Below are 115343 nucleotides of genomic sequence, written 5' to 3' on the forward strand. Positions count from 1 at the left end.
ACAGGAAAGCGGTGCAGGAACACTCCCACGCCGCTTTACCGCATCCGATTGGCACTGGCCAACCTCTTCGACGAACTTAGCTATTACTCTAGGTTAAAAAGTTCGGGATGATTCATGTTTTATTTTGGACATGTTTGGACAATTAATTTCGTAGGGACAGGTCGCAACCCAATGCCGTCAATTTGAGGATTTTGTAAAGCTGATTCGGACATCCTTGTCCGGATCTTTTTCTGCTGCGGACTTCTTAGTCCGCACATTACAGTAATATGGGGATTAGGAAATCCCCGGCAGAAAAAGATCCGGACTAAGAAGTCCGAAAGAGCTTTCCACTTAAATTGACGGCATTGGTTCGAGACCTGTCCGTGTTTCGGGTAAGAGCGGCCTCAGCTACAATACACTTCTCCCCTATTGCTCTTCGGGATTTGTAATCCCGAAGTACATACTATCAGGATTTGCAATCCGCTTTTATACTTTTGAAATAGCTTGCTGCTCTGCTAAAGGCAATGTTGAAGTCGGATTACAAATCCTCTCAGTAGGTGCTTTCGGATTGCAAATCCGAAAGAGCGGAGTAATTGTTCTAAATTAAGTCGTCTTCCAACCACTCCTAATTGCAATTCCGAAAGAGGTTTTGCGTATGAGCTCCGTTGCTAGGCAATCGTTCGGACAAGTCACGACTTGTCCCTACAAAAGGCCTCACATAAAGGAACTATAAACTGGATATTTGGAAAACATTACATTGGAAATAAGGGGATGACAGACTATAAAAGCAACACCCTACCCGTACTTAGAGTAAACCAAAAGATCACTTTGCAATAATGACACATTGCTACGGATACCAAATTTATTTATCAGACAAAAACCGAAAGCGCAAAGCAGTGTTGTGACAGAATGACATAAAAAATGGCGCATTTTCCCCTTGGCACACGGGTTGATATAAAAGAGGCAACACTAAAATTGAATTGAGGAACTATATAATAAAACTATAGAATGGGAAAAATAATAGGTATTGACTTAGGTACAACCAACTCTTGCGTTGCCGTAATGGAAGGTAACGAGCCAGTGGTTATACCAAACAGCGAAGGCCGCAGAACTACTCCGTCTATCGTTGCTTTCCTGGATAACGGAAACGGCGAGCGTAAAGTAGGTGACCCGGCTAAACGTCAGGCGATCACAAACCCGCACAACACAATTGCTTCTATCAAGCGCTTTATGGGCCACAGCTACGATGAAGTTAGCGAAGAGGCAAAGCAGGTTTCTTACGAAGTAGTAAAAGGCAGCAATAACACCGTGCGTGTTAAGATCGGCGACAGAGAGTATACGCCACAGGAGATCTCAGCAATGGTGCTTCAGAAGATGAAGGCTACAGCAGAAGACTACCTGGGCACAACTGTAACTGAGGCGGTTATTACCGTACCGGCATACTTCAACGATGCGCAGCGTCAGGCTACTAAAGAGGCTGGCCAGATCGCGGGCCTTGAGGTGAAGCGTATCATTAACGAGCCTACAGCAGCAGCGCTTGCTTATGGCCTGGATAAAAAGCACAAAGATCAGAAAATTGCGGTATTCGACCTTGGCGGTGGTACGTTCGATATTTCTATACTTGAGCTTGGCGACGGTGTATTTGAGGTACTTTCTACAAACGGTGACACGCACCTTGGTGGCGACGACTTTGACCAGAAGATCATTAACTGGCTGGCAGAGGAGTTTAAGAACGACGAAGGTGTAGACCTGCGTAAAGACCCAATGGCGCTGCAGCGTTTGAAAGAAGCTGCTGAGAAAGCGAAGATCGAGCTTTCTTCTTCTAACGAAACAGAGATCAACCTGCCATACATTATGCCTGTTGACGGTGTTCCAAAGCACCTTGTTCGTAAACTGACGCGTGCCAAGTTCGAGCAGCTGACTGACGACCTGATCCGTCGTTCTATGGAGCCTTGCAAGAAAGCGCTTCAGGATGCAGGACTTTCTACTTCAGACATCGATGAGGTGATCCTGGTAGGTGGTTCTACACGTATTCCTAAGGTACAGGAAGAAGTTGAGAAGTTCTTCGGCAAGAAGCCTTCTAAGGGTGTTAACCCGGATGAGGTGGTTGCGGTAGGTGCTGCTATCCAGGGTGGTGTATTAACAGGTGAAGTAAAAGACGTACTTCTGCTGGACGTAACGCCGCTTTCACTGGGTATCGAGACAATGGGTGGTGTGTTTACCAAACTGATCGAGGCTAACACAACAATCCCAACCAAAAAATCAGAGACATTCTCTACTGCTTCGGATAACCAGCCTTCTGTGGAGATCCATGTGTTGCAGGGTGAGCGTCCAATGGCGAAGGACAACCGCACTATTGGCCGCTTCCACTTATCAGATATTCCGCCAGCGCCACGCGGTGTTCCTCAGATCGAGGTAACATTCGACATCGACGCAAACGGTATCCTGCATGTAACGGCACGTGATAAGGCTACAGGCAAAGAGCAGAAGATCCGTATCGAGGCTTCTTCTGGCTTGAGCGAGCAGGAAATCGAGAAGATGCGCCAGGAAGCAGAGGCTAACGCTGAGGCTGACAAGAAGGCAAAGGAAGAGATCGAGAAGCTGAACGCAGCCGACTCTATGATCTTCCAGACTGAGAAGCAGCTGAAAGAGTATGGCGACAAATTGTCTGCTGGCAACAAGTCTAACATCGAGAACGCGCTTGCAGAGCTTAAAACTGCACACGGTTCTAAAGACATCGCCGGCATCGACAAAGCTATCGAGAACCTGAACAATGCATGGAGTGCAGCCTCTCAGGAGATGTACAATGCTACGCAGGGTGCTCCGGGAGCTGAAGGTGCTGCAGGTGGTGCAGGCAATGGCCAGCAAGGCGGCGCAGGCGCTACCGAAGACGGCGGTGTAACAGACGTAGATTACGAAGAAGTAGACGGCAACAAGTAAGCCTTAACTTGAAGTATAACTTAAAACTCCCCTGTCGAGATTTCGGCAGGGGAGTTTTTTGTTTATTGAATAGGCAAAATATTGCCTATTATATACAAAATCCCCAGAAATAAAGTATATCTTTACCAAAATAGGCAATATATTACCTGTATTATGAATTTAAATGAGCTTGCTGTTACCCTTAAACACCGGCGAAACATTCTTCAACTTCGCCAAGAGGATGTTGCCGATATAGCAGGCATATCTTTAAGAACGCTTCGGGCTATTGAAAACGGAACAGCAAACCCCTCTATTGAGACATTGCAAAGATTACTGGAGGTATTGGGATTAAAGTTGAAAATAGAACCTAAATAATGGATAGAAAGTGCTTTGTGTATAATAATAGTATTCTGGCAGGCATCTTGGTAGAAACGCCTCAGGGCTATTCCTTTTATTATGATGAAAAGTATTTTCAGGATGTTGAGCAGCCTGCTATAAGCTTGTCCTTACCAAAGACAACAGCAGTACACCACTCACCGGTTCTGTTTCCTTTTTTTTATGGGCTACTTTCTGAAGGTGTTAATAAGCAGACACAATGCCGGCTGTTGCAAATAGATGAGAATGATGCCTTTGGATTGTTACTTAAAACCGCACATTCTGAAACCATCGGAGCAATTACTGTTAAAGAAATAAGAGAATGAGGTGCCTTGGATGTTTAAAGGAGTTGTTGCAGGAAGCATACTGCAAAAAATGCCAAAGGGAGCTCTTTGGTAGCGCTAAGGTGCAACCGAATTTGCTATTTCCATCACCACATACAGCAGACCCAAGCCACTACCTGCAGCAAACCACACGCATATCCATTTCAGGTGTTCAGGTAAAGTATAGCTTAAAACTAGAAGCTGACAAGCTTATACTTACTGACTCAAAGGGGCAGTTTATTTTAAAACCAATACCCTTCGGACTATTCCATAACCTTTCTGAAGCCCCTCCCAATGAACATTTAACAATGCAGCTTGCTCGCCAGGTTTATAAATTGCCAATACCGCCCAATGCCCTTGTGCGCTTCTCAGACGGCACTTTAGGGTATATCGTCAGGCGTTTTGATGTACTGGAGAATGGCACTAAATCATTACAGGAGGATTTTGCCCAGATTGCACAACGTTCAGAACAACTACACGGTAAAAATTACAAGTATGATTTTTCTTATGAAGAAATCGGAGAACTTATAAAACAGACAATACCTACTTACCAGGTTGAGCTGGAAAAGTATTTTAAGCTGATCCTGTTTAACTACCTGTTCTCAAATGGTGATGCTCATATTAAGAATTTCTCTGTAATGCATAAAGCTGAAATAGGATACGTGCTTACACCATTTTATGACTTGTTATGTACAAGGATTCACTCCCCACATGAAAGCGATATGGCCCTGATGCTATTTAAAGATAACAGGTTTAGCAGCGCGTATGAGAACTACGGTTTTTATACTTACAGCGATTTTGAGGAGTTTGCAGAAATTTTGGGCATCAGGCCAAAACGTTTTCAAAACATAGTTGAAAACATGCTAAGCAACGAAAAAGCAGTGACCGCCTTGGTAAATGCGTCCTTCCTAACCCAGGATATTAAAGAGCTATACATACAATCGTACTTTGATAAGAAAAAGCGGATGATCATGTACTAAAAAAGCCGCTGCTTTTGAGGGCAGCGGCTGTGTGTCAACTTAAATCTAATCCAGATCCCTATCTCCTCGCTTCAACTCCTCCACGGAGCGCATCACTTTGTCCTTCAATCCGGTTTTATACTTCTCCAGTTTGTCTGCCACAGCGGCATTTGATGTACCGATGATCTGGGCAGCAAGTATACCTGCGTTAAGCGCACCATCCAAGGCAACAGTAGCCACAGGCACGCCACCCGGCATCTGAAGTATAGACAACACCGAATCCCAGCCATCAATAGAGTTACTCGATTTTACAGGCACCCCGATCACAGGTAAGGTTGTGATGGAGGCCACCATACCCGGCAAGTGCGCTGCGCCGCCAGCACCAGCAATAATCACTTTAAGTCCACGCTTTTTTGCGTTCTCGGCATACTCGAACATGCGGTGCGGAGTGCGGTGCGCCGACACGATGGTAAGCTCGTAAGGCACGCCAAGGGTTTCTAATATTTCGGCGGCAGCGTCCATTACTCTAAGGTCGGACTGGCTGCCCATGATGATGCCAACTAAGGGTTGTGGTGAATGTTGATCGGCCATGGTTTATGCTATTACTTTGATTACGTTTCTGATTTGCTCGGCACGCTGTCGTGCTTCCTCCACATCCTTTCCAAGTACTGTGATGTGTCCCATTTTGCGGGCAGGGCGTGTATACTTTTTACCGTATAGATGGATGTAAACACCCGGAACGGCCAAGGCATCCTGCAAGCCTTCATACTTTGCTTCACCTTCGTAGCCAGGTTCACCCAACAGGTTCAGCATAACGGCAGCGCTTTGGATTTCGGTAGAACCCAGTGGCAGGTTAAGTATGGCGCGCAGGTGCTGCTCGTATTGCGAAGTATAATTTGCCTTGATGGTATGATGCCCGGAGTTGTGTGGGCGTGGGGCTACCTCGTTTACCAGTATCTGCCCGTCTTTTGTCAGGAACATTTCTACAGCAAGTATACCTACCATACCAAAGCTTTCGATAACGCGGGTAGCAATCTCGATGGCGTGGCGCTGCAGTTTATAAGGCACATTGGCAGGTGCGAAAAGCGAGTCTACCAGGTTGTGCTCCGCATGGAAGCTAAGTTCCACCACCGGAAAAGCTGTTACCTCACCGCTTTCGTTACGGGCCACGATCACGGATATCTCTTTTTCAAAATTCACCAGTTTCTCCAGCACCGACGGTTCCTCAAAGGCGTCCAGTGTGTCGGCAACGCCTCCCAGCCTTTTAACACCACGGCCATCGTAACCTTCGCGGCGCAGCTTCTGGAATGCCGGTAAAAAATGTAGGTTATCCTCCAGTTCTGCTTTGTCTTTCAATATCAAAAAGTCAGAGGTAGGGATGTTGTGCTTTTTGTAAAACTCTTTCTGGAGGCCTTTATCCTGAATGGTGCGCACTGTCAGGGCATCCGGGTATACTTTCACACCCTCCTGCTCCAGTTTTGCAAGGGCATCGGCATTAACGTGCTCAATCTCTATGGTAACGATGTCGCAGTTCTTGCCAAACTCATAAACAGTATCGAAGTCGCGGAAGCTACCCACATAAAATTCGTTGCAGATATCTTTGCACGGAGCGTTCTCATCGGGGTCCAGAACCAGTGTGTAGAGGTTAAAGTCTAGTCCGGCCTGCATCAGCATACGTCCCAGCTGTCCGCCGCCAAGTATGCCCAGCCTTACTTCTCCTTTCATAGATGTGTTAGGTTTAAGGTGATGGTTTACCAAAAATACGGATTATGAGTGGAGACGAAAGACAAAAGGCAAAAGATATGAGATTTTTTATCAGTTAATTTTAGCTATCAGGCATTTATACAAACTATTCCTTTAGCCACACAATCATGCGAGTTTACAAATTACCAATAATGCTTGCTTATACTTTGTACTTATATTTAATTAAAACTATATTGTAAGCTATACTTTTCAGTACTATTTCACCATTTATGGAAATCATACTTGCCACCTTTTCTGCGCTGTTCTCCGTTGTGAACCCTTTCGGGGCCATGCCTGTGTTCTTGACCCTTACCCAGGACGACACGCCGGCCAGCCGCAACCAACAGGCGTTAAAGGCATGCTTATACATGGTGGGCATTCTGGCAGTATTTTTCCTGGCGGGGCAGTATGTGCTTAACTTCTTCGGCATCCGTATCCACGACCTGCGCATTGCCGGCGGCCTGATGATCATGCGTGCCGGTTTCGAGTTGCTAACTCCGGGTGCCAGTAAAAAGAAGATCTCACCGGATGTGGTGGAAGAAGGACAGTTAAAAGAAGACATCTCGTTTACACCACTGGCCATGCCCATGCTTTCCGGCCCCGGTGCTATTGCGATAAGTATAGGCTTGTTTACCACTTCGCTGTCTTACTTGGATATGTTTTTTATACTTATCGGGATCATACTGCTGGCAATTGTAAGCTATATCATACTTCGTTTCTCGCACCAGCTAACGCGTTACATGGGTAAGTCTGGTTTGGCAGCCCTGTCCCGCATCATGGGCTTTATCGTACTCTCTATCGGGGTTAACTTCATCGTTTCGGCCCTTTTTGCGCTGTTCTTTACAGAAAAATAGTAAAAGTATAATCCCTTCGTAGGGACAGGTCGCGACCCAATGCCGTCAACTTAAGGGAAACGCTCTTTCGGACTTCTCAGTCCGGAAGCTTTCTGCCGGGGATTTCCTAATCCCCATTTTACTGTAATGTGCGGACTAGGAAGTCCGCAGCAGAAAAAGATCCGGACAAGGATGTCCGAATCAGCTTTACAAAATCATTAAATTGACGGCATTGGGTCGCGACCTGTCTGCTCAATATACTCACCTATGAAACTACAAGCATAAATACAGACAGGCTCTAAACATCAAACATCCTGTCCATCCTTCTTTGAAATCCTGGAAATCCTGATTCAGATAATTTTGCCGGTGCACGATTCGGACAGGTCGCGACCTGTCCCTACGATTCTTTTATACTTTCTCTACCCGACTGATAACTTTCATTCTGCTGCCAGCGTTCAGGCAAACGGTTGATGATAAGAATCACTTTCTGACAATCACCAATTTTACCTTATCTTTGCACCATGCAATTAAAAAATGATCTTCTTATCAGAGCTGCCAAAGGTGAAGTAGTAGAACGCACCCCGGTTTGGCTCATGCGCCAGGCAGGGCGTATTTTACCTGAATACAGAGCAGTACGCAATAGTTTAAGCGGATTTAAGGAACTGGTAGAGACCCCTGATCTTGCAGCTGAGGTTACCATCCAGCCCGTAGACATCCTGGATGTGGATGCTGCCATCATTTTCTCCGACATCCTGGTGGTGCCTGAGGCAATGGGCTGCACCTACGAAATGATTGAAAAGCGTGGCCCGCTGTTCCCGAAAACTGTTCGCACGGAAGAAGATCTGAAGCAACTGCGCGTGGCAGACCCGCATGAGCACCTGCACTATGTTTTGGACGCCATCAAGGTAACAAAGAAAGCGCTGAACGGACGTGTGCCGCTTATCGGTTTTGCCGGTGCCCCCTGGACTATACTTGCCTACATGGTAGAAGGCAGCGGATCTAAAACGTTTTCGCAGGCACGTGGCATGCTGTACAGAAATCCGCACCTGGCGCACCAGTTGCTGCGCATGATCACCGATACAACCATTGCTTACTTAAAGGCACAGGTAGAGGCAGGCGCCAACCTGATCCAGATATTCGACTCGTGGGCAGGCATACTTTCGCCGGCACATTACCGTGAGTTTGCTTTGCCGTACATCTCTGAGATCTGTGACGCTATAAATGAGGTACCAGTAACTGTATTCGCCAAAGGCGCATTCTTTGCCCTTGAAGATTTCAGCAAACTGAACTGCGAAACCATCGGCCTTGACTGGAACATGGAGATCGCTAAGTCGCGCAAAGAGGTTGGACCAAACAAAACCCTGCAGGGCAACATGGATCCATGCCTGCTTTACAGCTCGTTCGATACCATTGAGCGTGAGACAAAAAATATGCTGAAGGAGTTTGGCCCGCACCGCCACATTGCCAACTTAGGCCACGGCGTTTACCCGGATACTGACCCTGAGAAAGTAAAATGCTTCGTGCAAACGGTAAAGGAATATAGCACAAAATAGCAGTCAAACCCTTTATTTCAGTTTGTAGTAGAAGTATAAAACTGAAATAACGAGAAACTGCTTGAGAGCATTTATTTGTAAAGCCGGTTTATACTTGTTCCTGATTATCTTATCAGGTTATCCGGCTTTCTCTCAGCCAGACAGCACCCAAATATCCACAGGCCCCGAAGTTACTTTTTCTGGGTTTGTGGATATTTTTTATGCTTATGATTTTAACAAACCCGAAAACAGCATCCGCCAGCCGTTCCTTTTCAACCACAACAGGCACAACGAGTTCAACCTGAATCTGGCGCTGGTTAAGGCATCTGTTACGCATAGAAAATACCGGGGCAACATTGCGTTACAGGCCGGAACTTACGCAGCAGACAATTATGCCGCAGAAGAAGTGATGCTACGGCATGTATTTGAAGCAAACGCTGGAGTTGCCTTAAACTCAAGTAGCAATCTTTGGTTTGATGCCGGTATATTTCCTTCGCACCTGGGTTTTGAGAGCGCCATCTCCACAGAGAATCCTACCCTTACCCGCTCATTGGTTGCCGAAAACTCTCCATACTTTCTGGCCGGTGCCAAGCTAAGTCACATGCCCACATCCAACTGGACACTGGCAGCTATTATCACGAACGGTTGGCAAAGAATAAGACGCGTACCGGGCAATTCGCTACCCTCTTTCGGAACACAGGTAAACTACTCACAGGAGAATTATACTTTGAACTGGAGCACTTTTATAGGTACCGATGACCCGGATGTAACCCGCCGCATGCGCTACTTCAACAACTTCTATGCAGTGATAAGTATAAGCGAGGCCCTGGATCTTACCGCTGGCTTTGACATTGGGGTGCAGCAAAAGACTAAAGGCAGCAGTTCATTTGATGCGTGGTACGGCCCGACGGCCATTGCACGCTATACCTTTAACCCGGAGTGGGCAGTGGCTGCCAGAGTAGAATACTATGCCGATGAACATGGCGTGATCATACCTGTGCCCTCCCCGGAAGGGTTCAAGACCACAGGCACATCCCTTAATATTGATTATACTCCTTTTAGAAATATTGCTTGCAGGTTGGAGGGCAGGTGGTTCAGGGCCAGCGATCAGATATTCGAAAAAACCGGCGGCCTTACCCGAAACAACGTTTTCCTGGTAGCTTCCTTAGCGATAAGTATAAACAGGTAGTATAGACGTAGTTAAAGTATAAAGTAAGCGGTCCACCCCCAAACTCTCTAACTCCTTAACTCTCTAACTCCTTAACTCTCTAACACCTTAACTCTCTAACTCCCTTTATCCAACCGCCAGGTGTGTGTCCGGGTATCTGTGGTTGGTGGATGGGGCTTTTGTGCTTAGCGCCAGTGCCAATGTAAGCGTACCCACCCTACCTATGTACATCGACAGGATAATGACCGTCTTGCCATAGTCAGATAAGCCGGCTGTTATACCAGTGCTCAATCCTACTGTGGCAAACGCAGACACCTGCTCAAATGCAAGCCGCATGATATCGAACTGCGCATCCGTAATAGACAGGACGAAGATGAAGAATATGTTTAGAACAGCGGCAAACGTAAAGATGGAGAAAGCCTTATAGGACACATAGTGCGGTATGGTGCGGTGCCCGATCTCCATGTTGCGTTTGTTCTGGATAGTTGCCAGTACAGAGATAAGTATAACCGTAAAGGTAGTGGTCTTGATACCGCCACCCGTAGAGCCCGGCGATGCCCCGATGAACATCAGGAAGATAAACATCAGAAGCGTGGGCACATTCAGGGCGGAAATATCTACAGAATTAAAGCCTGCAGTACGCGTGGTAACCGACTGAAAGAAAGAAGTTACCAAGGCCTCCGCAAAGTTAAGTTCAGAGAGCGTGTTGTAATACTCCAGTAAAAAGAAACCCACCGTACCCACAAAAATCAGGGCTGCCGAAGTATAAATTGTCACACGGGAAAGCATTTTCCAGTTCTTCCAGGGTGCGTTCAGGCGCGCGCGCATGGACTTCGGCGACAGCACATCAAGTATAGTTGGGAAACCGATACCGCCGAAGATGATGAGCATGGCCACCACCAGGTGCAGTACATAAGCAAACCTTACCGGCTGGGTATAGAGACCTTCGGGATACAGCGAGAAACCGGCATTACAGAAGGCCGACACCGAATGGAAAACAGAGTAAAACAGCTTCGTACCCAGGTTTTGAAACTCAGCTGCTGGTCCCCAGGAGGCAAAGATTACCGCGGCCCCAATAGCCTCGATAGTAAAAGTCAGGAAGATCAGCTTTTGTAATAACCCTTTGGTAGAGTATAAAGACTCGCTTTCAAGCAATTCGTGCATGGCAACGTGTTGCCTAACCCCTACCCCCTGCCTCATAAGCGAGGCGAAGAATGTGGCAAAGGTAAGTATACCCAAACCACCCATCTGTATCAGCATCAGCAGCACCACCTGCCCTGCAAAGGTGAAGTAAGTGCCAGGGTCTACCACGGCAAGGCCTGTTACGCAGGAGGCGCTTGTCGCCATAAAAAGGGCATCCACAAATCGCATCCCTTCCGGTGCATTGGTCATTTTAGGCAGCATGAACAGGCCGGTGCCTAACAACACCAGAAACACAAAGCTTAGCAGGAACGTGATGGATGGTTTTACTTGTACCGCCTTCAGGTGCACCTTGGTTTCGAGCAGTTCGATAACCAGCAGCACCAGCATGTACATGGAAACCATAACCCTGTATAGTTCCACAGAAAGCGGTATGCCTATTCCTTCAAATACATTGTAGACAACAGGAAAGTCCAGCACATAGGTACCGATCTGGTTTATGAATACAATGGCCATCAGAATGCCCTCAAACCAGGTTCGTTTTATGAACTTGACCCGCTCAAAGGCATAAAGTATGCGCAGCACATAAATGATAACGAAAATAGCCAGTATAGCATCGATGGCATAAAAAAGCATGTGCAGCTTTACCGGACTTTCTACTACGCCATGCGCATAAATAAGTAAACCCACAGCCAGCACCGACAGCACATAGGTGGTGCGGCGCATCAGGGCGTAGGCTCTTAGCTTACTGCCGTATAGTATGCGGTTAAGCGTTTCGGTATTCATGCTTATCGAAAAGCTGGAACTGTTTTGCCTCTTCGAAAAGGCGCTTTTTATCTACTGGTACTACACCCACCTGTTCGCACACAAGTCCGCCTCCCAGGTTGCTCAGGCCAGCCAAAAATTGTGGCGAGGTACCCAGTGCCATACAAAGCGCAGCTATACTTATCACGGTATCACCTGCACCCGACACATCCGAGATAGACCTGCGGTGCGCCTCGATATACGTCTTCTCAGTGCCATTGGCTATAAACACGCCTCTTTCCGAAAGCGTTACCAGCACCTGCTCCGTTTGCAGGGCCTTCTGTAAACTGGCAACAGCATCTTCAAAAGCGTGCAGGTTCTCGTCTGCAAAATCTACCTTCAGGCCCTCGCGCAGCTCTTTCAGGTTTGGCTTGAACAGTGTGCAGCCCACATAGCTCAGGAAGTTCTTCTTCTTAGGGTCTACCACGCTTGGTACACCCGACTCATTGGCCAGTTCTATAAAACGCTTGATATTAGCCTCAGAAAAAACGCCTTTATCATAGTCCTCAAAGATCACCACATCGGCTTTCTTCAGTAATTGCACAAAACGCTCCTCCAGGTGCCGCTCTTCATGTTCCACCAGGTTATGCTCTATCTCGGAGTCAACGCGCAGCAATTGCTGTGCGCCGGCAATAATGCGGTGCTTGATGGTGGTTACACGCTCAGGGCTCTGCACGATGCCTTCCGTAGAAAGGCCTTTCTCTTCCATCAGGCGTATGTAGTCTGCCCCATCCTGATCGTCGCCGATAACAGAGCAAAGCAGCGGCGTTGCGCCCAGTGCCTGCACGTTCAGGGCCACGTTGGCGGCACCACCCAGGCGTTTCTCACGCTTTACCACATTCACGATCGGAACCGGTGCCTCCGGTGAAATGCGCGTAGACTTACCCCACAGGTAAGAATCTATCATCACATCGCCAACAATCAAAACCGTCAGCTTGTCGAAGGCAGCGAACAGCTCTTCTATACTATTGATCTGATCCATTACTGTAGCTTAGCCAGACTGTTTTTAATGCGTCGAAGTGCCTCTGTCAGTTTTTCGTCGGATGTGGCGTAAGAGAAGCGGATACACTGCGGGGCACCAAAGGCCTCGCCGCTTACTACTGCCACGTGTGCATCCATTAGTATAAACATGCTCAGATCCAGTGCCGAGTTGATCACCTTGCCCTCATAGCTCTTGCCAAAATATGCACTCACTTCCGGGAAAATATAGAATGCACCGGAAGGCACATAGGTCTTGAATCCCGGAATTCCCTGCATCAGGTCCAGCACAAGGCTACGGCGACGGCGGTAAGCCTCTACCATTTCCAGCGATGATGCATTACCACCTTTAAGTGCGCCAGCAGCGGCTTTCTGGGCGATGGAGCAGGTACCGGAGGTAACCTGGCTCTGCATTTTATCACAGGCAGCGGCAATCTCTCTGCTGGCTGCAAGATAACCAACACGCCATCCGGTCATGGCATATCCTTTCGAGAAGCCATTTACGGTAATCACACGGTCACGCACCGATTCGATATTGGCCATGCTGGCATGCTTGCCTTCGTAATTGATGTATTCGTAGATCTCGTCAGCTATCACATGCACATTCGGGTATTTTTCCAGTACCTCAGCAATCTCCTGCAATTCCTCCTGGCTGTAAACGGCACCGGTAGGGTTGCAAGGCGATGAATACATGATCAGCTTGGTATTGGAAGTGATTGCTTTCTCCAGCTGCTCAGCGGTTACTTTGTAGTCGTTCTTTAAACGTCCCATTAAAGGCACCGGCGTACCTTCCGCCAACTTCACGATCTCTTCATAAGACACCCAGTATGGCGAGAAAATGATCACCTCATCTCCGGGGTTAACCAGGCATAGCACCGCATTGGCTATACTTTGCTTTGCACCCGTAGACACCACAATATTCTCAGGGGCAAAATCCAGGTTATTGTCACGCTTAAACTTTTTGGCGATCTCCTGGCGTAGCTCCGGGTAGCCTGCTACAGGAGTATAAAAGGTAAAACCCTCGTCAATGGCCTGCTTTGCGGCATCTTTTATATATTGCGGCGTCTGAAAGTCAGGTTCACCGAAGCTTAAATTGATCACATCGAAGCCCTGAGCAGCAAGTTCGCGGGCTTTTTTTGCCATGGCAATCGTCTGAGACTCAGACAAAGCAGAGATTCTATCTGAAAGTATGGTTTTCACCTCTTCAAGTTCGTGCATAAGTAATTGTATTAAGCCGGCAAGTTACTCATAAAGCCACAGACTTTCCAGAAAAACAGTTGAAGGTTTTACCCCACCCCTGCCCTCCCCTAAAAGCAAGGGAGGGAGTTCTGTTAATAAGCTCGCTCAGGCATAAACTCTGTGGTTTCTGCTTAACCTCGCTTCCCACAAGATCCTTTCAGGATGACAATGTGTAATAGCTTTAACTAATATAATAGCAGGAGAATGAGTAAGTAAAATTCCCCGCCTTAGACTCTAAAGGGGGCCCCTTCACCCCCAGGAGGGGTTAGGGGTGGTTGGACCCGGCAGTACTGATAAGAGAGTCAGGAGATACGCACACACTATGCGGCACCAGCTGGGTGACGCATAGTCAAAAAAATACCCCCTCCTGTTTTTAGGAGGGGGCTAGGGGGAGGTAAATACTTTATACTCTGCCGTACACCGTTCTCTCAACAATGCTGCGGCCAAGCGTGATCTCATCAGTGTATTCCAGTTCGCCGCCTACTGGCACGCCGCGCGCAATAGTAGTAATGCGCACATTATGGTCGCGGAGTTTGCGGGTAAGGTAAAACGCTGTAGTGTCGCCTTCCATGGTGGGGCTGATGGCCAGCAACAGTTCCTTTACCTCTGAATTTGGCAAACGCTCCAGCAGCGAATCGATGTGCAGGTCCGACGGGCCGATGCCTTCGATCGGGGAGATAACGCCACCCAGCACATGGTACAAGCCTTTGTACTGCGAGGTATTCTCAATGGCGATCACATCCCGGATATCACTTACCACACACAGCATACTTTTATCGCGCAACGGATTGGAGCAGATGCTACATACTTCAGTATCAGAAATATTATGGCAGGTCTTGCAGTGCTTTACTTCTGTGCGCATCTTCACGATGGCCTCTGCCAGCGAAAAGCTTTCCTCCGACTCTTCTTTGAGCAGATGCAGGGCCAGACGGAGCGCAGTTTTTCTTCCAATGCCGGGTAGCTTTGCCAGCTCCTCTACGGCATTCTCTATTAACTTAGACGGAAATTCCATTCAACCTCCTACTCTATTCAATGTCAGCAGAAAGGTCTTTCTGGTGCAAGTTGGTGCACATGCCTTTCAGTTCATCAAACGTGCCAACCTTTACCGTACACTTGCCTTTATAATGGATAAGCCAGGTACACTGCTCTGCCTGCTCCACAGTATGGCCGCATACTTTGATCAGCGTTTCGATCACATGGTCAAATGTGTTCACGTCGTCGTTGTAAACAACAAGGTTGCGCAGGTCTGTTGTCTCCTCCAGCAGCGCAACGTCAAAATCTTCTTTATGTAAAATATCTGTTTCCCAATTCATAGTACAAAATTACGAAAAACCACCCACTTAACGAAGTATAATCCCAAGTATAAAACGCTTTTGCAGGCTTTGGTTACACGTGCAAAAGGTATAGTTTTTAACAATCCCGAACTGGCTATAATTCCTTATGAACGAAAGTTTCCGGTACAGCTTAAGCCCACCTTGCAGAGGCGCAGTTTTTGCTATATCAGCATAAACATGCTTTCTTGCATATTGATTTTATAACCACAACACCAAAAGCTACATGACAATATCTAACCAGTTAAAAGGGTTGGCCTTTGTGTTTGCGTTTGCCGCTGCCACCTTGCAGCTACAGGCCCAAGACAAAATGCTTACCATGGAAGATGCCATCATCAACCCGGCACTGCAGCCAGAGAACCTGCGCCAGCTAACCTGGATAGCCTGCACCAACGATTATACTTATGTAAAGCAAAACAACGGCGAGCAGGTGCTTATGCGTGGCAATGCAGCTGCAGGCAAAGAAGGCCAGCTGCTTTCGCTTAACACGCTCAGTACCGCTCTGGAGGCCGCCGGCGCTAAAAAGCTGACCAACTTTCCGGCAGTGCAGTGGGCCGATGCCAACACTATGGTGCTAAACACGCAAAACACGGTTTACCACTACAACCTGAAAACCGGCAAAGCCGAGGCCATTACAAAGTATAACCCTGAAGCTGCAAACACCGAACTGGATCCTACCCTGAAGCGCGTTGCCTACACCAAAGACTATAACCTGTACGTGTCTGCACCGGGTGCTGCGGATGTGGCGGTTTCTACGGATGGCACTGTGGCACTGGTGTACGGCGAGGCGGCGCACCGCTCCGAGTTTGGCATTACCAAAGGCACATTCTGGTCTGGTGATGGCAGCAAACTGGCCTTTTACCGCATGGACCAGGGCATGGTAACCGACTACCCACTGGTGGATGTGGCCCCGCTTCCAGCTAAGCAAAACGCCATTAAATACCCGATGGCCGGCGGCAAAAGCCACCATGTGACAGTGGGCGTGTACAACCTCGACACAAAAACCACTACATACCTGAAAACCGGCGAGCCAGCCGAACAGTACCTGACCAACATTACCTGGAGCCCAGATGGCAAGCACCTGTACATTGCCGTGCTTAACCGCGACCAGAACCACATGAAGCTGAACCAGTACGATGCCACCACCGGTAATTTTGTAAAAACACTGCTGGAGGAGAAGCATGAAAAGTATGTGGAGCCGCAGTATGGTTTATACTTTGTGCCTGGCAAACCTAACCAGTTCGTGAGGGTAAGTGAGCGCACGGGCTTCGACCATTTATACTTGTATGATACCAATGGTAAACAAATACGCCAGCTAACCGGCGGCGACTGGATGGTTACCGAAATACTGGGTTTCAATAGAAAAGGTGATGAGCTGTTTTATACTTCCACGGCTGAGAGCCCACTGGAACGCCACATTTACAGCGTTAACCTGAATAACGGCAAGAGCAAAAAACTGTCGCAGGGCAAAGGTACCCACACGCCAAAGCTTAGCCCATTCGGCAACTACCTGATTGACAGCTACACCAGCCGCGACGTACCCAGAGCCATCCGCATCATTACCAGCGATGGCAAGATCACGCAGACACTTTTAACCGCTAAAAACCCGCTTACAGCTTATAAACTGGGCGAGACAAGTATAGTCACCATTAAAGCTGAGGACGGCACAGAACTTTACGGCCGCTTGATTACGCCACCAAATATGGATAAGAGCAAGAAATACCCGGTGGTAGTGTATGTGTACGGTGGTCCGCATGTGCAGCTGGTAACCGATAGCTGGCTGGCAGGCGCTAACCTCTGGATGCATTTGATGGCGCAGAAAGGATATGTGGTGTTTACCCTGGATTCCCGTGGCTCCGGCAACAGAGGCTTAGCTTTTGAGCAGGCAACGTTCCGACAGCTGGGTACTCCGGAAATTGCCGACCAGTTAAAAGGCGTGGAGTACCTGAAATCGTTGCCTTACGTGGATGCAAACCGCATGGGTGTGCACGGCTGGAGCTACGGCGGCTTTATGACCACCTCTCTGATGACGCGCACTCCGGATGTGTTTAAAGTAGGCGTGGCCGGCGGCCCGGTTATCGACTGGAGGTACTACGAAGTGATGTACACTGAGCGCTACATGGACACGCCTGAGCAAAACCCGGAAGGTTACGAGAGCGCCAACCTGTTAAAGTACATTCCGAACCTGAAAGGCAAATTGTTGATGATACACGGCACTGTGGATGATGTAGTGGTTTGGCAACACAGCCTACAGTATCTTAAAACTGCCGTAGACAACGGAATACTGCTTGATTACTTCGTTTACCCGGGCCATCCGCACAATGTAAGAGGCAAAGACCGCGTGCATCTGATGCGGAAAGTGACACAATATCTTGACGAAAACCTCTAAAATTCATACTTTTGTAAGAAGCTGCTCCCAAACAGGGCAGCTTCTTACACTTTTAGCTGCTTTTGTCGTAGGCTTAGATGTTAAGTTTTTTTACGGATACTGATGAAGATAAAAGCAAGCTCCCCTCTGCCCCAACCGGCAAGCAGAGCGGTTAGCAAAAAAAAATTGTCGGACATTAATACTGATGTTACTTATTGGCTTTCTCAGCCTCCCAAGGCCCGTTTGGCGGCCCTGCAGGAACTGCGAAACCAGTACAGATTACTCGTAAAGATGGAGCTGACGAACATTTTTGAAGATTTTATTAAACGGCTGAATGCCGCACAGGCACAGTACATTATTGCGGGCGGGTTTGCCGTCGCCATTTATGGTTACCCACGCTATACCGGCGACATAGACATCTGGATCAACCCAAATCCGGAGAACGCCAAAAAAGTTCTGAGAGCGATTAAAGAGATCGGCTTTTCGGAGGATGATGTGAACATGGAAGACCTCACCACCCCCGACGTTCTTATACAGCTTGGGTATCCGCCAAACCGAATCGATATCTCCACCGGATTAGAAGGCGTACAATTTGCCGGGTGCTGGAGCCGAAAAGCCCTTATGCCTTTCGGGGATCAGATGGCAAATTTCATCAGCCTGGAAGACCTTAAGACAAATAAAAAGGCCACAGCCAGGCAACAGGACCTGCTGGATCTTCAAAATCTTTCCTAGAACGCCATGCCAGCAGTTTCCCCGGCCTTTCGCCAGGCAGTAAAAAAGCTCAGCGACAAAGAAAAAGAAGCGATCATACTTAAAGCTGCCCGCCGCGACGCTGAGCTGTACGACCTGTTGTCGTTTGAGCTGTTGGAGGAAGTTACGCTGGAGGAGGTGTATGAGCAAAGCGCCGACATGATACATGAGCTGCTGATGCATGCCACAGGCCGGAGCCTGCCAAAGGCCCTAACAAAAGCCCTCCGAAAAGCTCTGAAAGAAATTGCGCGCTTCAAGCGCGTCACCAAAGATGCTAAGGCCGAAATTGACCTGCACCTTTATACTTTGCGATTGATCTTTGGCAACTTCACGGGCCAGTTTGATAGCTACTACAAAGGCTTTTATACGGCCACAGCCAGACTGCTACTCCGCACCATGCAGCTTATCCGCAAAAACCTCCACGAAGATTATCACTTGGAGTATAAGTCTGAGCTGGACGATTTTCTGGAGCAGATACACAGCCGGAAAAAGCCGCTGTCTGTAACGTTGCCAAGGGAGTTCGAGACCGGTGATTAAGGGGATTTTAGTGATTTAAGGGATTATGTCTATATGAATAATAAACACGCCGATAAACCATCTCTAAAGCAAGCAGTGCTGTTTCATTCTGGAAAATGTAGCTCTAAAATTCCTATCAAAAAAAAACTCCCTCTCCTGTTGTTAGGAGAGGGTTGGGGTGAGGTGAATCAACAGGTATAGCCAGCGAAAACCTACAACCCTGCCACCTTTACATCTTCCAGGTTAATCTCTGACACCTTCTCTAATTTCCCTGCCTCAAAAGCCTTGTCGTAATTCTCCAGCGGGAATTTCTCCTTAGAAGTATAATTGATGTAATCCTGGAACAGCACTCCTCCTACTTCTCTTGGGTTTACTGCCTCCCGGAAGCGCGTGCCAATAGAGCCATCTTCTTCTTTGTAGCTATAGGCCAGGTAATCCATAGTATGCTTGCTCTGATGGAACCAGTACACATAGGTATCCTCATGGTCTTTGCCTCCCCCCTCTTGTGCAAAAGTAACTTTTACTTTGTGGTAGGGCTCTCCTTTGATGGTAGCCTCGCCCAGGTACTCTTTCTGCACAGCCGCATCGTTTAAAAAGTATGGCAGCAGCGCAAAGTATACCACACTATTTACTGACGAGGTAAAGGCATCTTTTCTTTCTTGCGGCAACTCCACCTCCACATCATCGGCAGTGCGTTTAAAACCGCTGTTGCTCATTACATCGTGTATGCGCTGACCCGTAGAGTCATCTGTAAAAGTGCGGCTGTACACGTAAGCGCCCTGGTCGCGGAGGGCACGGTAATGCCTGCCCCGGAAGTTGAACGTTACTATTGCCTGGTTCAGGTGCTCACCACCATGCACAGCAATGGCCTGATCCACGATCTGTTGCGCATCAGGGGTACTAGTTTGAGTGCAGGCACTGAGTAAAAGTATGGCAAGTATAAAACCTGTGCTTAGGATGGTCTGTATCTTTCTCATTTCAAGGTGCTTTATTAGGCCCAAAGTTAGGAAGCCTGCGCCAAGTATAAGCAAAAAGCCGCCCCGGAATTTTTCCGGAACGGCTTTTTATATTTTATATGCAAGTTATACCTGCTTAATTACTGCTTTGCCGTAACGTCAAGTGTCACTACAAAATCATCGTAAATGGCTTTGTCGCCCAGGTTATCGAAGAAGCTGTTAGAGCCATAACGCACGTCATACTTAGCACGGTTAATGGTAACATCACCCTTCGCAGAAGCAACTCCGTTTTTAACCGAAACTGTTGCCGGGAAGCTGATCTGGTTGGTAATGCCCTTAATGGTAAGGTCGCCGGTTACGGTGTAGTTTGGCTGGCCAGCCGCTGCTTTTGCTATTGGCTTTAAACCAGTTATCTTGAAAGTGGCTGTGTTGTGCTTCTCTACACTGAAGAAATCGTCAGACTTCAGGTGATCAATAAGTTTCTTGTTATAGCCGGCATCTTTAATGTCGGTGCAGGCAATCGAGTTCATGTCGATCACGAATGTACCACCGGTCACCTTATTGCCGTCAATCAGCATCTGGCCGCTTTTCAAGGCTACTGTACCCATGTGCTCGCCGGTTACTTTTTTAGCATGCCACTTCAGGTCGCTTTTAGCAACATCTACTTTATAAGTGCGCGCCTTGGCAATAGCCGCCGTTTCTGTTTTAGTGGTTGTGGTTGGAGTAGTGCCAGCCGTAGCCGTAAACATTACAGCCGATGCCAGCGATGCAAGAATTACTAACTTTTTCATTTTATTCTATACTTAATTTATGGTAACTATTTATAATTCATCGATTTGAGCCTAGCCCCTGATCTTATCCAGCAGATCGCTTAACTGCTGGGCTTCCACTTCTGTCAGATTTCGGATGCCCGTAGACTCACCGCCTTCTATACTGTCCATTTCCTTTAGCAGCGCAAGCCCTTTGTCAGTGATCAGCACATCCACTGTTCTGCGGTCGGCGGGGCACTGCTTGCGCGTAACCAAACCCTTCGCTTCCAGCTTGTCTACAATCCTGGATGCATTAGACGTTTTATCCAGCATGCGCTCTATCAGCAGACTGATGGTGGCAGGCTGTGGGTGCTGCCCACGCAAAATGCGAAGTATGTTATACTGTGGCAGCGTTATGCCAAACGGCTTAAAAAGCGTTGCCTGCTGCTGCTGCAACCAACCAGAAGTATAAACCACATTTATAAAAGCCTTCTGATACGGACTCTTAAAGGTCTTCTGCTTTATTTCGTCTTCAATCTTCATGTAACCAAAGTCTGTCATCATGCTGATGCAAATATATGTACATACATTTAATGTACAAACACATTAACACGATAAATGAAAAATAGTTTCAAATTTTAAATAATTACCAAGGCCTAAAGATAAGGATTAATTGATTTGAGGGTGAAAAAGAACAAATGCTATTTAAGGTATAAAACCCCGTTCTGCTCCCTTACAAGCTTAAACGGTTCCTCAGACAGCATCAAAAACCCATCCAAACTAGCAAAATCGAATCCGCTGCTAAGCTGCAGGGCACACCAGATGCCAAGAGAGGTTTCCACCATCGACCCGATCATGGCCATCAGGCCGTGCTTTCGGGCCTGGTGCAGCAACCGCACGGCATTCAGGTAGCCGCCGGCCTTCATCAGTTTTATATTCACCCCATGGAATTCCTCCCGCAGCAACTCAAAGTCAGCCTCATCGGTAACCGACTCATCGGCAACAAGCGGAATGGGAGTTTGGTTTTTGAGGTGGGCGTAGGCACAGCCCATAGATGCGGGCATAGGCTGCTCCATAAAAATAACGCGCTCACCGTCAAGCGATTTCAGGAATGCCAGCAGCGCGTCCGGGTCGGTCCAGCTTTCGCCGCCTTCCAACATCAGGGGTTTCTCGGTGGCGTGCAGCACCTGGTGCACCAGCTTTGTATCGGTTTCCTGGCTTACGCGCAGCTTTAAACAACAAAACCTGTCTATGCGTTGCTCCTGTATGTAATGCAGGGCAGTTTCAGGTTCCATAGCAGGAAGCGAGCAACAAGTAGGTTGGTGGTGTGGTGGCCGCTGGCGCAGCAACTGATTTACCGGAATGCTATGCAACTGGCAGAAATAATGCAGGTAGGCTGCCTCCACGGCAAAGCGCAGCGAGTTCACGGGCTGATGCTCCACTAATAGTTCCAGCAGGCTTTCCAAGTTTTTAACCTGTGCCAGGCCCGCCATCAGTAGCACCTGGTATTGTTGCAGCAACAGCTCAGGCGTTTCACCGAACCTAAGTTGCGGCGCTGCCTCTCCAAACCCATTCAGCGTACCATCCGACACCTGCACCAGGAAGTTTATTCTGTCCGGGCCAGCGTAGCCTGTTGCGTGCGTGTTAAACTTCAGGCTTAGGTGCAGCGCCTCTATCTGCCATGTAAGCATACGTTTAAAGTATCGGTAGTAAAGTACACATACATACGTGTTCAGGAGCTGAAAAATAACCAATGCGGCCATTTTTTAAGTGGTAGTTTATACTTACGCCACTCCGCCTTAAAATTTAGTTAGCCTACTGGCCCGCCAGTTGTTTGCTAGTGTACATTTTGCACCTATATTTGCTAAGTTATTAGAGGTGTGCCCATATAGCATTTGGCTTTGCCTGGTGCTGTTGCAGAAGTACCTCCCTGATAGCCTTTATCCGGCAGATGTAAAGCTACCTGCCCATACTTTTTATTTATGAAGAAATCTTTTCTACCACTGGCTACGCTGGTTTGCATTACGCTGGCTGCCATCCTTACTGTTTTGCAACAGTATAGTCTTATCGCTTTGTCGGCGGATGTGCTGACTGCTGTGCGCTGGGCCGGCATTGGCGTGTTGCTGATGTATGGCATACAGAAGCGTTCGCTTACCACCTGGATCCTGATAAGTATGGTGGTGGGTGCCGAGATCGGCTACGACTTCCCGAGCTTTGCCACCAACCTGAACGTGCTCAGCAAGGTCTTCCTCAAAATGATCAAGACCATCATCGCGCCGCTTATTTTTGCTACGCTGGTGGTAGGCATTGCCGGTCACTCCAACCTGAAACAGGTGGGCAGCATGGGCTGGAAGGCTATTGTATACTTCGAGATAGTAACCACGCTGGCCCTGTTTATTGGTCTGGCTGCCATTAACATAACCAAAGCCGGCGAGGGCATCAGCATGAACCTGGCCGAGGTAAACAATGAGATTGCCCCTGTAGCCAAGCAATCAGCCTCCGACATTATACTTCACGTTTTCCCGGAGAACATTGCGAAGTCTGTAGCAGAAGGCCAGGTGCTGCAGATTGTGGTATTCAGCGTGCTGTTTGCGATTGGCCTAGCCATGGTAACAGAGAAAAAACGCAAGCCAATGCTCGATTTCTGTGAAAGCCTTTCGGAAACCATGTTCAAGTTTACGAACGTGATCATGTATTTTGCGCCAATTGGTGTTGGTGCCGCAATTGCTTACACTGTTGGCCATATGGGTCTGGGCATTTTGGTTAACCTGTTCCAGTTACTGGCTACCTTGTATGTGGCGCTTATCGCATTTATACTTCTTGTTCTGCTTCCGGTAGCCCTCATTGCCCGTGTTCCGATCAAGCGATTCCTACAGGCTATCTCTGGCCCGGTTTCTATTGCATTTGCCACTACAAGCTCGGAGGCTGCCCTGCCACGCGCCATGGAAGAGATGGAGAAACTGGGTGTACCGCGCAAGATCGTTGCCTTCGTAATGCCTACCGGTTACAGCTTTAACCTGGATGGCACTACTTTATACTTAGCCCTTGCCTCTGTTTTCGTGGCGCAGGCCGCTGGCATTCCGCTCAGCTGGGAGCAGCAATTGGTGATGGTGTTTACCCTGATGCTGACAAGCAAGGGTGTAGCCGGTGTGCCACGCGCGTCGCTGGTTATACTTTTAGGCACCGTAGCCTCTTTCGACTTACCGGTATGGCCGGTGTTTGCCATACTTGGCATTGATGAGTTGATGGACATGGCCCGTACGTCTGTAAACGTTACCGGTAACTGCCTTGCCACTGCCGTAGTAGCCCGCTGGGAAGGCGAGTTTAACCCGCAGCCGGAAATTGGTTTGGTTGAGACTACAAACCCAGAACTGGTGATCGAGACTCCTGAGAAAGAGGAGAGAGAAGTAGAACTGGTGTAAGTATTTGAGGTATCAGATAACAGCAAAAGGCCGTAGCTTACGAAGCTACGGCCTTTTTTTGTGCACTTGCCTCAAGTTATAACACATGGCTTACAGGCTGTAATCGCCACTTTTTGACTGAAATCATACTTTTTTGTAAATTCATGTATATAAAATTGCCTTTTAACAGTACACTACTCCAAAAAAGTATAGCTTATGAAAAACAGAATAGTAGCCTTGTTGCTGCTTTTCGTTTTTGCCTTTAGCTCGGCAATAGCGCAACAAAGCAGTCAGAAAGACAAAATCCTTCCCTACCCCATCCATCAGAAAAAGCTACCCAATGGCCTTAACGTGGTCACGGTGCCTTACAACAGCCCTGGCCTGGCGGCCTTTTATATAGTGGTAAGGGCAGGCTCGCGGGAGGAGGTAGAAAAAGGAAAAACTGGATTTGCCCACTTCTTTGAGCACATGATGTTTCGGGGCACCGAAAAGTATAGCAAAGAGGCCTATGGCGATATTATGAAAGCCATGGGTGCCGCTGCAAACGCCAACACCTCCATCGACAGGACAGTTTACCACATGACAGGTAACGCCGAGATGCTGGACAAGATTTTCGAGATCGAGGCAGACCGTTTCCAGAACCTGAAGTATAGCGTGCACGATTTCAAGACCGAGGCCGGCGCCGTAAAGGGTGAGTATACTAAGAACTCGGCCAGCCCCTATCAGCAGCTGTACGAGAAAATAGTGAGTACTGCCTTTACCAAGCATACTTACTCGCACACCACCATGGGCTTTTTCGAGGATGTGGTGGATATGCCAAACCAGTATGATTACTCGCTGGTGTTCTTCGACAGATTTTACCGCCCTGAGTATACTACCATTGTGGTGGTAGGCGATGTAACCCCGGAGCGGGTAAACAGCCTGGCACAGCAATACTTCGGCAACTGGAAGCGCGGCAACTATAAGCCAGAGATCCCGACAGAGCCCAAGCAAACCCAGACACGCTACGCACACGTGAAACAGGAAGGCTTTCCGCCATACCTCACCCTCAACTTTAAAGGCCCCGCCTTCTCGGACAAAGACAAAGACCTGCCGGCCCTAAGTATACTTTCAACCATACTTTTTGCTGAGAACTCGGACCTGTACCGTAAGCTGGTGGTAAACGAGCAAAAGGCGCGCTTTATAGCAGGCGGCCCGCAATTCTCCCGTGACCCTAACCTTGTCCAGGTTGCCGCATCGCTGCTTAAGGCCGAGGACATGCAGTACGTGAAAGACGAGATCATGAAAACGCTGAATGAGGCAAAGACCAAACCTATCGATGCTAAGAAGATAGAAGACACCAAGTCGCGCATACGGTACAGCTTTGCCATGAGTATGGACAGCCCCGATGCTATCGCCAACTCACTGGCACGCTTCATCTGGCTAACCGGCGACCCGGAGTCAATAAACAGGCTCTATGGGGTTTTGGATACCATTACGGCGCAGGACCTGATGAATGCTGCCAAAAAGTATTTCACTCCAGCGACCATGACCGTGGGCACCATCGCCCCTACCGAAAAATCGCCTGTTAAATAAGGCTTTCATCTACAAAATGTTGAGAACATGAAGATACAAAGCATAAAAAAACTAGCTGCCTATATACTGCCTGTCGCCTTTCTGGCTATTTCCTGCGCTAAGCAGCCCCAGGCAACGCAGCAAACAACACCAGAAACCACCACTACACAGGCTGCCACAGCCCCTTCTGCCTACGATGCAAACCAAGCCTTTGGTCCCGGCAAAGTAGTGGAGCTAAAACAGCCTGAGTCGAACAAGGTGGTGATCAAACTGATGTTCAAGAATGGATCGATGGTTGACCCACCCGGCAAAGAGGGCCTTACCTACACCACAGCACGCATGATCATGGAAAGCGGCACACAGGACATGACCGTTACCCAGATCAAGGACAAGATATTTCCATGGGCCGCTGAGTATTATACCAACGTGGATAAGGAGGTAACCACTTTTACCTTTGCCGTGCACACCGATTTTCTGAATGATTTTTACCAGATCGTGCGGGGCCTAATGCTGCAGCCAGCCTTTGCAGAGGCAGACTTTAAGCGCGTGAAGGCCAACCAGCAAAACTTCGTAGACCAGGTAATACGCGCGTCATCGGATGAGGAGTACAGCAAAAAGGCATTAGAAGACCTGCTGTTCAGAGGCACTAATTACCAGCATGTGGTAGAGGGCAAATCGGCGAGTGTGCAAAGTATAACCTTAGAGGATGTTAAGAACCACTGGCGCAACTACTTTACCCAGAATAATGTGCTGATTGGCATTGCCGGAAACTACAGCAATGAGTTCCTGAACAAACTAAAGTCAGACATGGCCCAGCTTTCTGATGTGAAACCAAACATACCGCTGGCCGGCAAGCCAAACATGCCAAATGGCATACAGGTGGAGATTGTAAAGAAAAACGATGCACTGGGCTCAGCCATCTTTACCGGGGCACCGATGCCTGTAACCCGCTCTGCCGACGATTTTGCTGCCCTGATGGTTGCCAACTCGTTTCTGGGTGAGCACCGCAAAAGCTACGGCAAGCTCTACGACAAGATCCGAACTACCCGCTCCATGAACTACGGCGACTACTCCTACATTGAGTGGTACGACCAGGGTGGCTCGTTCCAGTTGCCAAACCCGGGTGTACCCCGCACTTCCAACTACTTTGCCCTCTGGATAAGACCGGTGCAGATAGCCGAAGGCTTGAAGCAGCAGTACGCCGAGTTAAAGGACATCAATGTAGGGCATGCTCATTTTGCGCTGCGCCTGGCCATCCGCGAGGTAGACAACCTGATCAAGAATGGCATGACCCAGGAGGAATTTGAGCTTACACGCAAGTTCCTGCGCTCCTACATCAAGCTCTACATCCAGACAATGGACAAGCAACTGGGCTTCCTGATGGATTCACGCTTCTATGGCCGCCAGGATTACATACAGGAACTGGACAGGCTGCTGGCAAACCTGACCGTGCAGGAGGTGAACAATGCTGTGAAGAAATACTGGCAAACAGAAAACATGTTCATCACGATCGTTACCGACGACAGTGAGGCGGAGCCACTGAAGCAGGCCTTACTGAACAATACCCCGTCGCCGATGAGTTATTCAAACCTGGTAAAAGAGGGACTGCCTAAGGAGGTGTTGGCTGAAGATGAAATTATCGCCAACTATAAGCTGAATGTAAAAGATGTAAAGATCATAGATAGCAAAGAGACATTCAAATAACTAAGCTTGAGGTTAACATTTTACTGACCGCGCCTCACAACCCGTTACTTTAATTAAGTATAAAACCGACTTTATACTTTAGGCACGAGCCCCGGAAAACTGACTCCGGGGCTCGTTTTATTATAAACATCACACAAAACCCACACTTCCCTGATAACTAAATATTTACAAAAATATAAATTTGACTTTTTGAATATAAAATAGTAAAATTACAACTCATTATTAAAACTACACAACTATGAGAAAAGCCCTCAAAATTATGGGTTATGTGGCAGTTGTACTTGTTGCTGCCGCTGCCGCTTTTGTGGTTTACATGCAGTATGCTTTCCCGAAGGTGGATGCTGCGCCAAACCTCATTATTACCAAAACGCCTGCCATAGTAGAAAGGGGCAAGTACCTTGCTAACCACGTATCTGTTTGCGTTGATTGCCACTCTACCAGAGACTGGAGCAAATTTGCCGGACCAATCGAACCTGGCACGGAAGGCAAGGGCGGCGACAAATTTGACCACTCCCTTGGGTTTCCGGGGGTGTTTTTCGCCAAGAACATTACCTCCGATAAAGAAACCGGCTTGGGTAACTGGACAGATGGTGAGATATACCGCGCCATGACCAAAGGAGTAAGCAAAAACGGGGAGCCACTGTTTCCACTGATGCCCTACAACTCCTTTAACCAAATGACGAAGCAAGATGCCTATGCCATTATCGCCTACATCCGCACACTGGCTCCTATCAGGCACGAAGTACCAGCCTCTGAGCCTGATTTCCCGATGAACCTGATCATGCGCACCATGCCGCTGAAAGAGGATGCCGCTATGGATGAAGGGGTGCTTGATGACGAAGTATCGAGAGGCAAGTACCTGCTGACGATTGCCGGTTGTAACGATTGCCACACGCCACAGGATAAAGGTGCCCCGATAGAGGGAAAATACCTGGCAGGCGGGTTTGAGTTTCAGTTTCCTAATGGCAATGTGGTGCGCTCTGCCAACATCACGCCACACAAGCAAAACGGGATAGGTGCCTGGTCTGAGGACCTGTTTGTGCAGCGTTTTAAAGCTTTCGATAATCCGACGGTTGCCTCACAAAAAGTGGCCCCTGATGGCATGAACACGGTAATGCCATGGGCCATGTATGCCGGCATGAAAGACGAAGACCTGCGCGCCATCTACAAATACCTGAAAACGCTGGAGCCAAACAATAACAAGGTTGTGCGCTTTGCTCCGGCATCGGCTGGCTCTTAACCTGTAAGTATAAGATCTGAGCGGAAAGTATAAAGGAGAGGCACTGTCTGTAATTGGCAGCGCCTTTTGCCTTTACTTAGGTTGTATATGGGCCAGGGTATATTTCATTCTACCAATTTCTGCAGCAAGTTATCAACTCAGTTGAGCCTGCCAGTATGAGATGGTCTTTTTCGCTTACTAATCAAATATAGCGTTATACTTACTTTTAAGTATTTTTCACTATACTTTTAGAATTCTGCAACCAACTGTTGCCTGCAAAGTATATGATAATGCGAAGTACTCTACCATTACCATTATGCAGGCAATTTATACCGGGGCAAATAAGAAAGTTGAGCTTGCTAGTTTTAACAGACGCATTCTGGCTTTTACCATAGACATGCTGCTGTTGCTATCATTGATCGGGCTGATCGATTATTTAACTTATAGCAGTGACGAGCAGGCATACCTGTTAAAACCGGAGCGTATTCTGGACTTGTCTTTGGGGTGGCTATACTTTGCTGGCATGGAGATCTGCTCATGCCAGGGCACTATCGGCAAATACCTGCTTGGCCTGCAGGTAACCAACCTGGACGGTAGCCGCATCACTTTCAAAAATGCTACCATCCGATACTTTGTTAAGCCTTTCTCGGCAATACTCGTGCTGCTTCGGCTATTTCTTAACCCAATTCCGCTCTCCCGCCGCACATTCCACGATAGACTGGCCCAGTCCATTGTTATCTCACGCTAAGGCTTTTCGCCGGGTTTGCCCTGGTAATCCAGTATGGTGATGTTGAACATCGGGTCAGCATTCCAGTCTTTTTTCTTAATGTCTTCAAACAGCACGTCTTTCAGCATTTGCTTCAGCTGCTCATTCGGGATGGAGTCGTTGCGGTTGTAGAGATACAGCTCGCAGATAACCGGGTTCAGGTCCTTGAGCGTGCCCCGGGTAAAACGCGCGCTTACCTCTATGGTCTCAATGTTATCGTAACGCTGCAATGTGTTCCGGATGGTTTCGGTTATCTGGGTGGATAGGCTGGCCTTTTGCAGGACAGGCTGCTTTTTAAACTGCCAGTACATCAGCCCGCCCAAAACAACGACAGAGATCGCGATTGAAAGTATATACACATACTCTTTACCATCGGCAAAACGAACCCCCTGGGTGGTAACTTTACCAATGTACCGGAACACCAGGGCGGCAGCCAATTGTATACCTGCAAGCTGAAGTATAAGCAGAAACACACCGCTTTGCACCATTTGCCAGTTACCGAAATGCAGGGCCATGCCAATCAGGCCGGTTGGTGGCGCAAGAGAGGCAGCCACCAGTATACCCACAGCCGCACCCGGCACCAGGCTGTCACGTTCCGATTGTATCAAATTAATGGCGCCTGCAAACCCTGCCACCAGAGGCAAAATAAGCGCCATCTGCGAAATATGGCTTACATCAACCATAATTGGTGTGGCATGCTTTTGCCCGGCAATCCAGGAGAACAGGTACGTAACAAGTATACTTAGCCCGATGGCCAAAGTATAGCGGCCCAGGCTTCGTATCAAAAGCTGCCTCTGGCCTGCCGCAGCAGCCAATGCAGCATTCATGGCAGGACCGGCAAACGGAGATACCAGCATAGCGGAAACAAGCAGGTATATCGTGTTGGTGTACAGGCCTATCCAAACCAATATACCCCCCGAAACGGCATAACTCATTAAACCAAATTTGGACCCAACACTTTGCAGCCCTCCCATAAATACCTCAATCGGACTGCGGTAGGTAACATCTGTCACCTGCTCCGGGGCTTCTTCCTGGGGTGGGTATAAGGTGATCACACCACGCGGCACCAGCGATATTTCCGCTTCTTCAAAAGTGGCGATATCCTCGATAAACTGGTTTACATTTTTGTTGCTGAGAAAGACTTTTACCAGGTCGCCGGATTCCGTCCGGACAACGCTCAGGTTCTTTCCTTGCAGGTTCTCTGCTGCTTTTTTTACTTTTTCACCTTGTCCGGCGGGTACTTTTACTGTTAGTGCACGCATACCTGTCTTTTTGCTGTACACATACCTACGAGAACCGGCGCTACAGATGTTATACTGGCTTTAAAAACACAACTCCCGCTGCCATTGGCCGGCAGCGGGAGTTGTATGAAGCGCTTTGTCAAGTTTTAATTTGCGGTAGCTCCGTATTTGGTGGTTTTTACTTCGGCTACGCCATCCGGGGCTACCGTAACCTTGAACAGGTAATCATACTGGCTATCGGAGATATCCGGTACAGGTCGTCTGGCTCCAAGGGCCTCTACCAACGGAAGTATTGTGTTGGAATGCCCGGCAATCACCACTGTTTTGCCAGTATGCTCGGTTTTGATCTTATTGCTTATCCCGTTAAAGTCGTGGGCTTCGTAAGTGATCACTTCTAAGTTTCGGGATGCGGCCATAGGCTTTAGCGTGTTTTGCGTGCGCTTATACTTTGTGGCATACAAGGCATCAATTTTCTGGCCTTCCAGCTCCGCACGCAGCGCCTCTGCCCTTGCCTCGCCTTCTGCTGTAAGCCCTGGGTCCTGGTCTGCGGGGTTAGAAATGTCTTTCTCGGCGTGGCGCACCAAATAAACAGTGGTAGGCTGCATCACCACCTCATCCGCTGGCTGGTTGGCAATGGCTACGGCCCCTTCGTTGGCTGAAGGCATGTTGCGGCAGGCTGCAGTCCCCAAAATCAGCAGCAGTGCCCATACACGCAGGTGTAATTGTAATTTCATAATTGTTTTTTGACAGAAAGGTTAGTTGATTGAATATGTTTGTTATGCTATATACAATGTTATGATGTCTTTACCAAACTAAATAAGGCTTCAGCCTGCTGACTTTTACCAGTTTGGCGCAGCAAAGAAGCCAGCCTGTGGCGCATTTCCAGGTTGTACGGATACTTGTCCAAGGCAGCCTCATAGGCCTTGATCGCTTTCCTGGTCTTGCCTTTGGCCTCTAAAAGCCGGGCACAGGCAAAATGCCGCTGCGCCTGCTCTGATATACTTGTGGCCGGCGGCTGTTGCTTTAGTGTTTCTTCTGCCTTTTCGGTTAAGCCAAGGTCGGCGTAGAGGCCGGCCAGCAAGTATGGTTCACCCCTTAAGGTCACTTTGCCGTCTATTAAAGGTTGTGCAACTTCCATGGCTCCGGCTTTATCCTGAAGACGGGATTTATAACTGGCCATTCTCAGCATATAATCTGCGCGCGGGGTACCGGCTGCACTAAGTATGCGCTGTGCCTCTTCCAGGGTGGCAAAGGCCTCTTTATACTTGCCCTGTGCTGACAGCACATCAGCATACTGCCTGCGCAGGTCGTAATGCTGCGGTTTTAAGGCTACCAGTTTTGCCAGTGCCTGCCCCGGCTCCTCCCCTTTCACGGACGTTCCTTTCAGCCAGTTGGCAAATGCCATGGCCTCATCGCGACGGTCGCGGAGGTACGTGGATACCGTGGGGGCATCCTGCAAGTATACTTCTGCCACGGCGATCGCTTCCGGCACCATGCCATGGCTCAGGTAAAACTCCCGGAAACGCTGGTTCACAAAGGCACGCATCAAAAGGTCGTCTTCCAGTTCCCAGGCTTTCTGGTAAAGGGCCACTTGTTGCGGCACAGCCTCTTTCTGCTTCAACTCTCCGCTTCTTCGCTGGGCCTCCAGCAACTCGGCCTCCGCCAGGTAGATAGGGGCATAGCCGGCATTAACCTGTTTTGCTTTTTCCAGCCACTGTTGTGCTGCTGCATACGCTTGCTGCTCCTGCTTTACTCCCGCGTAAGCAATCAGAGCCGGCTGGTAGTTTTCATCCCACACCAACGCTGTATCGAGCAGTGCAGCAGCCTGTGCAAATTCTTTCTTCTGCTGCGCCTTTTCCGCCAGGTTCAGGTATACTTCGGCCCAGTTGCTGGCCATGGCCTGTTTATTACCGGCTAAGTATGCCCGTTGGCGCTGCACGAGTTGATCCAGGAAGGTATAAAGTTCAGGGTCTTTGGCCTTCAGATCGGAGGTGGTATTGATGGACTTATGGTTGAGCGGATGCACTTTAACTGGCTCGAAGTATGCCGGATAGGTCTGGGCCAGGTACTCGTGCTCGTTGTTGGCGGAGTAATAATCCAGGGTGCGGCCCTCTTTCATGGCGTTATTGTAGAGGCGGCGCACGGCACGGTTCTCAGCATCGGTAAATACACGCCCATGGAAAAGGTGCACATACTCGTGCAGCACCACGTTACGCTCCAGGTAGGAGCCACGCACCACATACTCTATACCTGCGGCCCCGCTGCCTACGCCGCGTATGTCCATCCACTGGCGGTTATCAAAAGTAGTGGCCTGCCGGAAGTATGGCGAGCCCATGGCAATGGTCAGGTCTACGTGCAGCGGCGGAATCACGAATTTCTCGTTTTGCTTAGATAGAAACGGGAAGTATACAATGCTCTCATAAAGCTGCGACCAAACCATTTTCTGCACTTCATCGCCGGGGTAATACGTCACATCCGGGAAAACACGGGCAAAGTTTACCGGATCTTTGATAACGGTGGTCTGGATCACCTGCCGCAGCGAGTCGTAGTTGTGCAGGTATGGTAACTGTTTCTGTTTGATCACGGCAGCCAGGGCGTTATGCGCCGGCCCGTAGTGTTTCTTTTTAGAAAGTATGCGCTTGAAAATTGCCTGCGCCGAGTCCAGGCGGGTAGCGCGGTCCATGTCGAAGGCCATGTAGTAGGCAGAGCCGCGCAGCATCTGCGGCAGTACCGAGCTTTTATACTTTTGCTGTACCTGCTCCATCTCAGCAAATGCCTGTGGCAGTTTGTTCTCCGAAATCAGTTTATCTGCAGGCTTTAATGCTTTGCGGACTTCTTCATCCTCAGGCTGGGCATAATCGGCGTAGGTCAGGTTGGTGTGGCCATTGCCCCAGTGCCAGTGCGTAACATAGTGCAGCGGGTTAAGTTCCAATGCCAGTTCCCACTGTGCGGCCATATCGTTTAGCTGTGTGGCATCTACGCGCCGCCAAATGGCATAGCCATAATTAAAGCGTGCATCGGCATTAAACGGGTTCAGGGTGAGGCTTTTGATGAGTGGTTCCTCTGCCAGTTCCGGCTTTTGGTTCCAGAAATGCACATCCGACTCCAGCAAATAAGCTTCGGCATTTTTAGGGTTCCAGTTCTGCACTTTCTTTGCCCACTGCAGTGCCTCATCATACTTTTTCTGCAGCATCAGTACCCGGCCAATCGCCAGCGCGGCTGCCTCTTGTTTTGGATCACGCTGCAACACCTGTTGCGCTGTAGCCATTGCCTTCGGCAGCTCCCAGGCCTGTACCTCCAGCCTCGACCTCAGCAACAAAGCCTCTGGCAATGTGGGAGCAGTTTTCAGTACCTGGTTCACTAATTTCTCAGCTGTAGTAAACTCATTGTTCAGTATAGCCATTTTTGCCTGCACCAGTTTGGTGGCAGTGTTGGGCTTTGCATTTTGCAGCACCTGCCTCGCATCCTGCCATAACCCTAGCTCCAGCAGTTTCTCAGCTTTTGCCGCCGTTGCCATACTTTGGCTGCGTGCCTGCCCACGTTCCTGCTCCAGTTTCTGACGAATCGCCGGGATGTCGTTGGGGTGTTGCGCCAGGGCAGTGCCAGCTAAAAGTATAGCTGGTAAGAGGTAGGGAATCCTTGTGAAAAATAAGCGCATATAGTGCCTCAGATTGAGTTGGAAGTTTTCGGGGTTCTGCCACTGCAGCCCCTTCTGCATAGCTGTTTGCTTAAAAATAAGGATTTAAGTGGTATATCGAAAGTATAAACTTGCTAAACTGATGAGGAGGAAGAAGGTGGCAAAAGCCAGTGATCGTTGCCCTCAGGCGAAAATAACCTTGAACTGGTGTTGGTCCTGTTCATATGCATAAACGAGTTGCCACGCGTGGGTAACACAAATCTCTTTTGCGATCGCAAGTCCCAGCCCCGTCGATTTGTCATCCTGGCTTCCTTTCTTGAACCGCCTGAACAGATCTTTTTCGCGCAAACTGATGGGAGCACCTGTGTTACAGACAAGCAAGCCCTGCTGCGTTAACCTTACTTTTACAAAGCCACCCGCAGGAGTATAGCGCAATGCGTTGGCAAGCAGATTTGAAACAAGTACTTCGCAGAGATACTGGTTTGCCATAACTGACACTTTGTTACAGGCAGCATCCACATGTATACTCCGGAGAGCAAACAACTCCTCCATTTGTTCAAGCTGTTGCTGTACAATTTCACAAATATTCAGCTGCTGTTTGTCTAAAAAAGCTTTATTCTCAAGTTTGGCCAACAGCAACAGACTTTTATTTAGCCGTGCCAAACGCTCAACCCCAGCCTTTGCCATAACCACATGCTCCGACATTTCTACACTCATCGGGTACTGGCTAAGCCTGTCTAACTTTGATTTAATTACAGCAAGCGGTGTTTGAAGCTCATGTGAAGCGTTTTCAGTGAACTCACGCAGTGCGTGAAATTCTTCCGCTCCCCGGCGTGCCATCTCTTCCAATACACCTCTAAGTTCCTCAAATTCCATGATACCGGAAGGCTGCAGCTTTAACGGCTTTTCAGAGCTTACCGAGTATTGTTTCAGTAGTCTGAGATTTGTAAAAAAAGGTTTCCATATGGTACGGGCAGAAAAGTAATTGATAAGGGTGCCCGCTATACCCAGCATCAGCCCCATCGCCAGAAAAGTAAACAATACCGTTCTGTTGTATTCTCCCCATCCGATGTGAGAGTCCATAACCACAATACGGTAATTATTGCCATCAATTTTCCGGACTACCTGCAGGTATTTATAGTCTTCGTACATGTCCTGTATCCTGTCATAAATAAGCGTATCGCCATATTTCTCTGAAGCAGGCACATCAGCCCCCACCAGTTCTACAGTAGTGAGCGCCATACTTTGCACATGTCCTTTATGTAATTGCTCCACCACCGAATCATACTGAAGGCGCAGTTCTTCGTCTATCTCTTCGTTTTCGAGCTTATGTATAATGTACAACAAGGCCGGACCGGCAATCAAAAGTATGCAGGTAGTAACCAGCAAGTATAACAAGGTTGTTTTGAAAAGCAGTTTCATGCCCCAGCCCATTTATAGCCCATTCCATACACCGTTTTAATATAGTCATGTCCTGTGGCGCCAGTTATTTTCTTGCGCAGGTTCTTTATATGCAGGTAAACAAAATTATAGTTATCCAGCAGGTCGTAACTATCGCCCCACAGATGCTCTGCTATAGACTGCTGACTAAGCAACCTGTTTTTGTTTACCACAAAGTATAGGAGCAACTCATACTCTTTCCTGGTAAGTGTGAGCAATTTTTCCCCTGCACTAACAGACTTCTCCTGTGTGTTTATTTTAAGATCATCATAAGTAATAATGTAGCTGCCGTTAAAGTCGCGGCGGCGCAGCAGGGCATTAATCCTGGCGTTTAACTCCTCCATATGAAACGGCTTGGTAATGTAGTCATCGGCACCCAGGTCAAAGCCTTGCAATTTATCGTTGAGAGAATTTTTTGCGGAGATGATGAGAACGCCTGTCTCGGGGTTAACCTTTTTAAGCTGCCTGAGCAGTTGCAGCCCATTGCCGCCGGGCAGTGTAATGTCTAACACCACCACATCGTAGCAGTGCAGGTTTATCTTTTCTTCGGCTCCGGTATAAGTTGTAGCTGTCTCGCACAGATAATGTTCTCCCAGGAAGTGTGCTATTTCATCCATAAGCACCGGTTCATCCTCAACTAAAAGTAATTTCATATTCCTGCTTAAAGTATAACTGACTACAGAGGTAACTGGCAAAATTCAAACCTACTAAAAAACAGGGTTGCGAGCATGCTTTTCAGTTTAATCCTATTCAATATAATATTTCTACAGATTTTCTACAGAATTGGACAGTACATTTAATATAAAACAAAATATGCCTTGCAAAGGCCGTAATGTATAAAGGTAAAACCATGGAGGAAAAGCTGCGGATTTTAATAACAGGTAGCGCAGGCTTTATCGGGCACCATCTCATACAGAGGCTGCAACATACAGGCCATCAGGTTATAGGTTTGGATGTGCTTAACCGCTATTACGACCCAAACCTGAAACTGGCACGACTTAAAACACAGAGTTTTAGCGTAGAGGGGATAAGGTACGGAAAGATAATAGTTAACAACTACAACAGTTCTCACACTTTCGTAAAACTGGACCTGGCTGATGCACAGGGCATGGAGCAGTTATTTGCCAGGTATAAATTTGATGTAGTGGTTAACCTGGGAGCTCAGGCTGGGGTGCGCCATAGCATTACAGACCCACAATCGTATGTAAAAAGTAATTTACTGGGCTTTGCCAATGTGCTCGAGTGCTCGTGCCGGCATGGGGTTAAGCATTTACTTTTCGCCTCTTCCAGTTCAGTATATGGCCTAAACGCCGACACTCCGTTCCAAACAGGCGACAGGACTGACTTCCCGGTCTCGTTTTACGCAGCTACCAAAAAAGCCAACGAGGTGATGGCCCACAGTTATGCACATCTTTACCAGATCCCGACAACAGGCATGCGCTTTTTTACGGTGTATGGACCCTGGGGCCGCCCTGACATGGCATACTACAGTTTTACAGAGGCTATTCTAAAGGGGCAGCATATTCGCATCTTCAATAACGGGAACATGCTGCGCGACTTTACTTATGTAAATGATGTGGTCATAAGCATAGAGAAGCTGTTAACCAATTACCCGGAGCCAGGCGCCACATCAGGCACAACGGCGCCGTACAAAATGTACAACATCGGCAATAACAAACCAGAGCAATTGCTGGACCTGGTGGCCACCCTGGAGCGCCTCTTAAACCGAAAAGCCAAACTCGACTTATTACCCATGCAACCCGGCGATGTAACGCAAACCTATGCCGATGCAGAGGACCTGGCAACTGCTACTAACTTCAGCCCCTCCACTACGCTGGCGGACGGCTTGGCAAGTTTTGTAGACTGGTACAAGCAATACACAACCCTTAGAACAGAGGTAGAGATACAGAGGTGACAGACGGTTGCCTTTACAACATAAATCAGGCCTGACGCTTGTATTTAGAGAGGTATAGCTTCTCAAGCTTACGCATCAGGCGCACAGAAATAATGAGCCAGATGACACCCAACGTGTAGCCGGCCAGCACATCGGTGGCGTAATGCACCCGCAGATAGATCCGGCTGTAGCCAATCAGGAGCACAAGTATGGTAAGAAATGCGACAAGTATAACGCGCCATACTTTGCTGGGAACCGTGTGCCACACAATGTAGATCAGCAGGCCATAAAAAGCTCCCCCGATCATGGCATGGCCGCTCGGGAAGCTATGACCAGACTGCTGAAGCATGGCGATCTCGGGCCGGGGCCTTTCGAAGAAGCACTTTAGCAACTGGTTTAGCAGGGAGCTGGACAAAGAAATAACCAATATCTTGAGCCCGTACCAGCGCAGGTCTTCAAAAAAAGAGAACAACAGCACAAATATCGGCGGTACAACCAGCAGGTATTCGACAGAGGCAAAAAAGGAAATGATGCGCATGATCCGAGTATTCTGCTCCGTAGTATGGAGCTTGGCGAACTCGAAAAGCGCTACATCCAAAGCAGTGTTTTTTTCGATGAACACCGTATTGGCTATGTACAGGAAAAGTAACAGGCATACAATAAAAACACCCCACAGCACTACCACCTCAATAGAGAGGAGTGCTAACAGGCTGATAAACTTTTTTAGCAATCGCTTCATGGGAGGTTTAGCCTAAAGTACGTGGAAGCCTAAATAGTTGGTTCCGGTAAATTTAATAGCAAAAGACTTTGCCTGATCTCAAGTATAGATTAAAGCTGTTTAGAGTTTTGATTAAAAAAATTGAACCAGCCATTGTTGGTGTTTTCACCAGCAATTTAAGGCACCGGCTACTATACTTGCTGGTGAGAACACGCAGCAAGGGCAGGCAGTATGGATTTTAATAAACTCTAAGAGGCTGTTTTGATATTATTGTTGGAAGCGAAAAGGGGATTATTAGGATTCTGGCGAGGCTCCTTCCCGAATCAAGTTCGGGATGTTCCATTTAAGTGGAATAGCAGCGCTATGGCACGAAAAAGAGACGAAGCCAGGTTCCGCAAGATCCCTTTTGCAGCCCAATGAATAAAATCAAAAAAGCCTCTAAAATGGCTCATTAAGACTTACAACGCAATAGTTTAAAAAAGATGAACTCTATTTCGCTTACTGTTATCGTACCCGTTTTTAACGAGGAAGGCTGCCTGAAGCAACTAACTGAGGCGATGGGCGCCTTTCTGCAGCAAACACCGGTTCCCACACAGGTGCTGTTTGTAAACGATGGGTCTACAGACAGCAGTTTAACCCAGATAAAGGAAACCTGCCAAACCAAATCCGGCTACAGCTACCTGTCGCTGAATCGAAACTATGGCCTTAGTACCGCTATTAAAGCCGGAATAGACCATATCCAAACCACGCACATCGGTTACATCGATTCCGACCTGCAAACTTCCCCCCTGGACTTTATGCTTTTCTTCGAGCACTTGCCACACTACCAAATGGTGATCGGTATCAGGGAAAAACGCAAAGACACATTTGTTAAAAAAGTATCCTCAAGGATCGCCAATGGCTTCAGGCGCTACATGATCAACGATGGCATCGTGGACACTGGCTGCCCGCTTAAAATAATGGATGCGGCTTATGCCAAGCGTGTTCCTTTTTTTGATGGCATGCACCGCTTTCTGCCAGCCCTTATTCAGTTGCAAGGAGGTAAGGTAAAGCAGTTGCCGGTACAGCATTTCGAGCGTTTTGCGGGTTACTCCAAATACCATTTGTTTAACCGCCTGTGGGGTCCGCTGAACGACACGTTTGCCTTCCGGTGGATGCGAAAACGTTACTTAAACTATACTATAGCCGAAGAGTTCGAGAACCAGCCTGTCGCCAATGGACATTTCTGAAGTAGTGATTTATAGCACAGGCCTGCTTGCCCAGATACTTTTTTCGGCGCGTATCCTGTCACAGTGGATCTTGTCTGAGAGGGCCGGGAAAGTACTTTCGCCTACCTCCTTCTGGACTACGAGCGTAGTGGCTTCTATACTTTTAATGGCCTATGGTGCAATGCGCCATGATATCGTTATAGTAGGCGGACAGCTACTCTCCTACTTTATTTACCTGCGCAACATCAAACTTAAAAACGTTTGGGACAACCTGGCTGCACCTGTTCGCTGGGGAGCTATACTTTTTCCGTTTGCAGCCATGGCCTGGCTATTCTGGAGCGAGACCTATAGCTTTAGCTACATTATGGAACACAGCAAAATTTCAGGCACGCTGATAGCTTGGGGAGGCATAGGCCAATTGGTTTTTACGCTTCGTTTTGTGTACCAATGGTATTACTCTGAGCGCCTGCAGCAATCCGTCATTCCACCGGCCTTCTGGGCTATAAGCCTGGTGGGCGGTTTAATGATCATTTCTTATGCTGTGCTGCGCCTGGACCCTATTCTGTTTTTAGGACAGACTTTCGGGGTTACGGCCTACAGCCGAAACCTGGTGCTGGGTTTGCGAGAACACCAAAAAGCTGCACGGCAAATCTCTGCAAATTGAAACTTATGCACCTTCCCTACTCCCCTGGCATCAACCGCATGCTGTTCCTCATACTGTTGCTTTTGCTTCTGGCCTTGCTTTATAACCTGGGCGGCTGGGGTGTTGTAGAAACCAGCGAGGCCCGTTACGCAGAGATCAGCCGCGAAATGTGGCAGAACCGTGACTGGCTTCACCCGCGCCTGCTTGGCATTCAGCATTTCCATAAGCCACCGGTTACCTATATTTTATCGGTCTGGGGTATGGCAATGTTCGGAGCCAATGCTTTTGGGGCCAGGTTTCTCTTACAAGTATCGCTGCTGCTTCAGGTGGCTTTGGTTTATCTAACAGGAAAAGAGTTGTTCAGGGATCGGAAGCAGGCTTTGATGGCAGCCATAGTTTATGCTACTATTCCGGCAGTGCTGCTGGCAGCCCGCAACCTTACCACCGACTCCTTCCTGACAACATTTGAGCTTGCCGGGATCTGGGTTTGGCTAAAGTATAAATACAAAAACAACTCGGGGTGGCTATACATTTTTTACCTGTTGCTGGCGCTGGCTTTTCTAACAAAAGGCCCCGTAGGCCTGATCTTCCCGGTACTGGTGGCCATTGGGTACAGAAAGCAGCAAAATGAGTACAGTACATTACCATCCGCTTGGCACCATGTACCTGCCCTGCTGCTTCTTCTGGTAGTGGGTGGCTCGTGGTATAGCTATCTGATGCTCCAAAACACTGGCTTCGTAGATTACTTTGTTTTTAAGCATACCGTGCAACGCTATACCAACCCCGAAACTTTTGGCCGTTCCAAGCCTTGGTGGTTTTACCTGGTGCTTGCTCCAGCGCTAAGCTTACCATGGTCCGCCATACTTTTAGTGCATCTCAAAAAGCTGCGTGCATTACCAAAGTCTTTAAAGCGCTTATTTATACTTTGGATCTTGGTTCCACTGGCATTTTTCTCACTTTCCGGCTCGAAGCTTATACTTTACATATTACCGCTTTTTGCGGGGCAGGCCCTGCTAACGGCATGGTTGCTTTGCCATTTCACAAAACCAATTAAGACAAAAACCGCTTTAAGCTGCCTGTTATACTTTGCAGTGCTGGCCTTAGCCTTACTACTTGTGCCTATGCTTCCTGTTGGCATAGCTCTGCCTAAGTGGGTACTTATTTTCCCGGTGCTGATGCTGTTCGTCTTGCTTATACTTTGGAAACGCCCTCTGCCGCCACTTGTCAAGCTATTGGGCGGTGCCTTGGTCTTTATACTATTGCTCCTGCCTTACTCCACCCACCTGATGGGCAGCAACCCACACCTTATAAAAGGTAGCCGCCCTGTGGCAGCTGTTATCATGGCCAAAAACTTACAGGATCGGCCCATACTGGTTTACGATAAGCTGCTGCCTTCCCTTGCTTTTGAACTCAACCGAAATATCATCTCTGTAAAAGACCAGAGCAAGCACCTGAAACGCGATGTACAATTTGAAAAAGATGAAAGGTGGCATAAGACACTGTTGGATGTAAACCAGGCAGAAGATGTGAGGCTGTTGCGCTCGATGCTTCGTAAAAATGCGGTACTGGTTGTTAAAAGGGCTCTGCCTGTAACCCAAAGCTGGATGTTAGAGCACTTCAGGCATAAAGCGCAGGCAGGAGAATGGACTGTTTATTATTGAAAATGCCACCGACATTGCAGCAAGTATAAACTACTAAACACTATTCTCTCCTGTTCGCTGCCTTATCTCTACAACCTGAAACCACACGAAACGGCAGAACACAAAAACTGTGTTACAACATCTTTGCAGCATATAAACAACAAACGCCAGCCTCTTTCGAAGCTGGCGTTTGTTGTTTAACTAGTGTGCGCACGGGGAGAGTCGAACTCCCACGCCCGAAGGCACAGGCTTCTGAGACCTGCACGTCTACCAATTCCGCCACGTGCGCGCTGGTCACTACATTAAAATATTTCCCAAAACCCTTTAACCCTTGTTCATTGGGACAACAAAGATACGGCGGAAATTTTATTCTGCAATATATTGAAAGAAAAATATTGGCGATCAGGCTGGCGTTTCTTCCTCCACAACCGGGTCAATTTCTTTTTTAGAGACTCTCTCGATGCGGCGCAGCGTGGCTATCCCGATCACAACCCACAGAAAACCAGCCGCAAAGCCAGCTATCACATCGGTGGCGTAATGCACCCTAAGGTATATTCTGCTAAACCCGATAAAAATTACAAACACCACTAAAAAACCTATCAGAAAATTGCGCAGGGCTACGTTCTTAACATTGTGCCACACCAGGTAAATAAGCAGTCCGTAAAATGAGGCCGCCACCATAGAGTGACCACTCGGGAAGCTCAGGCCCGATGCCTCTGCCAATGGCCCCAGTGGCCGTGGCCTGTCGAAAAAGTATTTAAGCAGCACGTTAAGCGTGATACTGCCCAAAGCAACTACCGGCACCTTAAGCGAGTACCAGCGGTGCTTCTGAATAAACAGGAAGTAGCCTACCAGCAGCAAGGCGGCCGGTGTTAAGAAATGGCGTGAGGCAAAAAATGTGATAAACTCAATAAAACTACTGAAGGCCGGACTGGAGATGTCTTTTGCAAAACCAAAGGCCGCCTCGTCTACGCCGAGCTTTCCGCCCGAAAGTATAATGGTGCTGAGGTACAGGAACACAACAATGCACACCAGGAATATCGCCCACACAATAAGCAGCTCAATTGTAAACAGCGCAGAGGCTGCCACTATCCTTTTATATACTTTACTGATCATATCACTCCCTTTTGTTTGCTCCCTGTCTCCGTCAGGAAATCACAATCTTGCAACTTGTACGTAACTCTTAAATTAAATGTATCTATTTAACTATGAAAGACACGATCAGGTTGTTTGTAGCGGCTATTTTGCCAGAAGCACTTAAAGATACACTGCAACAGCAGCTCACCGGATTTGAGCACCCGAACATCAAGTTTATACCCCGGCAGAATTTGCACCTCACCTTATATTTTATCGGTAATGTGCCCCAGCAAAACCTGGAAAGTATAAAGCAAAATATAAAACAGACCGCACAGCAGCACCAGCCTTTCACGCTGCAATTTGCGCAAACGGAGCCAGGACCAAACCTACGCAAGCCACGTCTGGTATGGGCCCGCTTCGAGCCCAGCACCGCTTTTGAAGCACTAAGCAGAGAGCTCACAACTATACTTTCTGAGGAGCCTGCAACTAAGCAAAAACCTATACCGCACGTTACCCTGGCCCGCTTCCGGAAAGACAAACCCATACCCGACAACCTGCCCCTTGTAAAAAGTGCGCAACCGCTTGAGCTGCACGTAAACGGCATTGCGCTGTGGCAGTCCGAGCTGGCATCGCCGCACCCGGTGTATTCTGTTTTGGATGCTTACCCACTAGGGTAAAACCCGCCATACCGGAATTAAGTATGATATGCACATTACAAAAAAGAACAAACCATGACCCAGACAGAGCTTACCAAGCTGGTAAAATCGTTAAAAGATAAGGAGCTGACCGTGGCGTTTGCCGAGAGTTGCACCGCCGGCATGCTGGCATCAGAGTTTGTGAGGGCCAAAGGCAGCAGCGACGTGTTAAAGGGGGGCCTGGTAGTGTATCAGCCGGAAGTGAAGCAGAAACTACTGGGTGTCAAGAAAAAAACACTGGAGCTGTATACTGCCGAATCGCAGCAGGTAACAAACGAGATGGTGATGGGCCTGAAGAAACTCTTAAACGCTGACATAAATATAGCCACCACAGGCCTGGCAGGTGAGGGCGGCTCCGAAAACCCAGAAAAGCCAGTCGGCACCATGTTTATTTCTATACTTTATGATGGAAAAGCTGAAGAGTTCAGGGAAGTGTTTCAGGGAAATACCGAAAGCGTCAGAAAGCAACTGGTTGATTATATTCTTCAAAAGCTACAGGTTATTGTAGATGATCACTACAATAGCAGGTAAGCTTTATCTTTGCTACATCAAAACGTATACTTTGCCAACACTCCCCGACAGCGGCTTTGACCGTACAGCCAATTTTTACGACCCACTGGCACAGCTGGTGTATGGCAACTCCTTAAGAAGCTCGCAGTTATACTTGCTCCCATTTATCCCTGACAACTGCCGGGTGCTGGTGATTGGCGGCGGAAGCGGCTGGCTTTTGGAGCAACTTATTCACACTGGCAAACAGCTGGATATTTTATACTTAGAAGCCTCCCCTAAGATGCTGCGAAAGGCAGAGCAAAAGTATACTAAGCTTCAACATGCCTGTACTTGTAAAGTAGACTTCCGGTTGGGCAACGAAGAGGCCTTGCTCCAACACGACCAGTTTGATATCGTCATTACGCCCTTTTTGCTCGACCTCTTCCCGCCCAAACGCTTGCAGCAGCTCATGCAGAAACTTGATAAGGCTTTATCTGAGAATGGCCTGTGGCTTTTCGCAGATTTCTGGCCCGTGCAGCATCCGCAAGCCTGGTGGCAAAAGATACTGATCTGGGGTATGTATGTTTTTTTTGGAGCTGTAAGTGGCGTAGAGGCCCGGCGGTTGCCTGATTACAGGCATTATTTTGAACAGCTGAAGTATAGGGAGATAGCTTCGAGAAGTTTTTATGGTGGTTTTGTACAGAGTAAGGTTTTTGAGAGGAATGAATAAGTCTTCGAATCGCTGCACCGTGCTGAACTGCCATTGCCTTTTTCCCTTGTAGAATGATAATTACATACATCTCATATACTTTCATATAAGCCTTCTTTCTTATTGCCAGCTTTTCGCCTCGCCGGCTGGGCCTTACTTTTCTCCTTGATGAGAGTAACCACCCCGCCTGCGGCACCCCTCTGGAGAGGGGAATCTCGCAATACCGGGTCCAACCACCCCTGCCCCTCCTTGTCCAAGGAGGGGAATTACGCAGGTGTAAACATCCCCCTACCCCCTTCAAAGGGGGACTTTCCGCCTTTTTTTAAATTGAAGTATAAGCTTCGTAGTACAGCCATCAAGCGGACAGAACGTGACCTGCACCTATAAATTTAAATTAATACTTGCTTGCCAGTTCCGATAGCCGCTTACGAAGAAGTGTCGATCCCAGCCTTTGGGTGGGGGAAGGGGGCCCTCGATAAAGAGCGCCTTCTATTGTTGCGGTGCTGAGCTTGCTCAGCAGCCCGCAGCGGAGCGAGGAGCAGCTTCAATAGACAGCGCGATGCCAAAAGGCGAGGCCACGCGGCCTTGAGCGCACCAAAGCAAACTATAAAACTATAGACAAGTAAGACTGAGGATGAACAGCAACTAGCAAAACAAACAACATAGATCCCCCTTGCCCACCTCCCCCACAATCCCTATCTTTATCTGTTAAAATCCTCAACTATGAAAAGTATAAAGCTAGCCATACTTTGTTTGGTGCTGGGCATAACCACTACAACTGCCTTAGCTCAACAGAAAGTAGAATACAAACTATCGTTTCCGAATGCCGTGCACCACGAAGCGGAGGTACAGGTAACTTTCTCCGGCGTAAACACCGATACACTTCAGGTGCTGATGCCCCGAAGCTCACCGGGTCGTTATGCTCTGCACGAATTCGCCAAAAACGTGTACAACGTGCGCGCCACTGATGCACAAGGTAAGCCACTGCAAATCTACAAAGCCAACACCAGCCAGTGGAATGTGGTAAAGCCGCAAGGCAATGTTACGGTAAGTTATACTTTGTTCGCCGACCACGCCGATGGCACCTATGCCGGCATCGACGAAACCCATGCCCACTTAAACGCACCAGCCACCCTAATGTATGCCAAAGGCTTTGAGCAGGTTCCGGCTTATGTGCATTATAACATCCCGCAAAACAGCAACTGGAAAGTAGCCACCCAGCTAAAGCACGAGCAAGGTACAACCTATTCTGCACCCAATTTTCAGTACCTGATGGACAGCCCCGCTGAACTCAGCAACTTCGACTTTGCAGAGTGGACAGTAAACGACAATGGCAAACAAAAAACGATTCAGGTGGCACTGCACCACAACGGTACGCAGGCGCAGTTTCAGGAGTATGTAGCCAAAACCAAGAAGATCGTAGCAGAACAACAGGCAGTATTTGGCCAGTTACCAGATTTTGATTTTGGCCGCTATACGTTTATTGGCTGTTACATGCCACAGGCAGTCGGCGATGGCATGGAGCACCGCAACTCCACCATACTTACCAGCACCCGACCACTTGCCACGGCGATGGGGCCACTGCTGAACACGGTGTCGCATGAGTTTTTCCATGCCTGGAACGTGGAGCGTCTTCGCCCTAAGAGTCTGGAACCGTTTAACTTTCAGGAGGCAAATATGAGTGATGCGCTTTGGCTGGCCGAGGGCTTTACCAGTTACTACGGCGACCTGACCATGGCCCGCAGCGGCATTTACGACGTTAAAAAGTATGCAGCCGACCTGGCAGGTGATTTGAACTACGTGCTACTGTCGCCGGGCAGGGAGTATCATAGTTTAGTGGAGATGAGCCAGCAGGCACCTTTCGTGGATGCAGCCCGCTCCGTGGACCCTGTAAACCGCCACAACACGTTTATCTCATATTACACATATGGCTTGGTAACCGGCCTGGCCCTGGATATGACGTTGCGCCAGCAGTACAACAAAACCCTCGACGAGTATATGCAGGCCCTGTGGCGTAAGTATGGCCAACCCGAAAAACCGTACACGTTGGCAGATTTAGAGCAGACATTAGCTGAGGTGTCCGGCGACAAGGCCTTTGCCAGCCAGTTTTTCAGGAACAGCATATACGGCAGCCAGTTACCAGATCTGGCTCCCATGCTTGCCAAAGCCGGACTGGAACTGAGAAAAGCCAAACCAAACGAGGCAATACTTAGGGGCGTGTCGTTGGATTACCTGGAGGATAAAAGCGGTGCCAGAATAAGCAACGGTACATTTGTGAATTCCGGAGCCTACAAAGCCGGCCTGGACCGTGGCGATGTGATTTTGACGCTGGACGGGGATAAACTAAAAAAGGAGAAAGACCTGAAAAAAGTACTTGAGAAGCACAAACCCGGCGATACCATCCAAATAACGTTTAACCGCCACGGCCAGACACGTAGCACCAGCCTTGTACTGGATGAGAACCCGGCATTTGAACTGGTTACCTATGAAAGTATAGGCAAAGAACTGACACCAGAGATGATGAATTTTAGAGAGGCATGGCTAGGTTCTAAGACAAAGTAATAACAGACACAACAAAGTATAAACTTCAGCGTTTTTGCTTTTAAACTTATGGCGCCTTAACTTAGTATAAAGATTTATACTTCAGAGATTTCACGTGAAAAATATACTTAGAACCATACTGGCAGTTAGCTTACTTTGGGCAACGCAGGCCACAGCGCAGAACGTGAAGCCCAACCTGAATGCTGCTCCTGTTCCGGAAACAACTACGGCACCTTCAGCTGTTAAGCAACAGGAGAATGCTGCAGCCGCCAAACCAGCCTGGACTGGCCCTAAACTTAGCTACGGTTTATCGGCGGGTGCCAGCTTTAGCAATGGTTTTGGCAGCGCCACCTACCTTGAGCCTTCGGTGCGCTACCAGGTTAGCAACCGCTTCAGGGTAAATACCAGCCTTTCTTACATTAACGTAATGCCTCATAACAGCAGCATGATTGGTCCGGAGGGCAATACCGTGGTATACCGCAACAATGGCAGCAGCCATTATATCGCCAGCGTGGGCGTAGATTACCTTGCCACCGACAGGCTTATACTGAGCGGCAATATCTGGAGAGACTTCTCTAACATGCCAGCCAATGGTTTTAACAACAGCATGTTCAGCCCGGGCCGTATGGGAGCCGATTTCAGGGCCGCTTACAAAATAACAGAGCACTTTACGGTTACCGGAGGCCTGCGTTATACAGATGGTGCTTCGCCATTTGCCGCACCTTTTGGCTCTCCGTTCTACGGTCCTGGGTTTGGCAACTCCAACCGTTTTGGTTTAGGGTATTAAGCTGTTTGGGAGTAACTAGCACACGTCAATTAATAAAAGTATAAAAGCGCTTTTCCGACCTCGGGTAAGCGCTTTTGTTTTGGCTAAAATCCTGAACGCTCGTACAACAACTGTATCATTCTAACCAAATCCGTATACTTTTGGTTAACGAATCAAAACCAGATTAGCATTGCAGCATAACAACAACGACATACGCCACCTTAAAAACGAACGCCTCGAAACTATTAAACCCAGCCACAGGGGCAATAAGGTTATCAGGGGCATGTTTGCCAACGGGGAGGAACTATACACCCCAAGCTTCGGCAATGTGCTAAAGTGGCAGCTTTCGAGAAACCCGCAGCGCGAAGAGAAAAAACGCGATACCTATAAGCCAACCGTGCACCATAACGCCGACTTCATCAACTCCGACGAGGACATGGTGGTGTGGCTGGGGCATGCTACTTTTTTCATCAGGTTAAACGGCATCAGTTTTATCACAGACCCCGTGCTGTACAACCTGCCCGTGATTAAGCGTAAAACAGAGCTACCCTGCCAGCCCGATCAGCTTCGCAACCTCGATTTCATGCTTATCTCGCACGCGCACCGCGATCACCTGGATACACAGTCTATCAAAACCATATTTAAGCACAACCCGCAACTAAAAGCCCTGGCCCCGCTGCATGTGGGCAAGATCTTGCGCAGCACTTGTCCGCATTTGCCTTACCAGGAAGCCGGCTGGTATCAGAAGTATGATTTAGTGCCCGACGCCGTGGAAGTATACTTTATGCCTGCCATGCACTGGCACCGCCGCGGCCTTACCGATATGAACAAAATGCTTTGGGGAAGCTTTGTCTTAAAAACCCCGACGTTCAGCTTATACTTTGCTGGCGACTCGGCCTATGGTCCGCACTTTGAGGAAGTTGCCGACTTGCTTGGCCCTATGGACCTGTGTATTATGCCGATCGGTGCCTATAAACCCGCCTTTCTGATGCGCCAAAGCCACATGAACCCACACGAAGCAGTCAGGGCTTATAACAACCTGCGTGGTGGCACCTTTATACCAATGCACTTTGGCACCTTCGATTTGTCGGACGAGCCACCCGGTGAGCCTGTGCGTATCCTGCAACAAGTGTCGGCTTCTGGTGTGTTGCAGGGCCTGCGGTTGCCTGCCATTGGTGAGCCAGTGCTTTTGAGTGAGCTACAATAGGCCAACGTAACAGCAGCCATACTTTTGCTATCTTTGCCCACCTGAATGGTTTACCAACAGCAAATGTTATGTCATCTACCCTTATACTTGGCTTAATTGCAGGCTACTTCTGCATACTTATACTTATCTCGTTTTTAACCAGCCGCAAAACCGACTCCGACACTTTTTTTCTGGCTAACCGCAAATCGCCGTGGTTTGTAGTGGCATTTGGTATGATCGGTACAACCTTGTCGGGTATTACCTTCGTTTCGGTGCCGGGCATGGTAAAGGGTGCGCAGTTTACCTACTTGCAAATGGTGCTGGGCTACCTGCTGGGTTATTTGGTTATCGCTACGGTGCTTATGCCGCTTTATTACCGCCTCAATCTGGTCTCGATCTATACTTACCTGGAGCAGCGCTTTGGCTATTGGTCTTATAAAACTGGTGCGGCCTTTTTTCTGCTCTCGCGCACACTGCTGGCCTCTATTCGCTTGTTCCTGGTGGCAGGTGTGCTGCAGTTGGCTGTGTTTGATGATCTGGGCGTACCCTTCGCGGTTTCGGTTATCATCACCATTCTGCTTATCTGGGTTTATACTTTTAGGGGTGGCATGAAAACCATCATCTGGACCGACACCTTCCAGACAATGGCCATGCTGCTGGCAGTGGGCATTACCATCTGGCTAATTTCTGATGAGTTGAACTTGGGGTATCAGGGTATGGTAGATATGGTGCAGGCAAGCGATTACTCCAACGTGTTTGTATGGGATTTTAAGGCGGGCAACTACTTCCTGAAGCAATTTTTAACGGGTGCCTTTATCACCATCGCCATGACAGGACTGGACCAGGATATGATGCAGAAAAACCTGAGCTGCAAGAACATTAAAGATGCCCAGAAAAACATGTTCTGGTTTAACATGATCCTGGTAGTAGTTAATGTGCTGTTCCTAACCTTAGGAGTGTTGCTTTATACTTACGCCGAAACAAAAGGCATTGCCCTACCCGAAAGGGCCGATGATGTATTCCCATTTCTTGCTCTCAACCACTTTTCGGCTTTCCTGGGTATCGTGTTTATACTTGGCATCATCGCCATTACCTACGCCTCCGCCGACTCAGCATTGGCTGCCCTCACGACTTCTTTCTGTGTCGATTTCCTAAACTTCAAGGATAAAAGCGAACACGAGCGTATTCGGCAGCGCCATTGGGTGCACGCGGGCATGTCTTTGGTGATGGTGCTACTGGTAATCGCTTTTGATGTGTTACAGTCAGCAAGCGTTATATCTACCATGTTTACCGTGGCTGGCTATACGTATGGGCCTTTGCTGGGGCTATACGCTTTTGGCCTCTACACCAAGCGTACCATCCGGGACAAGTATGTTCCGGTTATTTGTATAGTAGCGCCAATTCTTACCTACATCATCAGCTACAACTCCATGGATTGGCTATGGGGTTATGTTTTTGGTTACGAGGTGCTGCTCCTGAATAGCTTCATTACTTTTACCGGTTTAATGGCTTTGTCTAAGGGTAAAGTTGGGGAGTTGGAATTGGTGAAGCGTTAGGTTAATTCTAGTCTGGCGCCAGTATCCAACTGGTGCTTGTTTGTGTGTGCGAGTCTCCAGACTCGCTTTTACACTTTAGCGTTTAACTGCTTCCTTTATCTCCAGAATTTATTACAGACGATTAACACACCCCTGCCCCTCTCAAGAGGGGAATCTGCGCTATTGCTGATTTATACTTGTTTGCCAGTTGCAGAAGGCTTTAACCAAGAAGTGTCAATCCCAGTTTCTCTGTTGAGCCGCCTTGTGAGATCCGGTGCCCGGAGGGCAGCGCGTAAGCGCAGGAGGGAACACAGCGGCGATGCAGAGAAACGAGGCCACGCGGCCTTGAGCGCACCAAAGCCAGAAATGAAACAATAGGCATACAAAACTGAGGAATGCAACCAGATAGATATAATAGCGGATACTAACAGAATGTAACCAACAAAAAGTATAAAACCACATTCCAACCCCTCCATTACCCATAATATCCCCAACATTCCTTACCTTTGTAAGATTTTGCGGGGATGCGGCATTATTCTAGCCGTTGTACTGTTATAACCCCGTCAGCACAAAGCTGTTACAAGTTTACAGCAGCTTCTAATTATACAAGTATTTTTCATTAATGGCAAAACGCGGATTCGGGCTAAACGGAGAGCAGGAAAAGGAAGGCAGAAAGAAAATCACGAAAGAGAGCTTTCGCCGTGGCCTACGGATATTTAGCTACGTTCTACCTTACAAGTATAAATTCATAGTTGGTTTAGTATTCCTTACTCTGTCCAGCTTAACTTTTATGGCTTTCCCATACTTGGTGGGCAAGCTATTCGACTCCTCTACTGGCAATGCCAACGGCCTCCTGGAAGACATCAACATGATCGCCATTGGCCTGTTTCTGGTTATTCTGGCGCAGGGTATCTTCTCGTTTTTCAGGGTATACTTTTTTGCGCAGGTAAGCGAGAATGCCGTAGCCGATATCCGCCGCGACCTGTACAGCAAATTTGTACAGCTGCCCGTTTCGTTTTACGAGAAAAGGCGCGTAGGTGAGATTACAAGCCGCATCACCACAGATGTAGCGCAGGTGCAGGATGCCATGTCTATTACTTTGGCAGAGCTTTTCCGCCAGACAACCACACTGATTGTAGGTATAGCCATCATCATGTGGACTTCCATCAAGCTATCCTTGTTCATGTTGGCGACCTTCCCGGTGCTGGTAGCGTTGGCCTTGGTTTTTGGCCGCAGAATTAAGGCACTGTCTAAGAAAACGCAGGACGAGCTGGCAAATACCAACGTGATTGTAGAAGAAACGCTGCAGGCAATAAATACGGTAAAGGCCTTTACGAACGAGATGTTTGAGGTTGCCCGTTACCAAACTACGCTGGGCCGTGCTGTTAAAACCGCATTGTCGGCTGCTTACTACCGTGGTGCCTTCATCACCTTCATCATTGTAGGCCTCTTTGGAGGTATCATACTTGTAATCTGGTACGGTGCCACGCTGGTTGCCAACGGCGACATTGAGCCAGGCAGTTTGATATCCTTTGTGCTGTATACTGTGTTCATTGGAGCATCAGTCGGCGGACTCGGTGATCTGTATGGCAAAGTGCAGTCGTCGTTGGGTGCCACGGAGCGCATATTGGAGATATTGCAGGAGCAGGAAGAACCAACCGATAAAAGCCACAAAGCCCTGAGTGAAATCAAAAGGCTGGAAGGCGATATTGCCTACAACCAGGTTGCTTTCTCTTATCCTACCCGCACTGATGTGCAGGTGTTGCGCGACATCAACTTTACCGTAAGAGCCGGTGAAAAAGTGGCTTTAGTAGGCCCAAGCGGTGCCGGTAAGTCTACTATCGTGCAGTTACTGATGCGCTACTATGATGTAACTGGCGGTGGCATAACGGTAGATGGCAAGGATATTCGCGATATGGATCTGACCACCTTGCGTGCAAACATAGGCATTGTACCGCAGGAGGTATTGCTGTTTGGAGGCACCATTAGGGAGAACATTGCCTATGGCCGACCAGAAGCAACTGAGGCCGAGATTATAGACGCAGCCCGTAAAGCCAATGCTTACGACTTCATCATGTCGTTCCCGGAAGGATTTGACACATTAGTGGGCGAGCGCGGCATCAAGCTATCTGGTGGGCAGCGCCAGCGCGTGGCCATTGCCCGTGCCATACTTAAGAACCCGGCCATACTTATACTCGACGAGGCTACCAGCTCCCTCGACTCGGAATCGGAGCACCTGGTGCAGCAGGCCATGGACGAATTGATGCAGGGCCGAACCACCATCGTAATCGCACACCGCCTGGCTACCATCCGCAAAGTGGACAAGATACTGGTGATAGATGGCGGCGAAATCGTGGAAGAAGGCTCTCATGACTTGCTTTCAGTGAATCCTGAGGGCATTTACGCTAACCTGCTTAAACTGCAGTTCGAGTTAAGCTAATCCAAGTATAAAAGAATCAGTAAATCCTGCCAGCTAAATAGTCGGCAGGATTTTTTGTTTTAATAATATACTTTTGCCTATATTTTGCGTAGAAGTCCTGAACCGCTAAACCCTACTCAAGAATAGCAGGCTTTACTATACTATATGCCAAAACACCTCTGCATCACCCTGCTTTTATTATTATTGCCTGGCCTGTTATTTCCTGGTAAACTGTTGGCGCAACGGTACAGAACCGCAGAAAATTTCAGCGCCATGACCGCGACCTATTTTGAGGCAGGAGGCAATGGCGACACTTATTCTGTAAACCTGGAACGTTTGTTTTTGCAGCAGGCTGAATTAAAAGTAGGTCTGAGGGTGGGGATAGGCTCTAACCTGTTTTTTCTGCCCGAAGAAGACACCACTTATCCCATTGTACCAGTAGAGGCAGTTGGCTTAATGGGGCGGCGAGAAAAACATTTTGAGTTCGGATTAGGTTATACCCGCAGGTTCACTGACAACCCTGAATTGCTGCATGATATGTACTTCGGACGATTGGGCTTTAGATACCAGCCACCAGAAGGCGGGCTTGTGGTGCGGGTTGCGCTTACGCCGTTTATATCGTCTGAAAGCAACGTGCGCACGCCTGGTCTGGCATTGGTGCCACGATTTGGGTTAAGTATAGGGCGCAGCTTTTAGTTTGTCGAAATTGACCGTAAAACAACCTACTCAAATTCGCCAACAAGCTTAAGATTATGTAATATTACGTTACTAAATATACCTCTATAAACACTATCATCATGAAAAAAACAGTATTTAGCTTTTTGCTTTCGGCTGCCCTGCTGTTTGGCGGCGGCGCACTACAAGCTCAAGGTATTAAAATGCCGGCTCCAAGCCCGGCACAAAAAGTAGAACAGGCAGTAGGTTTAGGCACTATTACAGTAGATTATTCCCGCCCATCCATGAAAGGCCGCGAAATTTTTGGCGACCTGGTGCCTTATGGCAAACTATGGAGAACAGGTGCAAACGCATCAACCAAGATCAAGTTCTCTGATGATGTTACAATTGAAGGCAACAAAGTACCTGCCGGCGAATATGCCCTGTATACTATCCCTGGTAAAGACGAGTGGACCATCGTTATTCATAAAAATACAAAACACTGGGGTGACGGCGGCCCGGAGTATAAACAAGAAGAAGATCAGGTTCGCTTTAAGGTAAAGCCTCAGCAAAACCCACGTAAGGTAGAGTCTTTCACGATCAACTTCACAAACCTTACTGCCGATGGCACTGATGTGGAAATTCTGTGGGACAGAACCATGGTTCCGTTTACTGTTAAAACAGACGTAGACACAAGGGTAATGAGCCAGATCGATGCGCAGGTTGCTAAAAACCCGAACGCAACGCCTGGTCTATATGCTGCTGCGGCCAACTACTACTTCGAAACCAACCGCGACCTGAAGCAGGCACACGAGTGGATGAAAAAAGCCAACGAGAAAGACGCTAAGTTCTGGAACCTGCACACACAGGCTAAGATCGAGGCTAAAATGAAAAACTACAAGCAAGCCATTAAAACAGCCGAGAAATCGATGGAGCTGGCAAAGGCAGCCAACAACGCCGATTATGTAAGCCTGAACGAGAAGGCGATTGCTGAGTGGAAAAAGATGAAATAAAGCTACCTTTGCATTTACCGTATATAAAGCCTCCGGAGGTATACTTCGGAGGCTTTTGTTTTAGTTAAAGTATAAATCACATTAAAGTATAGCGCTGTTGGAAGAGAAAATGCATTCGGAAGAACACCTGGGCCCGGCCCGGGAGTATTGGTGGAACGAGGACTATTTGGAGTTGCTGGTTAAGCGCCTGTACATAGACTATTGCCAGACCCTCGTGGATATTGGTTGTGGAAAAGGTATGATGGGCTTCAAGTTCTCGAAGTACATGCCTGCCGGTGCAAAAGTTTACGGTGTTGACTACGAACCTGGCTACATTGCCGAGGCCAGGCAGCGGGCCCAAAGCGAGTTCGGCCAGAATAAAATTGATTACGAGTTTAAAGTTGGCAACGCCACCGACATACCGCTGCCAGACAACATTGCCGATGTAACGCTTTGCCAGACCCTGCTGATCCACGTGAAAAACCCGCAGCGCGTGATTCAAGAGATGATCCGGGTAACCAAGCCTGGCGGCTGGGTGCTGGCCCTGGAGCCAAACAACCTGGTGCCCAACCTCATGTTCGACCGCTACGGAGAAACCGACTTTAACGTAGAGGGGATGCTGGACGTGCTGGAGATAAAACTTCGCATCGAGAAAGGCAAAAAGCAACTCGGAGAAGGCTTCAACTCACTAGGCGATGTTATTCCAGACCTGTTCTTAAAGGCTGGTTTACAGGATGTAAAAGTATGGATATCGGACAAGGCACTTTCCATTATCCCGCCTTATGACACCCAGGAAAAAATGCTGCGAGTAGAGCAAATGCTACAGTGGATTGAATCGGAGGCGATGGGCTACGACTACCAGGATAACCTGAACTACTACATGGCAGGTGGCGGTGACAAAGACAAATTTGATGCCTACTGGCAGAAGTTGCTGTACAACAAGATCACCTTAAAGCAGAAGTTGGAGAAACAGGAGTATGTTTCGGCTGGTGGTAGTTTGGTTTATATTGTTGCGGCCCAGAAACCGAGGTAAGATTATACTTATTGTTATGCTTTTTAGCTGCTAAATTTCAAGTTTACTTATCCTTTCTATTGATCTACTGTTCATCCTAAGTCTTATTTCCCAATCGTTTCATCTCTGGCTTTGGTACCCTCAAGGCCGGGAGGCCTCGCCTTTTGGCATCGCGCTGTGTACCTGAAGCTGCCTCCGCTCTGCTCCGGCTGCCTCGCTTCGCTCAGCACCGCAACAGCTACAAGGCGCTCTTTATCGAGGGCCCCTTCCCCCACCCAAAGGCTGGGATTGACACTTCTTCGCTAACGGCTGATGTAATTTGCAAGCAATTATAAATAAGTAGTTGCAGGAATTCCCCTCCTTGGACTTTAAAGGGGGCCCCTTCACCCCCAGGAGGGGATAAAGGGGTGGTTTGACCCGGTTTTACAGAAATTCCCCTCTTGAGAGGGGTAGGGGTGTGATACACACCTGTGCTGCACAGCAACGGTGTTAGCCATGTGCACCACCGACGATTTTTTGTTTGAGCGTTCAGCGAGTTCAAAATCGTCTTGATTCTTTTGCTTACTTTTCTCATCAAGGAGAAAAGTAAGGCCCAGCCGGCGAGGCGAAAAGCTGGCAACGAGCAAAAAGCTTATAAAAAGGTGATGGAGTAGGTATTCAACCCGGCACTTGCAAACAGCAACCTACCCCGCTACCACTCCCTTTCTCTTCTTCCCGATCAGCCCTTCAAGTATAAACCCGAACACCACCACACAAACACAACCAATTACGTTAAACCACAGAAAAGCGATTTCGGTGTATTTGAAGCAGTAGAGCACCACCAGCTCGGCAAGTATGGCAGCAAAGAAAACGGCGTTACCTTTTATGCGCTTGATGTAAAAGGCCACCAGAAAAATACCCAGTATAGTGCCGTAGAAAATCGAGCCGATAATGTTGACTGCCTGGATCAGGTTATCGAGCAGCGAGGCAAACGTGGCGAAAAGTATGGCGATCAAGCCCCACCCTACGGTAAACAGTTTGGAGGCGTTCAGGTAATGCCTGGCATCGCCTGTGCTGTTTACTGAACGCTTGTAGATGTCTACCACGGTGGTAGAGGCCAGCGCGTTTAACTCAGAGGCCGTAGAAGACATGGCCGCCGAGAAGATAACAGCCAGCAACAAGCCTACCAATCCGGTTGGCAGGTATTTCATCACAAACGAGATAAAAACATAGTCTGTGTCGCGGGTCTCTCCTTCAGGGTTTGCTTTGGAAATTAGCCCCTTAACCTCTTCGCGTACTTCCTTCCCAGCTGCGGTTAAGGCTGCTACCTCTCCTTCTGCCACTGTAATAGCAGCTTCATCCTCAGCCTTTAGTGCCGTAACCAATCCCTGTACAGCCTGCTGCTTCTGCTCGAACAGGTCGCTATACTTCGACTCCAGTTGGCGCAGCTCCGGCTCGTAGGCCGTACCGTATACTTTACTTTTGGCAGCATCATTAAAAAATACTGGCGGCTGGTTAAACTGGTAAAACACAAACACCATCACGCCGATAAACAGGATCAGGAACTGCATCGGTATCTTTAGCAAACCATTAAACAGCAGGCCCAGACGGCTTTCAGCCACTGACTTGCCCCCCAGGTAACGTGCCACCTGGCTTTGGTCGGTGCCAAAGTATGACAGCGCCAGAAACAAGCCTCCGGTTAACCCTGACCAAAAGTTATAGCGGTCATCCCAGTCAAATGAGAAGTCCACCACATTCATCTTGCCCATTTTTCCGGCCACAGCCACGGCATCGCCCAAGCCAACATTGTCGGGTAGGTAGCTTACCACCATGATCCCGGCTATGATCATGCCTCCCATCATCACGGCCATTTGCTGCTTCTGTGTTACACTAACCGCCTTGGTTCCACCCGACACAGTATACACGATCACCAGAATACCGATAAGCAGGTTGGTGATGGTCAGGCTCCAACCAAGCATGGTAGAAAGTATGATGGCCGGTGCGTAAATGGTAATGCCTGCTGCCAGGCCACGCTGCACCAAGAAGAGCAAAGCCGCCAGCGAACGGGTTTTCAGGTCGAAGCGGTTTTCCAGGAATTCATAGGCCGTAAATACATTTAGCCTGTAAAAAATAGGGATAACTGTGATGGAAATAATAACCATCGCTATCGGCAAGCCAAAGTAGAATTGTACAAAGCGCATCCCATCCTCGTAGGCTTGCCCCGGCGTTGACAAAAAGGTGATGGCACTTGCCTGAGTCGCCATAATGGACAAACCAATCGTCCACCACTTCATGCTGTTGTCGCCTTTCAGATAGCCTTCTATGTCTTTGCTGCCGCGCGTTTTCCAAACCCCGTAGATCACGATAAAGCCCAAGGTGCCCAGTAATACGATCCAGTCTAGTGGTCTCATTCGTAGATCTTTGTAAGGATATAAAACAGGATGATCAGGAATGCCAGGTTGCCCAGCACCAGCCAGTACATGCCAGACCAGCTTTTAAAAAACGGAGGCTTTGTAATTGGCGCCTCTTCATCTACAGGGTGATTTTGTTTCATAGTTTTTTTGAAAATGGACGTATCTCGTAGCACGTATCAAGTATCATGACTTCATTTCAAAGTATAGTATCGTGATACTTGATACGTGCTACGAGATACGCTTTTAGTTTACCGCATTCTGTGCTTTACTTCCAGACGCGCTTTCCTCACTCTTTCCCAGGGAGATCATGTTGGCGAACAGACGATAGGCACCAGGCACACCGGCAGGCAGCTCTCTGAACCAGGAATAACCGGTATAAATGTAATTGCCTTTTCCATACTTCGCTATCAACAGGCCACCGTTTCGGGCAGGCTCGCCGGGGTCATTCGCGGAAAGTATGGCCGTGTACTCCTTGCTCCATTCGTTCGGGAAGTATAAGCCGCGCTCCTGCACCCAACCTTCAAAGTCTTTTTTGGTGATCTTGTTCGGCGTGTTTAGCACAGGGTGGTTTGGCTCCAGAAAACGCACCTCCGCGTCCTCCACAGTTACCCTGTCGCGGGACAATTTAAGCGGGTATGGGCCGATGTCCTGCATTACCAGCCCATGGCTCGTGTTATACTGCACGATCAGGTTGCCGCCATTCTTCACGTACTCCATCAAGGTAGGCTGGTAATGTTTCAGGCGATCTACGGTGTTATAGGCACGCACCCCAAGTATAATGGCGTCAAACTGCTGCAGGTAATTCAGCTGCATCTTCTCATCCTTAAGTATGGTTACATCGTAGCCAATCTGCTGCAGACTTTTCGGTACTTCATCCCCGGCTCCCATCACATACCCTACTTTCTGCCCACGCTTCTTAAGGTCTAGTTTCACGATCCTGGCGGTAGCCTCCGGAAACGTAACCTGCGCCGGAATATGGCTATAGTTGATCTCGTTGAGGCCCTGTGTAAAGGTTTTGCCCTCAGAGTTCACAACCGCCTGCAAAGTGGCATCCTGTTGGTCTTTGGGCGGATAAACGGTAAAGCTTACCAGTTGCTCTGCCCCTTTTGCCTTCAAATCAAAAGGTATGGCTGTGGGTTCCGCTTTCCAGCCTTTCGGGAGCTGAAGCTGCACAGTACCCTTTATATTGGCCTTCCCTGATTTAACCCTTACCTGCACCTGCTTTGGCTCGTGGCTGGCAAACATATATACCTGCTCAGAAACGTTTACAAACACAGGCGGCGTTACCACAAACGGACGGTATACTTCGCCTTCAACTGGATCGGTGCGTTTGTAAACTACCGGCACGGTAAGCTGCAGCGGTTCACCGGCAACAGAAAGGTTAAAGGTAACCTGTGCAGCGGGTGCATTCTCTGGCATGCCTACCAATTGCTGCTTTTCGACAGAGAACATGCCCAAGCTTCCCTCCTTTCGTAACCAATACGGCTGCGAGGTTTGTATACCCGAAGGCAACATTAACTGCTTGTTAAACTTCAGCACCTCGTTGTTTGGCAATGCCTTATCTAAGGTAGTGTCTTTAGAGGCAAACGTGTAGTTTATACTTTTAAGCGTTACCGGCACAGCAGAACGATTAATGGCCTCTATGTTAATCTGAACCGGCTCACCGGGGGTGGCGGCATAGTCTGCGGCAGTGGCCTCTAAGTAAAAGCCCATCACATGCTGTATTACGTCCTGCAGTTCTTCCTGCTTCACGCGTTTCCAGTAGCCGTCGGGTAGTTTACTCAACTCCTTGTGTGCCTCCAGCAACATGGGTAGCACGGCAGCTGGCTCTGTGGGTTTGTAACCGTCAATGGCCCGCTGGATGATCTTCTCTATTTTTTCCCCATCTTTAACCCTTGCCCAGGTAGTGGTTACACCTTCAAACAGCTCCTTCTGCGCTTTGTCGCCTTTGGTGTGCTGCAGATACTCCACAGAAACGCCTCTGGCGCTGGCAGCTCCAAAGCCCTGGCTCTTGTGCATACTTCGGCTTTCAGCGGCAACTTCCCCATATGATTTGCCTAGCAGTGGATTATATGCCCCTACATCTAATTTCAAAAGCTGATCCGCATATTTCTCAAACTCTGCCTGGCTGGCGAAGGACCAGGACCCGGTATTCCACAACAGGCGCTTTGGTTGCCAAACCTCCACAAACTTTAATTGCTCCGGAAAACGTTTAGGGTTAGCGGCTGCCTCAAAAGCCTCTTCGGCAAGTATAGCCGAGGCCGCATGCTGCCCGTGGCCGGCACGTTCATCGGGTGGGAAGCGCGTGATCATGACATCGGGCCTGAACTTGCGGATAACCCATACCATATCGGCCAGCACCTGCTCTTTATCCCAGATAGTGAATGTTTCTTTGGAGTCTTTTGAGAAGCCGAAATCATTGGCGCGTGTAAAAAACTGCTGTCCTCCGTCTGTTCTGCGGGCCTGTAACAACTCCTGTGTGCGAATGATACCCAGGTTCTCACGAATCTCCGGCCCGATTAAATTCTGTCCGCCATCGCCGCGCGTTGCCGATAGGTAAGCAGTATTGTACAGCCTCTCATTGGCCATATAAGCTATAAGGCGGGTATTTTCATCGTCGGGGTGGGCAGCCACGTAAAGCACGGAGCCCAGCACGTTCAGCCTTTTGATCTCCTGCAAAATCTTTGCGGCAGACGGACGGGCCGGCGCTTGTGCAACCAAGGGCTGCATGCTGGCGAGTATACTTACAAACAGGCCAATACAGCAAAGCTTCGATATCAGGTTTTTCATAGTAAAGTCTATCAAATACAGGCTACTTGTATAATTACCTGTATGTAAAGCTATAAAATTTTAAGCATAGCAACTGTACGTACACTTTTACATTAAGACAGAAAGTGAAATTTAACAGACAGACAACAGCCTATTACTATATATCCTAAAATACATCCATTTTTAAAGATTAAACGTACTCTTTTTAATTAGCATTGTGCCAATTTCGTTGTTATGTCATTGATTTATAGCAACAAAGCCATAAGTATAATAAATCCATGAATATATTAGGATTTATATTTACAGATATTTATGTTTGTATCGCTCAGAGCGGGTGTTTAGCAAACTTAAGTAGGCACTACTAACTGATTAATTTCTTTTTTGCAGGCAATATATCATGCAGCTGCCTTGATTGCGCCAATATTACAAGAGCCGCCTTTTTCTATAGACATTTAATGCTACAGTAGTATGCCTAACCCGCAGGAAAGCAAGATAGAAGACTTCGCCTTCGATTACCTTAAGGGGTATTATGCTGCACAACAGGGAGCCAAGAACATCCTTGTAGGCAGGTCGGAGAAAAACAGACAGGGTGTTATAGTAGAGGGGCTGTTTGCTTTCAGGCAGGCGGACAACGCACTGTTTCTGGCAACTGTTACCTTTAAAGGTACGGAGCACCTCGCCTCCATTTTAACACACTACAAGAAGAAAGGCTTAAGCAGGTTAAGGTACCTGACTCCGGCCATCATACTTTTATCCGGCTTTTTGCTGAGCTTGCGTTTAGAGGCTGGCATAACTGGGTTTGGTTTAACCGCGCTGGCTGCTATTCTGGGTTTCGTGCTTCACAGCGTACTCACCAAAGTATACCTAAAGCACAAGATCACAAAGCTGGTGGATGTGCTAAAGCTACACCAGGCCAACGAGCAGTGGCTGGGGATTTCCATCAGCAGCCTTACTTTCCGGAACAACAGCCTTGCAAACTACCTCCTGAAACTCTGCCAGCGCCGGGGCATTGGAATTATAACAGTTGGTAAAAGATCCAAGGTGGTATTGGTGCAGGAACCACGCACAAACATTTGCCGCAAAGGCGATTTCCTTTCTCATTACGCTTCAGAGCAGAGCATCCGCAAAGCCGTGCAGGACGATACCATACTGCGTGTAGCTTAAGGAGACAAGATACAGACGAAAGGGCCCTTGTTGCTGACAGATGCAACAAGGGCCCTTTTTGTTTAGTACAATTACATACACCAAACTATGAAAACAAATGACACTTATACTTATCATCATACTGGTACTGGTACTGATAGGCGCAGCAATCTGGTTATACACCAAAACGCCCAAACATTAATCCTGCAACGGGTATAACTTTATTTATTTTCTACTGTATATCTGGCAGTATGCTGTGTCTGTGTACCTGCACCTGGCCTGGCCATGATAAAAACTCATAGCGCTAAAGGCGCAAAGCACATAAAAAACAAAACCGTTATACCCGTGAGAACCGCTGCATTATTTATACTTCTAACTATCGTTTTTGCTGGCTGTAGAGGAGACGAGCCCAAGCGCCTGCCCGACACTTTGCCGGATGTTCATGGCTATATTGCCAACATCAAGAAAACAAACGAGAAATCCGAAAAGTCGAAAGCGGTGGTGCTGGTGAAGGCAATGGAAGGTAATGACACCAGGTATAAGGAGGCCAATATTAGGATCGATAAAAACACGCTGATCGAAACCCAGAGCGGTGAGCACCTCAAAATTGAGCAACTGCGCGAGGGACATGAGATTGAAGCCTGGTTTGAAGGCAATATCATGGAGTCGATGCCGGTGCAGGGATACGTAAAGGCGATCAGGGTAAAGCTGGAATAGCAAAAACCGCCTGTGTATACATTGGCAACCTGATGCCGTATAAGGGAAAAAACTATTGCACCCCCTTTAGTTTACCCCGTACTATTTTTTACTTATGAATGAATACTTCTGTGAATACAGCGAATTGGTGGCAGTGTGGCCTCACCCGGTGCTTTTAAAGCATGAACAGGGAGACGTGTTTTTGATGTTCACAGCTAAGAGAGAATACATAGAGGCGAAATGGTTTGGCCACATCACTGCCAACGATGTGATAACCGCAGCCAAAGTATACCTGGAGCTACTCAAAAAGAACCCTAACCCCAGGTTACTGAACGACAAAACAGAGGTTAGCGGCGATTGGGTGGACGCAAACGACTGGCTGGAATTTGAGTGGCTGCCAAAGGCCATTGACGCCGGCTTAAGGTGCTTTGCACACGTCTACTCCCCAGACCTCTTCAGCACGCTTTCTTCCCGCGATCTATACTTACGCGTAATACCGGATATACAGATGGAGAACTTTCTGACAAGAAGAGAGGCCGAAGTATGGATCAGGAACTGCCGGCACCACCTGGCTTAGATATGCCAACAAGTGCCATAATTTACCGCAACCTTATGCCAGAAAAGGCGCTAAGGCCCTTTTAATAACGCTATTTAACTATCCGCGTAGTATCATTCTAAATACTCCTACAAGTATAAAGTATGGAATAACCATTACCTGAACAGTTATGCAGCACGACAACGGTATTCCTCCAGGGTGGAGCTACAACCCTGCAACCTGGGGAGAACGCATGCCCATCATCATACTTGCCATTGTTGGTTTTGGCATTGCCACTTACCTGGCCTTATTTCAGTTTAAAGTTGTAAGTGAAGTATGGGAGCCATTTTTTGGTAACGGAAGCCGTAAGATCCTGACATCCAAAACCTCAAACATTTTACCGATACCTGACGCTGCATTAGGCGCCCTAGGGTATTTAACCGATGCCGTTACAGGCGCCATTGGCGGTACCAAGCGCTGGCGCAAAATGCCCTGGATCGTGATCGCCTTTGGCCTGGCAGTTGGGCCGCTGGGTTTTATCAGTGTACTGCTGGTGGTGTTGCAGCCTGTGTTATACGATGCCTGGTGTACGCTTTGCCTGGCCTCTGCGGTTATCTCTATCGTGATGATAGGCCCGGCCATGGACGAAATGCTTGCCAGCATGCAGTACATGAAGCGCGTGAAAAACTCCGGTGAATCGATGTGGAAAGCCTTCTGGGGCTACGACAGTGTACAGGGTAAAGTATTATAAGTATGTGGGCACAAATAATAAATGTAGTTCTGGGAGTATGGCTGATGGCCTCACCCGCCGTACTTGGGTTTGAAGGTACCGCAGCAGACAATGACCATATTGTAGGACCTGTGATTGCCAGTTTTGCCCTGATCTCGTGGTGGGAAGCCACGCGTGTAGTTCGGCTTTACAATTTGCCCCTGGGTTTATGGCTTTTGCTGGCCCCCTGGTTACTGGGCTACTCAGATACTGCCGCTATCACCAACGATATGGTAATAGGTGCGTTGGTAGCCAGTTTATCACTTGTAAAAGGAAAGATTAAAGGCAATTATGGTGGAGGCTGGAAAGCGATCTGGCACTCTCATACGCAACATGCACAAAACGCACGCACGCAGCAGGATTATTCAGATCAGGGTAACTCATAGCCGAAGCTATACTTTAAAAATTTCACTGTAATCAGATACCGGCGATCACGTTCTGTGAGCTTATCGCAATCTCCACGGTGTCCAGCAATACTTCCATAACCGGGGCATCAGCCTCCTGCGTTACCTGAGCAACTTCCTTTTCAGGAGCCTTTGGGCTTACTGTTTCTTTAGTAGCAAGCCCAAAGGCTAAAAATGCAGCGAATAACAGCACAATTATTTTCATGGTTTTATTTTGACTAATGGTTCAAATTAATTTTAAAACTGCGGCTGCTTACTGCTTCTCGGCAACAATCTCGACTTCAGGTAGCAGGTTTGGATAAGACTTGTACTCATTAAGTTCTGCTCTCTCCTGCATGGCTTTCATGTCGTCGGCTGATTTTTTAACTGTGGCTCCAAAACCGAATAAAAAGGCGAATAATAATACGATGATTTTCATAGTTGTAAAGTTTAATGGTTTATGACTGATTTACATTACAAAGATATTATACAGTACTTTGTTATGCAAGGTACTGTTGCATTAATTACTACTATTTTATACAAACAGCCCCTTTTTATCCGTGAACGGCACTCAGATAAGGATTAATGGATTTTACCAAATTGACCGTTTTTAACTGGATTTGACCTAAAGACAGTAGTTTTGCCCGAAAGCTGCTTATAAGGTTGATTTTTTGGTAAAAAGAAGTGCTATTTATCTGTAAGAAAGGACTTAAACCACAATCCAGAAGCTTTTATGGTGCGCTGCTGGCTTTCGTAATCCACATGTACCAACCCGAAGCGGGGAGTAAAACCTTCGGCCCACTCAAAGTTATCCAGAAACGACCATACAAAGTAGCCATCTACCTTTGCTCCCTCTTCTCTGGCCCTAAGCACCTGCTGCAGGTAACGCTGCAGATAGCTTAGCCGCTCTGTATCATTTACACGTCCATCTATCACCTCATCTTTAAAAGCCGCGCCATTCTCGGTTATGATGATCTTCTTAATGCCATTATACTTACTGAACTTGTGCAGCAGGTGGTAAATCCCTTCCGGGTATACTTCCCAGTTCATGAGGGTGTGCGGCACTTTCCGTTTCTTTGCCGAGACGAGGTTAGCCTGGATGAAGGGCGTCCAGAAAGCATACTTTACTACCTCCCGGGTATAGTTCTGGATTCCGATAAAGTCAAAATCAAAGCTCATGCTTTGCTCATCTCCGGGCAGCATGTACTTTTCGATGCGCCGCATAAATTTCAGATCCTGCAAGGGATAGCCCATACCCAACGCCGGCTCCAGAAAAAGCCGGTTAAGCAAAGCATCTACCCGTTGCGCTGCCCGAATGTCTTTTTCAGTTTGGCGTAGTGGCTCTACATAAGAACAGGAGATGGTTGTACCGACCATGGCATCCGGGATTATACTTTTGAGTACCCTCCCTCCTGCCGCCTGACAAAGCGCAGCATGATGCACCGCAGGCACAAAAGCTCCAAATCCTCTTCTGCCGGGGGCATGCACGCCAAGAAAATAACCGGCGCCAGTAAAAACCATCGGCTCATTCAGAACCATCCAGTGCTTTACCCTGTCGCCGAAGCTTTGGGCGCAAACCTGGCTATACTCCTCAAACCAGGCCACAACCTCTCTGTTTGTCCAGCCTCCTTTTAGTTCTAACGCCTGGGGCAAATCCCAGTGGTACAGCGTTACCCAAGGCTCAATACCGAGTTCAAGGCATTGGTCTATCAAGCGGTTATAGTAATCCAGGCCTGCCATACTTACTTTGCCTGTACCTTGTGGCAACAGGCGGCTCCAGGACAGCGAAAACCTGAAGTTTGGAATATGCATCTGCTGCATCAGTTTTAGGTCGGCGGGGTAACGATTATAAAAATCGCAGGCAGTGTTGCCGTTTTGGTTTAGCTTTATTTTGCCCTTTTGGGCTGTAAACACATCCCAGATCGAGGCACCTTTATCTGCCATATTATGCGCGCCCTCTATCTGGTAAGCGGCTGTGGCCACTCCCCATTTAAAATCCTCCCCGAAGGCGCTTCTATTTAATACTGGCTGTTCCTGTATGCTATTACTGCTATTGTATACCATGAAAAAAGCAGCAGCACCCAAACAGGTGCGTGCTGCATAAGAGGCTAAACTTAAACTTATTATGTATTTTCTCTTACTATACGTGCAACAATGGCAGCGGTCTCGTCAGGGTAATCGACTTTAACCGGCTGCCCTTGCTGCAGCCATTCTTCTATTTCAGGCAGCTGTTTCTTTTTAAGCTTTTTGATTGTGCTTACCCCCATGTGCTTCAGGGCGGCTGCATTGCAAATCTGCTCGTATTGGTTTTTCATGGGTACAACCAACAGTTTTTTCTGTAAATAAAGCACCTCAGACGGCGTACCGAAACCCGCAGCACAAAGCACGCCCTTTGCAGCTGCTACACTTTGCAGGAATGCTTCGTTTTGGATTGTCTGCACCGAAACATTCCCCTGCCTGAACGGCTGCCTGTTATGCTTAGAAAACACTTGCCACTCCACCTCTTTAAACAAGCTCAGCTTATTCAGGATTTTATTGTCTGAGTGTGCTGGCAAGTATACTGTGTAGTGCCCCTGGCAGCTGGTTTGCAGGTCGCGTACCTCTTTGCGGATGTTTGGTGTAAAGATGGTATCATCGAATCGGGCAAAGTGGAAGCCATACTGTGCTGTGGTTGGTGCGTAATTCTTGAGTATAAACTTTCCCATCGGGTCAACCTGCTTAGGCTTGGGCGCATTATGGTTAAGCACTGCCACCTGGTTGCTCAGGCCTACACAGTGTTTTTTTAACAGCATACAAGCCCACGCCGACACAGGCTCGAAATCGGAGATAACCAGGTCATAATCGGAAACAGGCAACTGGCGCACTTCCTTGTAAAAGCTCCTGGAGTTAATTTGTGCGAAGGTCCTGTAAAAATCCACGCCTCCGTTTTTACCAAAAATGAAGCTGAGCCCACGCAACCTATACTTTACCGGGTAAGGTAGTTGCAGATCTACCTGGCAGCCACTCACCAGTATATCCAGTTCGCCATACTTTTGCAGTTCCGGAATAATATCCAGCGCCCTGGTCAGGTGGCCGTTGCCGGTACCCTGGATAGCATACAGGATCCTCAAGCGCGTTTCAGGTTAAATTCAACCATCAGGCTCTGGAACAGCTGCACGTTGGTCGGCACCAGTTCCTCTTCCTCCTCCAGCACCAGTACATCCAGGTCGTCCCTGAAATTATAGAGGCTCCAGGCGCCGTTGTTATACTCCAGAGAGGTCAGGTTCTCAATCCAGTCTCCGGAGTTCAGATAGGTAACTTTGCCCTCGCTGTTGCTAACCTCGCGGAGTTCGGGCTGGTGTATATGGCCGCAAACCACATAATCATACTTGTTCGAGATGGCAATGTCGGCTGCTGTCTGCTCAAAATTATTGATAAACTTTACCGCGCTTTTCACCCTGTTCTTTATGTTCCTGGACAGCTGCACTTTTTCCCGGTTCAGTTTCAGGCAAAAGAAATTTACCATGCGGTTTAGCAGGATAAGCAGGTCATAGCCGTGTGCACCCAACCTGGCCAGCCATTTGGAATGCTGCATGGTTACGTCAAACACATCCCCGTGGAACATCCAGGCTTTTTTACCGTCCAGTTCCAGCACCACCTTATTCACAATCTGGAAAGACCCCATCTTGAAGCCGACAAACTTGCGCAGCATTTCGTCGTGGTTGCCAGTGATGTAATACACCTGTGTGCCCTTGGCGATAAGCCCCATCAGGTATTTCACAACTTTCATGTGAGCAGCAGGCCAATAGCTTTTACTAAACTGCCAGATATCGATGATATCGCCGTTAAGTATAAGTGTTTTGGGTTTTATACTTTTCAGGTAAGCCAGAAGCTCCTTTGCGTGGCAACCGTAGGTACCGAGGTGCACGTCTGATATAACAACAACCTCTACATTTCTTTTTCTTGCCATAAGGGTGGCGTGGGTGAGTTTTTTTTAAGTCCTGTTAAATTTAAATGGAGAGTAGAATGAGTGTAGCCTGTACAGGAAAACGCCCAGCAGTCTACTGATAACGGCATCTGTTATTCTTTTAACCTTTTCCATAACGGTATTTTTAGCGGTTTAAAAACTCCTTTGGCTAAAGCTCTTCTAAACTACGCTGCTAAATTAATATGCCTGTATTACCTACAGGTTATGAACTGGTTATGATTGAGTTAAGATTAGTAATGGCACTTATTGACAGGCTATATTGCTTAGACAAATATTCCAGCGCTTGAAGCAAAAATTCTGCTGCCTGCCGATACAACTAAAGGCATTTGTTCATACTTTAACTGTTATTATTTACAAGCCACTTATACCATAAAACTATGAAATCTAGAAAAAGCCGCATTCTTATTGCTGCCCTCGCAGCCTTGTTGGTTAGTACAGCCCTTCAGATCCGCAGCGATATTCCTGCCGAAGAACTCAAGGCAAAATATACCTCATCAACCTCCAGGTTTTTAAAAATAGACGGTGCCAACCTGCATTACCGCGACGAGGGCCAGGGCATACCCATCATACTTTTGCATGGCACCGCCGCCTCGCTTAACACCTGGGATGGCTGGGCAAAAGAACTGAGCAAAAACCACCGTGTGCTGCGCCTCGACCTGCCTGGCTTTGGCCTGACCAGCCGCAACGAAACCGACAATTACTCCATTGCCTACTACTCCGAACTGGTGCTTCACTTCATGGATGAGCTGGGCATTGAGCAGGCGCATGTGGCCGGCAGTTCGCTGGGTGGCCAGATAGCCTTCGACTTTGCAGCCTCTCACCCCGATCGTGTACAGAAACTTATACTTGTGTCGCCTACAGGAGTAACAAACGCCAACGACAAAAGCATATCCATGCCATTCCGGATGGCCCAGACACCAGTGCTGAAGGAATCTCTGAAGTATATTACGCCGCGCTTTATAGTAGAAAAGAGTCTGAAGGAAGTGTACGGCGATGATAGCAAACTAACAGACGAAGCCATTACGATGAGTCACGACCTCCTGCTGCACCAAGGCAACCGCGAGGCATTTATACTTCGAATGAACACCGTGGACACTGACAACCTGCAGAAACTGAAGCTGGTAAAAGCCCCCACCCTTATACTTTGGGGAGAGGCCGATGCATGGGTTCCCGCCACAAACGCCACCCGTTTTATGCAGGACATAAAAGGCGCGCAACTGAAAACCTATGCTGGTGCAGGCCACATACCAATGGAGGAACTGCCACAGGAAACCGTTGCCGATGCGCTTGCTTTTCTGAGCGGAAACCTGGTGCTGGAATAAAAGCCATCCACTTATAATGTAACATGTGATCTTTGCTGATAACTCTTAGCTGGCCTTGAGTAAAACCAAACCATGAGTAAAGTATACTTTATCAGCGGGCTTGGTGCCGACTGGCGTATGTTTCAGTTCTTAAAATTACCGGACCACCTGGAGCAACACCAGATACAATGGCTCGTGCCCCAAAACTTCCATGAGCCGCTGGAAGACTATGCCAGGCGCCTGTTACCACAGATACAAGACCCTAACCCTATACTTGTTGGCTTCTCTTTCGGGGGGCTGGTGGCTATTGAGCTGGCCAAGATAATACACCCGCTCCAGACGATCATTATTTCCAGTCTGGCTACCAGGCATGCATTGCCCTGGTATTACCGCCTTGCTGGCAAAACGCTTATGCACAAGTATATGCCATTTCAGGTGATGCAGAACACTTATCCCATCGCGCCATACTTTTTCGGGGCAAAATCGCCGTATGAGCGCAGGTTGCTGAAGTCGGTTTTCTTCAGGATCAACGAAAGTTTTCTGCGCTGGGCCCTGGCACGCCTGCTCGACTGGAAACAGGAAACCATACTACCCGGCCTGGTACAGATACACGGCACCGCCGACAAGGTCTTACCCATGACCGACTCTTTAAATACAATTAAAGTACAGGATGGAGAGCACCTGATGGTGATACACCGGGCAGAAGAAGTAAGTGCTATATTAAGCCGAATTTTACTAGATTGCACCCATGACAGACAAGAATAAGTTTATAGTTAATACCACCGATGGCCACACAGTGGAATTGACAAACGCCATTACCCTGAAAAGCAATAACCTTTACCCTTTTGGGGTGCATAACTACGCCATCTATGAAACACCTGAGGGTAAATTTGTGCGTGCCCTGAACAGTGGTGAGCGGGAAATTATGCTTACCCATTTCGAGATGCTGGACGAAAAAACAGCTCGTAATTACAAGCACGAATATTTCCGCGAAGACGATTAACAAGCCTATGCAGTTAAGCTTCTGGGAAAAAGAAACCTACTTTGGCAATATTGATGTGCTAATTGTTGGCAGCGGTATTGTGGGACTGAATGCGGCCCTGCACCTGAAGCAAGCACAACCAAAGCTCAAGATTCTGGTGGCTGAACGGGGCCTTCTGCCTACGGGTGCCAGTTCCAAAAACGCTGGCTTCGCCTGCTTCGGCAGTCCATCAGAGTTATTGGAAGACCTGGCTAACCACACCGAAGAGCAGGTGTTTGGCCTGGTAGAGCGCCGCTGGCGAGGACTACAGCGCCTGCGACAGAACCTCGGCGATACAGTGATCGACTACAACCGCTGGGGAGGCTATGAGCTTTTTACAGATGCCCAGCAGGAACTTTATACTTCTTGTCTGGATAAATTACCTTACCTGAACAGGCACCTGCAAAGTATAACCGGCGAGCCGTACGTTTTCAGAGAGGCAGACGATAAAATTGCGGACTTCGGTTTTAAGAAAGTAGCGCACCTCCTGCTGAGCACAGCCGAAGGGCAAATAGATACCGGCAAGATGATACTGGCGCTTACCCAAAAGGTGCAGGCTCTGGGTGTACTTGTGCTAAACGGCCTGGAGGTTCAGAAACTGAATGATGAAGGACCCGGTGTTACAGCCACAACCACACAAGGCATACCTATAAAAGCAAAGGCTGCTTTGGTTGCCACTAACGGCTTTGCGCAAAAGCTTTTGCCCTACGTACAGGTGAAACCAGCGCGGGCACAGGTTCTTATTACAAAGCCTATCGAAAACCTCAGATTCAAAGGCACCTTTCATTACGATTGCGGCTATTATTACTTCCGGAACATCGGCAATAGAGTATTGTTCGGTGGTGGCCGCAACCTGGATTTTAAAGCAGAGGAAACAACAGAACTTGGCCTGACAGTGCTTGTGCAGCAAAAACTGGAAGACCTGCTGACTACGGTCATACTTCCGGATACGTCTTATGAAGTGGAACACCGCTGGAGCGGCATCATGGGCCTGGGAAATCAGAAAACTACTATTGTAGAGCAGGTTTCGGAAAGTATAAGCTGTGCCGTGCGTATGGGCGGCATGGGAGTGGCAATAGGATCTCTGGTTGGTGAAGAAGGGGCTGAACTGGTACTGAGAGGTCTTTAAAACTAAAAAGGCAAACAACTGATGTGTTTGCCTTTTTAGTTTGGGTGCTTATTGCAAGTTATTAAGCTGATATCCATTTGTGTCGTGTTTGGTTCAAAATCGGTCTGCTGCGCCTTAAAGCTTCCTTTTCTGAGTTAAAGAAGGCCTGGTATTCTTCTTCACTCATCTCTTCTCGTAAGGCAATGTGAAAGTTGGCTAATTCGGGGTAAAGTCGGTTGCGTTCCTGTCGTTCTGCAGGGCTGTTTCTGTTAAATTCAAAAAAGCTTTTCATGATTATTTTAAAGGATTAAACAATTGATTTTTAGCTAATTCAGCAAGAATATCATACTCCATCCGCCATCATTTTGTTTAATTTATTTTTAAACAACAACCTGATAATCAACCTCACAAGGCCCCTTCACTAAAAATAAACCGGCCGCACCAAAATGATACGACCGGTTCACTAATTATTTAGGTAATCTTATGTTATAGCTGTCCTTTTTCGGCAGCTTTCTTGAGTTTCTCATTTGCAAAAATGGCCACTTCTACCCTGCGGTTCTGCTGCATGCCTGATGCTGTGGTGTTGCTAGCTACTGGCATCTCCTCTCCAAAGCCCTGGGCAGTTACCCTACTCGCTGCCACACCACTCTGAGACAGTTGGCGATATACTAAGTTAGCCCTTCGTTCAGACAGACTCTGATTATAAGCCGCTGTTCCCCTGGCGTCAGTGTGCCCTTCTACCACTACATTTGTGTCTTTATACTTGTTAAGGGTTTTACTCAGTTCGGCAATATTATTCTGAGCTATACTACTTAAGCGGTCTGAGTTGGTGTCGAAAAGTATACCGGAATCAAATGTGATTTTGATGCCCTCGCCAACACGCTCTACTTTTGCATTTTCCAGCTCACGCTGCAGTTCTTCGGCCTGTTTATCCATGTAGCGGCCAATTACGGCACCTGTGGCACCTCCCACGGCAGCACCTATAATAGCACCAGCAGCGGTATTCTTCTTTTTCTTACCAATAAGGCCACCTGCTACGCCACCCACTACTGCGCCAATGGCACCGCCTTTTACGGTTCTGCTTACAGGCTTTTTAGTTGTTGTCTGTGCACTTGCGGCTATCGTTCCCAGTAAGAAAACCACCACAAGTAAATATGCGATCAATGTTTTACTAGTTTTCATGTTATTTCTGATTTAAGTGAACAGTGGCACAAGCTTTTATACATCTCATATCTGTAGCCACTGTTACGCACTCTTTGTCAAGCCTCGTGCCAATTTTTACATTCATCGCAAAAACAATACACAAACAACTGTTTATCATCAACTTAAAAAACAAAACACAATACCCTGATGCAAAAAAATAGCCCGACCATTGGTGGCCGGGCTATTTAAAAGTATGGCTTAGATTTATAAGTATGGCATAGACTTAATTTATCAGCTGGATAAATACAGGTGTTAAGATGGCGATCATAATGGCAACCTGACTATCTGCTACAGCTTTAAAGTATAAACCTATACTTACCAGCACAGCTTTCGTCAATTCCGGAATGTTATCAGCCAACTCAACTTGCCCTTTGCCCATACTAAAGCTCGCTTGCTTAAAGCTAAGCACATGCTGTCCTGTTTGGTCAGACATCACCAGTTTTTGGGAGAAACCTTTGTTTTGTAAAACATACTTTTCTCCCGATGTCATTTCGATACGCGTTTTGCCCATAACAGAAGTGACGCCTTCTCCTATGATCTCACCATTATAACGAACGGTCACCTTTTGTTCAAACCAGCCTTTTGATCTGAAGGTCAGCTCTGTTTCTCCTGAAGTATAAACGGCATTGTAGCTTGACCAGCCTTCAAATACAAGTTTACCGACATGGCCCTCAGCAGAGCTTACGCTATACTTCCGTCCGGAAAAGCCCTCCTGCTTCCAGTTCAATATCTCCATTCGATAATTATTTCAGGCCGAGCACATCCACGCCCTGCTCGAAAACGATATCGACAGGAATGTTGGCCTTGGCCAGCTTATTAAGGTCGGCTTGCAGCTGCGGGCTAACCTGCCCCTGGTTGTTAAGCAGGTTGCCAACGCCTGCGTAGTCGCCTTCGCCTTGTAGGGTAAGTATCTTCTCGGATAGCTTGTTCATGGCTTCACGCATCTTCTCATAATTCACTCTATACTTTCCAGTTTGCTCGTCGCGTTCAAAAGCCCCGTTTTCCTTAAAGAAGTTGAAGCGAACCATGTTGGCCTTGCCATGCGCACTGGCCGCACCAAAACGCACTGAACGGAAAATACCAGCCAGGAAAGTGGTGTAGTAATCCTTCAGGTCGCCCTCCAGTTCACCTTTCTCTTGCAGTTGCGTGATCATATAAAGTCCCAGAATATCGGCCTTGCCTTCTTCCAAAGCTGAAGCGTGCTCCTTCAGGGCCTCGCGCACAGTGCCTTTGTTATTAACCGTATTCTTAATCCCCAAGCCATGTGCTACCTCATGAAACATGGTGTTGGCAAAGAAAGCATCAAAGGTTACGTTCTTCCGCTGGTCCTCTACGATCAACTCTTCTGCAATCGGAACCATAATTTTATCAAACTTTGCCCGCATGGCATTTTTAAGTTGCAGGCGGCGTGTGCCTTTTTTTAGTTGTACTTCTTCATCATTTGGCAGGTTAATAGCTATGGTCTTGCTACCGGCATTGCTATCGCCGGCATAGAACACCACGTCGTAAGCATTCAGATCAGAGTCTGTTCCGGGAGTTTCTTTTTTATACTTGGCCGGCACTGGTAAGCCTCGCTGCAACTCTGGCAGGAAAGCTGCATACTTAGCCAAACGCTTGCTCCACTCCATATCCTTTACCAATACGTAGGCCTCGTGCGCAGCCTTGTAGCCAAACAGCTTGTCCTCGTACGTCTCTATCGGACCAATCACCACATCGATCTTGTTATTCTTCATATCCATCCAGGCCAGGTCGCTGGGCTGGTAGTTGTCTGTCAGCAAGGCCTCGGCGCGCAGGTTCAGGTATTTTTTCAGGCCAGGCTCCTCAGCCAGAGCAGCTGCCTTTTTCAATAGATCAGAAGCGCGCTTTACCTGGTCTTTAAACTGCACGTGGTAAGGCACTGTAATCAATTTGCCGTTCGCATCCCGACGCAGAAAAGTATACTGGCTGGCCTTGTCTTTCAGGTTTGCCTGCTCAAACTCTTCTTTTGTCATGTCCGCGGGATAGAAGTTGGCCGCATCCGGCTTTGGCCCTACACCCGGCACAAATGGCTCGTTGTTGTTCAGCCTGTCCCACGGCCCGTAATTAATCTGCACAAAGCGCTTCATCTGCTCATCGTTCAGAGCCGACATCAAGGAGTCGCGCTTACCATATGCCTCATACCAAAACAGTTCGTTCATGATGTCCCCAGCCTCTATCAGCAATGGTATCATTTTCCGCTCATTCTCGCTCAGATGGCTAAGGTCGGAGGTTAAGCGAACAGTAGTGTACATGTCCAGCTTTCGTTTCATGCTGTCGCTTGCTTCAACTGCCGTAGTTGCTGTTTCGCCTTCAGTTGTTTTGCTTGTACAGCCAAAGGTAGCCGCCGTAATTGCCGAGGCAAAAAGTATGTGCTTTGGTTTCATTATAGTTTTAAGGGTTAGTTGCAGGTATGAATATAGTGATTTTTAGGTTGATGTGAAAACGAGGAGTTTTGTATTAGGGTTTAACTGTATTCAAGTATGTAACCGGTTTTCCGTCTTTCTATCGAGGAACTGTTCTCTCAGTCTTACTTACCTATTTTTTCAGTTCTGGCTTTGGTGCGCTCAAGGCCGCGGGGCCTCGCCTTTGGGCATCGCACTGTCTATTGAAGCTGCTCCTCGCTCCGCTGCGGGCTGCCTCGCTTCGCTCAGCACCGCAACAATAGAAGGCGCTCAACCCAAAGGCTGGGATGGACACTTCTTTGTAAGCGGCTGATGCAGTTGGAGAGTATGTCTGAATTGCTAGTAGCAGAAGTTCCCCTCCTGTTTTTAGGAGGGGCTAGGGGAGGTAAACTCCCCTCCTTGGACAAGGAGGGGATAAAGGGGTGGTTTGACCCGGTGTAACAGAGATTCCCCTCTTGAGAGTGGTAGGGGTGTGTTAATCGCTTGCAGAAAATTCCCCGCCTTGGACAATCCCTCAAATCAATTAAATCCCCTTAATCTCCGGTCAAGAAAAAAGGCAGCCCACCTGCGTGAACTGCCTCCCTTGATACAAGTATAAGTATGGCTTAAAACAAGCCGAAAAGCTCGCGTTGCACCTTCTCTATAATAGTGCCCAGGTCTTCTGGGTTTGCCACAAAGTCCAGGTTGTTTACATCGATCACAAGCAGTTTGCCCTGATCATAGCTACTCATCCAGGTATTGTAATGCTCGTTCAGGTTACGCAGGTAGTCTATTCGGATATTGTTTTCGTAATCGCGATTACGCTTCTCTATCTGACCGATCAGCTTAGGAAGGTCTGCCTTCAGGTAGATCATCAGGTCCGGGGCTTTTACCATCGTGATCATCGACTCGAAAAGGGCAAAGTAGTTTTCGTAGTCGCGAGTGGTCATAAGGCCCGACTGGTGCAGGTTCTTGGCGAAAATATGTGCGTCTTCATAAATGGTGCGGTCCTGGATAACGCTGCGCCCATTAGACTTTATCTGCTGTACCTGGTTGAAGCGGCTGTTCAGGAAAAACACCTGCAAATGAAACGACCAGCGTTCCATGTCTTCATAGAAATCTTTCAGGTAGGGGTTGTTCTCAACCGCCTCTAAGTATAAGTCCCACTTAAAGTGTTGCGACAGCTTGGTGGCCAGGGTGGTTTTGCCAGCGCCAATGTTGCCTACAATAGCAATATGCATGGTAATCTGAGGTTTTTAGTAAAAGCCGGTTACAAAAGTAGGGCTTTTTGCTCAGATGCAGGGCCAAGTTTCGAGAGAATTACCCACTAGTTATCCACAATTCATAAAGTGCAAATCCTGATGCCAGATCAGCCAGTTTTTAACTCCTTTGCCAGCATGCCGTAAATAATAATACAAACCAAAAGAAAACAAACCATGACAAAAGGACACAATCAGGATCGACATAAACAAAGCAACCCTGAAGCACGCGAAAAAAATAATGTAAAAGAAAACCGCCACCTTACCGACCAAAAGCAGAACAAAAGCCCTGACCAGGGCCGTAATGCAAACGAAAAACAGTCGGGAGGCACTAAAGGCCAGAATGCCATTTAAAACAAAAAGCCCTTGCAATTTATACTTGCAAGGGCTTTTGCTTGTTAGTTTATACGTTAGCGGCGCTGGTCTTCACGCATTTCCTGGTATTTGTCTTTTGCCTCCTTGCTTTTCTTCAGGGTTGCAAACTCTACCTGCAGTGCTGCTATTTTAATTTTATCGCTGTTGTTCAGCTGGTCCAGCACTTCTGTTTTGCGGGTGTTAAGCTCCCCTACCACAAACTCGGCGTACTCCCAGTCCTTAGCGTCCCAGGTACGGCGGTGTTCGCGGGTAACGTCAAGGGCCAGCACAAAGGCATCGCGCAGGTTGGCAGGCTTTATACTTGCAATCCGTGTAGTGCCCGTCATTATCTTTTCCCAACGCTCCAAATGCTTCTTTTCCAGGCTTACAGGCTGCCGGGTTTCGTTACGTTCCTCCCACTCTTTATAACGCGATTTCATCTGCCCGTACTCGTCCCGCGACTTTTCAGACATTTTGCGGGAATTCTGATCCAGGGAATAGGTAAGCTCGCGGTATTCTTTTTTCACGGTTGGCCACTCCCTGCGTATCGTGCTATCGGCCAGGCTGGCTTTGCTTTGCATCCAACTCCTGAATGCCGCCAGGTCTTTTTCTAACTGAGTCTGGGACTGCGCCTGAACTGCAAAGGCCACCATTGCCAGGACAAGCGTAAAGGCCCACTTTGTAACTGTACTTCTGATCATAGTAAAAGCTGTATTGGTTGCTGTATAACTCTCCGCTACAGTAAATATTATGCCACAAATATATTTACTCTCCCTTCCAAAAGGAATTATCCTCAAAATAAATAAAAATCAACTACGGCCAACATCATAACAAAGCCTTAACCTGAATTGCACTATCTTTTAGCAAAAACTTTCGTTAATAGGCTTGAGAGGCATTATCTCACAAAGTAATATAATATATCAGAGAGAGGATATAAACACCCTTAACCTGCGGTACGTACCCGAGCCTATGAGCAGACAGCACAAAACCAGCTTTCACGAAACTGTTGTTTCCATCACAAATAACGACGAGATTACCCTGAGCGTGGATGATTTCCCATTTGAATCCGCCCTTAGCCTCTCGCCGCTGATAGGCTATTGGGAAGAGAAACTCCTGAACGACCCAAACTGCAACGCCTCCAAGATAAAGGAACTGGCAGCACTGCTCCGTAAAAAGGCTGACCTCATCTCTCCTATCCATGATGTTTCGGTGATTGACAAACACATTGACACCGTGGACCTGCTGATGGAGGATATTTTTGCAGGGGCACTGTGGGAAAATGACTTAAAAGCGGTGGTGGCGCCGTTCCATTTTGAGAGTTTCTACGCTACTCCAAAACTGGAAGAACTGAAGCTGCTCGGTGGCGACAACTATTCCGAAAAGCTCAATATCGACAAAAAAACCCTGCTGTTCAGGCTTACCCTTACAGCCTATACTATTATTCTGGACAAGTTTTACAATGCCAACTTCTACGTAGATGAGCCCTTTATTTTTACGATCAGGGATAAGTTTACCAACCTGGACCGCCACTACAAGCTAACCATAGACCTGAAGTTTATGGAGGTAAAGGCCAAAAAAGAGGTAAAGAAGCTAAGGGCACAGGAAATAAACTACCTCATAAACCGCTACAACAACCTGGACCTCTGGATGCAGAAACTACCGCCGGATAACTTTGAGTTCTCCGGTTTTGCCATCTACGACTTTACAGATGTTACCATTGAAGAAACCATTTCGTCGCTCCGCTACGAATTGCTGGACCGTGATTCCGTTGCCACCGAAGAGGGCTTCGATATCCTGCAGCAAAAACTAAGGGTGCTGTTTGGCTTGCCGGGCATCAGGCTTGGCTTTGCCTCCTGCCCTGCCATGCGCGAGTTCGATACCACCTATGCCCGTAAGATATGGAATGGCCTGGTGTTTACGCACGGCTCTGACCTGAAGCTTGCCGACCTGAAAGGCTCCATTTATGAGCCTGTTATAAAAAAAGGCCACACCATTATAGTAGAGGACCTTAAAGTACTGCCGGAGCTTACCAAGATAGAAGAAAGCCTGCTGGAGCACGGGGTGCGCAACCTCATCATCGCGCCGCTTATTTACGAGGGAAGTATAATCGGCATGATGGAACTGGCCTCTCCCATACCCGGCGAACTAAATGCGCTTTCAACTATCAGGCTGAAAGAGGTACTGCCTTTATTTGCCCTGGCCATGAACCGTGGCCTGGAGGAACTGCGCAGCAGCATACAGAATATCATCAAGGAAAAGTATACTGCTATACACCCGATCGTGGAATGGCGCTTTACGCAGGCCGCCATTAACCTGCTCGAGAAAATGGAGCGCAACGTCGCCCCTGAAATTGAGCCGATCGTTTTCCGGGATGTTTTCCCGCTTTACGGCTCCTCGGATATCAGGGGCTCTGCCATTGAGCGTAACAAAGCCATACAAGGCGACCTGCTGGAACAACTGGTTCTGGCTAAGGAGGTGGTGCTGGCAGCCAAAGACAGCCTGCCGCTTACCATACTCGACGAGCTTATTTATAAGATAGACAAGCTTTCCCAAAATATTGTGCAGGACCTGGCCTCTGACGAGGAGGCGATCATACTTAGTTTTTTGCGCGAGGAGATCGAGCCTTTGTTCGAGCATTTTGCACAGCAGAACCCCGGAGCAGCCAAAGCCATACAGACCTATCAGTCTGCGATAAACAACCCATACAAGGTAGTTTATAATAAAAGGAGAGCATACGAAGAAAGTATGTTCATGATAAACGAGACCATCTCTACCTTTCTGGAGCGTGAGGAGGAAAAGGCGCAGCAGATCTTCCCGCACTATTTTGAAAAGTATAAGACTGATGGACTGGAGTATAACATCTACATCGGCGCGTCCCTGCTAAACAATGGCAATTTTCAGCCGATATACCTCAAAAACATGCGCCTGTGGCAACTAATGCTTACCTGCGAGGTGGCCAGGCGCATACACAACCTGCGGGCAAACCTGAAACTGCCTTTAGAGATCACGCAGCTTATACTTGTGCACAGCGACCCGATCTCTATCCGTTTCAGGCTGGATGAGAAAAAATTTGACGTGGAGGGAGCCAACAACATCCGGTACGAGATCATTAAGAAACGATTAGACAAAGCCACCCTGCGCGGTTCGGAAGAACGCTTAACACAGCCGAATAAGATTGCTATAGTATACACCCAACAGAAAGAAGTTGAGGAATACATGCGTTACATTGAGTTTTTGCAGTCGGAGGGTTATGTGGGAAGTACCATTGAGCGCCTTGAACTGGAGGAGATGCAGGGGGTGCAGGGTTTAAAAGCACTTCGCATTGAGGTGAGCTTTGTAGAACACCTGCGACATGACATAGATGCCGGCGATGAGCTGCTAAGTATAGCCCAAAGTGCAAGTTTAAATTAGCTTCGCAATAAGCGCAACATATATATAATCCTATATCTTAGCCAGTTCTTAGATTTTTTCAAAAAAAATAACCCGGCTAACACAAACACACAAACACCTATTTATCAGCATTTTAACACACAAACACCCTGTAATATTGCTGCTAAAAAACAGGGGTACCTGAAAAATATTTAACAAAAGTGCAATTATTCTTACACTTCTGCCGTTTTCAATGCAACCTACAGCAGCAGGTGCCGTAGTGTTCGATTTTTTTTCAACTTTTCAACTTTTAGCCAAATGAAATTGAAAAACAGATTTTTACCTGCCATGCTATTTTTGGGTGTGGTAGCGCTAAGTTCTTGTGAGAAGAGTGAGCAGGAGAATATGGAGCCAACATTCGAGCAAGGCACTATCTCACAAGTATTAGCAGATTCATCAAAAGTTACGGCCTATAATTTTGCCGGCCAGCTGGTAACTCAAATTAACCACTACGACCGCGAAAACGGCGAACTGGAAACGTTCGAAAAATTTGAGCGTGATGCGAAAGGCAAACTAACAAAAGTATCAACCCACGCTGGCGCCAACCATGCGTTGTTGTCTGAGGAAGTATACGAGTACTCGACAAAAGGGGAACTACAGAGAACCACATCCACTTATTACAGTGGCAGCAAAGTAGAGTATAGCACACAAGCTACTTACAGCTACAAACAAGACCAGACATTAGAGAAGAAAACAGTGTACGAGGGAATCGGCGACAAGGCCAAAGCCAAATCATACACAACTTACGAGGCGCTTCCAAACGGAAATTACACCCAGGAGAAGCAGTATATTGTAGATGACAAAGGTACCGCCAAGCTTTTCTCAACTACAACTTTCTCTTACGACTCTAACCACAACCCGTTCTTCGAGGTAGCAGAGCCAGGCACAGCCAGCAGCCCTAACAACCTGATCGCATCAAGCACCACGGTACATAGCACTGGCAAGACTTACAAGTATACGTATACTTACAAGTATGATGAAGCCGGTTTCCCGCTAAGCCAGACAGTGGTTAAACCAAACGGCAGCCGCGAAACATACACCTACGTGTACAACAAATAAGCCGTTAAAGCGCAACATTAGTTTAAACCGGCCCTGTAGCAATACGGGGCCGGTTTTTTTATACTTCAGCTATACCTGCGGCTCTGTCTAAAATTCTGTATATTTGTCTATACCAATAAACACAAAGTATAATGGCAAAGACAAAACTTACTGTTAATAGCAATGGCTCTCTGCGCGTTGAGGGCGAGTTCGAGATTGTAGACAAAAACGGAAATGTGTATGGCCTGGGCGGAAGGGAACTGGTTTCTATCTGCCGCTGTGGTTTATCCAAGAACAAGCCATTCTGCGACGGCGCACACAAAGGGCATTTTGAGCACGAGGCTGTTGCGTTTGACCTGCCACCTAAAAAATAACACTGCAACGTATGGCTGAGCGCCTGATTACTGTAGCTACCTTTAACGATGTAACAGAAGCCCACATATTTAAAGGGCGTTTAGAGGCAGAAGGTATACTTTGCTTTTTAGGCGACGAGAACATCGTTGGGGTGCATCCGTTTTACGCCACGGCTGTTGGCGGCGTAAAGCTTAAAGTGCCGGAAACCGACGTGATGGAGGCAAAAGCCATACTTAGCCGGATACAGGAAGGCAACACGCTTTTCGATTACGACTCGATAGAACTGGCACCGCCCATGCAGGAACATGTAGAGGCAGTTGTGTGCCCTGATTGCGGCTCTGATTATGTAGAGCAACAAAAATTCAACAAAACGATTTTCTCCATCAGTTACCTGTTTCTTGGCTTCCCGCTGCCATTCCTGAACCGCAGCAAGTATATTTGCCATGAATGTGGCCATATCTGGAAAACAAAATAAAAGAGGGGCACCTGGCCCCTCTTTTATTTTATACTTCAAACCGGGCCTGCTACGTGCCCTCGTTAAACGGAATCGGGAAACTCACCCACACATCATCTCCTGCCCTGTCAATCGGCAATTCGTTCAGCCTGTTGTAGCGGCGCATGTCAACCCAGCGGTGTCCTTCAAAAAAGAGCGAGTATCTGCGCTGGCGCAACATTTCAGTGATCAGGGCATCTTTTGTAACCGGCCCTGCATATGGCAGTAACTTATGCCCTGTCCGGATGATGTTCAGTGCATTTACAGCGTCTACCAGAGCACCGGTTTGTATCTTCGCCTCAGCGTAGATCAGGATCAGCTCCTCGTTCCGGATTATAGGCACCGGATCAGTATTGGAAGTATACAATGCCACATCATACTGGCTTGTTAAACCACTTTGGGTAGCCGGCTCATTCCGCAAGGCCACTTTAGACAAACGATCGTCGCCGGGAGTGGCATTGGCCACAAAGCTAGGATGTGCCAGGCGCACTTCGCCTGTGGCATTGCGGCCTATGAACAGTGGGTTAAGGATATCGCCGGAGGCATTGCTGAAAGTATAGTACACTCCCTTGTCGAAGTTTGTGTTCAGCTCCAGAAACGAGGCGTTCAAAGCCTGAAGCGCCTCACTGAAGTTTTCGCGATACACGGCCACACGTGCCGCAAGCGCACGGTTAAACAGCAGGAACTCAGCAGGCTCGAGGGAACTGTTCGGTGTACCTAGCGAAGCCACTAAATCCTCGTATCCATTAGATAGCGAGAACGGGAAAGTACTGCCAGCATTCTGCAGGTGCGTACGCGCCTCATCCAACAAGGCGGCTATAGCCGTTAAAGCAGCCGGCCGGGCAACAATTGGCCCCAGGTTATCCGGGTTGTCCACATCAATCCTGATCCCGTTATTGTACATCAGGGTTAGGTTCATGAGCAACTGGTGCGCCTTAATGGTTTTGGCAAAACCCAGGTACCCCTGCCGCTGCTGCTCCGATATCTGGTTGGTGTTTTTGGCAGAGGCGATCAGGATATTGGCGTTTTTAACGGCCCTGTACCTGGCATTCCAAGGACGGGTAGTATAGAAGGTATTATTATCCAGCACGGCGTTGCCGGCTCCGAGCAGGTCAGAGGTAAAGCGCGGATCCGCACCGGAGAAACGATAGTGCTCACGGCCCACTACGCCCACGTCATCATAATAAGTCCCTAGATCAATTCGCATGGCAGCCTCAGTGCCAGTAACCAGGTTGTTTAGCGATGGAATACCGGCATTCTCCAGCACCGATTCTATGGTTGGGTTATTGGGATCCGGAATGTCGTCGAGGTCACAGGCAGGCAAAACAACTGCCGCAAGTATGGCACACAGACCAATCTTATACTTTATCGAATATTTTTTCATTGCTGAGTCAGGTTAAGTTAGAAGCCAATCGAAAAGTGGAAAAACATCCTTCTGGATTGTGGGAACGGGGTAACATCCACGCCAGTAGAGAGGCCATTGGCACCAAAGTTCGATACCTCAGGGTCGTAGCCACGATAATCGGTTATCACGAACAAGTTGTTTGCCGAAACACCTACCCGCAGGGTACGGACAAGAGAACCGAACAGATTGCGCAGTGTTGGCTCAGGCAGGTTATAGTATAAGCCTATTTCGCGCAGACGCAGGTAGCTTGCCTCCTGCACGAACGGGGCAGCCGACACCCCTAAAGCGTTTATGCGTTCCTGTGCGTTTGTTACACCATTGCCATTATCGTCATCGTCAAAATCAGGGGATGTACCGCCCAGGTCGGTCAGCAATTCTGTCAGGTTAATGTTGTCGCCACCTTCTTTCCAGTGCAGCAGAAACGAGAACGTCAGGTTTTGCTTGATGGTGATGAAGTTGTGAAAGTTCATCTGGAAATCAGGCTGCGCGTCACCCAGCTTAACAATCCCCTGATCGCCATTTATACCTTTGATTTGTGTGGCCGATTCGCCCTTTTCAATAAAGAATGTACCGAGTGTGGTACCGAAAGCTCCCAGCGGGAAAGCCGGCACATTTAACTCCGTAATCTCTGATCGGTTAAGCCAGAAGCTGGTTCTGGAGTTCCATTTAACAGATGGCGTCTCGAAAGGCATTGCGTTCAGGGCAAGCTCTATACCTCTGTTCTGCAACTCGCCACCGTTCACTACCCTGGTTGTAAACCCGGATGAGCCCGGCACGTTCTGGATCAGGATCAGGTCGGTAACGGTTTTGTTGTACACTGTACCCTCAAATATGATCTTGTTGTCCCAAAGCGCTACATCCAGGCCAGCTTCCAGTTCTTTCTGGCGTTCCTGCTGTATGTTGTCGTTGCCACGCTGTGTAGCCGGTATCAGACCAGGCAAGCCACCTACGTTAAATGGTGCAAACGAAGTATACTTAGCACCAAACGGAGGGAAGCCGCCGGACTGCCCGTAAGCGACACGCAGTTTCAGAAGGTTAATGGTCTCGTTTTGCCAGAAATCAAAATTTGCAACGTTCACAGCCAAAGAGGCTTTCGGGAATGCCTGAAACTCGTTCACATCTGCGTTGTTGGAGGACTTGTCCAGGCGCAGGCCCAATGTGGCAATGATGCGATCACGGAAGTTAACCTCTTCCTGGAAGAAAAGGCCTTTGTTACGAACGATCAGCCTGTTCTGAGACACGTTAACAGCACCCGCCTGGTCAAGGTTGGTCTGGTCCCCGATCAGCCTGGTGGCCACATTCAATACCTGGTTCTGGTTAAAGTTCTCACGTGTGGCGCCCAGCGTTGAGGTCAGCGTCAGGTTATTATCAGCCAGCGAAAGATTGTTTACGATAAAGGCGGCATAGTTCGTGTTCAGGTTATAGGCACTACCCTGGATAGAGGCCCCCTGCGTGGCAGTAGGCCCTTTTATCTGGAACTGAAGTATGCTTGGGAAAATAGCCGTCGTTCTGAGGTTGTAGAAGTCCAGGCCACCACGAAGCACCAGTTTGGTATTACTGGTTTCGCCTTTCTGCAAGCTTGTGTTCAGGGTTAAGCCACCTATAAACCTGTCTGTGGCCTCGTTATTGGTTATCAGGTCGCGGGTCTGCAAAAAGTTAGAACCCGCAAAAGGGTTTTCAGGGTAAATACCCTCCGCGTTTGGCCGCAGGTCAACAAAACTAGGCGTAGAAGAAAGCGCCACGCCAAACGACACACCTGCGTTATCATTGTTGGTAAGGCCACGATCGCTTTCAGAATTGATATAGTTCGATGTCAGGCTAAAGTCAAAGCGGTCAGAAAGTATGTGGTCCAGGTTAAACCTGATCGACTTTTTCTCATAGCCGGTACGCTCAACTATACCCTCCTCATCCTGTACCAGGCCACCCACAAAGAAGCGCGTTTTCTCATTACCACCGCTTACGTTTAACCTGGAGTTGTATAGCCAGCCGGTGTTGCCGTAAAGCTCATCCTCGTAATCTATAAAGCGGCCCAGGCGCTGCGCCTCCTGGAACAACGGCACTGCATTGGCCCCGAACGACTTTCTTACCCGCTCTTCGGTATAAGTGCGCATGCCCAACGTGTTGGACACCCGGGTAATGCCAATATCCTGCGAAAAATCAACCAGGGTTTTACCTACCGCACCCCGCTTAGTGGTAATTATAACCACACCCGCCGAAGCCAGCGAGCCATAAATGGCCGCAGCAGAGGCTCCTTTCAAAACCTCTATACTTTCAATATCGTCTGGGTTGATGTCGGCGATGCGGTTAGAGGCGTTATCCTGGTTAGATGAACTGCCACCGCCGGCGGCATTGGTAACAGCGTTCAAACCTGCCGAGATGGACGAGTTGTCTATGATGACCCCATCTATAACAAAGAGTGGCTGCGCGTTTCCGAAAATAGAGGTGATGCCCCGCAACTTTAAGGCAATGCCACCGCCCGGTGCGCCGGAGTTAGACACAATGTTTGCCCCTACCAGCTTACCGCTAATGGCACCATCAACGGTTTGCGGGGTTGTAATGCCCGTGATCTCGCGTGTATTAAGAGCGGCCACCGCATTGGCAGCATTGGTTCGCTTTACGGTAGTGGCAAGGCCCGTTACCACCACCTCGCTCAAGCTGGTCAGGCGTTCCTTCATTTCCACGTTCAGCACATTTACAGCCGGCGTGATATCGAAAGTTTGCGGTACGAAACCCAGGTAGGAGAATGTTAGCTTACCCGTTGAGGAAGGCAACTGTATACTGTACTGGCCCTGGGCATCCGTAGAAGTTCCTACAGTGGTACCCACTACCACCACGCTCACTCCCGGCAGTGGTGCACCCTTTCCGGCATCCGTAACAACGCCCCGCACAGTTGTTTGCGCATAAAGCACCAAAGGAACCAGCAGAAGCAGCAGGAGCAGCAGTCTGATCAGATAGAATTTTTTCATACGTACTTATTTAAGGTGAGAGACTGTAAAAAAGCACTTCGGCTTTAACAGTGCATTTATACGGCCTGTCCTTAAAAATGTAAATTTTTAATGCCTTTTTTCACATAAAATATAGCCTGAGATGGTTTAAACGTATCTCAACCAAAGCTCAGGTATACTTTACAATATATAAGTGGCAGGGCATCCTTGCTGTAAAGGCATAAAAAAAGCCCCTCCTTTTTGGGAGAGGCCTATGGGCAGCTAAGTATGGCTACTTACTTAAGTCTGTTTACAAGCTGAACATACTCTGAGCGGGCTTCTTCACTGCTTTTACCTTCCTGCTTTTTCCAGGCATCCCACTTGGCGATGTTCTTGAAATCAAAACCGCCTGGGCGTTCGGTATTCACATCGCCATCAGTCGCTTGCTTAAAAAGTGCGTATAACTGCAGCAACACATCGTTTGATGGGCGTTCAGTTAAAGTTTTAGATCTTTCTACTGCACTCTCGAATTCTTCTTGTGTAGCCATAAACTTGATTTTGTTAAGGTGAGACTACAAGTTAAATAAAATTTATACTGCATGCATAACTTTTTACAATAATTTGCCTTTTAAAGGCATGCATGCACAGAATAGAATAAAATCTATACTTTTAACATATCAACACAAAAGCTATATGAAAAAACAGTTTAAACTAGTGCTTACACCGGTTGTGTTTGCCGCTATGCCCGTGTGGCTGCTAAGCAGCTGCTCCAGCAGTGGCAGTGGCAGCACCACAACAACAGCCACTACTACCGCAGAGCAGGTTACTACAGCTCCTGCAACACCCGCACCCCAGCCACCTGTGGCCAAAAAAGTGCCTAAAGAGCTTACACAGCACGGCGATACGCGCATAGACAATTATTACTGGCTAAACGAACGCGAAAACCCGGAGGTGATCGCCTACCTGGAGGCCGAAAACGCCTATACCAAAAAGATGTTGGAACGTACCGACGACCTGCAGAAGCAGCTTTACCAGGAGATCGTGGGCCGCATCCAGCAAAAAGACGAGTCAGTACCGTTTAAAGACAATGGCTATTGGTATTATACCCGCTACGAGGAAGGCAGAGAGTACCCGATCTATGCACGCAAAAAAGGAACGCTTTCGGCACCAGAGGAGGTAATGGTAAACGCCAACGACCGCGCCGAGGGCCAGAGCTACTACGCCGCCGCCGGCATGAACGTGAGCCCTAACAACAAGCTGCTGGCCTTCGGTGAAGACACCGTGAGCCGACGCAAGTATACCATCCGCTTTAAAGACCTGAGCACCGGCCAGTTTTTACCGGACCGTATTCCGAACACCACCGGCAGCGCTGTTTGGGCCAATGATAACAAAACCGTTTTCTATACTGTAAAAGATCCATCGCTGAGATCGTACAAGATCTTTAAACATACCTTGGGCACGCCAGCCTCCCAGGACAAAGAAGTATACCACGAGGCCGACGAGACATTCAGCACCTTCGTTTTCAAAACCAAGTCTGACAAGTATATCATGGTTGGCTCCAGCAGCACGCTCTCTAACGAGTACCGCTACCTGGATGCCGGAAACCCGAATGGCACGTTCAAAGTTATTCAGCCCCGTGAGCGCGGACTGGAGTATAGCGTAGACCACTTCGGCGACAAGTTCTACATCGTCACTAACAAGGATGGAGCTACCAACTTTAAGCTGATGCAGACGCCGGTTAGTAAAACAGGCAAAGCCAACTGGAAAGACGTGATCCCGCACCGCGAAGATGTTTTACTGGAAGACATCGAGATTTTCAAGGACTACCTGGCTCTGCAGGAACGTAAAAACGGCCTGTCGCAGATCAGGATAAAGAAGTGGAACGACCCTAAGGTTGACTACTATGTTGATTTTGGTGAGGAGGCTTACACCGCCAGCATTGGCGTGAACCGGGAGTTCGACACCAATACCCTGCGCTATGAGTACAGCTCGCTTACCACGCCAAACTCTACCTACGACTATAACATGCAGACCAAACAAAAGGAACTGAAGAAGCGACAGGAGGTAGTAGGCGATTTTAACCCGGAGAACTATGAAGCGAAGCGTGTTTATGCTACTGCCAAGGACGGCACAAAGATCCCGATCTCACTTGTTTACAAAAAAGGCACTAAGCTGAATGGCAACAACCCAACCCTGATCTATGGCTACGGCTCGTATGGCAATAGCATCAACCCTGGCTTCAGCTCGGTGCGCCTGAGCCTGCTGGACCGTGGCTTTGTGTATGCCATAGCCCACATTCGTGGAGGACAGGAAATGGGCAGAAAATGGTACGAAGAAGGCAAGATGATGCAAAAGAAGAATACCTTCACCGACTTTATAGATGCCTCTGAATACCTGATCGAGCAGAAATACACTAACCCGGACAAGCTGTTTGCCATGGGTGGCAGCGCCGGCGGCCTGTTAATGGGTGCGGTTATTAACATGCGCCCTGATCTGTATAAAGGCGTGGTTGCCGCTGTGCCTTTCGTGGATGTGGTAACCACCATGCTGGACACAAGCATACCTTTAACTACCGGAGAGTTTGATGAATGGGGCAACCCGGCCGAGAAAGCGTCTTACGATTACATGCTGTCTTACTCGCCTTACGACAACGTAAAAGCACAGGAGTACCCGAACCTGCTTGTAACCACCGGCCTCCACGACTCGCAGGTGCAGTACTGGGAGCCAGCCAAGTGGGTAGCCAAGCTACGCGACACCAAAACCGGAGACAACCTGGTGCTACTGCACACCAACATGGAGGCAGGCCACGGCGGTGCTTCCGGAAGGTTTGAGCGCTACAAAGAAACTGCGCTGCAATACGCTTTCTTCCTAAGCTTACTAGATTAAGAAACCCGTTATAACGACTTAGTGGATTTTAAAAAAGAAGGCCGCTGCTATACTTTAGCAGCGGCCTTTTTATACTTTAAGGATTAATAGTGATAATCAAATCGCCTCAATTACTAATCTACTTTTACCACGATTTTGCCAAACTGCTTTCCGGCTTCCATGTAACGCATGGCGGCTGCAGTTTCCTCCAACGGGTATACAATATCCACTACCGGGCGGATGCCTTTTTCATCTACGAGGCGAACCATTTCGGCAAAATCCTGGGCTGTGCCCATGGTGCTGCCGTGTATGGAGAGTTGCTTCCAGAAAATCTCTGCCGGGTTTAACTGCCCGATCATGCCCGTGGTACCACCATAGATTCCGATGCGGCCGCCTGGCTTGGCCAGCTTTACCAACTGCACAAACCCCTCTCCTGCTGCTCCATCAATGATCACATCAAAGCCGCCTGCTTTAGCCTTCAGTTCTTTGCCCCAGTTCTCGGATCTGTAGTTGATGCCTCCGGCTGCACCTAAGTCCACGGCCAGACCTATCTTTTCGTCAGAGCCTGAGGTTACCCATACTTCGGCACCGCTGGCAACCGCAAACTGTATAGCAAACAAGGCCACACCGCCGCCAGCACCTGTCACCAACACCCTGTCGCCTTCCTGCAAACCACATTTCGTGAACATGGCACGGTAAGCGGTAACACCTGCCAAAGGCAAAGCGGCTGCCTCTTCAAAGCTAAGGTGCTCTGGTTTCTGGTGCAGGTTTTCGGCGCGCACTTTTACATACTCTGCAAAAGCACCATCTTCCGGCATTCCCATCACTTTATAGTCATTGCCATGCGCCCTCGGGTTATCTCCCCAGTCCGTAGATGGATCCACGATCACTTCCCTGCCAAGCCAGATGTCCTCTACACCCTTCCCGATCTCGGTTACAATACCGGCACAATCGGAACCAAGTATGGTTGGGTATTCTTTGGTAAAGTAACGTCCGTACTGTATCCATACATCGCGGTGGTTTAAAGCAGCTGCCTTTACCTGCACAATGGCCTCTCCGGGCCCGGCAGTTGGTTTCTCTTTCTCTATCAGTGTAAAGGGTTTGCCAATGGCCTCCAGGTATATTGCTTTCATTTTAGTCTTGTTCTAGTTGTTTCAGGCTATACTTACAAAGGTAACATTTATGTTAAAAGTGAAAAGTACCGCTACCATTGGCAGTTACGTTTTCACCGTTTATCTTGCGGCCAAACCCATAAAAGTATACATGCAGCCAGACCTAAGTATAAAAGAGGCAAGCCCCGAAGACATACCGCTTATCGTTGCACTGGCAGAGGCCACCTGGGAACCTACCTACTGCGACATACTCTCACAGGAACAGATCAGCTACATGTTTGAAGTGATCTATACCCCAGAGGCGCTTGAGCGGCAAATGCAGGAAGGGCAGGTTTTCCTTATACTTTCTGAGAATGACAGACCCATTGGCTATGCCTCGTACTCTGTGAAGGATGCCGCCGCTAAAGTATACAAGCTGAACAAGATTTACCTGCTACCGGAGTGCCAGGGCAAAGGCTATGGACACAGCTTATTAGCGGCGGTAGAGAATAAGGTACGCGAAGCCGGCGCCACCACCCTGGACCTGAACGTAAACCGCTACAACAAAGCCAAAAGCTTTTACGAACGCTGCGGCTATATTGTGCACCAGCAGGAAGACATAGCCATAGGCCCCTACTGGATGAACGACTATGTGATGCGAAAAGACCTGACGACTAAAGTATAAAGTATAAAAAAAGAGGCAGCCATTGGCTGCCCCCTCAATTAACCTAAACTTTAAACTGAATTCGCTACCTGTGTGCGATCGGGTCTGGCGTGCTGTCCTTGTCTCCGGTAACAACACCATCTATATTGATATTGCCAAGCAACATGATGCCGGCTGCGTGTGGCGATGCCATGGAAGTTCCGCTGATCGTGTTGTAACCACCGTCTTTCCAGGTAGATGAAATGCTTACGCCTGGTGCAGCGTAATCTACCGGCGGGTTGCCCCAGTTAGACCAGCTTGCCATTCTGTCGTTTACATCGCTGGCTGAGATCGTAACCACATTGCCATGGTTTACACGGGCCGGCGACGAGTTATTGGCATCCAAGCCATCGTTACCTGCTGCAAGCGCAAACTTGATACCTTTATTGGCAGCAGCTATGATCGCGTTATCCAATGCCTGCGAAACCGGGCCTCCCAAACTCATGTTGGCCACATCGCCGGAGCTTGCGTTTGCCGCCACATAGTCAACGCCGGCAATTACGCCAGAGTATGAACCGCTACCGCGAGAGTCCAGCACTTTTACGCCTACTATCGTGGCGCCTGGTGCCACCCCGATCACGCCAATAGAATTGTCAAGAGCTGCAATAGTACCAGCCACGTGCGTTCCGTGTCCGTTGCCGTCATCAGCCGACTTAGAGTCTCTGCCGGAAGTAAACATAGTTACGCTGCGGGCAACATCTACATTCAGGTCCGGGTGATCCAGGTCAACGCCAGAATCGATTACCCATGCAGTTTTACCGGCACCGCTGGAGGCTCCCCCGATTCGGGTAATTCCCCATGGTGTTTCCTGTGCGGTGCTGCCACCGCCGCCGCCTGGCTTACCACCCGGAGGCGCAAGGGCAACTACTCTGTCCTGCTCAATAAAGTCTACACGCGGGTCCTGGCGCAATTTGGCCAGCTCACTGTCAGAAAGGCTGGCTGCAATACCGAAGATCGCTTTGCCATAGGCCTGCTCAATGGTTACATTCTGTACACCGTTGGCCTCTAAAATGCTGCGCCCCATGTTGCGCACGGCATCTATGCGCTGCTCATACGTAGCGTTAGCATCTAGCCTAAGTGTTTCATCTTGCTTAAATACAACTATATATTTACCTGCGATCACGGCCCCGTTCTCGTTCACTTTGTCAACTTCCTGTTGCGGGCTCATGGCTTCTGTTGTGTCCTGTTCGCAGGAGGTGAAGGTGCAGGCTGCGGTAGTTAAAGCGGCTCCGAACAGCACTGAGCGTACTATTCCACGAAAATGTAAGGTGTTTCTCATACTTGTTTAAGGTGAAAATGATTAAAAAAAGAACAAAAATATTAGTGACGTCAATTCTAATATATTGATTATAATTAATATATACAATCCCTTTTACTCCTAAAGCTTCGCTAAACAGTGCAAAACCAAGTGTTATAACATCAATTTTGCGTCAATCTGGCCTCTAAATGCATGCTTGGCACCGATTAACATTTTTTGAAAAAAATATTTAGAAGTATATCTTTTGTTACGCGCACTAAGGCTATACGCAACTGACAAGGGCTTTAGATACACGATATTTAAATATATTAATAAAACACAATTTCAACCCCAAGCCGGATTAATCAGCTTAAGAGCTTCTTTGGTAATTATGCGGGAGAATATGTAGATTAGAGGACCACGAAACGCATCTATGAACATGATGAAAAGCTTATATCCGAAACGATTGGTAAAAAGGGCGCTGCTATTGGCTACCTGTGTTTTTATGGCGGCTGCCTGCAACCAGGCCCAAGAGCAGCAGGAAAACGAAACCGAGGAAAAGAAAGTCTCTCCGCTGGCACACCTTACCCATGATAACATTGAGGCCGACCTTAAGGCATACGCCGCAGAGAACCCGGATAGTATTGTGGTGATCGGCACACGCCACGGCGAGATTAAGGTACGCTTGTTTAAGGATGTGCCACTGCACCGGGCCAATTTTGTCAGGCTTGCAAAAACTGGCTTTTACGATCAGGGTGAGTTTTACCGGGTGGTAAAAGGTTTTGCCGTACAGGGCGGCGACTCCGATAACCGTACCATGAAGATAGGCAAGTATAGAATACCGCAGGAGTATAACCCAAAGTATATCCACAAAAGAGGCGCACTGGCAATGGCACGCTACGGAGACGAGAGAAACCCGGACAAGGAGTCATCGTCGCATAATTTCTACATTGTGTTGGGCGAGCCTGTTTCTGCGGCCGAACTGGCAGCTTATGAGCAGCAGCGAAACATGAAGTATACCCCTGAGCAAAAAGAGATATACAGAACCATAGGCGGAGAACCGAGCCTGGATGTGGAGTATACCGTTTTCGGGGAAGTGATAGAAGGAATGGATGTAGTGGAGAAAATTGCTGAAGAGCCTGTTAACGCACAAAGCTGGCCAATTACCGTTGTAAAGCACACCGTGAAGGTAACCAATGAGTAATCAAAAGTATAAGTATAAAATAAAGCGGGACGGCCTCTACAAGCCGTCCCGCTTTATTTTATACTTATACTTTCATAAATTAATGAGATGCAATTGGGTCTGCGTTACCGTCAGGGTCGTTTTTTGCATTGCCTGAGGTCTTTATGTCTCCAAGCAAAAGTATACCTGCCACATGCGGTGCCGCCATAGAGGTACCACTTATCGTATTATACCCTCCGTTTTTCCAGGTAGAGTTTATACTTACACCGGGCGCTGCATAATCTACAGGAGGGTTGCCATAATTAGACCAGCTGGCAAATGTATCGCTACTGTTCACTGCGGATATAGTATAAATGTTGTTACCGTTTGCCCTTGCCGGGGAGGAATTGTTGGCATTTGCCCCATCGTTGCCGGCAGCGAGGGAGAATTTTATACCTTTAGATGCCGCTGCTTTAACAGCATCATCCAATGACTGGTAAACAGGACCACCCAGGCTCATGTTAGCCACGTCTCCGGACTTACCATTTGCAGCCACATGGTTTACACCGGCTATTACGCCAGAGTAAGAGCCACTGCCACGACCATCCAGCACTTTAACAGGTATTACCGTTGCCCCAGCGGCAACACCAATTACACCAAATGAGTTATCTTTAGCAGCAATCGTACCTGCCACATGGGAGCCATGGCCGTTGTTATCCTCCAGGTTTGCATCCCGGCCAGAAGTAAAAGCAGTAAAGCCTTTGCTGGTATCAACATTCAGATCTGGGTGGTCCAGATCAATGCCTGTGTCTATAACCCACGCTACATTGCTGCCAGTGTAGTTGACACCTCCATTCACCCGAGTTATGCCCCATGGTTTTACTTCGGTATCTTGCCCTGAGTCACCCCCATCTCCTTTGTCTTTGTTGGGTCCTCTGTCAGGAGGCGGCGCTAGTTTAATAACTCTATCCCGCTCAATGTAGGCTACTCTTGGGTCCTGGCGCAGCCGATGCAGTTCTGCATTGGAGAGCCCAACTGCCATGCCTTTAATAGCAGTTTCATAAACGTGGCCTAAATTATTTGCCGAGATTCCTTTACCTCTGAGCAGCGCCTGGCTGGCGGCTCTCATCTTCGCCTGCCGCCTCTCATAGGAATCAGATCTGTTAATGCCAAAGTCAGCATCATCCTTAAAAACCACAATATACCTGCCCGGAATTACGGCCCCACTCTCAGGCCCACCCTGCAACTCTTCAGTACTGCTGCTGCTAAGTGGCGCCATCTCTTCCAGGTTATCTCTCTCGCAGGAGGTTACAGCAAATAATATTGCCATCGTACAAAAGCTGGCCAGGGCCATCTTCAGTCTTTTGCCGAGATAGTTTCTCTGTTTCATATCCATTTCATGTTTGGTAAAAGTTCTTGCTTTACCCCTAAGAGTTATCCTAAAGGGTTCTTTTCATAGTTTGACGCGTTTAGGCGGAAGGGCTTTGGGGGATTACCAAATAACCCCTGTAACATATTAATACTGTGATACTTGCATAATGTTATACATCTGCAGCAACTTCACTGATATGTACAATTAGGGAAAGGCAATAAAAAAGGCTGCAATCCTTAATTGCAGCCCTTCTTAAAGTATAACTACTGTTACCAGATGTTTATTCTGTTTGCCTCGGCCCGGAACATAGGGTCTCCCTGGTTACAGTTGAAGGCTTTGTAAAACTCCGGCATGTTGGATACAGGCCCGTTGGTACGGAAACGTCCCGGCGAATGTGGGTCGGTCAATATCTGGCGGTTCAGGTACTCGTCGCGGGCATTGATGCGCCAGATCTGTGCCCAGGCCAGGAAGAAACGCTGCTCCGGGGTAAAGCCGGCAATTTTACCCGGGTTATTCTTCTGAAGCGCTTTCTGGAGGGCAGTGTAAGCTATATTAAGCCCACCGATATCGGCAATGTTCTCGCCAAGGGTAAGTCTGCCATTCACGTGTAGGTTATCCAGCACGGTATACTTGTCATACTGCCCTGCCACAAGATTAGCACGCTCATTAAACTTGGCTAAATCCTCCTTGGTCCACCAGTCTTTCAGGTTGCCCTCGAAATCATACTTGGCCCCCTGGTCGTCGAAACCGTGGGTGAGCTCATGCCCGATCACAGCACCCATGCCGCCGTAGTTAACCGCATCGTCGGCATTCGGGTCGAAGAAGGGTGGCTGCAGAATACCGGCAGGGAACACGATCTCATTCATACTTGGGTTGTAATAGGCATTAACCGTTGGCGGCGACATAAACCACTCGGTGCGGTCTATCGGTTTGCCTATTTTGCCCACGTTATCTTTAAACGCAAACTGGCTGGCACGCATCACGTTGGCTGCGTAAGAGTCACGGCTCACATCAAGTCCTTTGTAATCTTTCCATTTGTCGGGGTAACCGATCTTAACCGCAAAGGCTCCCAGTTTCTCCAGGGCACGCTGCTTGGTGGCATCACTCATCCAGTCCAGGTCGCGCACATGTTCCTTAAATGCCTCCTGCAGGTTGTTTACCATCTCAATGGCTTTCTTCTTGGCTTCCGGCGAAAAGGTCTTTTGCACGTAAAGTTGCCCCAGCGCCTCTCCCATGGCTGCATCGGTTGCCCTTAACACACGTTTCCAGCGGGGTTGCATTTCTTTGGCGCCACCCAGGGCCTTGCCATAAAAGTTAAAGTTCTCCTGCACAAAAGGCTGGCTAAGGTATGGTGCCATGGTTCTGGCCAGGTGCCATTGGGTATAGGTCTTCCAGTCTTCCAGGGGCATGCTTTTCAGCATTGTGTTTAGTTCCTTAAAGAAATCCGGTTGCCCTACAATAACCTCTTTGGCGGCCTGTGCTCCCATACCAGTCAGCAGGTCGGTTACCCGTAGGTCCGGGTTTTTGCTGGCAAACTGCTGTATGGTCATCTTGTTGTAGTTGGCGTAAGGGTCGCGGAGGTCTACTCGGGCACGGGAGGCTTTTGCAAGTCTGTTCTCGATGTCCATCACGGTATTGGCTTTTTTCTGAGCTATTGCCGCATCGTAGCCAAGCAGCTTAAACATATTCTGCAGGTGCGTCATGTAAGCTGTGCGTATACCCTTAGACCGTTCATCAGTCTTCAGGTAGTAATCCCGGTCAGGTAAACCCAAACCACCCTGTGCCGCCTGCAGCGCATACTGCGTGCTTACCTTGTCATCCTGGGCAACATACATTGTAAAGTAGCCACTGATGCCTTTGGTCTTCAGGTTGGCAACCGTATTGATGAGTTCTTCTTTGCTTTTAACAGCCTCAATCTTGTCGAGCTCTGGTTTGATAGGAGAAATCCCCGCCCTGTTGATGGCCACGGAATCCATACCTGCTGCATAGAAATCGCCGATCATCTGGGCAGCAGAGCCTTTCGGGGCCGTTGTGTTGGAAGAAGCCTCTTTCAGGATATCCCGCAAAACAGCGTAGTTCTTTTCGGCCAGTTCGTTAAATGAGCCCCAGGCACTTTCGGCAGGCGGGATGGGGTTATTCTTTACCCACCCTCCGTTTGCATACTGGTAAAAGTCTACGCAGGGGCTAACGGTTGTGTCAAGGTTTGCCAGGTCAAGGCCCCTGCCCATACTTGCCTCCACTGTCTGGCTTTGCTTGGTGGTTTCCTCTGTGGTGCTGGAAGAGCTGCAGCCTGCCAACAGCAGTCCCGCTAGTATGGCAGGAAAAGAAAACAGTTGTATGTGTTTCGTCATGATGCTTTAAAGTTTAGTTTGATGATGGTTTGGTCACGGAAACAGCAGGGCAACTGTAACCGCCGTTAGGGTAGGGCGAAGGCTTGAAATCAAAAAGCAGCCAACTTGCTTTTACGAGGCCGGGTGCCTGCACGTTAACTTTTATACTTGCAGCAACCACTTATAAGTACGCACCAGTCGCTGCTGCGTAAACCCGAGCCGGTACAAAGTATAGATCACGAAATAGCCTGCCTGCAGCTTAAACGTGCCAACTTGTTTATACTTTCTTGCTGATGTGGTAACGTATTGCGGCAACACCTTAAATGGTGCAAGCCGGCGCAACCTGCCAATAACCTCCTGGTCTTCGAGCAGCAGCATTTTTTCGTTAAAGCCACCTGCCTGGTCAAAAATGCTTTTCTGCACAAACAGACTTTGGTCCCCGAACCTGAGTGCGTTTATGTTAAAGCGTGTGAACCAGGCATTCAGCGTTAAGAACCAGTGCTGCGAATCGAATAACAGTCTAAAGCAGCCACAACCATAGCCATGAGTAAGCGCCTGCCTTATACTTTCCTCAAAGTTTGCAGGCGGCTGCGTGTCGGCATGCAAAAAGTATAACACATCCCCGGTAGCCTCCTCTGCCCCACGGTTCATCTGGAAACCCCTACCCCGCTGCCTGCAAACGATAACTTTTGCTCCGGTCTCACGGGCTATACTTTGGGTGGTGTCGGTACTGCCCCCATCCGCAACAATAATCTCTGTGCCAGGTGTTGTATGCCGCTTCAGGTAACTTAACAAGTCGCCGATAGCTGCTTCTTCCTGCAGGGTGGGTATGATGATGCTTAGCTTCAAGATTTTTTGACTGAGTGGACTTATTAAGTACAATAGGCCTTACGACCTGACGCCAAAAAGTTATATCTTTAATCTTATGACTTTAAGTGCTCTGATCTCGTTTCTTCTAACCCATACTTCTTCGCTGTCAATTTTCTGTATCAGGCATGTATCGGAAGACCGGAAAACATTGGCAGCGCTTGGCCCATGGCAGGCCATACTTGCGGTGCTGGCAGTTTTCGGGCTTATCGAGCTGATAAAGTATAGTGCAATGGTGCTCCGGCAAGGCCCTTACATGCTGGAACTGCGACGACTGCAGCCTCCGTATTACAATGCTTTGCCTTTTAAGCAGCAAAAGGAATTTGAAAAAAGAGTAGCCAAGTTTATACTTCAGAAAAACTTTACAGCCCGTGGCGATGGCTTTGAAATAACCTTGCCAATGCAGGTTAAGATTGCAGCAAGCGCTGTGCAACTTACTTTCGGATTAGGGCCTCTATACCTGTCCCACTTCAAAGCCATACTTATTTACCCCGACAAGTATTACTCCACTATTTATAAGCGCTACCACTGCGGAGAGGTAAACATGCGCGGGCTCATTGTGCTGTCGTGGCGGGATTTTGAAAGTGGATACCATAATTACACAGACGGCCTTAACCTGGGCCTGCACGAAATGGCGCATGCGCTACACCTCGAAAATGCGATCCGGAACAACGAATACAACTTCCTGGACAGGCAGCACCTACAGGTATGGAACACAGTTGCCCATCGTGAGATGGAGAAGCTCAGGCTGGTTCCGGCTGGTTTTTTAAGACGACAGGCCTGCGATGATGAGCACGAGTTCTTTGCCGTTTGTGTGGAGTCGTTTTTTGAGCGGCCACACGATTTCCGGAAAGCAAACCCGGATGTATATGAGGCACTAAGCCAGTTATTGTTGCAAGACCCGGCTAGAGGTGTTTACCAACTGTAGTTTTCAATATCTCTGTTTAGCATTTTGAACTGACCCTGCCCTTCCTTGACCAAAGAAGGGAGTTTCTGCAAACGATTACACACCCCTGCCCCTCTCAAGAGGGGAATTTCTGACTTTGCTTATAGGAAGTATAAGTGCTATAGCTACAGTCAATCTGCGGACAGGTCGCGACCTGTCCCTACAAATCATAATCTGTACTTTTTCTCAGTTGCATCAGCCGCTGGCGAAGAAGTGTCCATCCCAGCCTTTGGGTGGGGGAAGGGGCCCTCGATAAAGAGCACCTTCTATTGTTGCGGTGCTGAGCGAAGCAGCCCGCAGCAGAGCTCAAAGGGGGCCCCTTCCCCCGGAGCAGCTTCAATAGACAGCGCGATGCGCAATGGCGAGGCCCCGCGGCCTTGAGCGCACCAAAGCCAGATGTGGAACGATAGGCAAGCAAGACTGAGGAAGAACGGTTGTTAGATAGAAAGGCGGAGAAAAAGCAGCCAGGTAAACAACAGTTACAAAAACATTCAAACTGCACGTCTAAATAGTATTAGATCTCCTTAATCACCGGTCAATCCCCACAAAAAACCGCCCCGGCTAAAGTATAGCCGGGGCGGTTTGCAAAGTATAAAGTATAGCTTATTACTGCACTGGGCGGTTCTTCACGTAAGTATTCAACCACTGATCCATTTCCCATAACATGTGCATGATAGACTCTTTGCCTCTGTAGCCATGCGACTCGGCAGGCAGGAACACCAATCTGGTTGTAGCACCGTGGCCTTTTAGGGCATTGTAGAAACGCTCGCTTTGGATCGGGAACGTACCGGAGTTGTTGTCAGCCTCACCGTGAATAAGCAGAATCGGAGTTTTTATTTTATGCGCATAAGAGAACGGCGACATCTGGAAGTATACTTCCGGGGCCTCCCAATAGCTACGTTCCTCTTGCTGGAAACCAAATGGCGTTAAGGTACGGTTATAGGCTCCGCTACGTGCAATGCCAGCAGCAAACAGGTCAGAGTGCGCCAGCAGATTAGCCGTCATAAAGGCACCATAAGAATGGCCGCCAACCGCAATGCGCTTCGGATCGGCAACACCCATACTTACCACCTTATCGATAGCGGCTTTGGCGCTTGCCACCAGTTGCTCTACATAAGTATCGTTTGGCTGCGCATCGCCTTCGCCCACAATCGGCATGTCGGTTCTGTCGAGTACGGCATAGCCTTGGGTTACCCAGAACAGTGGTGAGCCTGAATTAATGCGTGTAAACTCATAAGGCGAGCTTTTTACCTGACCGGCTGCGGCTGCATCTTTAAACTCACGCGGGTAAGCCCACATCAGCACCGGCAGTGGCTTGTCGCCTTTCTTATAGTCTTTTGGCAAGTATAAAATTGCTGTCAGTTTCACGCCATCGGCACGCTCGTACTGCAGCATCTCTTTCTGCACACCTTCCAGTTGCGGGGTTGGGTGCGGGAATTTGGTTACCTGCTTCAACGATTTCTTGCTCAGGTCGCGCACAAAGTAGTTTGGCGGGTCGTTCTCAGACTCTCTTCTGGTGATGATCTTCTTGCTGCTCAAGTCTATGATATCAACAGGGCGTTCATAGTATGGAGCCTGTGATCTCCAAAGAATCTTCGCCTTCTTGTTCTTCAGGTTAAACTCGCTCACAAAAGGTCTGTTACCCTCCGGAGAGCCGCCTTCCGAGATCATGTAAATGTTCTGACCGTTCTTATCCGTCATTAACACGTTGCGGCCATACTGGTTTTTAGTGAATACCGGCGAGCCTGGGTCGTTGTAACCATCCTCGTAAGAACGCTCGATCAGTACCACAGCAGCTTTCGATGGGTTATTCGGCTCTATCAGGCTGGCACGCTCTGCACGGGTTTTCCACCAGCGTTCATTCACGATGGCCATGTTGTTCTGCCCCCACTGCATGCCACGGTAGCGGTATTTTGTTTCAGCAATTTTGGAAGGCTTAGCAGAGAAAGGCGCGTCCAAAGTATAAACGTAGTCACGAATAGCTACCTCTTTGTTGGCATCGCCACCGTCCTGCGCCTCTGCCCAGTACAGGCTGGCAGCTTTGTCAGGTCGCCAGTTGTAGCTGCGCGGGCCTTTTGCCACGGCATCAAACGCAATCGGAATATCCTCGGCCAATGGCAGCTTAGCCAGCTCCTTTACCACTTTTCCATCACGGTTCCATACTTCCACGGTGTAAGGAAAGTAGTATGATGGTACTAAGTATGAGTATGGCTTCTGGATATTTTCCACCAACAGGTACTGCCCGTCCGGAGACATGTTTACGCTTTTGATGACACCGGCCTTACCGATTGGCTGCTGCTTGCCATCTAAAGTAACCAGCTTCAGCTGCGTGGCCATGTAGTAGTCAAAAAGATCTTCGTCGTAGCGGTTCTTCAGCAGGTCCTGGTAAGTGCGCGATGGTCTTGCTTTGCCAATATTCTGCTGCACGTTTGGCCCGGCAGGCACATAGCTATACTTTGGCATCTCGCCACGGTTCTCATCAATAAATTTAACCAACAGCGATTTGCTGTCAGAGGCCCACTCAAACGGACGTCCGCTGTAAGCATCGTTCACTACGGCACTTGTTAGTTTCTTCGCCTGCTTTGTGCTTAAATCAGCGATCCAGAGCTCAATGCCATTGGCTATAGTGTTGGTAAAAGCGATGTACTTCTCGTCCGGCGACCAGGAAACGTAGGATAACTGGGCATTTTTTGGCAGACCCTTTATCTCAAACTCCTGTCCTCCGTTTACCTGCTTCAGCTTAAGGCCATTGTAGTAATTGCCACGGCTCTGCCCGTTGGTGGCAGGGTTAATGCGCAGGCCGGCAATGCGGCTTTCTGGTGCCGACACCTCTTCTATACTTGGGTAACCGGGGCTTTCCAGCAGCAGCATCCAATCGCCTTTGGCGCTCAGGCTAACCGATGGCGTGGCCGGTGCCTCAATGATATCGGCGATGGCTTGTGGTGGCCTTTGATAGCCGATGTTGGTGTCCTGCCCGCCCTGTGCAACAGCAACCGGCGCAGTACCGCCCAACAGCAACAGGTATAACAACGAGGATGCTACCCGTTTGGCAGTTCTGGTTTTGGTAAAATTCATGCGATAGATTTAGGTTAGTAAAGTTGATTCTGTAGACTAAATATAAGTGGTAAGGTTTAATTATTCTTTGCATGCTTAAAAATAAAATAGAGCGGAGTAAGACAGCATTGCGCAGTGCCCAAAAAGCTAAAGTATAAACCTTGTGCAGTAAAGTTTGTGAATAACGCCACAATCCATATCTTGCATGGGTACAATCACTTATACACTAAACTAAACTATGCTAAAAAAACCTTTACTGCTGGCAGCTGTGGCCTTACAGCTTGCTTTTGTAGCGCAGGCACAGCAAGAGCCCGTTAACCTGGATGCAGTACACCGCATTAAACAGGAAGGCCTGAAAAATTCTCAGGTAATGGAAACCGCCTTTTACCTGACCGATGTATCTGGGCCACGCCTTTCTGGCTCGCCGGGTCTTGACAGGGCAAACCAATGGGCAAAAAACAAGCTAACTGAATGGGGCTTAAAAAATGCCCGCCTCGAAGAGTGGGGTGAGTTCGGCAAAGGCTGGGAGATCGAGAAATCATACATCGCCATGACAGCCCCTTACTACCAGCACCTGATCGCAACGCCCAAAGCCTGGACACCGGGCACCAACGGCCCTGTAAAAGCTAAGGCCATACTTGTAGAATTGGAGAAAGAAGAAGATCTACAAAAGTATAAAGGCCAGCTGGCAGGCAAGATCATACTTACCAAATTAGACACCGAGGCTAAAACAAGCTTTGAAGCCGATGCCAGGCGCCATTCGCACGAGGACCTGGAAAAGCTGGCCATGAGCCCGGAGGCAAACGGCAATACCAACAGCAGCTGGACACCCGAACGCATCGCCCAGTACCGAGCACGCATGGCATTGCGCAACAAAGCCGCTGAGTTCTTTAAAGCGGAAGGCGCTGCTGTTATACTTAGCTCCAGAGGCGGTATTCATGGCACGCACTTTACCAGCAACGGCGCCCCTTACGCTAAAGACGCCACCCCTGCCCTGCCAGAACTGGAAATGGGCCTGGAGGATTACGGCAGACTGGTACGCTTACTGGAAGCCAAACAGCCTGTAGAGCTTGAAGTGGAAACCAGAACAAAATTCCATACCAATGATCTGAAAGGGTACAATGTAATTGCGGAAATACCTGGCACAGATAAAAAACTGAAAGACGAAATAGTGATGCTAGGTGGGCACATAGACTCGTGGCACGCCGCTACCGGCGCTACCGACAATGCCGCAGGCGTGGCCGTGATGATGGAGGCCGTGCGTATACTTCAGTCATTAGGTTTGCAGCCGAAACGTACCATCCGTATTGCCCTGTGGGGCGGCGAAGAGCAGGGCCTGTATGGTTCCAGAGGATACGTGAAAAAGCACTTCGGAGACCCTGCCACCATGGAGCTTACCAAAACCCACGAAAAGCTTTCTGCTTACTATAACCTCGACAACGGCACTGGTAAGATCAGGGGTATTTACCTGCAGGGCAACGATGCCGTAAGGCCATTTATGGAAGCCATGCTGGCACCTTTCCACGATCTGGGTGCGACAACTGTAACCATACGCAACACAGGCGGCACCGACCACCTGGCATTTGACGCGGTTGGCCTGCCCGGTTTCCAGTTTATTCAGGATGAGATTGAGTACGACACACGCACGCACCACACCAACCAGGACACATACGAACGCCTGCAGGCCGACGACCTGAAACAGGCCGCCACCATAGTTGCCTCAATTGTTTACCACACGGCCATGCGCGACAAACTGATACCACGCAAACCGTTGCCAAAACCAAGGCAAACAGCAAGAGCGCTTTAAAGCACTAATCGCCATCTCTAAACCAGGGATGGCGATTTTTATTTATACTTACCTTATACTTCCAACTATAAAGTATTCTCCAATATTTGCTTTATATAGTAAATTCTGAATATTTAAATTTGCCAGCTTAAATTAATTCAGGTTATTTAGCACGGCATAGAACTAAGCGCAGCTATTAAAGGTTCTAATGAAGGCTTGCCGATTTGAGGCGATAAGCACGATATGAGAGAAATTAAAAGCGCTACAGGTAAAACTTTCCTGACTATTACCTACGACCAGGAAAACAACTGGATCATGAACGATTGGTTTGGGTACGTAACCCTTGACAACGTGATCCAGGGTGGGCTCGCCTTTCTGGAGCAATTACGCAGCCACAACTGCTGCGCCGGCCTAAACAGCAACCTTAACCTGGTTGGCCCCTGGGACAGGTCTTTACCCTGGATAGAAGAAGTATGGATACCCGAGGCGGTTAAGCACGGACTGCGCCACTATGCCATGGTGGTACGCGAGGAGTCATTTTCGCAGGAATCTGCTGAAGCGATGAAGGCACTGGTGGCGGGCCGTTTTAACGTAGAGGTCTTCTGCGACATGGATGAAGCACAACAATGGTTGCGCCATTCCCTGATGCCTGCCTTCTAACGTATAAGCGCCCTTGCATAAGTATACTTTTTGCCTCTGCCAGAAACTTATTAATGCGATTTAGGCTTTTACCAGAAACACTAGCACCCATTAGATGAGCAAGAATTTTAAAACCCCTGACAAAGTAATTTATGTCTGCACAGGCAGTAAGTGCAAAAAAAGGGGAGGCAAAGAGAACAGCAAGGCAATAAGAACTCTAATAAAAGAGGCAGGCCTTAAGGGCAGTGTAGAGGTTATCAAGACCGATTGCTCTGACCGCTGCGACTTCGCACCAGTTATGTGCTTTCAGCCTGAGAACTACTGGCTGTACCAAACAACCGAGCAGCAGGCAAAGCAGGCATTCGAGGAGATCATTTTAAAAACAGCCACTCCGCCTGCTGACAATAAGTAGCCCCCTTTGCATTTAACCCACACTTCAGGCTGGCATCCAGGGGATGTTTCTAACTCCAGTTGCGCTATATGATAAACCAGGCAGGTGTAAACACACCCCTACCCCCAGAGGGGAATTTTTACTTACTGCTTCTACTGTAATCTTGATATTCGCAGTTCCTCCATTTTGTCATCCTGTAAGGATCTTGGTGGAAGGGAGGTTAAGCGTAAAAAACAGGATTTATACTTTTACCAGAGTAATGCAAGAATTCCCCGCCTTGGACAAGTCTACGATCCCGGACTGGATTCGGGAGAGGGGTTAGGGGTGGTTGGAGCCGGTATTGCCTAAATACTCTACTCTTTTAGACTAGCCAAAACAAGCGTTTTGAGCTAGTGAGCACAGCGCTTTAGGGGTGGGTTAATCCCAACTTGAGTTATATATTTAATTTGAGGAGAAAGCCTACTTGAGAGCCGGGACATTTGAAGCTGGGCTGAGACAAAAAGAAGAAAGCCCCTGACATTACTGCCAGGGGCTTTCTTTTATCTTAAACGAATTATTCATACTTCTTTTCATACTTTACCTTAGGCACACGCTTATCAATCTCATACTGTCCGGTGCCCTCCTCACCTATGATCTCAAACAGCTCCAGTGCACGGCGCGCCACATACTCTTCCTCGATCTGCTCCTGCAGGAACCATTGTAAAAACGAGAAAGTAACGTAGTCTTTGGCTTTCTGGCACTTATCTGCCATGCGGTTAAAAGACTGCGTTACAGATATCTCCTGTTGCAGTGCCTGCTCAAACACACTCCTGAAAGAGTCGAACTCGACCTGAACATTGGTTACATCCGGTGATACAGCGCGTCCGCCCATGTCTGATACATACTTAAACAGACGAAGCATGTGCTCACGCTCCTCATCCGACTGCTGTTTAAAATACCCGGCACTGAAATCGAAGCCGTTTCGGTCGCACCAGCCACTCATGGCCAGGTACATCGCCGATGCCTCTGCCTCCATTTTAATCTGGTCATTCAGAGCTTTTTCTATATCCTCGGTAAGGGAGGTTCTTAATCTAAGTAAATCCTTCATGTAGTTAGGGTAGTTTGGTTTTTAGCTTGCAGGCCCTCACGGATCGGGCCTCCTTATACATACCCTATTATACGCAGAATTGTTGTAAATACGGCACTGGGGCCAAAATATGGAAGTAGTCTAAATAAAAAAGCACAGCGTTTTAGCTGTGCCATCCTGTTTCTGAAGTATACTGGCTTTAGGCCAACTGTGTGTACAGGCACTCGTGCAGCATGCTGTTAAGGTCCAGCGCAAACTTAGCTCCCGACAGTAGTTCTTTAAAAGCATACAGCTGTGGCAGGGTAAGCACATAGCATTTATCGCACCCGCAAACCGAAACGATCTCGAAATCTGAAGCCCTGCCAGTATTCGCCGCCATCTGCTCCAGGTCTATACTATCCACGGTGCGTTTCAGACGCAGGAAGGCATCTACTTTAAGCACTGTAAGTTCGCCTGCAAAATCAACCAAAAGCCTATTTCGGCGGTCACACTGGTAAACTGCTCCTGCCTCAGAAGTATAAATATCGGTTAATTGTATAGATGTCTGCATCCTGTAACTTAACTTAGCTGTAGCTCCATGTTCTTGATAGTGCAAAGCTACACACTATTTAGAATGAGTCCAAATAAATTTAACTGATATTAATCACTATCCCGATGCATACAATTGAAAAGATAAACTTAGCGGAGAAGTTCAGCCACATAAACGATTACTGGAACCCACGCATAGCCGGCGAACTAAACGGGCAGCAGGTAAAACTGGCAAAATTTAAGGGCGAGTTTGAGTGGCACCACCACGAGCACGAAGACGAGTTTTTTCTGGTGATAGCCGGTATGTTTGAGATGCACCTGCGCGATAAGGTAATTGTGTTAAATCCCGGCGAGTGCATCGTGATACCGAAAGGCGTGGAGCATAAACCTGTGGCTCCCACAGAGGCCGATGTACTCATGTTTGAGCCAGCTACTACTGTAAATACCGGCAACCTGGAAAACAGCCAGCGCACCCGCACCGATCTGGAAAGGCTATAGTTTCTGGGAAATTGCACCTAGCGGTGTTGAGTTACCCTTTCTCTTGGCCAAGCCGTGGGGAGTATGTGCACGATTAACACACCCCCGCCCCTCTCAAGAAGGGAATCTTCACATTGCCGGGTCAAACCACCCCTGCCCCTCCTTGTCCAAGGCGGGAAAATTGTTTTTACTGCTAAAATCGCCATCAAAATAGTTAATGACATCTCTCTTTGTCATCCTGTAAAGGACCTTGTGTGAAGGGAGGTTAAGCTCTAGCAATACTACAGTTAAATTTGGAGGAGTAATACCAGAATTCCCCACCTTGGACAAGGAGGGGCTAGGGGTGGTTTGACCCGGTATTGCGTATCAACAATTAACAATTAACAATTATATTTTCCCCTCTGCTATCCTGGGCACTTTCACAAGTATGGTTTTCAGGTTCAGGCGAACCAGGTCGCCCATGCCTTTGCATTTCAGGAACTCTTTGGAGTTGTGGTGCTTGGCCAGCTGCTGCTTCAGCTCTTCTACCTTTTCCGGGGTGGAGATGGTATCGCTGCGCATGCAGTCTATCAGGTCCTTCAGGCGGTAGCGGGCAGACTTGAGGCGACGGAACATCAGGGTGCGTTCCTCGTTCTGGTATTGCTTTACCACATCGGGTTTCAGTAAAGTAAGCACCAGCTCCACGATCACGTTGTTGTCTTTGAAGAACTGTGGCAGGTACATGGTCTTCCTGCCCTCATAAGACTGCTGATCGAAGTCGATAGGCCGTACGCGGTACTGCTCATCTTCAAAGTCCGGGGTAACATCCACTACATAATTATAAGAGCGCATATCCCCGAGCAAGCGGATAAAGCAACGCTCATTAAACTTCACAAACTCTTTGGCAATACGCACTTTGTTGGCGGTTTTGCGGCTTACATAGTTCTTTATAAAGGCATCGCCGGGTATGCCGGCAATGTGCTCTTCAATCAGCGTGTCGCCATCCACGAGGTAGTTAATGCGGCTCGGCGAGAGGATATGTTCCAGCTCCAGACCATAGATACGCGAGGCATCGGCGCGCTTCACGTAAAAATAGTCGTAGTTATCGTTCAGCTGGTTCATGATCTGCACCCTGAAGGGATTGGAATTGCCAAAGGTGCAGTAATCTATCCTGGAAACATACAGGTGCTCCATCACCGACATGTCCCCGTCTGTCTTCAGCAGGGCATAGATCATGGTAAGGCCACGGTTCAGTTCCAGCTGCGACTGCTGCTCATACATCACCGTTTCCCACAAAGTATCGTGCCCCTGCTTGTCATAGTATGGGAAAGCATCAGAATAGTACTGCAGGTCCTCGTACTTTACCGGCAGGTTTGTTTCGCGGTCGTAGTTATGCAGGTATTTTCTTAGCCCATCAGAGATGGAGTAAAACTGCTTCTTTTTGGAGATGACGTTCAAAAGAATTCTGAATTATAAATTATGTATGATGAATTGAAGCCTTAACAAAAGTATACTTAAAGTATAAAACCCAGGTTAACCCCATACTTATCAAGTTAGCAATTCAAAGTATAAATTGATACTCCGATCAATTCATACTTCAGCATTCATAATTCAGAGTTAAGCCTTAGGCTTCCAGCAGGTTGTTCTGGTTTAGTATCTGCAGCACCTCGTTTTTGTAGAACCGGCCGATAGGTATCTCGGTTTTTCCTACGTCTACGCCTGTGGCCGAAAAGGCATGTATCTTATCCAGGGCTACGATAAAGGAACGGTGTATGCGCAGGAATTTGTCGGTTGGCAACTTCTCTTCCAGGAACGATATTTTCTGGTAAGAGATGATCTCTTTCGTTTCCGTTTTTACCCGGATGTAGTCTTTCAGGCTTTCGATGTAAAGTATGTCGGCAAGCATCACCTTCACCATCTTTTTATCGGCCTTCAGGTAAATAAACGCCTCTTTGTAATCAGGTCCAGAAGTATGGGCGGCGTTGGCTGGCGCAGCAGCAGGGGTAGCTCTGGCAGCATCGGAAGCCGTAACTTTCGAAACAGCTTTCAGAAAGCGTTCAAACGCAATGGGCTTTAAAAGGTAATCAACAACATTCAGCTCAAAACCTTCCAGGGCATAATCGCGGTAGGCAGTGGTAAAAATTACCTTCGGCGGATTGGCCAATGTCTTCAGAAAATCGATACCGGTTAGCTTAGGCATCTGTATGTCCAGGAACAAGAGATCTACCTCGTGGGTTTGCAGGCAGTTATATGCCTCCATGGCATTGCTGCAGCGGCACACCAGTTCCAGGTTGTCAAGCCTTTCGATGAACGTTTCCAGCACATCCAGTGCCAGCGGCTCATCATCCACAATCATACAGCGTAACTTCATACTTTTATGGGACATATGACATCAGATACAAGATTATAAGATCGCAAAAGCAGGAAATTACAGGCGAGCTAGCTCAACTACCGGACTTACTTTGATGCTATAAATTTTAGTCCTGAATCTTGTGTCTATTGCCTTGTGTCTTTATCAACAAAACTTAATTAAACTCTATCTCTAACATGGCCGAGTAATGATCCGGTTCATCCTCTATCTCCAGTTTATACTTACCGTCATACAACAGCTCCAGGCGGCGCTGCAGGTTTTTAAGCCCGATACCGGAAGCCATATCGCGCGAACTGCTGGCGGCTTTTGTGCTGCACTTGCAGTTCTCTACCAGCAACACCAGTTTCTTGTCGCTTACTTTAACGTCTATGCGTACCCAGGCATTCTCGGTTTCGGTGGTAACGCCATGCTTAAAGGCATTCTCTACGAAAGGCAGCAACAGCATGGGGGCAATCTGCTTCCCGGCCATACTTCCCGATTCGTTTAGCTTTACATCTACTCTATCGCCGTAACGCATCTGCTCCAGGGCCACGTAATTTTTAATGTAAGCCATTTCTTTTTCCAAGGGCACCATGGCGGCATTGGCATCATAAAGCATGTAGTCCATCAAGCTAGACAGCTTCAGTACCACTTCCGGGGCATTGTCAGATTTCCTGAGCGTGAGCGAGTATAGGCTGTTAAGGGTATTAAACAGGAAGTGCGGGTGTATCTGAGCCTTCAGCACTTTTAACTCCGCCTCCAGTTTGTCCTGCTTCAGGTTTTGGGCGGCTTTTTGTTGCCTGTACCAGATCTTAAGCAAGGCAATGATCGTGGTGATGGCCACCACATAGCTGATGTTGATGCCGTTCCGGATAAAGCGGTAAAGTGTAAAACTATCGCCGGTACAGGACTCTGCGCAAAACAGCGGATGGATGAGAAAGGGCACCAGCACAAACTGTACAATAGCTACGATTGCTCCCATCAGCAGAACCAGGTACACAAAAAATTCATGGTAGCGCCTTTGCAGCAGGAAGCGGGGCATCAGGTAGTACATGTTAAAGTATACCAGCAGCATTTTAAACGGCAACTCTACCAGCTCTATCATAAAAGCATTGTAGTAGTCGTCGATGTAGCTGCCGTACAGCAAACCGAAGAACAGCACGTACAGCGTCCAGAACTGTATGTGCAGCATCAGTCGGTTCTGCGAAATCCTGCCCACTTCCGGTAAGCTCCATACTCCCGGGTCCAGGGCTCTTGCTGTACTTAACTTTACCTCCATATTACAAAGTTATACTTTATCCTGCTGCGTACTAATACCTACCCGATGGTTTTAGACAGTAAGCCTTTAATGAGGTCTGAGCAACAGGCTGCGGTACCTAAACAGCATTAACAGAAAAATAATTACCTGCTTACAAAAAATGACATTGTTGAGAAGGGTTTTTGGATTTAGTTACAATCTATAAAAAATATATACTATATTTAAGATATCCTCCTTTAGTTACGCTACACGAAACTTAAATAAATAATATGAGAACACTTATACTTACAGCCATTCTGAGCACTTGTGTATCAATTCGAGCTTTTGCCCAAAGTGAAATAAATCCTCCTGCAAAACATAACAAGGCTATTTTTATAGAAGGACTTGGCAATGGCTTAGGGCTTACAGCCAACTTTGATATGCGCTTTAAGAAGGGTGTACAAGACGGCTTTGGTTTTAGGGCTGGTATTGGAGGCCTGCACCTGGGAAGCGCCGACTATGATGGCGGCACTATACAGGACAAACTGCTTACTTTCCCGGTCACGGTTAATTATTTGGTCGGCGATAAACGAAGTGCCTTTGAAGCAGGTATCGGTATAACCCCTATATATGCTACTGTAGACACTTACAGTCCGACTAAACCTAAGCTTGTAGATGAAAGCGGATGGAGCTCAAGCGGCTTCTTGAACCTTGGTTATCGCCTCCAGCCGTTAAATAACGGTTTTATGCTGAGGGTAGATTGGACTCCGGCATTTAACAGTACAGGCTTCTCTCCTGCCTGGTTTGGCCTTTCGTTGGGCTATGGTTTTAAATAGGATATAGCATATTAAATTTCACAATTAAAGCCTGTGAACCTTTCATTCATAGGCTTTTTGGTTTACCCCGATGCACAGTTTCTGGACTCTCATTCCTAAACTCAAGCTGGATTAACTCACCCCTAAAGAACTGTGCTCACTAGCTCAAATTTCTCATTTTGGCTAGTCCAGAAGAGGGGAATTTTGATCGTTCATGATTCCCCTCTTGAGAGCAGGGCCGTTTCATTCAATTTTTCCTGGCGCGAATCTCCAGATTCGTGACTAACGAGTAAGGTTGAGTCTTCCCGGGACTCCGCCCGGGACAGGCTTCCTCAACTGGCCCAGAGGGCCAAAATGCAGGATAAGAGTAAAGCAGTTTGCAACACAAATACAGTCCTTGCTAGAATGAAACGGCCCTGCTCTTGAGAGGGGTGCAGGGGTGTGTTTACACTTACCTGGTTTATCATATAGCGCAACTTGAATTAAGTATCTTTTCTAACCTTCACCCTTAAAGCAGTTATATTCACTAAGATATACCCTACTATAAGCTTGCAGAACAGGCAGATTCGTATACTAATAGCAGAAACCGCATGTGAGTTACATGTACTTAAAAAAGACTTGTACCTAGTTTAACCTTACCTCTTATGCCTTAATTTAACCTCAAACTCAAGGTTGATGAAAAAGAGATTTCATTCCTTGGCACTTACAACGCTTATTTTCTCCGTTATACTTCTGGCCTGCTCAGAAGAAGAAGATATTAGCCCTTTGCAAATAAAACCACCGCCATTAGCCTCTCCACCACCCAACACACCTCCTACCCCCATACCGCCTCCTACACCACCGGTTGGTCATATAGCACCTGTTGCTAATGCCGGAAACGATACAACAATTTATACTCCGTTTAGCAGCCTTACCCTCAATGGAAAGGCGAGTACAGGCAGCATCGTATCGTATAAGTGGAATTTGATTAAGTCTCCAGACCAAACAGATACAAGAAGTTACGACTCTGGAAACTGGCATAGAACTTTTGTAGACAGGCTTTTTAAGGTTGGTGTTTATGAATTCGAACTTACTGTAACTGATTCCTACAACCTGACATCGGTTGATACAATGAAAGTTACAGTGGCTGATCCGAAGTGCCTTACTGCGAATAAAGAATTTATTTTAACAGACTTAAAGTGGGGTCACCCTTGGTACACGCAAATTAGTATTCGTGATGTTTTTTCTTACCTACCGGCAAACAGCTATATCAAGAATTTCTATATAAAAAGAGACGGATCTGACGAATGGGAGTTAGTGGTTCCGTGGGATTATTATAGTTCTGACAACACCGGGCAACATATGTGGGATTATGTTGAACATTCTAACGAGGGTACCTGGATACTGGCAATTTACCCAGGATCTAACTTAGCCGATGATACCCCGGATGTAAAAATAGAATACTGCAATTAAGCTCTCAGAAAGGTTTTATATCGATGTCCAGTGTCTTAAAGCTTCTGGCAACACTATAACACTTACACTCTGGTGGCCCAAAGTTATACTTAAAACATAGTTTAGAACGCGCATGGAGAATCCACGAACTCATACTCTTACTACTAAAAAGGAGGCCATAATCTGGCTAGGTGAACTGGCTGTTATTCATGCAACCGGCAAAGACACAAATGGCAGTTATTGTGCAATAGAATTGTATGCCACAAAAGAGGGCAGCCCTCCCTGGCATGTGCATCAACGCGAAGATGAAGCCTTTTATGTTATTGATGGAGCCTTTACATTTTATGTGGGGGAAAAAGTAATAAAGGCAAAACCCGGCGATTACCTGATAGCCCCTAAAGACATACCACATACTTATACAGTAGACTCTGAGGGGCATGCCAGAGTTTTAATGATCTGCTCACCTGCAGGCTTCGAGGATCTGGTCAGAGCCATGAGCACCCCGGCCACCTCCCTTGTGCCACCGCCTCCCGAAGAGGCTGCTCTGGACTACGGCGCTTTAACAGAACTGGCCAGCAGCTATGGTGTAGCGTTTATTGACAGGCCAATGCCTACTGCTAAGTAAACTGTTTAAGTAGCGCCTGCTCGTGTTCTCCATATGAGCTTAACTTACGTGCACAAATCAATTTAACATCATCTGGATTGCTAAACTAATGGCAGCTTTTTTTAGCTCTTAATCAGCTTTTCGCGGCATGATCAGTTTCGGTGATATGAGGCTAACTTTCTCTTTAGATTAAAATATAATCATGTGAACTTTTAATAATAATAATAATAATAATAATAATATATTAGTGCTCTAATCTAACCTATTCTACTTTACATGAAGCAAATTTACACCCTACTACTGCTCCTGCTAGTAGCCGGCATCTCTGCCTGCGACAAAGATCAAAATACGCTGAACAAACTGGAAGGCACCTGGCAAATAAAGCAGGTTACTCATCTGAAGCAAGACACCACAAAGTTACCAACCTCAGGCACCCTTATACTTACCAAATGCGACTTGGACGGCGACGCCAAATCCTGCCCTGGCACCTTTATTTTTAACAGCCAACCGAGCAAGCAACTGGTGTACTCCGTTATGGATAAAGGAAAGACAATGTCCTTCACATCCGTTGGCTCACATGTTGGATTTACATATATGTTGTATGGACCTTTTAAAATGGTTCATAGAAGCGACAACAGGCTGGAATTAGAGGGTGAGGGTGGTTTATCCGTATTTAATGCTTCCACGCCTACACCAAAAAGAGTTGATGTAAGAATTGTATTAGAGAGGTAGCAACAGGGTTATATGTCTCGCTTTTTACTGTTGCTGCTACTTGCAGTCAGCTGCCATTTCGCCATTGCCCAAACCAAGAAAACAGATTTAACCTTAAGTGGCTTTGTACAGGATGCCCGTTCAGGAGAACGCCTGGCAGGGGCTCTTGTATCATCTGGCAACACAGGAAGCACTACAAACGCCTATGGTTTTTATAGTTTGACTGTGCCAGCTGGTACGCAGCAGGTGCAGGTACGGTACCTGGGCTATGCTCCGCTCAGCTTCTCTTTGCCTTCTCTTAGCCGGGATAGCTTAGTTATACTGCACCTACAGCCGCTCTCTAATGAGCTAAAGGAAGTAAACATCACAGCCGAGAAAGTAACGGACCTGCAACAGGCAAACCGCCTTAGTATGCGCAGCGCTGAAATAAAGCAGTTGCCCAAGCTTATGGGTGAGGCAGATGCTGTGAAAGCGCTACAACTAACACCGGGCGTACAATCCGGGCGAGAGGGCTCTTCCGATTTACATGTGCGCGGTGGCGGTCCCGACCAGAACCTGCTTTTGCTGGATGGCGTTCCGGTTTACAACGTATCGCATTTGCTGGGCATGTTCTCTGTTTTTAACCCGGATGCCATTAAGAGTGTGGATCTGATAAAAGGAGGCTTTCCGGCGCCTTATGGAGGCAGGCTCTCTTCGGTGGTGGATGTGCAGCTAAAAGAAGGCAATAACCAGCAATTTGCAGGCGAGGGGGCAGTTGGGCTGTTATCATCAAAACTGTTGCTGGAGGGGCCGATAAAGAACGAGAAGACTTCCTTCCTGATTGCAGGCCGCCGTACCTACCTGGACTTACTGGCGGCAGCCGCTGCTGCCATGAATAACCAGCAGATCAGCAAGTATAATTTCTATGACCTGAACGCCAAGATCAATCATACTATCTCGCCTACAGACAGAATCTAC

Annotated in this window: 103 protein-coding genes and 1 tRNA gene (1 of these 104 running past the window's edge); 57 read left to right on the forward strand and 47 right to left on the reverse strand. The window is 48.1% G+C overall.

Annotated features, from left to right (window positions below):
- Positions 1-987: 987 nt before the first annotated feature.
- The 4 genes from dnaK to AC4BAP_RS13965 all read left to right on the forward strand — a co-directional run bounded on the left by dnaK (position 988) and on the right by AC4BAP_RS13965 (position 4576).
- Positions 988-2919, forward strand: a complete 1932-nt coding sequence (gene dnaK / locus AC4BAP_RS13950; protein WP_490583279.1) for a molecular chaperone DnaK — start codon at positions 988-990, stop codon at positions 2917-2919.
- Positions 2920-3072: 153 nt separating this feature from the next.
- Positions 3073-3273 (forward strand): helix-turn-helix domain-containing protein, encoded by a 201-nt coding sequence (locus AC4BAP_RS13955; RefSeq protein WP_490583280.1) that lies wholly within the window; start codon positions 3073-3075, stop codon positions 3271-3273.
- A complete protein-coding gene (locus tag AC4BAP_RS13960; protein WP_490583281.1) occupies positions 3273-3599 on the forward strand; it encodes a HipA N-terminal domain-containing protein in 327 nt (108 codons plus the stop codon). Before AC4BAP_RS13955 ends, AC4BAP_RS13960 begins: the two co-directional genes overlap by 1 nt.
- Before the next feature lie 92 nt (positions 3600-3691).
- Positions 3692-4576 carry a HipA domain-containing protein gene (locus tag AC4BAP_RS13965; protein ID WP_490583282.1) on the forward strand — a complete coding sequence of 295 codons (885 nt, stop codon included), beginning with the start codon at positions 3692-3694 and terminating at the stop codon, positions 4574-4576.
- Positions 4577-4621: 45 nt separating this feature from the next.
- Here AC4BAP_RS13965 and purE read toward each other — a convergent pair whose 3' ends face one another.
- Together purE and AC4BAP_RS13975 are read right to left on the reverse strand one after the other, a co-directional pair.
- Positions 4622-5146, reverse strand: a complete 525-nt coding sequence (gene purE, locus AC4BAP_RS13970; protein ID WP_490583283.1) for a 5-(carboxyamino)imidazole ribonucleotide mutase — start codon at positions 5144-5146, stop codon at positions 4622-4624.
- Positions 5147-5149: 3 nt separating this feature from the next.
- On the reverse strand, positions 5150-6280 hold the full coding sequence (locus AC4BAP_RS13975) for a 5-(carboxyamino)imidazole ribonucleotide synthase (RefSeq protein WP_490583284.1): 1131 nt from the start codon (positions 6278-6280) through the stop codon (positions 5150-5152).
- Between the two features lie 248 nt (positions 6281-6528).
- Between AC4BAP_RS13975 and AC4BAP_RS13980 the strand changes: the two genes are divergently transcribed.
- The 3 genes from AC4BAP_RS13980 (at position 6529) to AC4BAP_RS13990 (ending at position 9852) form a co-directional block, all read left to right on the forward strand.
- Positions 6529-7152, forward strand: a complete 624-nt coding sequence (locus AC4BAP_RS13980; RefSeq protein ID WP_490583285.1) for a MarC family NAAT transporter — start codon at positions 6529-6531, stop codon at positions 7150-7152.
- Positions 7153-7652: 500 nt separating this feature from the next.
- A complete protein-coding gene (gene hemE, locus AC4BAP_RS13985; protein WP_490583286.1) occupies positions 7653-8684 on the forward strand; it encodes a uroporphyrinogen decarboxylase in 1032 nt (343 codons plus the stop codon).
- A gap of 61 nt (positions 8685-8745) precedes the next feature.
- Positions 8746-9852 (forward strand): porin, encoded by a 1107-nt coding sequence (locus AC4BAP_RS13990; RefSeq protein ID WP_490583287.1) that lies wholly within the window; start codon positions 8746-8748, stop codon positions 9850-9852.
- 105 nt (positions 9853-9957) lie between these two features.
- Here the strand turns inward: AC4BAP_RS13990 and AC4BAP_RS13995 are convergent, their stop codons facing one another.
- From AC4BAP_RS13995 to AC4BAP_RS14015, 5 genes are all read right to left on the reverse strand, one after another.
- Positions 9958-11757: a TrkH family potassium uptake protein gene (locus tag AC4BAP_RS13995; protein WP_490583288.1), complete on the reverse strand. Its 1800-nt coding sequence runs from the start codon at positions 11755-11757 to the stop codon at positions 9958-9960.
- Positions 11738-12757 carry a bifunctional heptose 7-phosphate kinase/heptose 1-phosphate adenyltransferase gene (locus AC4BAP_RS14000; protein WP_490583289.1) on the reverse strand — a complete coding sequence of 340 codons (1020 nt, stop codon included), beginning with the start codon at positions 12755-12757 and terminating at the stop codon, positions 11738-11740. Before AC4BAP_RS14000 ends, AC4BAP_RS13995 begins: the two co-directional genes overlap by 20 nt.
- The gene (locus AC4BAP_RS14005) at positions 12757-13971 is read right to left on the reverse strand and encodes a pyridoxal phosphate-dependent aminotransferase (RefSeq protein ID WP_490583290.1); all 1215 of its coding nucleotides are present in this window, start codon (positions 13969-13971) and stop codon (positions 12757-12759) included. Before AC4BAP_RS14005 ends, AC4BAP_RS14000 begins: the two co-directional genes overlap by 1 nt.
- Before the next feature lie 424 nt (positions 13972-14395).
- Positions 14396-15004: a recombination mediator RecR gene (gene recR / locus AC4BAP_RS14010; protein WP_490583291.1), complete on the reverse strand. Its 609-nt coding sequence runs from the start codon at positions 15002-15004 to the stop codon at positions 14396-14398.
- 13 nt (positions 15005-15017) lie between these two features.
- Positions 15018-15305: an ATP-dependent Clp protease adaptor ClpS gene (locus tag AC4BAP_RS14015; protein ID WP_490583292.1), complete on the reverse strand. Its 288-nt coding sequence runs from the start codon at positions 15303-15305 to the stop codon at positions 15018-15020.
- Between the two features lie 244 nt (positions 15306-15549).
- Here AC4BAP_RS14015 and AC4BAP_RS14020 point away from each other — a divergent pair, with 244 nt between their 5' ends.
- The 3 genes from AC4BAP_RS14020 (at position 15550) to AC4BAP_RS14030 (ending at position 18978) form a co-directional block, all read left to right on the forward strand.
- The gene (locus AC4BAP_RS14020) at positions 15550-17712 is read left to right on the forward strand and encodes a S9 family peptidase (protein ID WP_490583293.1); all 2163 of its coding nucleotides are present in this window, start codon (positions 15550-15552) and stop codon (positions 17710-17712) included.
- A 165-nt stretch (positions 17713-17877) separates the two neighbouring features.
- A complete protein-coding gene (locus AC4BAP_RS14025) occupies positions 17878-18423 on the forward strand; it encodes a hypothetical protein (protein ID WP_490583294.1) in 546 nt (181 codons plus the stop codon).
- Positions 18424-18429: 6 nt separating this feature from the next.
- Entirely contained in the window at positions 18430-18978 is a 549-nt protein-coding gene (locus AC4BAP_RS14030; RefSeq protein ID WP_490583295.1) for a hypothetical protein, read from the forward strand.
- Positions 18979-19169: 191 nt separating this feature from the next.
- Here the strand turns inward: AC4BAP_RS14030 and AC4BAP_RS14035 are convergent, their stop codons facing one another.
- The 4 genes from AC4BAP_RS14035 to AC4BAP_RS14050 all read right to left on the reverse strand — a co-directional run bounded on the left by AC4BAP_RS14035 (position 19170) and on the right by AC4BAP_RS14050 (position 22353).
- Positions 19170-19934, reverse strand: coding sequence for a DUF6503 family protein (locus tag AC4BAP_RS14035; RefSeq protein ID WP_490583296.1), 765 nt, complete (start codon positions 19932-19934; stop codon positions 19170-19172).
- Positions 19935-20053: 119 nt separating this feature from the next.
- Positions 20054-20704: a YceI family protein gene (locus AC4BAP_RS14040; RefSeq protein ID WP_490583297.1), complete on the reverse strand. Its 651-nt coding sequence runs from the start codon at positions 20702-20704 to the stop codon at positions 20054-20056.
- A 51-nt stretch (positions 20705-20755) separates the two neighbouring features.
- Positions 20756-21226, reverse strand: a complete 471-nt coding sequence (locus AC4BAP_RS14045) for a MarR family winged helix-turn-helix transcriptional regulator (protein ID WP_490583298.1) — start codon at positions 21224-21226, stop codon at positions 20756-20758.
- Positions 21227-21363: 137 nt separating this feature from the next.
- Positions 21364-22353, reverse strand: coding sequence for an enolase C-terminal domain-like protein (locus tag AC4BAP_RS14050; RefSeq protein ID WP_490583299.1), 990 nt, complete (start codon positions 22351-22353; stop codon positions 21364-21366).
- Positions 22354-22644: 291 nt separating this feature from the next.
- Between AC4BAP_RS14050 and AC4BAP_RS14055 the strand changes: the two genes are divergently transcribed.
- The 5 genes from AC4BAP_RS14055 to AC4BAP_RS14075 all read left to right on the forward strand — a co-directional run bounded on the left by AC4BAP_RS14055 (position 22645) and on the right by AC4BAP_RS14075 (position 29288).
- Positions 22645-24084 carry a dicarboxylate/amino acid:cation symporter gene (locus tag AC4BAP_RS14055; protein ID WP_490583300.1) on the forward strand — a complete coding sequence of 480 codons (1440 nt, stop codon included), beginning with the start codon at positions 22645-22647 and terminating at the stop codon, positions 24082-24084.
- A gap of 195 nt (positions 24085-24279) precedes the next feature.
- Positions 24280-25638, forward strand: a complete 1359-nt coding sequence (locus AC4BAP_RS14060) for a M16 family metallopeptidase (RefSeq protein ID WP_490583301.1) — start codon at positions 24280-24282, stop codon at positions 25636-25638.
- Between the two features lie 27 nt (positions 25639-25665).
- Complete coding sequence (locus tag AC4BAP_RS14065; RefSeq protein ID WP_490583302.1) at positions 25666-27321, forward strand: M16 family metallopeptidase; 1656 nt, start codon at positions 25666-25668, stop codon at positions 27319-27321.
- A 238-nt stretch (positions 27322-27559) separates the two neighbouring features.
- Complete coding sequence (locus AC4BAP_RS14070; protein WP_490583303.1) at positions 27560-28561, forward strand: c-type cytochrome; 1002 nt, start codon at positions 27560-27562, stop codon at positions 28559-28561.
- A 295-nt stretch (positions 28562-28856) separates the two neighbouring features.
- Positions 28857-29288, forward strand: a complete 432-nt coding sequence (locus AC4BAP_RS14075; RefSeq protein ID WP_490583304.1) for an RDD family protein — start codon at positions 28857-28859, stop codon at positions 29286-29288.
- Here AC4BAP_RS14075 and AC4BAP_RS14080 read toward each other — a convergent pair.
- From AC4BAP_RS14080 to AC4BAP_RS14100, 5 genes are all read right to left on the reverse strand, one after another.
- On the reverse strand, positions 29285-30568 hold the full coding sequence (locus AC4BAP_RS14080) for a DUF389 domain-containing protein (protein ID WP_490583305.1): 1284 nt from the start codon (positions 30566-30568) through the stop codon (positions 29285-29287). The two genes, AC4BAP_RS14075 and AC4BAP_RS14080, sit on opposite strands and share 4 nt — an antisense overlap.
- Positions 30569-30693: 125 nt before the next feature.
- Positions 30694-31281: a histidine phosphatase family protein gene (locus AC4BAP_RS14085; protein ID WP_490583306.1), complete on the reverse strand. Its 588-nt coding sequence runs from the start codon at positions 31279-31281 to the stop codon at positions 30694-30696.
- A gap of 59 nt (positions 31282-31340) precedes the next feature.
- Positions 31341-34265, reverse strand: a complete 2925-nt coding sequence (locus AC4BAP_RS14090; RefSeq protein ID WP_490583307.1) for a tetratricopeptide repeat protein — start codon at positions 34263-34265, stop codon at positions 31341-31343.
- A 102-nt stretch (positions 34266-34367) separates the two neighbouring features.
- Entirely contained in the window at positions 34368-35606 is a 1239-nt protein-coding gene (locus AC4BAP_RS14095; RefSeq protein WP_490583308.1) for a sensor histidine kinase, read from the reverse strand.
- Positions 35603-36277 carry a response regulator transcription factor gene (locus AC4BAP_RS14100; RefSeq protein ID WP_490583309.1) on the reverse strand — a complete coding sequence of 225 codons (675 nt, stop codon included), beginning with the start codon at positions 36275-36277 and terminating at the stop codon, positions 35603-35605. The genes AC4BAP_RS14095 and AC4BAP_RS14100 overlap by 4 nt, the downstream gene beginning before the upstream one ends.
- Positions 36278-36474: 197 nt before the next feature.
- Between AC4BAP_RS14100 and AC4BAP_RS14105 the strand changes: the two genes are divergently transcribed.
- Complete coding sequence (locus AC4BAP_RS14105) at positions 36475-37539, forward strand: NAD-dependent epimerase/dehydratase family protein (protein ID WP_490583310.1); 1065 nt, start codon at positions 36475-36477, stop codon at positions 37537-37539.
- 25 nt (positions 37540-37564) lie between these two features.
- On the opposite strand, the gene AC4BAP_RS14110 is transcribed toward AC4BAP_RS14105, so the two are convergent.
- Positions 37565-38257 carry a phosphatase PAP2 family protein gene (locus AC4BAP_RS14110; protein WP_490583311.1) on the reverse strand — a complete coding sequence of 231 codons (693 nt, stop codon included), beginning with the start codon at positions 38255-38257 and terminating at the stop codon, positions 37565-37567.
- Between the two features lie 461 nt (positions 38258-38718).
- On the opposite strand from AC4BAP_RS14110, the gene AC4BAP_RS14115 reads away from it, so the two are divergent.
- Genes AC4BAP_RS14115 through AC4BAP_RS14125 form a run of 3 tightly spaced genes read left to right on the forward strand, consistent with a single transcriptional unit; the run spans position 38719 to position 41748 of the window.
- On the forward strand, positions 38719-39465 hold the full coding sequence (locus AC4BAP_RS14115; RefSeq protein WP_490583312.1) for a glycosyltransferase: 747 nt from the start codon (positions 38719-38721) through the stop codon (positions 39463-39465).
- Positions 39452-40108: a lipid-A-disaccharide synthase N-terminal domain-containing protein gene (locus tag AC4BAP_RS14120; RefSeq protein ID WP_490583313.1), complete on the forward strand. Its 657-nt coding sequence runs from the start codon at positions 39452-39454 to the stop codon at positions 40106-40108. The genes AC4BAP_RS14115 and AC4BAP_RS14120 overlap by 14 nt, the downstream gene beginning before the upstream one ends.
- A gap of 5 nt (positions 40109-40113) precedes the next feature.
- Positions 40114-41748 carry an ArnT family glycosyltransferase gene (locus tag AC4BAP_RS14125; RefSeq protein WP_490583314.1) on the forward strand — a complete coding sequence of 545 codons (1635 nt, stop codon included), beginning with the start codon at positions 40114-40116 and terminating at the stop codon, positions 41746-41748.
- A gap of 186 nt (positions 41749-41934) precedes the next feature.
- Here AC4BAP_RS14125 and AC4BAP_RS14130 read toward each other — a convergent pair.
- Both AC4BAP_RS14130 and AC4BAP_RS14135 read right to left on the reverse strand, forming a co-directional pair.
- Positions 41935-42016: transfer RNA gene (locus AC4BAP_RS14130), tRNA-Leu, on the reverse strand.
- 113 nt (positions 42017-42129) lie between these two features.
- The gene (locus AC4BAP_RS14135) at positions 42130-42843 is read right to left on the reverse strand and encodes a phosphatase PAP2 family protein (protein ID WP_490583315.1); all 714 of its coding nucleotides are present in this window, start codon (positions 42841-42843) and stop codon (positions 42130-42132) included.
- A gap of 92 nt (positions 42844-42935) precedes the next feature.
- Here AC4BAP_RS14135 and thpR point away from each other — a divergent pair, with 92 nt between their 5' ends.
- From thpR to AC4BAP_RS14190, 11 genes are all read left to right on the forward strand, one after another.
- The gene (gene thpR, locus AC4BAP_RS14140; protein WP_490583316.1) at positions 42936-43481 is read left to right on the forward strand and encodes an RNA 2',3'-cyclic phosphodiesterase; all 546 of its coding nucleotides are present in this window, start codon (positions 42936-42938) and stop codon (positions 43479-43481) included.
- 54 nt (positions 43482-43535) lie between these two features.
- Positions 43536-44030: a CinA family protein gene (locus AC4BAP_RS14145; RefSeq protein ID WP_490583317.1), complete on the forward strand. Its 495-nt coding sequence runs from the start codon at positions 43536-43538 to the stop codon at positions 44028-44030.
- On the forward strand, positions 44008-44718 hold the full coding sequence (locus AC4BAP_RS14150) for a class I SAM-dependent methyltransferase (protein WP_490583318.1): 711 nt from the start codon (positions 44008-44010) through the stop codon (positions 44716-44718). The genes AC4BAP_RS14145 and AC4BAP_RS14150 overlap by 23 nt, the downstream gene beginning before the upstream one ends.
- A 702-nt stretch (positions 44719-45420) precedes the next feature.
- Positions 45421-47259, forward strand: coding sequence for a M61 family metallopeptidase (locus AC4BAP_RS14155; protein ID WP_490583319.1), 1839 nt, complete (start codon positions 45421-45423; stop codon positions 47257-47259).
- A gap of 94 nt (positions 47260-47353) precedes the next feature.
- Entirely contained in the window at positions 47354-48025 is a 672-nt protein-coding gene (locus AC4BAP_RS14160) for a hypothetical protein (protein ID WP_490583320.1), read from the forward strand.
- A gap of 169 nt (positions 48026-48194) precedes the next feature.
- Positions 48195-49211 (forward strand): MBL fold metallo-hydrolase, encoded by a 1017-nt coding sequence (locus AC4BAP_RS14165; RefSeq protein WP_490583321.1) that lies wholly within the window; start codon positions 48195-48197, stop codon positions 49209-49211.
- A gap of 68 nt (positions 49212-49279) precedes the next feature.
- On the forward strand, positions 49280-50746 hold the full coding sequence (locus AC4BAP_RS14170; RefSeq protein ID WP_490583322.1) for a sodium:solute symporter: 1467 nt from the start codon (positions 49280-49282) through the stop codon (positions 50744-50746).
- A gap of 601 nt (positions 50747-51347) precedes the next feature.
- Positions 51348-53165, forward strand: a complete 1818-nt coding sequence (locus tag AC4BAP_RS14175) for an ABC transporter ATP-binding protein (RefSeq protein ID WP_490583323.1) — start codon at positions 51348-51350, stop codon at positions 53163-53165.
- A 144-nt stretch (positions 53166-53309) separates the two neighbouring features.
- Complete coding sequence (locus AC4BAP_RS14180; RefSeq protein ID WP_490583324.1) at positions 53310-53840, forward strand: hypothetical protein; 531 nt, start codon at positions 53310-53312, stop codon at positions 53838-53840.
- Positions 53841-53941: 101 nt separating this feature from the next.
- On the forward strand, positions 53942-54811 hold the full coding sequence (locus AC4BAP_RS14185; RefSeq protein ID WP_490583325.1) for a DUF2911 domain-containing protein: 870 nt from the start codon (positions 53942-53944) through the stop codon (positions 54809-54811).
- A gap of 97 nt (positions 54812-54908) precedes the next feature.
- Entirely contained in the window at positions 54909-55823 is a 915-nt protein-coding gene (locus tag AC4BAP_RS14190; protein WP_490583326.1) for a class I SAM-dependent methyltransferase, read from the forward strand.
- A gap of 662 nt (positions 55824-56485) precedes the next feature.
- On the opposite strand, the gene AC4BAP_RS14195 is transcribed toward AC4BAP_RS14190, so the two are convergent.
- From AC4BAP_RS14195 to AC4BAP_RS14205, 3 genes are all read right to left on the reverse strand, one after another.
- Entirely contained in the window at positions 56486-58192 is a 1707-nt protein-coding gene (locus tag AC4BAP_RS14195; RefSeq protein WP_490583327.1) for a sodium:solute symporter family protein, read from the reverse strand.
- Positions 58189-58335 carry a hypothetical protein gene (locus AC4BAP_RS14200; protein WP_490583328.1) on the reverse strand — a complete coding sequence of 49 codons (147 nt, stop codon included), beginning with the start codon at positions 58333-58335 and terminating at the stop codon, positions 58189-58191. The genes AC4BAP_RS14195 and AC4BAP_RS14200 overlap by 4 nt, the downstream gene beginning before the upstream one ends.
- A gap of 103 nt (positions 58336-58438) precedes the next feature.
- Positions 58439-60985 carry a PIG-L family deacetylase gene (locus AC4BAP_RS14205; RefSeq protein ID WP_490583329.1) on the reverse strand — a complete coding sequence of 849 codons (2547 nt, stop codon included), beginning with the start codon at positions 60983-60985 and terminating at the stop codon, positions 58439-58441.
- Between the two features lie 447 nt (positions 60986-61432).
- Here AC4BAP_RS14205 and AC4BAP_RS14210 point away from each other — a divergent pair, with 447 nt between their 5' ends.
- The 5 genes from AC4BAP_RS14210 to AC4BAP_RS14230 all read left to right on the forward strand — a co-directional run bounded on the left by AC4BAP_RS14210 (position 61433) and on the right by AC4BAP_RS14230 (position 64493).
- Complete coding sequence (locus AC4BAP_RS14210) at positions 61433-62128, forward strand: hypothetical protein (protein ID WP_490583330.1); 696 nt, start codon at positions 61433-61435, stop codon at positions 62126-62128.
- Between the two features lie 264 nt (positions 62129-62392).
- Positions 62393-62824 carry a DUF3221 domain-containing protein gene (locus AC4BAP_RS14215; RefSeq protein ID WP_490583331.1) on the forward strand — a complete coding sequence of 144 codons (432 nt, stop codon included), beginning with the start codon at positions 62393-62395 and terminating at the stop codon, positions 62822-62824.
- 94 nt (positions 62825-62918) lie between these two features.
- On the forward strand, positions 62919-63380 hold the full coding sequence (locus AC4BAP_RS14220) for a hypothetical protein (RefSeq protein WP_490583332.1): 462 nt from the start codon (positions 62919-62921) through the stop codon (positions 63378-63380).
- A gap of 148 nt (positions 63381-63528) precedes the next feature.
- Positions 63529-64089, forward strand: coding sequence for a vitamin K epoxide reductase family protein (locus AC4BAP_RS14225; protein WP_490583333.1), 561 nt, complete (start codon positions 63529-63531; stop codon positions 64087-64089).
- Positions 64090-64091: 2 nt separating this feature from the next.
- Entirely contained in the window at positions 64092-64493 is a 402-nt protein-coding gene (locus AC4BAP_RS14230; protein ID WP_490583334.1) for an SPW repeat domain-containing protein, read from the forward strand.
- A 31-nt stretch (positions 64494-64524) separates the two neighbouring features.
- Here the strand turns inward: AC4BAP_RS14230 and AC4BAP_RS14235 are convergent, their stop codons facing one another.
- From AC4BAP_RS14235 to AC4BAP_RS14255, 5 genes are all read right to left on the reverse strand, one after another.
- Positions 64525-64716 (reverse strand): hypothetical protein, encoded by a 192-nt coding sequence (locus tag AC4BAP_RS14235; protein WP_490583335.1) that lies wholly within the window; start codon positions 64714-64716, stop codon positions 64525-64527.
- 48 nt (positions 64717-64764) lie between these two features.
- Complete coding sequence (locus tag AC4BAP_RS14240) at positions 64765-64929, reverse strand: hypothetical protein (protein WP_490583336.1); 165 nt, start codon at positions 64927-64929, stop codon at positions 64765-64767.
- 248 nt (positions 64930-65177) lie between these two features.
- Complete coding sequence (locus AC4BAP_RS14245; protein WP_490583337.1) at positions 65178-66554, reverse strand: GH1 family beta-glucosidase; 1377 nt, start codon at positions 66552-66554, stop codon at positions 65178-65180.
- A 59-nt stretch (positions 66555-66613) separates the two neighbouring features.
- Positions 66614-67600, reverse strand: coding sequence for a glycosyltransferase family protein (locus AC4BAP_RS14250; RefSeq protein WP_490583338.1), 987 nt, complete (start codon positions 67598-67600; stop codon positions 66614-66616).
- Entirely contained in the window at positions 67597-68439 is an 843-nt protein-coding gene (locus AC4BAP_RS14255) for a UDP-2,3-diacylglucosamine diphosphatase (RefSeq protein WP_490583339.1), read from the reverse strand. Before AC4BAP_RS14255 ends, AC4BAP_RS14250 begins: the two co-directional genes overlap by 4 nt.
- Positions 68440-68834: 395 nt before the next feature.
- Between AC4BAP_RS14255 and AC4BAP_RS14260 the strand changes: the two genes are divergently transcribed.
- From AC4BAP_RS14260 to AC4BAP_RS14275, 4 genes are all read left to right on the forward strand, one after another.
- On the forward strand, positions 68835-69779 hold the full coding sequence (locus AC4BAP_RS14260; RefSeq protein WP_490583340.1) for an alpha/beta fold hydrolase: 945 nt from the start codon (positions 68835-68837) through the stop codon (positions 69777-69779).
- Positions 69780-69851: 72 nt separating this feature from the next.
- Positions 69852-70523 carry an alpha/beta fold hydrolase gene (locus AC4BAP_RS14265; protein ID WP_490583341.1) on the forward strand — a complete coding sequence of 224 codons (672 nt, stop codon included), beginning with the start codon at positions 69852-69854 and terminating at the stop codon, positions 70521-70523.
- Entirely contained in the window at positions 70507-70761 is a 255-nt protein-coding gene (locus tag AC4BAP_RS14270) for a hypothetical protein (RefSeq protein ID WP_490583342.1), read from the forward strand. The genes AC4BAP_RS14265 and AC4BAP_RS14270 overlap by 17 nt, the downstream gene beginning before the upstream one ends.
- Before the next feature lie 7 nt (positions 70762-70768).
- Positions 70769-71908, forward strand: a complete 1140-nt coding sequence (locus AC4BAP_RS14275; RefSeq protein ID WP_490583343.1) for an NAD(P)/FAD-dependent oxidoreductase — start codon at positions 70769-70771, stop codon at positions 71906-71908.
- 61 nt (positions 71909-71969) lie between these two features.
- On the opposite strand, the gene AC4BAP_RS14280 is transcribed toward AC4BAP_RS14275, so the two are convergent.
- From AC4BAP_RS14280 to AC4BAP_RS14300, 5 genes are all read right to left on the reverse strand, one after another.
- Positions 71970-72179, reverse strand: coding sequence for a hypothetical protein (locus AC4BAP_RS14280; protein ID WP_490583344.1), 210 nt, complete (start codon positions 72177-72179; stop codon positions 71970-71972).
- 194 nt (positions 72180-72373) lie between these two features.
- Positions 72374-73069, reverse strand: coding sequence for a YiaD family glycine zipper/OmpA-like lipoprotein (locus AC4BAP_RS14285; RefSeq protein WP_490583345.1), 696 nt, complete (start codon positions 73067-73069; stop codon positions 72374-72376).
- Between the two features lie 244 nt (positions 73070-73313).
- The gene (locus AC4BAP_RS14290) at positions 73314-73826 is read right to left on the reverse strand and encodes a hypothetical protein (RefSeq protein WP_490583346.1); all 513 of its coding nucleotides are present in this window, start codon (positions 73824-73826) and stop codon (positions 73314-73316) included.
- Positions 73827-73833: 7 nt separating this feature from the next.
- Positions 73834-75492 (reverse strand): DUF8614 domain-containing protein, encoded by a 1659-nt coding sequence (locus AC4BAP_RS14295; RefSeq protein ID WP_490583347.1) that lies wholly within the window; start codon positions 75490-75492, stop codon positions 73834-73836.
- A 623-nt stretch (positions 75493-76115) separates the two neighbouring features.
- Positions 76116-76730: a deoxynucleoside kinase gene (locus tag AC4BAP_RS14300; protein ID WP_490583348.1), complete on the reverse strand. Its 615-nt coding sequence runs from the start codon at positions 76728-76730 to the stop codon at positions 76116-76118.
- A gap of 195 nt (positions 76731-76925) precedes the next feature.
- On the opposite strand from AC4BAP_RS14300, the gene AC4BAP_RS14305 reads away from it, so the two are divergent.
- Positions 76926-77102: a hypothetical protein gene (locus AC4BAP_RS14305; RefSeq protein WP_490583349.1), complete on the forward strand. Its 177-nt coding sequence runs from the start codon at positions 76926-76928 to the stop codon at positions 77100-77102.
- 56 nt (positions 77103-77158) lie between these two features.
- On the opposite strand, the gene AC4BAP_RS14310 is transcribed toward AC4BAP_RS14305, so the two are convergent.
- The gene (locus AC4BAP_RS14310; protein ID WP_490583350.1) at positions 77159-77803 is read right to left on the reverse strand and encodes a hypothetical protein; all 645 of its coding nucleotides are present in this window, start codon (positions 77801-77803) and stop codon (positions 77159-77161) included.
- Positions 77804-78071: 268 nt separating this feature from the next.
- Between AC4BAP_RS14310 and AC4BAP_RS14315 the strand changes: the two genes are divergently transcribed.
- From AC4BAP_RS14315 to AC4BAP_RS14330, 4 genes are all read left to right on the forward strand, one after another.
- Positions 78072-80513 (forward strand): GAF domain-containing protein, encoded by a 2442-nt coding sequence (locus tag AC4BAP_RS14315; RefSeq protein ID WP_490583351.1) that lies wholly within the window; start codon positions 78072-78074, stop codon positions 80511-80513.
- 276 nt (positions 80514-80789) lie between these two features.
- Positions 80790-81590, forward strand: a complete 801-nt coding sequence (locus AC4BAP_RS14320; RefSeq protein ID WP_490583352.1) for a hypothetical protein — start codon at positions 80790-80792, stop codon at positions 81588-81590.
- Between the two features lie 131 nt (positions 81591-81721).
- Complete coding sequence (locus tag AC4BAP_RS14325) at positions 81722-81943, forward strand: CDGSH iron-sulfur domain-containing protein (RefSeq protein WP_490583353.1); 222 nt, start codon at positions 81722-81724, stop codon at positions 81941-81943.
- A gap of 11 nt (positions 81944-81954) precedes the next feature.
- Positions 81955-82398 carry a putative signal transducing protein gene (locus AC4BAP_RS14330; RefSeq protein ID WP_490583354.1) on the forward strand — a complete coding sequence of 148 codons (444 nt, stop codon included), beginning with the start codon at positions 81955-81957 and terminating at the stop codon, positions 82396-82398.
- A gap of 49 nt (positions 82399-82447) precedes the next feature.
- Here the strand turns inward: AC4BAP_RS14330 and AC4BAP_RS14335 are convergent, their stop codons facing one another.
- The 3 genes from AC4BAP_RS14335 to AC4BAP_RS14345 all read right to left on the reverse strand — a co-directional run bounded on the left by AC4BAP_RS14335 (position 82448) and on the right by AC4BAP_RS14345 (position 87293).
- Positions 82448-83800 carry a RagB/SusD family nutrient uptake outer membrane protein gene (locus tag AC4BAP_RS14335; protein ID WP_490583355.1) on the reverse strand — a complete coding sequence of 451 codons (1353 nt, stop codon included), beginning with the start codon at positions 83798-83800 and terminating at the stop codon, positions 82448-82450.
- A 17-nt stretch (positions 83801-83817) separates the two neighbouring features.
- Positions 83818-86787, reverse strand: a complete 2970-nt coding sequence (locus tag AC4BAP_RS14340) for a SusC/RagA family TonB-linked outer membrane protein (RefSeq protein WP_490583356.1) — start codon at positions 86785-86787, stop codon at positions 83818-83820.
- A 254-nt stretch (positions 86788-87041) separates the two neighbouring features.
- Complete coding sequence (locus tag AC4BAP_RS14345) at positions 87042-87293, reverse strand: acyl-CoA-binding protein (RefSeq protein ID WP_490583357.1); 252 nt, start codon at positions 87291-87293, stop codon at positions 87042-87044.
- A 145-nt stretch (positions 87294-87438) separates the two neighbouring features.
- On the opposite strand from AC4BAP_RS14345, the gene AC4BAP_RS14350 reads away from it, so the two are divergent.
- Entirely contained in the window at positions 87439-89631 is a 2193-nt protein-coding gene (locus AC4BAP_RS14350; RefSeq protein WP_490583358.1) for a S9 family peptidase, read from the forward strand.
- A gap of 113 nt (positions 89632-89744) precedes the next feature.
- On the opposite strand, the gene AC4BAP_RS14355 is transcribed toward AC4BAP_RS14350, so the two are convergent.
- The gene (locus AC4BAP_RS14355; protein WP_490583359.1) at positions 89745-90743 is read right to left on the reverse strand and encodes a quinone oxidoreductase family protein; all 999 of its coding nucleotides are present in this window, start codon (positions 90741-90743) and stop codon (positions 89745-89747) included.
- A 58-nt stretch (positions 90744-90801) separates the two neighbouring features.
- Between AC4BAP_RS14355 and AC4BAP_RS14360 the strand changes: the two genes are divergently transcribed.
- The gene (locus AC4BAP_RS14360; protein WP_490583360.1) at positions 90802-91386 is read left to right on the forward strand and encodes a GNAT family N-acetyltransferase; all 585 of its coding nucleotides are present in this window, start codon (positions 90802-90804) and stop codon (positions 91384-91386) included.
- A 64-nt stretch (positions 91387-91450) separates the two neighbouring features.
- On the opposite strand, the gene AC4BAP_RS14365 is transcribed toward AC4BAP_RS14360, so the two are convergent.
- Complete coding sequence (locus AC4BAP_RS14365; RefSeq protein WP_490583361.1) at positions 91451-92683, reverse strand: S8 family peptidase; 1233 nt, start codon at positions 92681-92683, stop codon at positions 91451-91453.
- A 397-nt stretch (positions 92684-93080) separates the two neighbouring features.
- Between AC4BAP_RS14365 and AC4BAP_RS14370 the strand changes: the two genes are divergently transcribed.
- On the forward strand, positions 93081-93845 hold the full coding sequence (locus tag AC4BAP_RS14370; RefSeq protein ID WP_490583362.1) for a peptidylprolyl isomerase: 765 nt from the start codon (positions 93081-93083) through the stop codon (positions 93843-93845).
- Positions 93846-93924: 79 nt separating this feature from the next.
- Here AC4BAP_RS14370 and AC4BAP_RS14375 read toward each other — a convergent pair whose 3' ends face one another.
- The 3 genes from AC4BAP_RS14375 to AC4BAP_RS14385 form a co-directional block, all read right to left on the reverse strand.
- Positions 93925-95193 carry a S8 family peptidase gene (locus tag AC4BAP_RS14375; protein ID WP_490583363.1) on the reverse strand — a complete coding sequence of 423 codons (1269 nt, stop codon included), beginning with the start codon at positions 95191-95193 and terminating at the stop codon, positions 93925-93927.
- A 251-nt stretch (positions 95194-95444) separates the two neighbouring features.
- Positions 95445-97526 (reverse strand): M13 family metallopeptidase, encoded by a 2082-nt coding sequence (locus AC4BAP_RS14380; RefSeq protein WP_490583364.1) that lies wholly within the window; start codon positions 97524-97526, stop codon positions 95445-95447.
- A 141-nt stretch (positions 97527-97667) separates the two neighbouring features.
- Positions 97668-98354, reverse strand: coding sequence for a TIGR04283 family arsenosugar biosynthesis glycosyltransferase (locus AC4BAP_RS14385; RefSeq protein ID WP_490583365.1), 687 nt, complete (start codon positions 98352-98354; stop codon positions 97668-97670).
- A 76-nt stretch (positions 98355-98430) separates the two neighbouring features.
- Between AC4BAP_RS14385 and AC4BAP_RS14390 the strand changes: the two genes are divergently transcribed.
- A complete protein-coding gene (locus tag AC4BAP_RS14390) occupies positions 98431-99300 on the forward strand; it encodes a zinc-dependent peptidase (protein ID WP_490583366.1) in 870 nt (289 codons plus the stop codon).
- A 624-nt stretch (positions 99301-99924) separates the two neighbouring features.
- Here the strand turns inward: AC4BAP_RS14390 and AC4BAP_RS14395 are convergent.
- Positions 99925-102393, reverse strand: a complete 2469-nt coding sequence (locus AC4BAP_RS14395; protein ID WP_490583367.1) for a S9 family peptidase — start codon at positions 102391-102393, stop codon at positions 99925-99927.
- A 217-nt stretch (positions 102394-102610) separates the two neighbouring features.
- Between AC4BAP_RS14395 and AC4BAP_RS14400 the strand changes: the two genes are divergently transcribed.
- From AC4BAP_RS14400 to AC4BAP_RS14410, 3 genes are all read left to right on the forward strand, one after another.
- Positions 102611-104179 carry a M28 family metallopeptidase gene (locus AC4BAP_RS14400; protein ID WP_490583368.1) on the forward strand — a complete coding sequence of 523 codons (1569 nt, stop codon included), beginning with the start codon at positions 102611-102613 and terminating at the stop codon, positions 104177-104179.
- 222 nt (positions 104180-104401) lie between these two features.
- Positions 104402-104818 (forward strand): hypothetical protein, encoded by a 417-nt coding sequence (locus AC4BAP_RS14405; RefSeq protein WP_490583369.1) that lies wholly within the window; start codon positions 104402-104404, stop codon positions 104816-104818.
- A gap of 94 nt (positions 104819-104912) precedes the next feature.
- A complete protein-coding gene (locus AC4BAP_RS14410) occupies positions 104913-105209 on the forward strand; it encodes a (2Fe-2S) ferredoxin domain-containing protein (RefSeq protein WP_490583370.1) in 297 nt (98 codons plus the stop codon).
- Positions 105210-105741: 532 nt separating this feature from the next.
- On the opposite strand, the gene AC4BAP_RS14415 is transcribed toward AC4BAP_RS14410, so the two are convergent.
- Positions 105742-106275: a ferritin gene (locus AC4BAP_RS14415; protein ID WP_490583371.1), complete on the reverse strand. Its 534-nt coding sequence runs from the start codon at positions 106273-106275 to the stop codon at positions 105742-105744.
- A gap of 178 nt (positions 106276-106453) precedes the next feature.
- Positions 106454-106804, reverse strand: coding sequence for a hypothetical protein (locus AC4BAP_RS14420; RefSeq protein WP_490583372.1), 351 nt, complete (start codon positions 106802-106804; stop codon positions 106454-106456).
- 104 nt (positions 106805-106908) lie between these two features.
- On the opposite strand from AC4BAP_RS14420, the gene AC4BAP_RS14425 reads away from it, so the two are divergent.
- Positions 106909-107280, forward strand: a complete 372-nt coding sequence (locus tag AC4BAP_RS14425; RefSeq protein ID WP_490583373.1) for a cupin domain-containing protein — start codon at positions 106909-106911, stop codon at positions 107278-107280.
- A gap of 366 nt (positions 107281-107646) precedes the next feature.
- Here AC4BAP_RS14425 and AC4BAP_RS14430 read toward each other — a convergent pair whose 3' ends face one another.
- The 3 genes from AC4BAP_RS14430 to AC4BAP_RS14440 all read right to left on the reverse strand — a co-directional run bounded on the left by AC4BAP_RS14430 (position 107647) and on the right by AC4BAP_RS14440 (position 110867).
- Positions 107647-108696, reverse strand: a complete 1050-nt coding sequence (locus AC4BAP_RS14430; RefSeq protein ID WP_490583374.1) for a hypothetical protein — start codon at positions 108694-108696, stop codon at positions 107647-107649.
- A gap of 166 nt (positions 108697-108862) precedes the next feature.
- Positions 108863-109609, reverse strand: coding sequence for a LytR/AlgR family response regulator transcription factor (locus AC4BAP_RS14435; protein ID WP_490583375.1), 747 nt, complete (start codon positions 109607-109609; stop codon positions 108863-108865).
- A 154-nt stretch (positions 109610-109763) separates the two neighbouring features.
- On the reverse strand, positions 109764-110867 hold the full coding sequence (locus AC4BAP_RS14440) for a sensor histidine kinase (protein ID WP_490583376.1): 1104 nt from the start codon (positions 110865-110867) through the stop codon (positions 109764-109766).
- 248 nt (positions 110868-111115) lie between these two features.
- Here AC4BAP_RS14440 and AC4BAP_RS14445 point away from each other — a divergent pair, with 248 nt between their 5' ends.
- The 5 genes from AC4BAP_RS14445 to AC4BAP_RS14465 form a co-directional block, all read left to right on the forward strand.
- Positions 111116-111661, forward strand: coding sequence for a hypothetical protein (locus AC4BAP_RS14445; protein ID WP_490583377.1), 546 nt, complete (start codon positions 111116-111118; stop codon positions 111659-111661).
- 654 nt (positions 111662-112315) lie between these two features.
- Positions 112316-113092: a PKD domain-containing protein gene (locus AC4BAP_RS14450; protein WP_490583378.1), complete on the forward strand. Its 777-nt coding sequence runs from the start codon at positions 112316-112318 to the stop codon at positions 113090-113092.
- 112 nt (positions 113093-113204) lie between these two features.
- A complete protein-coding gene (locus AC4BAP_RS14455) occupies positions 113205-113696 on the forward strand; it encodes a cupin domain-containing protein (RefSeq protein ID WP_490583379.1) in 492 nt (163 codons plus the stop codon).
- Positions 113697-113951: 255 nt separating this feature from the next.
- Positions 113952-114407, forward strand: coding sequence for a hypothetical protein (locus tag AC4BAP_RS14460; RefSeq protein ID WP_490583380.1), 456 nt, complete (start codon positions 113952-113954; stop codon positions 114405-114407).
- A gap of 12 nt (positions 114408-114419) precedes the next feature.
- A protein-coding gene (locus AC4BAP_RS14465) for a TonB-dependent receptor (protein WP_490583381.1) crosses the window boundary here: on the forward strand, positions 114420-115343 show its 5' portion. 1470 nt of this gene lie beyond the right edge of the window; the window shows 924 of its 2394 coding nt (coding positions 1-924); it begins with the start codon at positions 114420-114422; the stop codon falls past the right edge of the window.

It is taken from the genome of Pontibacter sp. GD7, from assembly GCF_058216375.1.

What these genes read in the sequence shown, in the direction of transcription:
- AC4BAP_RS14105 (WP_490583310.1), top strand. Translation starts at nt 36,475, where the DNA reads ATGGAGGAAAAGCTGCGGATTTTAATAACAGGTAGCGCAGGCTTTATC.
- AC4BAP_RS14055 (WP_490583300.1), top strand. Translation starts at nt 22,645, where the DNA reads ATGAAGAAATCTTTTCTACCACTGGCTACGCTGGTTTGCATTACGCTG.
- AC4BAP_RS14125 (WP_490583314.1), top strand. Translation starts at nt 40,114, where the DNA reads ATGCACCTTCCCTACTCCCCTGGCATCAACCGCATGCTGTTCCTCATA.
- AC4BAP_RS14445 (WP_490583377.1), top strand. Translation starts at nt 111,116, where the DNA reads ATGAGAACACTTATACTTACAGCCATTCTGAGCACTTGTGTATCAATT.
- AC4BAP_RS14260 (WP_490583340.1), top strand. Translation starts at nt 68,835, where the DNA reads ATGAAATCTAGAAAAAGCCGCATTCTTATTGCTGCCCTCGCAGCCTTG.
- dnaK (WP_490583279.1), top strand. Translation starts at nt 988, where the DNA reads ATGGGAAAAATAATAGGTATTGACTTAGGTACAACCAACTCTTGCGTT.
- recR (WP_490583291.1), bottom strand. Translation starts at nt 15,004, where the DNA reads ATGGAATTTCCGTCTAAGTTAATAGAGAATGCCGTAGAGGAGCTGGCA.
- AC4BAP_RS14395 (WP_490583367.1), bottom strand. Translation starts at nt 102,393, where the DNA reads ATGAATTTTACCAAAACCAGAACTGCCAAACGGGTAGCATCCTCGTTG.
- AC4BAP_RS14020 (WP_490583293.1), top strand. Translation starts at nt 15,550, where the DNA reads ATGACAATATCTAACCAGTTAAAAGGGTTGGCCTTTGTGTTTGCGTTT.
- AC4BAP_RS14195 (WP_490583327.1), bottom strand. Translation starts at nt 58,192, where the DNA reads ATGAGACCACTAGACTGGATCGTATTACTGGGCACCTTGGGCTTTATC.
- AC4BAP_RS14410 (WP_490583370.1), top strand. Translation starts at nt 104,913, where the DNA reads ATGAGCAAGAATTTTAAAACCCCTGACAAAGTAATTTATGTCTGCACA.
- AC4BAP_RS14330 (WP_490583354.1), top strand. Translation starts at nt 81,955, where the DNA reads ATGGCTGAGCGCCTGATTACTGTAGCTACCTTTAACGATGTAACAGAA.
- AC4BAP_RS14340 (WP_490583356.1), bottom strand. Translation starts at nt 86,787, where the DNA reads ATGAAAAAATTCTATCTGATCAGACTGCTGCTCCTGCTGCTTCTGCTG.
- AC4BAP_RS14120 (WP_490583313.1), top strand. Translation starts at nt 39,452, where the DNA reads ATGGACATTTCTGAAGTAGTGATTTATAGCACAGGCCTGCTTGCCCAG.
- AC4BAP_RS14325 (WP_490583353.1), top strand. Translation starts at nt 81,722, where the DNA reads ATGGCAAAGACAAAACTTACTGTTAATAGCAATGGCTCTCTGCGCGTT.
- AC4BAP_RS14275 (WP_490583343.1), top strand. Translation starts at nt 70,769, where the DNA reads ATGCAGTTAAGCTTCTGGGAAAAAGAAACCTACTTTGGCAATATTGAT.
- AC4BAP_RS14045 (WP_490583298.1), bottom strand. Translation starts at nt 21,226, where the DNA reads ATGATGACAGACTTTGGTTACATGAAGATTGAAGACGAAATAAAGCAG.
- AC4BAP_RS14185 (WP_490583325.1), top strand. Translation starts at nt 53,942, where the DNA reads ATGAAAAAAACAGTATTTAGCTTTTTGCTTTCGGCTGCCCTGCTGTTT.
- AC4BAP_RS14450 (WP_490583378.1), top strand. Translation starts at nt 112,316, where the DNA reads ATGAAAAAGAGATTTCATTCCTTGGCACTTACAACGCTTATTTTCTCC.
- AC4BAP_RS14170 (WP_490583322.1), top strand. Translation starts at nt 49,280, where the DNA reads ATGTCATCTACCCTTATACTTGGCTTAATTGCAGGCTACTTCTGCATA.
- AC4BAP_RS14075 (WP_490583304.1), top strand. Translation starts at nt 28,857, where the DNA reads ATGCAGGCAATTTATACCGGGGCAAATAAGAAAGTTGAGCTTGCTAGT.
- AC4BAP_RS14370 (WP_490583362.1), top strand. Translation starts at nt 93,081, where the DNA reads ATGATGAAAAGCTTATATCCGAAACGATTGGTAAAAAGGGCGCTGCTA.
- AC4BAP_RS14350 (WP_490583358.1), top strand. Translation starts at nt 87,439, where the DNA reads ATGAAAAAACAGTTTAAACTAGTGCTTACACCGGTTGTGTTTGCCGCT.
- AC4BAP_RS14015 (WP_490583292.1), bottom strand. Translation starts at nt 15,305, where the DNA reads ATGAATTGGGAAACAGATATTTTACATAAAGAAGATTTTGACGTTGCG.
- AC4BAP_RS14110 (WP_490583311.1), bottom strand. Translation starts at nt 38,257, where the DNA reads ATGAAGCGATTGCTAAAAAAGTTTATCAGCCTGTTAGCACTCCTCTCT.
- AC4BAP_RS13980 (WP_490583285.1), top strand. Translation starts at nt 6,529, where the DNA reads ATGGAAATCATACTTGCCACCTTTTCTGCGCTGTTCTCCGTTGTGAAC.
- AC4BAP_RS14200 (WP_490583328.1), bottom strand. Translation starts at nt 58,335, where the DNA reads ATGAAACAAAATCACCCTGTAGATGAAGAGGCGCCAATTACAAAGCCT.
- purE (WP_490583283.1), bottom strand. Translation starts at nt 5,146, where the DNA reads ATGGCCGATCAACATTCACCACAACCCTTAGTTGGCATCATCATGGGC.
- AC4BAP_RS14420 (WP_490583372.1), bottom strand. Translation starts at nt 106,804, where the DNA reads ATGCAGACATCTATACAATTAACCGATATTTATACTTCTGAGGCAGGA.
- AC4BAP_RS14425 (WP_490583373.1), top strand. Translation starts at nt 106,909, where the DNA reads ATGCATACAATTGAAAAGATAAACTTAGCGGAGAAGTTCAGCCACATA.
- AC4BAP_RS14220 (WP_490583332.1), top strand. Translation starts at nt 62,919, where the DNA reads ATGAATGAATACTTCTGTGAATACAGCGAATTGGTGGCAGTGTGGCCT.
- AC4BAP_RS14255 (WP_490583339.1), bottom strand. Translation starts at nt 68,439, where the DNA reads ATGGCAAGAAAAAGAAATGTAGAGGTTGTTGTTATATCAGACGTGCAC.
- AC4BAP_RS14365 (WP_490583361.1), bottom strand. Translation starts at nt 92,683, where the DNA reads ATGAGAAACACCTTACATTTTCGTGGAATAGTACGCTCAGTGCTGTTC.
- AC4BAP_RS14375 (WP_490583363.1), bottom strand. Translation starts at nt 95,193, where the DNA reads ATGAAACAGAGAAACTATCTCGGCAAAAGACTGAAGATGGCCCTGGCC.
- hemE (WP_490583286.1), top strand. Translation starts at nt 7,653, where the DNA reads ATGCAATTAAAAAATGATCTTCTTATCAGAGCTGCCAAAGGTGAAGTA.
- AC4BAP_RS14315 (WP_490583351.1), top strand. Translation starts at nt 78,072, where the DNA reads ATGAGCAGACAGCACAAAACCAGCTTTCACGAAACTGTTGTTTCCATC.
- AC4BAP_RS13975 (WP_490583284.1), bottom strand. Translation starts at nt 6,280, where the DNA reads ATGAAAGGAGAAGTAAGGCTGGGCATACTTGGCGGCGGACAGCTGGGA.
- AC4BAP_RS14095 (WP_490583308.1), bottom strand. Translation starts at nt 35,606, where the DNA reads ATGAAACTGCTTTTCAAAACAACCTTGTTATACTTGCTGGTTACTACC.
- AC4BAP_RS14285 (WP_490583345.1), bottom strand. Translation starts at nt 73,069, where the DNA reads ATGAAAACTAGTAAAACATTGATCGCATATTTACTTGTGGTGGTTTTC.
- AC4BAP_RS14345 (WP_490583357.1), bottom strand. Translation starts at nt 87,293, where the DNA reads ATGGCTACACAAGAAGAATTCGAGAGTGCAGTAGAAAGATCTAAAACT.
- AC4BAP_RS14280 (WP_490583344.1), bottom strand. Translation starts at nt 72,179, where the DNA reads ATGAAAAGCTTTTTTGAATTTAACAGAAACAGCCCTGCAGAACGACAG.
- AC4BAP_RS14440 (WP_490583376.1), bottom strand. Translation starts at nt 110,867, where the DNA reads ATGGAGGTAAAGTTAAGTACAGCAAGAGCCCTGGACCCGGGAGTATGG.
- AC4BAP_RS14050 (WP_490583299.1), bottom strand. Translation starts at nt 22,353, where the DNA reads ATGCTTACATGGCAGATAGAGGCGCTGCACCTAAGCCTGAAGTTTAAC.
- AC4BAP_RS14355 (WP_490583359.1), bottom strand. Translation starts at nt 90,743, where the DNA reads ATGAAAGCAATATACCTGGAGGCCATTGGCAAACCCTTTACACTGATA.
- AC4BAP_RS14150 (WP_490583318.1), top strand. Translation starts at nt 44,008, where the DNA reads ATGATCACTACAATAGCAGGTAAGCTTTATCTTTGCTACATCAAAACG.
- AC4BAP_RS14090 (WP_490583307.1), bottom strand. Translation starts at nt 34,265, where the DNA reads ATGCAGAAGGGGCTGCAGTGGCAGAACCCCGAAAACTTCCAACTCAAT.
- AC4BAP_RS14455 (WP_490583379.1), top strand. Translation starts at nt 113,205, where the DNA reads ATGGAGAATCCACGAACTCATACTCTTACTACTAAAAAGGAGGCCATA.
- AC4BAP_RS14415 (WP_490583371.1), bottom strand. Translation starts at nt 106,275, where the DNA reads ATGAAGGATTTACTTAGATTAAGAACCTCCCTTACCGAGGATATAGAA.
- AC4BAP_RS14035 (WP_490583296.1), bottom strand. Translation starts at nt 19,934, where the DNA reads ATGAGAAAGATACAGACCATCCTAAGCACAGGTTTTATACTTGCCATA.
- AC4BAP_RS14295 (WP_490583347.1), bottom strand. Translation starts at nt 75,492, where the DNA reads ATGAAACCAAAGCACATACTTTTTGCCTCGGCAATTACGGCGGCTACC.
- AC4BAP_RS14115 (WP_490583312.1), top strand. Translation starts at nt 38,719, where the DNA reads ATGAACTCTATTTCGCTTACTGTTATCGTACCCGTTTTTAACGAGGAA.
- AC4BAP_RS14135 (WP_490583315.1), bottom strand. Translation starts at nt 42,843, where the DNA reads ATGATCAGTAAAGTATATAAAAGGATAGTGGCAGCCTCTGCGCTGTTT.
- AC4BAP_RS14310 (WP_490583350.1), bottom strand. Translation starts at nt 77,803, where the DNA reads ATGATCAGAAGTACAGTTACAAAGTGGGCCTTTACGCTTGTCCTGGCA.
- AC4BAP_RS14300 (WP_490583348.1), bottom strand. Translation starts at nt 76,730, where the DNA reads ATGCATATTGCTATTGTAGGCAACATTGGCGCTGGCAAAACCACCCTG.
- AC4BAP_RS14215 (WP_490583331.1), top strand. Translation starts at nt 62,393, where the DNA reads ATGATAAAAACTCATAGCGCTAAAGGCGCAAAGCACATAAAAAACAAA.
- AC4BAP_RS14100 (WP_490583309.1), bottom strand. Translation starts at nt 36,277, where the DNA reads ATGAAATTACTTTTAGTTGAGGATGAACCGGTGCTTATGGATGAAATA.
- AC4BAP_RS14030 (WP_490583295.1), top strand. Translation starts at nt 18,430, where the DNA reads ATGCCAGCAGTTTCCCCGGCCTTTCGCCAGGCAGTAAAAAAGCTCAGC.
- AC4BAP_RS14265 (WP_490583341.1), top strand. Translation starts at nt 69,852, where the DNA reads ATGAGTAAAGTATACTTTATCAGCGGGCTTGGTGCCGACTGGCGTATG.
- AC4BAP_RS14205 (WP_490583329.1), bottom strand. Translation starts at nt 60,985, where the DNA reads ATGAAAAACCTGATATCGAAGCTTTGCTGTATTGGCCTGTTTGTAAGT.
- AC4BAP_RS14245 (WP_490583337.1), bottom strand. Translation starts at nt 66,554, where the DNA reads ATGGTATACAATAGCAGTAATAGCATACAGGAACAGCCAGTATTAAAT.
- AC4BAP_RS14060 (WP_490583301.1), top strand. Translation starts at nt 24,280, where the DNA reads ATGAAAAACAGAATAGTAGCCTTGTTGCTGCTTTTCGTTTTTGCCTTT.
- AC4BAP_RS13960 (WP_490583281.1), top strand. Translation starts at nt 3,273, where the DNA reads ATGGATAGAAAGTGCTTTGTGTATAATAATAGTATTCTGGCAGGCATC.
- AC4BAP_RS14435 (WP_490583375.1), bottom strand. Translation starts at nt 109,609, where the DNA reads ATGAAGTTACGCTGTATGATTGTGGATGATGAGCCGCTGGCACTGGAT.
- AC4BAP_RS14225 (WP_490583333.1), top strand. Translation starts at nt 63,529, where the DNA reads ATGCAGCACGACAACGGTATTCCTCCAGGGTGGAGCTACAACCCTGCA.
- AC4BAP_RS14070 (WP_490583303.1), top strand. Translation starts at nt 27,560, where the DNA reads ATGAGAAAAGCCCTCAAAATTATGGGTTATGTGGCAGTTGTACTTGTT.
- AC4BAP_RS14065 (WP_490583302.1), top strand. Translation starts at nt 25,666, where the DNA reads ATGAAGATACAAAGCATAAAAAAACTAGCTGCCTATATACTGCCTGTC.
- AC4BAP_RS14080 (WP_490583305.1), bottom strand. Translation starts at nt 30,568, where the DNA reads ATGCGTGCACTAACAGTAAAAGTACCCGCCGGACAAGGTGAAAAAGTA.
- AC4BAP_RS13955 (WP_490583280.1), top strand. Translation starts at nt 3,073, where the DNA reads ATGAATTTAAATGAGCTTGCTGTTACCCTTAAACACCGGCGAAACATT.
- AC4BAP_RS14335 (WP_490583355.1), bottom strand. Translation starts at nt 83,800, where the DNA reads ATGAAAAAATATTCGATAAAGTATAAGATTGGTCTGTGTGCCATACTT.
- AC4BAP_RS14230 (WP_490583334.1), top strand. Translation starts at nt 64,092, where the DNA reads ATGTGGGCACAAATAATAAATGTAGTTCTGGGAGTATGGCTGATGGCC.
- AC4BAP_RS14390 (WP_490583366.1), top strand. Translation starts at nt 98,431, where the DNA reads ATGACTTTAAGTGCTCTGATCTCGTTTCTTCTAACCCATACTTCTTCG.
- AC4BAP_RS14085 (WP_490583306.1), bottom strand. Translation starts at nt 31,281, where the DNA reads ATGAAATTACAATTACACCTGCGTGTATGGGCACTGCTGCTGATTTTG.
- AC4BAP_RS14240 (WP_490583336.1), bottom strand. Translation starts at nt 64,929, where the DNA reads ATGAAAATCATCGTATTATTATTCGCCTTTTTATTCGGTTTTGGAGCC.
- AC4BAP_RS14000 (WP_490583289.1), bottom strand. Translation starts at nt 12,757, where the DNA reads ATGGATCAGATCAATAGTATAGAAGAGCTGTTCGCTGCCTTCGACAAG.
- AC4BAP_RS13995 (WP_490583288.1), bottom strand. Translation starts at nt 11,757, where the DNA reads ATGAATACCGAAACGCTTAACCGCATACTATACGGCAGTAAGCTAAGA.
- AC4BAP_RS14405 (WP_490583369.1), top strand. Translation starts at nt 104,402, where the DNA reads ATGAGAGAAATTAAAAGCGCTACAGGTAAAACTTTCCTGACTATTACC.
- AC4BAP_RS14400 (WP_490583368.1), top strand. Translation starts at nt 102,611, where the DNA reads ATGCTAAAAAAACCTTTACTGCTGGCAGCTGTGGCCTTACAGCTTGCT.
- AC4BAP_RS14040 (WP_490583297.1), bottom strand. Translation starts at nt 20,704, where the DNA reads ATGAAAAAGTTAGTAATTCTTGCATCGCTGGCATCGGCTGTAATGTTT.
- AC4BAP_RS14305 (WP_490583349.1), top strand. Translation starts at nt 76,926, where the DNA reads ATGACAAAAGGACACAATCAGGATCGACATAAACAAAGCAACCCTGAA.
- thpR (WP_490583316.1), top strand. Translation starts at nt 42,936, where the DNA reads ATGAAAGACACGATCAGGTTGTTTGTAGCGGCTATTTTGCCAGAAGCA.
- AC4BAP_RS14005 (WP_490583290.1), bottom strand. Translation starts at nt 13,971, where the DNA reads ATGCACGAACTTGAAGAGGTGAAAACCATACTTTCAGATAGAATCTCT.
- AC4BAP_RS14290 (WP_490583346.1), bottom strand. Translation starts at nt 73,826, where the DNA reads ATGGAGATATTGAACTGGAAGCAGGAGGGCTTTTCCGGACGGAAGTAT.
- AC4BAP_RS14175 (WP_490583323.1), top strand. Translation starts at nt 51,348, where the DNA reads ATGGCAAAACGCGGATTCGGGCTAAACGGAGAGCAGGAAAAGGAAGGC.
- AC4BAP_RS14145 (WP_490583317.1), top strand. Translation starts at nt 43,536, where the DNA reads ATGACCCAGACAGAGCTTACCAAGCTGGTAAAATCGTTAAAAGATAAG.
- AC4BAP_RS14380 (WP_490583364.1), bottom strand. Translation starts at nt 97,526, where the DNA reads ATGACGAAACACATACAACTGTTTTCTTTTCCTGCCATACTAGCGGGA.
- AC4BAP_RS14320 (WP_490583352.1), top strand. Translation starts at nt 80,790, where the DNA reads ATGAAATTGAAAAACAGATTTTTACCTGCCATGCTATTTTTGGGTGTG.
- AC4BAP_RS14155 (WP_490583319.1), top strand. Translation starts at nt 45,421, where the DNA reads ATGAAAAGTATAAAGCTAGCCATACTTTGTTTGGTGCTGGGCATAACC.
- AC4BAP_RS14210 (WP_490583330.1), top strand. Translation starts at nt 61,433, where the DNA reads ATGCCTAACCCGCAGGAAAGCAAGATAGAAGACTTCGCCTTCGATTAC.
- AC4BAP_RS14180 (WP_490583324.1), top strand. Translation starts at nt 53,310, where the DNA reads ATGCCAAAACACCTCTGCATCACCCTGCTTTTATTATTATTGCCTGGC.
- AC4BAP_RS14235 (WP_490583335.1), bottom strand. Translation starts at nt 64,716, where the DNA reads ATGAAAATAATTGTGCTGTTATTCGCTGCATTTTTAGCCTTTGGGCTT.
- AC4BAP_RS14270 (WP_490583342.1), top strand. Translation starts at nt 70,507, where the DNA reads ATGACAGACAAGAATAAGTTTATAGTTAATACCACCGATGGCCACACA.
- AC4BAP_RS14460 (WP_490583380.1), top strand. Translation starts at nt 113,952, where the DNA reads ATGAAGCAAATTTACACCCTACTACTGCTCCTGCTAGTAGCCGGCATC.